Here is a 115343-nt window from a genome sequence, read left to right as displayed (position 1 = left end):
AGATTGTACTCATAATTATCTTTTAATATATCTTCTTGATCGCACTTCATTGGGATGTGTACCAGTTGCAACTCATGTCCACTGAGTAATTGTAAGCCCAGACAAATCTCTAGAGGCGTTGTTTCACTATTGGTTACTCTGAAACCTCGCAGTATAATTTGGTTGTTCCCAAGGAGAATTTCTTGCCACTTGATTGGTTGTGACTGGGGATCATCTTTTGGTAAAACCTTAACCAAGAGATCGCTCAAAGCAGTCGATAATAAGTCTGATGAGAGAGAAGCATTCAGATCCTTCTCGTCTACGATCAAATCGCCAACCACGGGTACTGTTTCTAACAGTCGCAGAGGTTTTCCCTTGAGTACGGAACCGATATTTACCCGAATATTTTCTGCTATTAATTGAATTTGTGTAATTAGGAGACCTTGATAAACTGCATGAGTTGCAAAAACAGATACCGTAGGAATGCGTCCAGAGAAAAGTTGGCGATCGCTAGCTTTAATCTCCACTTCTAGTTCAGAGATTTGGCTGGTCTGCGATCTCAACCAGAGCTTGACTGCTGTTGTGAGTACCTGCGTAATTATGCGGATTTTATTTCCACTTGTTGTTTGGGGATTTTGCTCTGGCATTTAACCAATCTGTTTATGAGTATTTGCTCTACAACCGAACCGAAATTAAATAAGCTTTAAATGTAACATTTATGCCTACTCGCTACAAAATGCAAATATCATTTAATTGATAACAGTAAATAAGCAATTTCCACATGGAGGTACGGTTACAAAAAATTCTTGCTCAATGGGGTATCGCCTCACGTCGTGAAGCCGAAGAAATGATTAGGCACTCACGAGTGCGGATTAATGGGGTATTGGCACATTTAGGTCAAAAAGTTGATCCCGAAAAAGATGCGATCGCAATTGATGGTCAGCCTGTATCCCAAAAGCAGCGTCCGGCTTTAATATATCTATTGCTGCACAAACCAGCAGGAGTGGTTTCTACTTGCTACGACCCTCATCGCAGAACAACAGTCCTGGATCTACTACCGAAAGAATTACGGGAGGGTTCAGGTATTCACCCAGTTGGCCGTCTAGATGCAGACTCTACAGGAGCATTAATCCTGACTAATGACGGAGAACTGACATTTGGACTAACCCATCCACGTCACAGTATTTCCAAGACATATCATGTTTTGGTCAAAGGACATCCTTCAGAAACAGTACTAAAGACGTGGCGTCAAGGTGTGATGTTGGAAGGTAGAAAAACCAGGCCCGCTAAGGTACGCCTAATCGAACGTCGTACCGAGGAAAGCGTTTTAGAAATAGTGTTGCAGGAGGGAAGAAATCGCCAAATTCGCCGTATAGCTCAACAGTTAGGATACCCAGTCATCAAACTGCATCGGACTGCTATCGGCCCAATTCAATTACAAACTCCCAAAGAACCCTTTTTGTCAGAGGGTAAATATCGTTCCCTCAAAGATCGTGAGATTCACTTTTTGCAAGATCAGATAACGCAACCTAATTATTGATTCAGTGGAGTTAAGGAGTGTCAGTAGGCATGAAATGGCTAAGAAAGAAGAATAAGCACCAGCCATCACTTTCATTAGAGGAACAACGAGCCGAAAAGTTGGCAGAGTTAGGCGCTCAACTTTGGGCATTGCGTCAAGAACAGGGTCTATCTCTAGAGCAAGTGGTTGCATTGACTCGGATTCCCCGACGATTATTGCAGGCGATCGAAGAAGGTAATTTAAACGATCTACCAGAACCAGTTTATATTCAGGGTTTAATCAGACAATTTGCCGATGCACTAGGTTTGAATGGAGTAGAACTTTCTGGCACTTTTCCGATCAGTTCTGCACAAGTTAGCCCTCTGAGTAGGGGGAATAATTCACCCTTGGCTCAACTACGTCCAGTTCATCTTTACTTTCTTTACATATTGCTAATAGTATGTTCTGTAAATGGGTTATCTCAGTTATTAAATAACGCGTTACTACAAGCGAGTAATAGCCCAAACCAGCCATATCCAAAACAAAAGTCTGTTGTTAAACCAGAACTAGCTCAACTAAAAGAGTCAACGCAGGTACAACCTATCAGTAATACCCTGAGTGGTGTCCAAAAGGGACAGGTTGTCCAGGTTGGTGTGACTTTGAAAGCTTCATCTTGGATTCGTGTAATAGCCGATGGCAAAACCGAGTTCGAGGGTATTCTGCCAGAGGGAACTCACCGAATTTGGAAAGCCCAAGAGCAACTGACAGTAAAAACTGATAATGCTGGTGGTGTGTTGGTGAGCGTTAATCAAGAGAAAGCTAAGAAAATGGGAGAACCGGGGAAAGAGGAAGAAGTTAGGATTGCTGCTGCAAAGCCTAAGTTTTGAAATATGGTTTATGGGGCATTGGGCATGGGGCATGGTGAAGAGGACAAGGAGACAAGGAGAATTGGGGACAAGGGGAAAGACTTGTTGCAAGTTCTAACTTTTGTCACCTTGTCCTATGCCCTATGTCCCATGCCTCATGCCTCATGCCCTACTCAGCCACTTCTCACTGGGCTTCTGGGGCGCGTCCATTGAGTCTGGTAAGAACTTTCAAGCGATCGCGCAATTCGTCTGTTATCGCTCCTGGTTGATAGCGCCACTCCCAGTTACCCTCAGCAATACTGGGAAAATTCATCCGCGCTTCGTTTCCTAATCCCAAAATATCTTGCAAGGGAATAATCGCTTGGTTGGCTATGGAACTCAAAGCTAGGCGAATCAAATCCCAGTGAATGCCATCAGGGCTGATAGAACCTAAATAAAGCAACAAGTTTTGCTTTTCCTCGTACTCAGCTGTATTGAACCAGCCTATAGTTGTATCATTATCGTGAGTCCCGGTATAAACTACAGCATTGTGCCGATAATTGAATGGTAAAAATGGATTAGTGGAATCAGCACTAAAGGCAAATTGCAAAATTTTCATCCCCGGAAATTCATACTTGTCTCGCAGCGCTTCTACCCCCGGTGTAATTACTCCCAAATCTTCTGCTAAGACGGGTAGCTTGCCCAACTTTTGCCTAATCACTTCAAAAAAAGCATCTCCAGGCGCTTCCACCCATTTACCATTTATGGCAGTTTGTTCACCTTGCGGCACAGCCCAATAAGCCTCGAAGCCGCGGAAGTGGTCAATGCGAATTATATCTACATAATCCAGCATTGCCTCAAAGCGCTGTACCCACCACTTAAAATCTTGTTTTTGTAATTCCTCCCAGTTGTAAACCGGGTTGCCCCACAATTGACCGGTGGCGCTAAAGTAATCTGGTGGAACTCCTGCCATTAGGGCAGCAGCTCCTGTCTCTGGATCTAAGCAAAACAAGTTAGGATGCGCCCACACGTCGGCACTATCATGAGATACGTAGATGGGGATATCGCCAATAATGTTAATGCCGCGCATATTAGCGTAACTTTTAAGCTCTGACCACTGGCGGAAAAACTCAAATTGGACGAATTTGTAATAATAAATCTCTCCGTTGAGCCGATGCTGTACTTGCTCCAATGCTTGGGGGTCGCGCTTGACAAATTCTGGTTTCCATGAGTGCCAGTTTGCATTGTCGTTGGCATCTTTCAGCGCCATAAATAAGGCGTAATTATCTAGCCAATAAGCTTTACTGTCGCAAAAACCTGCAAACTCTTTTTGCTGAATGGGCGTAGCATTGGCTCTAAAGTTGTCACAGGCTTTTTTGAGTAGCCCAATCTTAATCGGCACAACCTGCTCGAAATCTACCTTTTCTACCGGGAATCCTGGTAAATTAGCAAAGTCTTCCTCAGATAGTAAACCTTCTTCTAAGAGCTTTTCTGGGCTAACTAACAGAGGATTTCCTGCCATTGCTGAGTAGCACATATACGGAGAATTGCCGTATCCAGTGGGCCCCAGTGGTAAAACTTGCCAATATTGTTGATGGCTTTCTTTAAGAAAATCAATGAAGCGATAGGCTTCTAAGCCTAAATCCCCAATGCCAAATCGACTGGGAAAGGAGGTAGGATGCAGCAAAATGCCACTGGATCTAGGAAAAGGCATAAGTAACCTGAATTATAAGAGGGAGCAATTGTCTGATGGAAACGCTAGGCGATCGCATCAAATTTATCACTGAACGGTATTTGCAGGGGAAATCAAGTAAACTCATTTTGTTTGTCATTTGTCCTCTCTTACAAAGTTCTGATGGGAGGAAACCTCCGCTCAGACTTTGCGCTTTGTCATTTGTCCTTTGGGAAGAACCAATACAACTTTTGGAGAGGCTGCACTTCGACTACCCTCAGTGACCACGCCAACGACTACACGGTAGTTGAATCTCGACTCACTTCGACGCCGCTCAGTGCAAGTCGCTCGATTACCGCGCAGTCGAAACTCAGTACAAGTGACTAATGACTAATGACCAATGACCAATGACTAATGACTAAATAACTATGACTTACCGAAATCCTACACCAACAGTTGATATCATCATTGAACTAGTAGATCGACCTCATCGGCCAATAGTGTTAATTGAAAGACATAATCTACCTTTAGGTTGGGCTATTCCTGGTGGTTTTGTAGATTATGGCGAAGCGGTGGAAGTGGCGGCGCGGCGAGAAGCTGAGGAAGAGACGGGTTTACAGGTGGAATTAGTTGAACAATTACTGGTATATTCTGACCCAAATCGCGATCCGCGTCAGCATACCATTAGCATTGTGTTTTTGGCGACAGCTAAGGGTGAACCAAAGGCTGGTGATGATGCTAAGGGTGTAGGCATTTTTGAGTATTGGTGTGTGCCTGGTAATTTATGTTTTGACCACGATCGCATTTTGCGTGATTATTGGCGATATCGGCATTATGGAATACGTCCGAGGTTGGGGTAAGAGGGACGAACCGCAGAGGCGCAGAGAGAAGAGGGGGGAGGAATACCTATGACACTAATCTTCAAGATGCTGACCTCACTGGTGCGATAATGCCAGATGGAGAAGTCTACAAACCGATCGCAGCTGAAGCAGAAATCGGTAAACAGGAAACATCGTTAGAGAAAGTTATATCTATGACCCGTAAAGTAATTAATACTGATAACGCACCCGCACCAGTCGGCCCTTATAATCAAGCGATCGCAGCTTCAGGTCAATTTATATTCATAGCTGGACAAATTGCCATCGATCCCCGCCTTGGTGATGTCGTCTACACTGATGATGTCAAAAAGCAAACTGAGCAGGTATTAGCTAATCTTGAAGCCATCCTCACAGAAGCCGGGGCGACTTTCCAGGATGTCGTGAAGACCACTGTATTTTTAGCTGATATGAACGATTTCGCGGCGGTGAATGCCGTTTATGCTAAATATTTCCCGGAAGATACAGCCCCAGCGCGGGCTTGTGTTCAGGTATCGCGCTTACCTAAAGACGTGTTGGTAGAGATTGATGCGATCGCTGTAATTAGCGGTTAGAGGAAATAGAACAATTGCTAAAGCTGATTTCACAGAAATAAATCATGAACATTGAACTCAAACCGGAACATGAGCAATTTATTTAAGCCCAAATTGCTAGCGGTAAATTTACGAATGCAGATGAAGTGCTTGATGTAGCATTTCAACTGCTAGAAAAATTAAATGCCGAGTATGTCCAATGGGTAGAAGAAACCCGGCAAAAAGTTGATGTAGCAATTGCTGAAATTGAACGAGGGGAAGTTTTGGATGGTGAAACTGTAGTGATGCAAATACTAGAAAAGTTTCAAAAGGCGCGTGAGGCTTAGTAATGAGTCGCTATGTCATTTCACTTAAAACTCTGTTAATTATCTCTCAACAAACGCGATCGCCTCTATAACTTTGGGAATACTGAAATTAAGTTCCCTATAGGAGTATTAAAAATGGCAGAAAATCGCATCAGTGCCAGCCTAGCCCCAGCAGATAAAGAAGCAGTCATGCAGGCGATCGCTACAATTAGAGAAAAGTTACCGTTTTTAGTAGATTTGACCCCTGAAGATCGGCGAACAATGCTGAAGATGGGAGATAAAAGTCGGGCTTTTGTCAGCAAAGCTTTGGAAGTGGCGACACAGAACCCTAATTTTTTACCCCGTTCTTTTGATTTGGAAGAGATGCGCCGGGACTTAGAAATATATGAAGACTTGTATCCGGTGCTGTTATCTTTGACACAACTGCAAGAATTGGTAGATGATACCTGTATAGCTGCTGCTAGTGAAGCATATGCCTCAGCATTAGCAGTTTATAGCTATGCCAAAGCTAGTGGTGATGTTACAGGTTTAGATGCAGTAATTGATGAGATGGGACGCAGGTTTAACCGCCGTTCTAAGAAAAAGCAACCCGAAGTCCCAGTTAGCTAAAGATTAAAACAGGTAATTATACCAATTGTAAACTTGCTAAAATACACATAATTTCTAGGGGCATAACAATGTTATGCCCTTTTTGCATTTTGTATCCAAAGATTCTTGAAACCCGCGCAGGTGGGTTTTGTCTGTATAGCCGCGATTAGAAATCGCCAGGGCATTTTTGAGCCTCAGAAGGTCAACATCGAGCCTCAGAAGGTCAACGTCGAGCCTCAAAAGGTCAACATTGAGCCTCAGAAGGTCAACATTGAGCCTCAGAAGGTCAACATTGAGCCTCAGAAGGTCAACATCGAGCCTCAGAAGGTCAACATTGAGCCTCAGAAGGTCAACATTGAGCCTCAAAAGGTCAACATTGAGCCTCAGAAGGTCAACATCGAGCCTCAGAAGGTCAACATTGAAATTAAATTAAGGTTATCTGCAAAAATTACCTAGAAAAAGTTTAGTAAATTCCACAATACAGCTTAAATATTTAGTAGTTATTCTGTAACTATTAACACCTCACAATTAAATTTTGTAATGAACACGCAAAATAAGTCTAAGAGTCTAGGAGATATTATAAAAGAACGCCAACAATTAGCTTTTGTGGGTCGTGAAGATCAAGTAAACCTATTTCGCCAAAATTTAGCATTACCCGAACAAGATGATCGCCGTCGTTTTCTGTTCAATGCCTGGGGTCAAGGTGGGGTTGGCAAAAGCACACTGTTACGACAGTTTCGCAAAATTGCTGATGAAGCAAAAATAATCTCAGCTTACATCGATGAAGCTGAAAAAAATGTCTTAGAAGTGATGGATCGTCTAGCTGAAGAGTTAGAACGGCAAGGTTACAAACTAACGCAGTTTACAGAACGCTACAAAGTTTACCGCCAAAAGCGCCAAGAATTAGAAAGCGATCCAGAAGCTCCTCAAGGTTTTTCGGCTTTTGTAGGCAAAACCGTCTTTAAAACTGGTATACATTTGGCGCGTCAAGTTCCAATTGGCAGTGTTGTATTTGATTTTGTAGATGAGGATGCTTTGGCTACTCAAGCTGGAAAATGGTCATCTTATGTTGCAAAGAAAATCACAAATAAAGACGAGGTGCGTTTAGTTCAAGAACCTGTAGAAGTGCTGACCCCGCTATTTTTGCAAGATATTTTTAAAATTACTAAGCAAACTGCTGTTGTTCTATTTTTTGATACTTACGAACGCACAGGAGAATTCTTAGATAACTGGCTACGAGAAATTTTAGAGGGTCGCCACGGTGAAGTGTCTCTCAATATATTAATAACGATCGCTGGCCGGCAAGAATTAGATAAAAATTATTGGGCACCTTACGAAGGTTTAATCGTTCGTTTTCCTCTAGAACCCTTTACAAAAGAAGAAGCCGAACAATATCTAAAACGGAAAGGTATTACCAACACTCACATTATTGAAATGATTTTGCGTCTTTCTGGAAACTTTCCCCTACTAGTGGGAATGCTAGCAGATGCTCATCCCAATGACACTAACCAAGTAGTTGAGCCTAGCAGCAGTGCTGTAGAACGCTTTTTAAAATGGATTGACGATCCGAAACGGCGACAAGTTGCTCTTGATGCTGCCATTCCTCGGTGCTTGAACCGAGATATCATAGCTAAGTTAAGAGGAGAACAAGAAGCTGATGCCCTATTTACTTGGCTAAAAGAAACATCCTTTGTCAACGAACGTACCGATGGCTGGGCTTATCATGATGTCGTCAAAACCCAAATGTTACGCCACAAACGCCTTTTATCACCGCAAGGTTGGGCTGACATACATGGTAAGTTGGCAGAATATTATGACAGTCTGCGGAATAATCTGCAATTGAAAGAAGAAAAGAAACAGCGCGATCCTAGTTGGCAAAGTCACACTTTAAATGTGTTGTACCACAATTTATGTCAGTCACCACAAAAGGGTTTATCTGTAGCTCTCAATGAATTTCTTGCCGCACTCAAAAATCAACCCGCTTTTGCTCAACGTTGGGCAGAAACAATGATACAGGCTGGCAAAGATGCAGATTCTGGAGAAGTTCAGCGTTGGGGTGAGCAACTAAATAATGGGTTAAAAGCTTACGATCAAAAGCTTTATCAAATTACTGTTGATATGTTTACGGCAGTCTTACAAGATTCTAGCATTCAGGAAAAATGGCAACCGATTGCTTTAGGTTGGCGAGGTGAAAGTTACCGTTTAATGAAGCGTTATACCGAAGCATTGCAAGACTTAGATCGCACTATAGAACTTGACCCCAATGACCAGTGGGCACTGGCACATCGAGGTAATATTTATCGTTATATAAAGCGTTATCCAGAAGGATTGCAAGACTTAGATCGCGCCATCGAACTTGACCCAAATGACCATTGGGCGCTAGCAGTTCGAGGTGACATTTATTGTTTAATAAAACGCTATGCCAAAGCACTAGAAAACTTAGACCGCGCCATAGAACTCGATCCAAATTACCAGTGGGCGCTGGCACATCGAGGTAATGTTTACCGTTTAATAAAGCGTTATGCAGAAGCACTCAAAGACTTAGACCGCGCTATAGAACTTGACCCTAATGAACAGTGGGCGCTGGCACATCGAGGTAATGTTTACCGGTTAATGAAGCGTTACGCAGAAGCATTCAAAGATTTAGACCGCGCTATAGAACTTGACCCCAATGAACACTGGGCGCTGGCACATCGAGGTAATGTTTACTTAATGCTTAAGCAGTACAATAAGGCTCTTACAGATTTTAATCACTCTATTGACTTAGAATCTCATAATGATTGGTATCTATATAATCGCGCTTTAGCCTACCAAGCCCTTAACCAAGTAGACAAAGCACGAACTGATCTTGCTCTTGCTATCAAGCTTGCTAAACAGCATTACGAAAAAGATCCTCAAAATTGGCGTAATACTTTTAACTTAGCCCTTTACTATTTAGCCGCTCAATATACTCAACCAGCAGAGCAGTTACATCGCTATGCTTTGTCAAAAGGTGCTTCCTCAGAATCTATTTGTGAAGCTATCCAAACCCTCAATGACTTTTTAACTGTTTTCCCTGACCATGTACAGGGTATATTCATCCGACAATTGTTGCAGTCTTCTCTAACTCAGGTCATGTAATTTCCAGCCTACAAATCTTCTTCACCGAGCAGTATTGCCCCAGGTTTTTAATTAAGCCGTGATAATTTTTAGTGTTGAATTATTCTTATGTTTGCCGAAGTATTCGACAGACAAGCACACGCTGACATGATGACTAATTTTTTTTCTTTACAAATAATTTTTGGGTGTATGTGGCAACATTCAATACCTAATGTTTGTAGATATTCGATAGTGTCTATCAGTTGATTCGTTAATAAAGAGTAAACTCTCGGCTTAGGAATCAATGCTTTAAGAAAAAGTAACTCGAAGTCCCAGTTAGCTAAAGCTTCAAATAGGCAATTATACCAGTTGTCAATTGAGTAAAATACACATTATTTCTAGGGGCATAACAACATTGTTATACCGTTTTTACATTTTGTATCCAAAAATTCTTGAAACCCGCGCAGGTGGTCACTGAGCTTGCCGAAGTGCGGGTTTTGTCTGTATAGCCGCGATTTCTAATCGCCAAGGCATTTTTGAGCCTCAGAAGGTCAACGTCGAGCCTCAGAAGGTCAACATCGAGCCTCAGAAGGTCAACATCGAGCCTCAGAAGGTCAACATCGAGCCTCGGAAGGTCAACATCGAGCCTCGGAAGGTCAACATCGAGCCTCGGAAGGTCAACATTGAGCCTCAGAAGGTCAACATCGAGCCTCAGAAGGTCAACGTCGAGCCTCGGAAGGTCAACGCATAAAAATTACCTCAAAAAAGTTGGGAAAATTCCGAAATACATTTTTTATATTTAGTAGTTCTGTTTATAAACATTAACGCCTCAAAATTAAATTTTGTTATGAATACCCAAGACAAGCCCAAGAGTTTACAAGATATTGTAAAGCAACGTCAACAATCAAATTTTGTCGGTCGTGAAGACCAAATAAACCGATTTCGCCAAAATTTAGCATTACCAGTAGAAGACAATCGCCATTGTTTTCTGTTTAACGTTTCTGGTCAAGGCGGAGTTGGTAAAACTACCTTGCTGCGGCAGTTTCGGAAAATTGCTGACGAAGCAAAAATGATTTCGGCTTATATCGATGAAGCTGAAAAAACTATACCAGAAGTCATGGGTCGTATCGCTGAGGAGTTAGAACAGCAAGGTTACAAATTAACGCAGTTTAGCGATCGCTACAAAGTTTACTGCCAAAAGTGCCAAGAATTAGAAACAGATCCAGATGCTCCTCAAGGTTTTTCTGCTTTTGTCGGGAAAACTATGGTAAAAACTGGTGTGCATCTGGCGCGTCAAGTTCCCGTTGGCGGTGCTGTATTTGACTTTGTAGATGAGGATGCTTTGGCTACCCAAGCCGGCGAATGGGCGTCTTATGTTGCAAAGAAAATCACAAATAAAGATGAGGTACATTTAGTTAAAGAACCTAAAGAAGTTCTGACCCCGCTATTTTTGCAAGATATTTCTAAAATTGCTGATAAAACTCCTGTTGTTCTGTTTTTTGATACCTCAGAACGTACCGGAGAATTCCTAGAGAACTGGCTACGGGAAATTTTTGAGAACCAGCACGGTAAAGTATCTGCCAATATATTAATGATCGTTGCCAGTCGGCAAGAATTAGATAAAAATGACTGGGCATCCTACGAAGAATTAATAGCTCGTTTGCCTCTAGAACCGTTTACAGAAGAAGAAGCCAAACAATATCTAACTCATAAAGGCATTACAGACAGTCGCATTGTTGAAGTGATTTTAAACGTTTCTGGAAACTTACCCCTGCTAATGGAAATGTTAGCAGACGCTCATCCCAATCACCCCAACCAAATAATTGAGCCTAGCAACAGTGCTGTAAAAAACTTTTTAAAATGGATTGACGATCCCAAACGGCGACAAGTGGTGCTTGATGCTGCCATTCCTCGGTGCTTGAACCGGGATGTTATAGCCAAGTTAAGAACAGAAGAAGAAGCTGATGAGCTATTTACTTGGTTGAAAGAAACATCTTTTATCAACGAACGTAGCAACGGCTGGGTTTATCATGATGTCGTCAAAACCCAAATGTTATGCCACAAACGCCTTTCATCACCGCAAGGTTGGGCTGACATACATGGTAAGTTGGCTCAATATTATGACAGCCTGCGGAACGATTTGCAATTGGAGGAAGATAACAAACAGCGCGATCCTAGCTGGCAAAGTCACACATTAAATGTTTTGTACCATAAATTATGTCAATCACCGCAAAGGAATTTACTTATAGCTCTGAATGAATTTCTTGCTCTCCTCAAAAATCAACCCACTTTTGCCCAACAATATGCAAAAACAATGTTTCAGGCTGGTAAAGATGGGGATTCTGCTGAAGTTCAGTATTGGGGTAAGCAATTAGCAAATTGGTTAAAAGCTTATGAGGAAAAACGTTATGAAGATGCTGTGTATAATCGTGCTTTAGTATACTTAGCTCTTAACCAACCACATAAAGCACGAGCTTGTCTAGTGCCTGCTATCAAGCTTGCTACAAAGCATTACAAAAAAAATGTTAAAGACTGGCGTAATGCCTTTAATTTAGCCCTTTACTGTTTGGCTGCTCAATACACTCAACAAGCAAACCACTTGTATCGCTATGCCTTATCAAAGGGTGCTTCCTCAGAATCTATTGGTGAAGCTATCCAAGACCTAAATGACTTTTTAATTGTCTTCCCTGACCATCTGCAAGCTACATCCATGCGACAGTTGTTGCTATTTTGTCTAACTAAGTCATGTAATTTGCAACCTACTCTCCAGAAAACCCACAAGTCCCAACAAGAAACTGCTAATCAATTTCCTCTCTCATAATGCAAGTCCACTCAAATGGACTTGCGCTATGAGCCTGAGATTTTAACCTATGGTACAGAAACGGGTAAGCGCAATATCTCAGCAAGTTGCATTCGGGAAACTGGCAGCTGAACGCAATTATAGCAAAGTGCTGAGTGCTGAGTGCTGAGTGCTGAGTAAGAACCCGGTCGTTTCAAGCCTTTGAGCAATCAACACTGTCCTAACCTATGTGACTACGGCTGTACATAAAAATATTAAGCGAATTTTACTTTCTTATGAGAAAGTGTTGCGATCGCTCAATGTAATTCTGTATTTAAATGAGACACTACGCATAGCTTGCTTCACTGTAAGATACACAATCCAAAATCTAAAATTCAAAATGATATCAGCCAGCTAAAAACGGGATTTGTCTAAATCCACTCAAATCCCTGTGAGGCTAAAAATTTTTTACCTGATTCCAAAATATCGTTGCCTAAAATCAGCTTGACTTTTGGCGAACTAACATACAAACGAAAACGCTTTATAAATAGTTGATTAGCAGGTTCAATTTTCCTAATGGCACTCCAGGGAATTAACAACGGCGTAAGCCCAAAGCAAAATAAGGGGAAAATGCTCAGATAAATCTCTTGAGGAATTATACCAACATTTAAAGTTGCTTTATAGTACACTAAACCCACAGAACCGCTTTGCATTCGGGAGAAGTTTTGTGGCGGCGCTTCTTGGGTGCGGCAGAGTTTAGCGAGGCGATTCCAGTCATGACGGAAGAGAAAAATCATGACTATCGTGCTAAGTGAGAAAAAAACGATGTATATCCACTGAAGGTTATGTGGCATTTACTTTTAATTCATTGATGATTGACGCTCCAACTGTAAGCGATGTCCAACAACAAGCCTCAGTGCATCTACGTACTCATCAATCAATCACATTTCCTTGAATCTTTCCAAATTATCGAAGCATTGCGGTTAAAAATTGCTGAATTTAAACCCCATTCATTCAAAAAACTGGCCTTAATTAAAGCCAGTTTTTTGATTTTATTGCTAACTTTTAGCAAAGCTTACGGCCGAACATTAACGGAACACACTTGAGAAGATATTATTAAACTTTCTCATTAAAATGTCAACATTTCACTATTTATTTCTGCAAAATTTACCATTTAGGTATTGCCGCTTCTCTTAAATTTTCTGGCTGTGCTGACAAGTTTTTGTCGCCAAAATGCTGATTCATCAAGGCTGGAACCTGTGCAGCTTGAATTCGGCTATGGCGCGTTTTATCTGGCATTACTAAATTCGGGCCAGCTTTACAGTTCTTCATACAACCAGTGCCCTTAATTGTAACTTGGTCTTCTAAACCGCGATCGCTTAAAGCCGCCTCCAACGCCTGACAAACTGCTTTACCACCGCGTTTCATACAATCAGACTTTTGACACACCAAAATCGTGGCCTTAGCCTTAACTGGCTTTACTTTGACATTATCAATAGATGGGGGTTCTTGTGGTGCTGCGATCGTTTGAATTGTCGCTATTTCAGAACGCGCCGCCATCACACGTTCAGCTTTCAGTGTAACTTTGTCTTTTTTTATATCGTATTCTTTATAACCAACAACTTGTAGCCAAGTACCTACTGGTAGCCGCAAGTCAAAAGCAGCTCGTAAGTGTTTAGCGAGTTTAACGTAGCATTCACCATCATGAGTACTTAGCAGTAAACCTTTCAGCTTATAGCCGTCTTTAATAACAAAATCTATAAATCTGCCCTCAAGGCAAAATTCTGAGACTTCCATATTGTGAGATGCACCCATTTTTTAACCTCCTTTTAGTTAAGACAAGCTGTTAAGCAAGATATTCTCAGCAGCAGCTAAAAATTAGAACTGTTGATAGCGACTTTTCCAGCAACACTCAAGAGTCCAAATCTGCTCTTGACGAGAGGCTGTAAATCGCCGTACTACACTCCAAAGTTGAACAGCCGCAGTCGGATTGCTAATTTCAACTTTTAATGGCTGGTTAGCCGCACAACTACAGGGAATGTCTAACTCCTCTAAGCGTTGATAGACTTGCCAGCGGTCTACCCAATTCACCTCTACAAGGTGGTTTATTTCTATTTCTGAACTATACGATTTCAAGAGAATTGCCCTCAAAGTGCAACAAACTTGTAGTAACTACCGCCATTTAACTTCCTGCTTTTTGAAAATCTTAGTAGTCTAGCTTCTTAAAACCAGCATACCTTAAGTGCAAACAATTCTCATTAATTTTCGAAAAAAAATAAAATTGTTGCAATCTCTCATGAGAAAGATTAAAGGGATGACGAGGAGTATCAGGGCAAGGAGGCATTTACTGCTCCATCTCCCTTCACTCTCTTCGGGATGTATGCATACTTAACTTTTCATGTCAATAGTAATGAGAAATATACACAACTTGATGAGCGTGCCATAATCCAGCAAACAATAAAGTTAAGGCTTTTAGTAAACAAAAATACAAAATCTTGTGATGGCAAATTGGCTTGCTCTTATTGTGAAAATGTTAATATGTAAAGAATAAGCAGTTAAAATCTATAATTGCTAAATAACGAGGAGAACAATGTCTGAAACGCAAACTTTGTTACGGAATTTTGGTCATGTATATGACAATCCTGTGCTGCTGGATCACAGTGTAACCGCTCCAGTTACAGAAGGATTTAACGTTGTATTAGCTAGTTTCCAGGCACTGTACTTGCAGTACCAAAAGCATCATTTTGTAGTTGAAGGCTCAGAATTTTACTCTCTGCATGAGTTTTTTAACGAAAGCTACAACCAAGTACAAGACCACGTTCATGAAATTGGAGAACGTTTGGATGGACTGGGTGGTGTGCCAGTAGCTACCTTCAGCAAATTAGCAGAATTAACCTGTTTTGAGCAAGAATCTGAAGGTGTATATTCCTCTCGCCAAATGGTGGAAAATGACCTAGCTGCCGAACAAGCAATCATTGGCGTAATTCGTCGTCAAGCTGCTCAGGCAGAGAGTTTAGGCGATCGGGGCACACGCTATCTGTACGAAAAGATTTTGTTGAAAACTGAGGAACGTGCGTATCATTTATCTCACTTCCTCGCCAAAGACAGCTTAACTTTAGGGTTTGTCCAAGCAGCTCAAAGCTAAAATTCTCATAATCTAGATTTGTCTACCTAGACTGAAAGAAAAAGTTGGCAGCACCAACTATTAAAATAATATAAAAAATGGCAGAGAATGGTATCCCTATTTCTCTGCCATTTTTAATCTAAGTAAACATATTTATATAATATTTAACGTTGAAAATATTTAGCAATTAGCTAGTTAAGATAAATTTTATCCAAGTAATCTATTTGTACATAAATAAGCAGACAGATAAATACCAAAATAAATCATCATTTATCGCAAGGTTCATAGATTAAATAATAAAGATTCGCAAAAGCTTTAGAAATTTGAGCATCATAATTAAATAAAATTAAAAATACAAAATAATCATTGGGTATTGGTTCTTAATTATTCTCCTTTGCTCCCCTGCCTCTCTGCCTCTCTGCTCCCCTCCTGTCATCAAACTTAGAAAACTTAATAATAAAAAGCACCAGAGGGGGTAAAGACCCTTAAAATGATCAGGATTTCCATTCTCGTATTCCAAGGCAACGACTATGCCCCGCCGTGACGACCTCCAGAAGATTCTACTGTTAGGTTCCGGTCCAATTGTGATCGGACAAGCCTGTGAGTTTGACTACTCTGGCACTCAAGCCTGCAAAGCGCTGCGAGAAGAAGGCTATGAAGTGGTTTTGGTCAACTCCAACCCTGCAACGATTATGACCGACCCGGAAACGGCCGATCGCACTTACATTGAGCCGTTGACACCAGAATTGGTCGAAAAAGTCATTGAGAAAGAACGCCCTGATGCTCTCCTACCAACGATGGGAGGACAAACCGCCCTCAACATCGCCGTTTCTTTAGCCAAAAATGGAGTGTTGGAAAAGTACAGCGTTGAGTTAATCGGCGCTAAACTCCCAGCGATCGAAAAAGCCGAAGATCGAAAACTTTTTGGTGAAGCAATGGCAAGAATTGGGGTAGCTGTATGTCCCAGTGGCACAGCCGAATCTTTAGAAGAAGCCAAAGCTGTTGCCCGCCAAATTGGTACTTATCCCCTAATTATTCGTCCAGCTTTCACAATGGGTGGAAGTGGTGGCGGTATCGCTTACAACCAAGAAGAATTTGAAGAAATGGCACAGGTAGGTATAGATGCCAGCCCCGTTTCGCAAATTCTCATTGACCAGTCTTTACTTGGCTGGAAAGAATATGAACTCGAAGTGATGCGTGACTTAGCAGATAACGTGGTGATTATCTGCTCCATCGAAAACCTTGACCCTATGGGCATCCACACCGGAGACTCAATTACCGTCGCTCCTGCGCAAACCCTCACTGATAAAGAATATCAAAGGCTGCGGGATATGGCAATTAAAATCATCCGCGAGATCGGTGTGGAAACTGGTGGTTCTAATATCCAGTTTGCAGTCAATCCGCTTAATGGGGATGTGGTTGTAATTGAGATGAACCCCCGCGTTTCCCGTAGTTCGGCTTTATCTTCTAAAGCCACTGGTTTCCCCATCGCCAAAATGGCCGCAAAATTGGCTGTGGGCTACACCTTGGATGAAATTAAAAATGACATCACCAAGAAAACTCCGGCGTCCTTTGAGCCAACAATTGACTATGTGGTGACAAAAATTCCTCGCTTCGCCTTTGAAAAGTTCCCTGGTTCTGACGCAGTGCTGACAACTCAAATGAAATCAGTTGGGGAAGCAATGGCAATTGGGCGCACATTCAACGAATCCTTCCAAAAGGCACTGCGATCGCTCGAAACCGGACGCGCTGGTTGGGGTTGCGACAAAGCCGAAAAATTACCCAGTGGTGAACAAATCCGCGCCCAGCTACGGACACCTAACCCCGATCGCATTTTCTCAGTGCGTCATGCCTTGCAACTAGGCATTAGTGCTGAGGAAATCTACGAACTGACTGGTATTGACCCGTGGTTTCTAGATAAATTTCAGCAACTGTTAGATATCGAGAAATTCCTGAAGCGGACACCTTTGCAGCAATTGACAAAAGAGCAACTTTATGAGGTGAAGCGAGACGGATATAGCGATCGCCAGATTGCTTATGCCACCAAAACCACCGAAGATGAAGTTCGCGCTTACCGCAAGTCACTAGGGATTATCCCAGTTTACAAAACTGTAGATACCTGCGCCGCTGAGTTTGAAGCATTTACTCCGTACTATTATTCTAGCTACGAAGAAGAAACAGAGGTAATGCCCGCAACCAAGCCAAAAGTATTGATTTTGGGTGGTGGCCCCAACCGCATTGGACAGGGAATTGAGTTTGATTATTGTTGTTGTCACGCCGCATACGCCTTGAAGGATGCAGGCTATGAGACGATTATGGTCAACTCCAACCCAGAAACGGTTTCGACAGATTACGATACCAGCGATCGCCTTTACTTTGAGCCTTTAACAAAAGAAGATGTTCTAAACATCATTGAAACTGAAAATCCAGTTGGGGTAATTATCCAGTTTGGCGGACAAACCCCGCTAAAGTTGGCTATCCCACTCCAGCAGTTTCTCAGCACTCAGGACTCAGGACTCAGCACTCAAATTTGGGGTACATCGCCAGATTCCATCGACATGGCAGAAAACCGGGAGCGGTTTGAAAAGATTCTCCAACAGTTGAATATTGCCCAACCACCTAATGGGATCGCGCGGAGTTACGAAGATGCGCTGATTGTTGCTAAACGTATTGGCTATCCGGTGGTGGTACGTCCCAGCTATGTGTTGGGGGGACGGGCGATGGAAATCGTTTATTCCGATGCTGAGTTGGAACGCTACATGACCTTTGCGGTACTAGTGGAACCAGAACATCCGATTTTGATTGATAAGTTTTTGGAAAACGCGATTGAAGTCGATGTCGATGCGATCGCCGACCATACAGGACGAGTGGTGATTGGTGGCATCATGGAACACATCGAGCAGGCTGGGATTCACTCAGGAGATTCCGCTTGTTCTTTACCTTCCATTTCCTTATCACCAGCAGTTCTCAATCAAATTCGCACTTGGACGGTGCAGCTAGCACAAGCGCTGTCAGTTGTGGGATTGATGAATATTCAGTTTGCCGTTGTCGGTGCAAGCAGCTATTCTCCCCAAGTTTACATTCTAGAAGCTAATCCCCGCGCTTCCCGCACAGTACCCTTTGTATCTAAAGCAACGGGTGTGCAGTTGGCAAAACTAGCATCCTTAATTATGTCGGGTAAAACTTTAGAGGAGCTACATTTCACCGAAGAAGTCATCCCAACTCACATTGCTGTAAAAGAAGCTGTATTACCCTTTAATAAATTCCCAGGAACTGATACAATATTGGGCCCAGAAATGAGATCCACTGGTGAGGTGATGGGGATTGACAGCGACTTTGGCCGTGCCTTTGCCAAAGCGGAAATGGGTGCTGGGGAGCGTTTACCACTAAGTGGAACTGTATTTGTATCAATGAGCGATCGCGATAAAGCTGCTGCAAGTGGTGTGGTGAAGGAATTTATCGATTTGGGCTTTACAGTGATGGCTACCCTTGGTACACGCCGAGTTCTTCTGGAACAGGGGCTAAAAATTGAATTAGTCTTAAAACTCCATGAAGGTCGTCCCCACGTCCTAGATGCGATCAAAAACCAGAAAATCCAACTGATTATCAACACACCTTCAGGGGAAGAAGCTCAGACTGATGCTAGGTTAATCCGCCGCACAGCCTTAGCTTACAAAATTCCCATCATTACTACCATCGCCGGTGCAAAAGCTACCGTCGCCGCCATCCGTTCCTTACAAAATACGACTTTGGACGTAAAAACCATTCAACAGTACTGCCCGATCGCTAGGGTGTAGGGAAGCAGGGGAGCAGGGGAGCAGGGGAGCAAGGGAGACAAAGGGAATAACTACACCCAATGCCCCATGCCCCATGCCCAATTCCCAGAAAAAATTAAACAATTGTTAGAAGAGAATGAATATAGTTCTCATTGAGATACTTTAACAAATATGAGGAAAATTATTTGAACCAGATAATTTCTTAAATTGACTTTTAGTCAGCCTTAAGATAGAGGGCAACGTTACATGAACTGGAAAAACCAGGAAATTTCATGTCACCATCTAGCCAAAATATTCTCATAAATGTTACAATTGTTAATAGGACTTTCATAAAAAATGTTTAAAAAGCAACCTTTTATCTAACTGTAGATACTTGTGAAAAGTAGGAAATAACTGTAGTTTTAGCAGTTAAGAAGCCTAAATTTGATTATTATGAGCAGCCGAGTTTCTCAGGCGCGTAAGTTGCAAACCATAGCACGGGTTCCCAGTCTGACTGGGTAGCACCGTAATAAATAAAGAAAGCATCTATCCCTTAATGACCCTACCGCCAACCCCATCATTACCAAAGAGTAGCGCCATGAAGACCGCTCAGACAGCCACAGACCTCGTGCGGACTTACCTGCGTGAGATTGGCCGTGTGCCACTATTAACCCACGAGGAAGAGATTTTCTATGGTAAACAGGTGCAACGTTCCTGCGTTTTGCACGAATCAAGAGAAGCTCTTGCCACCCAGCTAGATCGTCAACCGACTCTAGAAGAGTGGGCCAAAGTAACAAACCTGGAACCAGCAGAGTTGAACGAAGCGATCGCAGATGGTGAAATTGCCAAACGCAAGATGGTAGAAGCTAATTTGCGGCTGGTAGTCTCCGTTGCTAAAAAATACATCAAGCGCAACGTCGATTTACTGGACTTGATCCAAGAAGGTAGTATTGGTATGCAACGGGGCGTAGAAAAGTTTGACCCCACCAAAGGGTACAGATTTTCTACTTATGCCTATTGGTGGATACGGCAAGCTATCACTCGTGCTATAGCTGAAAAAGCTCGTACCATTCGGTTGCCGATCCATATCACCGAAAAATTAAATAAGATTAAAAAGGCACAGCGTCAATTGTCTCAAAAATTGGGACGCGCTCCGACGGCTGGGGAGCTAGCTCAAGAATTAGAATTGACCCCCAAACAAGTACGAGAGTATTTAGAAAAGGCGCGTTTGCCCCTTTCTTTGGATTTGAGGCTGGGTGATAACTACGATACCGAACTTGGAGAAATGCTGGAAGATCCAGGAGCATCTCCCGAAGAGTTTGTCATGCAATCTTCCCTATCTTATGACTTGGATCGCTTGATGGGCGATCTCACGCCACAACAGAGGGAAGTAATCACACTGCGCTTTGGCTTAACTGATGGGCAAGCTCTGACTCTGGCTAGAATTGGTGAAATATTGAACATCAGTCGAGAACGAGTCCGACAAATTGAACGGGAAGCCTTAAGCAAACTTCGCAAGTCTAAAGCCAATATGGATGAATATTTGGCAAGTTAGAAGTTAGGAGTGATGAGTTTTTAATTAACTCCCCACTCCTAACCTATTTATTGGGGTGAGAAAATACCCTGACTTTGGTACGGTTACACCTACTTCCACTCTTAGGGTAGGCTGTTACATTAGTTGACAGGAAGACAAAATAACTAAGTCAAATCCAAAACAGACATTTAATATTCAAATCACAAGCACCGCAGCTAATAGTGGTAGTTAAGGAGCTAAAAAATGAGTAACCCATCTAATCGTGTCTCAGAATTTTTTAATAGCGAAGCAGAAACTAACGATTTACTCTGGCAGTACGTTAAATCCTTGAGTCCAGAGACAGTTACCCAGCTATCCAAACCCACATCTGCCGAAGTGTTTCAGGTGATGGAACGGAATATTACAGGACTATTAGGTAATCTACCTTCAGAACACTTTGGTGTTACTGTAACCACAAATCGCGAAAATCTAGGTAGGCTTCTTGCTTCTGCTATGATTAGTGGTTATTTCTTGCGTAACGCTGAACAGAGAATGAATTTTGAGATGACCTTACAAGGATCTGAAACCAACAACAGCGAAATTGATTAGAAATGTAAAATTTGGGAAATTCAATCAATAGTGTTGAACTGATAGCTAGTCATAGTTACGGCGATACGAATTGAAAATAAGTCTCTGCAAAATCTTTGCCGCTAATTCCCGATTATACATCAGCTAAGTTTTTTAAAATATCCAAAATAGTGACGAATTCAGGTTTAAATTTTAACGCAGATGAAGGCGGAGTCTTTGATTTCGCTTCTCTGCGAACTCCTGTAATTTTGTGATTAATTCAATTTATCTGATGTCAGGTGTCAGGCTAGTTAGTTATAACTCCCGAATCTATGCAGAAAGCATAAAAATCCTTTTCCTCTAAACCTTTTTGCAGTCTGAATAATTAAGTCTTTAAGCAGACACGATATTGAGGCTTATTTATAAATGATGAATGCACATTTGTGGATAACCGTACAGTGATAAATGACCTTTGCAATAAATCTAAACTCGGCAGAGTTACAACTAGTCTGCCGAGTTTTGTTATTAGTCAAGAGTCAAAATTCAAGAATTCTTTGCCTACTCCTTACTCCCTACTCCCCATTCAACTATGAGTGAAACCAGTTCTTTCCCACCCCATAAAATCATTGGTGTTGCAGTAATCTGGAATGACCAAAAGCAAATTTTAATTGACCGCCGTCGTCCAGAAGGAGCAATGGGTGGTTTGTGGGAATTTCCTGGTGGTAAAATAGAGCCTGGTGAAACCATCCAAGAATGTATTCAACGGGAAATTTCCGAAGAACTGGGAATAGTGATTGAAGTGGGAAAGCATCTGATTACTATTGACCACAGTTATACAAACTTGCGCGTTACCCTCACAGTACATCATTGCCGCCATCTTACAGGTGTCCCCCAACCTTTAGAATCCGATGAAATTCGCTGGGTAAGTTTGGAAGAATTGGAGCATTTTACTTTTCCGAAAGCAAATACTCAAATTATTGCTGCACTAAAAGGAAGTGGGGGCTAGGAAAGAAGCAGAGGGAGAAGAGAAGGGGTGCAGAGGAGCAGAGGAGCAGAGGAGAATAGTTAATAACCAATGCCCAATACAACTCTTGGAGAGGCTGCGCCAACGGCTTCTCTACAAGACGCTACGCGTTAGCGGAGCTTTCGCTTTAGCGATAGGCTCAGTATAAGTGCACAATGACAAATGACAAATGACCAATGACTAATCCCGTAACAATCTATTAATTGCATCAGGTTGAGTCCCGCAATTTTCTACAATAAGCGCAGGGACTTTGATTTAAGGTGTCAGCAAATAAATGCCTAAAACCGTTGCCGATGTAATGAGCCGCGATCCGATTGTTGTCCGGGAGGAAACTCCACTGAAGGAAGCTATCCAAATTCTCGCAGAACGCCATATCAGCGGACTACCTGTTGTGGATGATCTCGGTAAATTGGTAGGCATTATCTCGGAAACTGATTTGATGTGGCAAGAAACTGGTGTTACTCCACCTGCATACATTATGTTTCTTGATAGTGTTATCTATTTAAAAAATCCTGCTACGTATGACCGTGATTTGCACAAAGCTCTAGGGCAAACTGTCGGGGAAGTGATGAGTAAAAACCCGATCGCTATTTACCCTGATAAAACTTTAAGAGAAGCAGCTACAATCATGCACGATCGCAGCGTTCACCGCTTGCCAGTACTTGAGAGTACAGGTCAAGTAATTGGTATTCTCACTCGTGGTGATATTATTCGGGCTATGGCTGCTAGTCAAGATTAGTCAAAAATAGAGACGCGATTAATCGCGTCTGTACAAAAGTCAAAAGTAGAGACGCGATTAATCGCGTCTGTCTTTTTTATACATTTGAAAATCAAGGATAACTAAATGAGTATTACTCCGGAGTCTGTTAAGCAATTGCTCAGTTCTGAGGATTTAGGCGATCGCTTACGTGCTGTAAATCAAATCCGCGAATTGGAACCTGCGGTTGGCTTTGAATTAATTCAAAGTGCTATTGGCGATCGCAATTCCCGTGTCCGTTACTCAGCAGTGAGTCAAATGGATACACTCGGAACGCAAGATTTACAATTATCCTTGGATATCTTGCGCGATCGCTTGCTTCATGACTCCGAAGTAGATGTACAAGCAGCAGCAGCAGACTGTTTGGGCGCTCTGAAGTTACGTGAAGCTTTTGAAGATTTACAGCAGCTTTATCATACAACCGGTGAATGGCTAATACAATTCAGTATTATTGCTACATTAGGAGAGTTGGGCGATCCGCGAGCCTTTGAACTACTCAAAGAGGCACTCTCATCAGAAAACGAATTAGTCCAAACTGCTGCTATTAGTTCTTTGGGTGACTTGGGAGATGTACAAGCAGTTCCTCTGTTGGCTCCCTATGCTACCAATCCAGATTGGCAAATTCGTTACAGACTTGTACAAGCCTTGGCTCGTTTGAGTAATCCAGAAGCCAAATCTATATTAGAAACTTTGGCTAATGATGAAGTAGATGCGATCGCAAACGAAGCCAAACAATCTTTGCAGTCAGTTTAAGTCTATCTAAGGTTAAAAAAATTCACCTTTAATATAGATTTGTCTGCCAGCAGAAAAAAATTCGACCTGGTTGGGAAAATTTTGCATTCCAGCCAGATCGAAATAGATTAATTAAAGTTACTTTTAGCAATTAGAAGTAACTTTTTTATATTTAGGATAGGTCTATTGAATGACACTTTTGCGACGGCGAGACATAATCATCCCAGCACCAACTAAACCTAAGCCTAGCATTGTGGTTGGCTCAGGAACGCTAACTGCTTCGAGAGTTAAGTGGTAAGTGCTTGTAGCTCCAGAAAGAGAAGCACCCAAATTGCCACTCGCAATAGTTTTTCCATTGAAATTAAATTTACCTGTAATCCCATCCAATATTACGTCATTAATGTCAGTAGCCGATTTCCGAATTCTGGTAACTACAGAATCATCTAGATCAAAGGTAAGAAGTGCAGTAGTAGTACCCAGGGTTCGCGATCCGAAATTAATGAATGGAGTGTAAGCCCCTGTAGAGTATGTAGCTTTTGTGGTTGTTCCGCTTGATGGTAGATTAGCTATCTTGGTTAAAGTTAGAGTGTTAATGGTAATACCTGCGCCTGGGTTTAAATTTGGTGAGAATAATTTAAAATCACCATCAGTATCAACACCATCAACATCGACGAATTTAATGGTAGTCTTAGCTGGATTGATTCCATCACTAGGAACGATAGATGTACCATTAAGACCAATACTCCCGTTCAGGGTTACAGCTTGAGCCGAACCAGCAGAGGCAAACATCCCAGCAGTAGCCAAGGGGATTGCAAAAGTAGCAGCCAGAGTCGCGTTTACTAATTTAGATTTAAAATTAATCATGAGTGTTTGAGAGTCCTAACAATAACCTGGAACAGAGAAATTGATTGCTTAACTTTTACTATCAGTAATCTATTTAAAATACTGTCAGTGAAAGCGAAACTTGCGTGATGTATTTCTTATCTCCATAAAATCACATAGACTTAGAACCTGCAATATTTACTGAGTGGTCTTCATCACATCTTCAACTAACAAATAGTCTTCATAAAATTTTAATTTCTTACATATCTGCGCTTCGTATATCTCTTGCTCTCTAGGGTTTAAATTATAGGCAATAGCCCTGGACTTTAATAAAAACTATTTACGTACTATAAAATAAAAGCACCTTTTTATACCTATAGTTGCTTAACCATATTTTTATATCAATGGAGTATGCAGTGTATCTAATCTTTATAGTTGCCAATATTTAGTGGAAGGGTTCCTCTCAGAGAATAAATGGGAGGAACCGCTGTATTTGTTTACTATAGATAGTCTTCAAATTGAATGTTGGCAAAAGATGGCTAATTGCTAGTAATTAACGCTGTTCTCAAATCTGTCAGATTTTTCAAATGCTAAGAGCCAAATACCTGTGGCCAGGTTGTTACAACAAAAACTACAACTGCGGCGATCGCTAACAATCCTTGAATCAAATTTCCAACCAAAGATCCGACTACAATCCCTATACCTGCTTTAACCGCTAACCCTAATTCACGTCGGTACAGGTACTCACCAATAATTGCTCCCAAAAGCGGGCCTAGTAAAATTCCTAACAGTGGTCCCCCAAAAGGTAAAGTTGGCAATAATCCCAAAAATCCTACTACCAAACCAACAATTGCGCCAATCTGCCCCCACTTGCTAGCTCCGGCTTGTTTTGCTCCCACATAGCTAGCTAAAAAATCTACTCCGACACTGAGCAGTAAAACTATAATTGTCACAATTAGTGGAATCTTGATAGCTGCAAAGGAACTACTAACGATTCCCCAGATAATAATTGCAATTAAAATTAAGCTGCTACCGGGAATGGCTGGAACTACAGCACCAATAATACCCACAACCATTACAGCAACTAATAGCCAATAAATAATTTGCATAGATCAATTGTAAATTTCCAAATTTTCTCATAGGGACGCACATCTGTGCGTCCCTACTGTTTATTCTATCTGGGTAAGATAGCGAAAAATACCTAGTACACTGTGGTGTAAGTTTGCCTAATGCTTCTAAACTGCTATTAAAAAGCTCAAAACCCATGACGAGAAAAATATTAACTGGACTAAGTTCGGAAGCCTACGAACACCCCTTCGATCGCAAAGCCTTGGCTTCTTTGCAAAATATGCCTGGTGTCTCCTTGCTACTCAAAAAAGTTAACGAATACGGTATCGATCGCCTACTTAGACTGCAAAGCCTTGGTAGTGAAATCAGAATTTCGCCCCGTAATTTTCCCGAATTACATCAAGCATTTGTAGAAACCTGCCAAATTCTTGATGTTGCTCCACTTCCTGAATTGTATCTATTTCGAGGCACAGGTCACATTCAAACCTACATTGTTGGCGTAGAAAAACCCCTTGTCGGTATCAATTTAGATGCAATGGAGTGGCTTAACTCAGATGAATTACTTTACGTTTTCGGACACGAAGTTGCTCGAATCAAGAGTCAGCACATGGTTTATCACCAAATGGCAATTGTTATGCCAACGTTGAAAAATTTGTTGAGCAGTACCACACTGGGAGTCGGTGGCTTAGTAGCTGGTGGAATGGAACTAGGTTTGTATAATTGGCGGATGATGGCTAGGTTCACTGCCGATCGGGCTGCTTTGCTTGCTTGTCAGGATATTGAAGTAGCAACTACTACACTGATGAAACTTGCGGGTTTACCAGATGAGTACTTGACTACTGCTGTAATTGAAGATTTCCTCGTCCAAGCCCGTGAGTTTGCATCCAATAACTTTGATAGCGTGGATAAAGTCACCAAAATATTAAGCTATACAGAGCCTGGGCTTTCTTGGGTAGTTATGCGGGCTGGCGAATTATTAAAATGGGTTGATTCAGGAGCTTATGATAATTTAATTCAACAGACAAATTTAAAGACACCGGAAGAACCAGAAGAAAAAGAAGGAAAGACACCAGAAGAAAAGGAAGGTTGGAATTTTTTAACTTCTTGGTGATTGAATTTTAAGTTTTATATTTTAGATTTTATTTTAAATTTAAAATACCCTTGTGAAACTCAATGAGTTGCTAATACCGATTAGCTGCAAGCTTGCTTCCAGCAAGGGGCTTAAGCCCCTTGTATACTAAAATTGGCTGGCTTCTAAACTAGCTGCAACCTAAGTACTAAGAGTAACGGCTAACTTATCAGCAATTCCCGCAATCCAGTTTTCATCTTGTTTGGTGTAACTGCGAGGAGCATTTGCTCCCAAAATTAATACACCTTGATTGCCAATAGGTTGACAAATTACACCTTGAGTATTCTCTGGCAAATAATCAAATTCAAGCCTACCTGGATATATTTTTAGAGCAACTAGATAAATCGGTTTTTGTTTTTCGAGTACCTGTTTTAAGATTACTCCTGGCACAACTTCAGATTTGGTACCCAAAATCCCGCGACGCAACAAAACTTTACCTTGATAAAAAACTACAAGCGATCGCGTTACTGTATTAGTCAACAATAAATGAGATGCCCAGGCTAGTTCTGTTTTCACCGCTTCGGGTAAATCTGCTGCGAGTACAAAACCTTCTTCTCCAATTAGTTCTACAGTATCAGGCGATCGCGGCTGAACTTGCTGCCAAATTAAACCCGTCAAAATTAACACCGCACTTAAAATCACACCCACTACATCACCACGTGATTGAGACTGGGTTAATTCCGGTGTCAATAAACGGTTAATCAATAAAAGTACAGCGCCTAGCCCACCTACGACAATGGGTAGACGCCGCAAAACTCGATTAGGATCAGGTTTAGTCATTAGAAATTGGGAATTAGGAATTGGGCATTGAGTATGGAGAAGAGACAAGTAGAAAGTAGAGAAGGAGACAAGGGAGAGACTTGTTCAATAATTTCCCTTGTCCCCTCTGCCCCCCTGCTCCTCTTCCCCTGCTCCTCTGCCCCCCTGCTCCCTCATCTCCTCACTCCTCCCCTGGTTCAATAATCCGCTGGAAAAGATAACCAGTACCCCGTGCGGTGAGAATCAATTCTGGGTTGCTAGGATCATCTTCTAATTTTGCCCGCAAACGTGATATGTGCACATCTACTACGCGAGTATCTACATGACGTTCTGGTGTATAACCCCATACTTCCTGCAAAATTTCCGAACGAGAAAATGCTTCTCCAGAGCGACTAACTACCAACTCTAACAAACTGAACTCCATACCCGTTAATCGAATGCGCTCGTCACCTTTATAGACTTGTCGCTTATTCGTATCGATTTTTATATTAGCGACATGAATTACCCCAGAACTGGGAATGCCAGAACCACCGGCTTTGTCTACCCGTCGCAACACCGAGCGAATCCGGGCTTCTAGCTCCTTGGGAGAAAATGGTTTAACTACATAGTCATCAGCACCCAATTCTAAGCCAGTGATGCGATCGGCTACATCACCCAAAGCTGTTAGCATAATAATGGGCACATCTGATTCTTTTCGTAATTCTTGACATACACCATAACCATCTAGCTTTGGCATCATTACATCCAAAACTACTAGGTCAGGATCAGTTTTGCGAAAAGTTTCCAAAGCTTCTTCCCCGTCGCCAGCCGTCACTACATCGTAGCCAATCATGGAAAGGCGTGTTTCCAAAATCCGGCGAATGCTGGCTTCGTCGTCTACCACCAAGATTTTTTCTTTATGGCTTTCCAAGTTTCTCTAGGCTCCTTGACTAAAAATTTACATGATTAATTTTTAATACCATAATATTAAGATATCATTCCATGAATTGATTTGGAAAAAGCTCTAAATACCACTATTATTAGTTTTTAGTTTTTTTCAAGAATTAAGTAAATATTAAGATTATTTAATAAGATTTAAGAATGGCAAAGCCAAAAACCTTTTTTACTTGCAACGAATGTGGAGCAGAATCGCCCCAGTGGTTTGGGAAATGTCCAGCTTGCGGTACTTACAACTCTCTAGAAGAACAAATTTCTATTCAATCCTCAGTAGATGTACCCAGCCGGGGGGGAGTGAGTGGTTGGCAATCAACTCAAACTAATGGCAAATCTCACGCTAAACCAGCTAAAGCGCGAGCCTCCTTAACATTTAACCAAATTACCGATCGCCAAATCGCCCGTTGGGAGTCTGGTTATGGAGAATTAGATCGAGTGCTTGGAGGTGGGGTTGTCCCTGGCTCTATGGTGCTGATTGGTGGCGATCCAGGTATTGGTAAATCGACTTTATTGTTGCAAGTATCTAATCAATTAGCACAGAAATATCGCATCCTTTACGTAACTGGTGAAGAATCGGGACAGCAGGTAAAATTACGAGCTTCCCGTTTGGGAGTATCAAAACCCCTAAGTGTTTTTAATGAGGGGAAAGTTGAAGTAGTAGTAGAGCCAGCACTTCCTATAGATCCTGACAGTATAGGTGCAGATTTATATGTACTACCAGAAACAGATTTAGAAGAAATTTTGCGGGAAATAGACTCTCTAAAACCAAATGTGGCGGTGATTGATAGTATCCAAACGGTGTTTTTTCCGGCGCTGACTTCTGCACCCGGTTCAGTAGCTCAGGTACGAGAATGTACCGCAGCACTGATGAAAGTGGCGAAGCACGAAGATATCACCATGCTGATTGTGGGACACGTCACCAAAGAAGGAGCGATCGCGGGGCCAAAAGTTTTAGAACATTTAGTCGATACAGTGTTGTATTTTGAAGGCGATCGCTTTGCCTCACATCGATTATTACGCACAGTCAAAAACCGCTTCGGCGCAACTCACGAAATCGGCATCTTTGAAATGGTGACAGATGGATTGCGAGAAGTCTCCAATCCCTCAGAGCTATTTTTAGGCAACCGTGACGATCCAGCGCCAGGTACTGCCATTGTCGTGGCTTGCGAAGGTACTCGCCCGATAGTTGTGGAATTACAAGCTTTGGTGAGTCCTACCAGCTACCCTTCGCCTCGGCGTGCTGGAACTGGCGTAGATTACAATCGCCTAGTACAAATTCTCGCCGTCTTAGAAAAACGCGTGGGAATTCCCATGTCGAAATTGGATTCTTACGTTGCTTCTGCGGGTGGGTTGAATGTGGAAGAACCAGCGGTTGATTTAGGAATTGCGATCGCGATCGTTGCCAGTTTCCGCGATCGCATCGTCGATCCCGGTACAGTATTAATCGGTGAAGTTGGGTTAGGCGGACAAGTGCGATCGGTTTCCCAAATGGAACTGCGGTTGAAAGAAGCTGCTAAGTTGGGATTTAAAAGAGCGATCGTCCCAAAAGGGACAAAATTTCCCGACTTGAATATTGAGATATTGCCAGTATCTAAAGTTATAGATGCGATTATCGCCGCAATCCCCCATCAAGAACTGACAGCAGACGATTTAGAACCCGATGACGATGAGTAACTCTATAGCCGCTTCGGGATTGAGTACTGGGTATTAGGAAAACAGTCCCTAGTCCCCAATTCCTAGTGATTTTTACACACCAAAGGAAAACCCTCATGACAACCCTCACCCAAGACTACCAAATCACTTGGGAAAAACTACCCGATGATTACAAACTCCCGAATGATCCAGTGGACAATATCAATCAACCAGCCTTAGCTGCTGCACTCACGGAAAGCCTACAATTAGCGGGAAAAATTTCAACTAACACTCTAACAACAACTAATTATGGCATTTGTGCCACTCTAAACAACAAAATGGTCATTAAAGCCCCTGATTGGGCTTTCATTGCCAAAATTAATGTTAGTAGAGAAGAAGTAACACGCAGTTACACCCCTCAACTACAAGGTGAAATTCCCGTAATTGTGATGGAATTTATTTCCGATACACAGGAGACAGAGTATTCAATCAAAGCGACGTATCCCCCAGGAAAATGGTTTTTCTACGAGCGCATCTTAAAAGTGCCAAACTACATCATCTTTGAGCCAGATAGCGGCAGTATCGAAATGTATCGCTTACAGAACACAGAACAGTACATTTTGCAAAAGCCTGATGAAAATCAACGCTGCTGGATAGCCGAAATGAATCTTTACCTTGGGGTGTGGCAAGGTACTCGTGAAAACCGCACAGGAAAGTGGTTACGGTGGTGGGATGAACAAGGAAACCTTTTGCCTTGGGGTTCCGAGTTAGCCCAAGAGGAACGCCAACGTGCCGAACAAGAACGCCAACGCGCCGAACAGGAACGCCAACGCGCCGAACAGGAACGCCAACGTGCTGAACGACTAGCAGCACAATTGCGGGCGGCGGGAATTGATCCAGAAGTCTGATGAAATGTTTTAGGAAAAATTGAAAGCTACTGATCCCTGACTTGTTTGACAAGCAGGGGATCTTATTTCTCACAAATGATTAAGTAGGGCTAAATACCAGTTGTTAGGCAAGAGGAGGATTTAACAACTGCGATGTCTACGACGGGCTACGCCTACGCCATAGGTTTATTACGATTGAATATACTGCTATTGTAGGCTTGATAATTTGCCAATATTTTATTATGAATGCTTGGATCATTTAAACATGATGACAACTTTGACGGGAGAATTAATTCCCGCATCCACAAAGAAAGCCACTGCTGCAACTGCACGAGCTATCATTGTGGAACAAGAAGCTGCTCAAAAATTAAAAGCAGAACAATTAGCAGAACCTTTGTGTCAGTTAGGCGTGAATCCTAATGAACTAGATGAATTCTTGTAGCTTCACGAGTCTTTTCTGACACGCAGCATAATTTTCTGCTTTTAAGGAATCACCTGTATTGAAAACTTTGATAGCCGATGCTGAAGCAGCTATCTGATAACGATATTGGCTTTCAGAAAGATTAATTTTTGAGAGCGATCGCATATTTAGCACTTGAAATACATATAATATTCCTTTCAGCAAGTCTATAGCAACCTCAGTATTTATGAAAAATTATGATGTCAGGCTATATCCTTACTGTTCCTCAACTCAGTTTCAATTGGGTTACTAAGGGGAAAATAAGGTTCAGCAGCAAATCCCAAAGGTGATGCCCTGAACATTTGCAGATATTACCGCAGACACTGATTATGTTGCAGCAGCTAAAATACTTAAGTATGAGTAATACGATCAAACTACTCAGGTTAAAATTGTCTATTTGGTAACACAAAACCATCAGAAAATTGTAGAAAAGTGTATTTCCTTGTCTCGATAGTGGTGCTAACCTCAATTTAAAGGATGTTATCAGCCTTTATCTGCTAGAGTTTCTGACTTTCAGCAAATTAGATAATTTATCAATAACAAAATCGCTAGGAGTGCGATGATGATGTCACAGTCCCCTATGACAAGACCAGAAATAGCTGCTGGAACTCTAATCGATAACCGCTATATTATCCAAAAACTTCTAGGACAGGGAGGATTGGGACGAACTTACTTAGCATTTGATACTCGTCGGTTTAATGAAGCTTGTGTTCTGAAAGAATTTGCACCCATTGGCACAGGCGAAAGTGGACTGGAACAATATCGTAACTTATTTAAAAGAGAGGCAAAAATTCTTCATCAATTGCAACATCCTCAAATTCCCAAGTTTTTGGCTTGCTTTGAAGGAGATGGCCGGCTATTCCTAGTACAAGAGTATGTTGACGGTAAAACATATTCAAGACTGCTAGGAGAACTTCAACGTCAAGGAAGAAATTTTTCTGAAGACGAAGTTATACAGTGGCTAAAAAATCTGCTGCCTGTTTTGGAATATGTCCATCAGCACAACATTATCCATCGAGATATTTCTCCTGACAACATCATGTTACCCGATGGCAAGGATCTGCCAGTGCTGATTGATTTTGGGGTAGGCAAGCAAATTGCTGACATTAACGAGGGGAGAAGTTCCAACCACCAGGTAACGTTTGTTGGCAAAATGTCCTTGGTAGGCAAAGTTGGATATGCTCCCCGCGAACAGATTAGTTTGGGTTTATGCTCACCCTCTAGTGACCTTTATGCTTTAGGTGTGACTGCTATTGTATTACTCACAGGTAGAGATCCATCTTTACTAATGGATCAATACTCACTTGAATGGAACTGGCGTGATTATACATATGTTACGGATGGGTTTGCTCAAGTACTTGATTGCATGTTGGAAGATAGACCTAATAAGCGATACCAAACAGCTAGCGAAGTTCTTAGAGATTTAAGCCATATTGGAGAACCAGAAGTAACAATGTCTTCTGAAATCATAGTTGATGATTTGCCAGCCACGGTATTTAATCCTGAATTTCAGGCTATGTCGGTTATATCACAGTCATATAACCAAGCGGAAGAAACAATTTTTAGTTCACCTACCAGTCCACCAAATGGGCGACGAATTGAACAACAATCTTCACTCCAACCAGCATTTATCAAACATTGCCAGCAAGAATTAGCCTACCACATCGGACCAATGGCAAATCTGATTATAGAAGAAATACTAGCTCACAATCCTTATATTTCGGCTGACCAATTTGTTGAACTTGTAACTAAGGAAATCCCTAATTTTCAAGCAGCTTTTGAATTCAAAAAAAGCTTATTTTCATAGATATTTAGAGCTCATCAAATTGAGGAATAATTTTTAATCTTTTAACTAATTCTGTAAGTTTAAGTCAAGAAAGCTAATAAAAGTAACAAGATTTTTTGGCAAAGCTACACGCAACGTCTTCTACATAATGTCATTACGTTAGCGTAGCGGTAGCTAGTTCACCGGGAACTAGCTACGCGCAACGTCTTGTAGAGAGCATCATTACATATTATTATAATCGCCTGCACCTCCTTGAGTACGTTTGATTCTTTTCATCGCCATTTCTAAACTTAACTGCATCCGTTTAAAGGCTTTAGCTAAATTACCAATTTCATCATTAGACATCTGCTCGAATTCAACTTCCATATGTCCCGTACTAACTTCTTCGGCTATGCGAGTCATGCGTTTGAGAGGAATTACAACTTGTCGATTCAAGAACAAGTTGACTAATAGGATCGTCGCTATAAATATAGCTGATACAATCAAGATAATTAGTAAAGAAGACTGATTTGCTTTGTTAATGACATTCTTGGCGGGTACTGATATAATCTGAGCGCCAACAATTTCATTAAGTTTCCACCCAAATCCATTAGCAGCACCATAAAGACTAATCATACTTTGAGGTGCAGCTTCAGGTACACTATGACAAACCAGACAGCTCTGTTCAGATACTGCTAACGGACGAGCAATATAAAAGATATCCCCACCAGGAATTGAGCGAAATCCACTAACTTCTTTAAGGTCTGGTTTATTTCTGAACTGTTCTACAATTTCCGTCTCAAAACCGTCAGCTTTATCCCGAAGATTTGTGGGATTGAGAGTTGCTTCTTTATAAAAGAAATCACGGTAGTCTGTTGTTTTCCGTAAAATTTCAAATACCTCTCGTGCTGAGTATGCAGGCACCGTTTGCGGCAAGAATTCAGTAGCCAATTTATCAACTAGCTCTGGATTCACTTGCGTACTAGTATATTTACGAACAGAACTCATTGTTTGCATGAGTATGAGACCAGTGGAGCTAATATCTTGTTTAGCATTCTCCCTTAGCAGAGAAGAAAGAGTAAATCCACTCAAGCTCAGACCAAATGTCAAAATTACCAGTAGCAGAATTGTAAATTTTTGTTTCAAATTGAGCTTCTTTAGCATAATTTTAGATTACCTACAAGTCAAATTATTATGAACAAATATGTCTAAAGTTACTGTTTACTCTAGCATGAGCAATCAACTTTCATATTTTTGTATAAAGGCATAGTTTAGGCAAAACTATGAGGGTATATTCAAACTTTATACTATTAGTAATTATTGAGGTTAATGAAAATGTTATCTAAGTAACTAAGTTCCAAAAAGCTACAACAGCAATTGAAATGGAATTCCCAAAAATTCGTGTTGGCTGTTCTCATACCGTGCCACAATAAATACCAGCAATTGTCAAATATTACTAATGGTGTGGAATGCAGGAAAGTCTTTATTCGGGGGACGCTACATTATTGAAGGCCAATTAGGTGAAGGCGGAATTGGCATTACTTATCTTGCCAGAAATCAACGAAATCAACAGCGAGTGATTAAAACCCTCAAAGAAGAAATCCTGAATCACCCCGCCTGGATACTCCACCGAAACAAGTTACGGCAAGACTTTCGTGATGAAGCAGTTCGGCTGGCTGTGTGCCACCATCCTCATATAGTACAGATAGAAACCATCTTTGATGAGGGGAATTTGCCCTGCATGGTGATGGATTACATTGAAGGGGAAGACTTAGGACAGCGCTTGAAGCGAATAGGGGTGCTATCAGAGGCAGAAGCGCTACTCTACATCCGGCAAATTGGCGATGCTTTGACCCTAATCCATTCTAAAGGACTGTTACATAGGGATCTCAAACCACGCAATATTATGATCCGCATTAATAAATTAGAAGCAGTGCTGATAGACTTTGGCATCGCTAGAGAATTTGTTCCTAATATGATCCAAAGGCATACAGTATATCGTACTCCTGGTTTTGCCCCACCGGAACAGTATGAATCAGAAGCACCGCGAGGAGAATACATTGATATTTACGCCCTAGCCGCTACTTTGTATAATTTGCTTACCGCAGTTGTACCAACTAGTGCAGATGATAGACGTCACAATATTAATTTAGAACCACCACAATATTTTAATCCCAACATCAGCAGCAGGGTAAATCAGGCTATTATGTGCGGCATGGATCTGGAGTCAACGTATCGTCCCCAGTCTGTGCAGGAGTGGTTAGATTTATTAGGCCCTGATACTGCTGAAAATGTAACCAAAATATCATCGACTTTAGTGATCAAGCCTAGACTGCAAATACCTGTACCTGTTGTATTAGATCGGCAGAACTGGCAATGTGTACAGACTCTCAAAGGTCATTCTAGTATGGTTCATGCGATCGCCATTAGCCCAGATGGGCAATTTATTGCTAGTGGCAGTAATGACAACACCATCAAACTTTGGCAAGTAGGCACTGGCAAGTTAGTACGTCAACTAGGTCGTTGGTCTTCTAGTCACTCCAGTATGGTTAATTCCGTCGCCTTTAGCCCAATCTCTTCAAACCTTTCTTATCAAGGCGAGTCCGGTAAATCTGCGGGAGTTACAGACCTGAACCGGGGAATTTTAGCTAGTGGGAGTTGGGATAATACAATCAAATTGTGGGATGTCAAGACAGGTAAAGAAATTCGTACTCTCACTGGTCATACTAATTGGGTGAATTCCGTTACTTTTAGTCCCGATGGCAAGTTTCTGGCTAGTGGCAGTGCTGACTGCACAATCAAACTGTGGCAGGTACACACAGGCTTAGAAATCCAAACTTTTACAGGTCATTCTGACCCAGTTTCGTCAGTTGCTTACTCTCCAAGAACACCTGCAACCAATAGCCAGGATAGACAGCTGGTAGCTAGTGGCAGTAATGATTACACAATTAAACTGTGGCAAATATACACAGGCAGAAACATTTACACACTCACAGGTCATTCTTTCTTTGTCAACTGTATCGCCTTCAGCAAAAATGGGGAAATTATCGCCAGTGGCAGTGGTGACAACACAATTAAACTGTGGCATGTAAATACAGGCAAAGAAATTCGTACTCTCACAGGTCATTCTGATTCAGTTTGGTCAGTCGCCTTTAGTCAGGATGGACAATTCCTCGCTAGTGGCAGTTGGGACAACACTATCAAACTGTGGCACATACACAGTGGTACAGAAATCAGCACACTTACAGGGCATTTCAACTATGTTAGATGCGTTGCCTTCAGTCCCGATGGCCAAACCCTAGTTAGCGGTAGTGATGACGACACTATTAAAATTTGGCGAAGAGGGTAGTAAATAATTCGTAATTTTTCTATGAATCTATAGATAGAACTGCGATCGCCCCAAATTTGTGACAATAATGACGGCAACCGTTATTTTTGAACAAAAATAAATATATGGGCTTTGGTATTGGTGATTTATTCTGGATTTTCCTCCTTCTGACTTCTTTGCAACCCCTTTGGCAAAAACGTCAAATAGAATATCGGCGCTTGCGTGCTTTACAACAATTCCAGCAGGAACGTAAAAGTCGGGTGATTTTACTGATTCACCGCCAAGAGTCCATTAGCTTTTTGGGAATTCCCCTATCTCGCTACATTACTATTGAAGACTCAGAACAAATATTGCGAGCAATTCGCCTCACACCGCCAGATGTAGCAATTGACTTAATTTTGCACACTCCTGGCGGTTTGGTTTTAGCTACCGAACAAATCGCCAGAGCATTAATTCGCCACCAAGCAAAAGTCACAGTTTTTGTACCCCACTATGCGATGAGTGGCGGTACAATGCTTGCTCTGGCCTCTGATGAAATTATTATGGATGCTAACGCTGTCTTAGGGCCAGTTGATCCACAACTAGGTAATTACCCCGCAGCTAGTATCTTGAAAGTAGTTGAAGATAAACCCATCGGTGAGATTGATGACCAAACTCTAATTATGGCTGACCTCTCACGCAAAGCAATTCAGCAGGTACAGCGGTTTGTACGAACTTTGCTAAAAGACAGTATACCTAAACAAAAAGTTCTGCCAGAAAATATTGAACCGATTATCGAAGCCTTGACAACTGGGCGCGTCACTCACGACTATCCGATCACTATTGAAGAAGCAACAGAAATGGGGCTGCCCGTAACCGTCGGGCTGCCCCATTCTATTTACGATCTAATGGATTTGTACCCACAGCCACAAGGAGGACGACCCAGCGTGCAGTACATTCCTATGCCCTACAATGACCGTCGTCCAATTCTACCTACACCCAAGGGCAGACCTTTAGAAGAACCAAATCAGATGACTTGAAGGGCTTTGGGGTAGGAGTTTTTTGTGGCGACTAGGGTGTAGCTGTCGGTGTAGCTGTCGGTGTAGCTGTCGGTGTAGCTGTTGGTGTAGCTGTCGGTGTAGCTGTTGGTGTAGCTGTCGGTGTAGCTGTCGGTGTAGCTGTCGGTGTAGCTGTCGGTGTAGCTGTTGGTGTAGCTGTCGGTTTAGTTGTTGGTGTAGTTCTCGGTTTAGTTGTTGGTTTAGTTGTTGGTTTAGTTGTTGGCTGGCTGAAGAGTGTTTTTGCTTCTTCATTCAGCTTTTGGCGGAGTGCTAAATTAGCAATTCCAGTTTCTTGCAACTGATATTTCTTCTGATACTCCTTCACCACTTCTTCCGTGCGGGAACCATAAAAATGATCGCGTGGCAGGGGAGGATTTGGCTTCACCACTGCATTCAAATTTCTGTGTAGAATTTGAACGATGTTAGCAGCAAAATCTTGGGTTTTTGGGCCTGCTATGCCATCAACTGGTTTTAACTTATAACCAGTTTGAAATTCACGAATTGCCTTTTTAGTTTGCTCATCCGTTAAAGCAGTATTTGTTACCTTAACGTTATAGCCTAATCCCCGCAATACCTCACGGAATTGTTGGGGCGTATAACTTTTTTGAGGGGCTGCAAAACCTGTGTCTGTAATTACCAAACTAGCAGTCATTAGGCAAGTAACAGCAAAGGTTGCGCTTGATTTTCCGAACCCACACCACATACTTAAAAACTCCTTTGGGTTAAATCAGCAGGATCATAAACGTTAACAGCTGCATTTTAAGTTTGTTTAATAACTTTTTTCACGATTATTTAATGAATTTTGAACAAATTGTGATTTTTTTTGTTAAATTTAGGTAAAAATTTAGAAAATAACTTGTGTCATCTATCAAAAGAATGATCTTGTGTTGGCAGATAAATAGCGGTTATTTTATCATTTGAATCGAATACACCCTTTTAACACTAAATTACTGTATAAGTGCATATCTGTGCATTGGTGTCAACTTAAGGTGAAAGGCAGTCTCTTGACCTGTGGTTGTGCTGCCATGAGGAGAATTTTCAACCTATGGTTGGACAAGAGATTTTAAGGGAGCTTTGTTTGGGCTTAAATTGACAGCCATGACAGATGTGCCCTTCTACTGGGATCTACTCGACTGGAAATTGCTGTAATTGGTTAAAAAGGGCAGAAAGCAAATTAATAAATGAAAGAGTTTATGTTTTAAATACCAAACAAGTATCATATATTACAGAAAATGAAAAATATAAAATTTTCTAAACAGCGTAATCTTTGGTTTGAAAGATTTATGGCAATTACTGCCGCCGTAAATTTAAGTTTAGTTTTGTTTGATTTAAGTTACGTACCTTGGCGAGATTTCTACTTGCGAAAAGTTCCTCAAATTACTAAGATTTATGACCCAATAAAAGGTATTGAAAGTCATCGAGACACAAAAAGTTATTTAGAAACAGTAGATGCATTAGAAGAACAAGTTAGGCAAACAGGGTTAGAGTCATCTCAGGTAGATAGCAGGCTAATACAAATAAGTCGTCTTAGCAGCGAGATGATTGACAGTAACCCGTTTGCGGGAGCGAATAAGAGTGGGACGTTGGAAAAAATCAAACAAAGGATGCGATCGCACATCGGCAAAGAATCTGCAAAACAGTCCTTCGCTACTTTTTGGAGTCAGCAGCACTTATCACAAAATGGCTGGGATAAAGAAATTAATTTTTTTAACAAAAGCATCCGCCCATTGATCGCCAGTAACTACTACCGCCAAATCGGGGAAAATGGCGATTTTATTGATCAATTCTGGATTATTGACTTACCGTTTGTGATTTTATTTGGCGTAGAATTGCTGGGGCGCACCTTCTTGCTCAAACGCCAACATCCTGGTTTTAGCTGGTTAGAAGCACTATTGTGGCGTTGGTACGATTTATTTTTACTAATACCATTTTGGCGAGAGTTGCGAATTATACCTGTATTAATTCGCCTCGATCAAGCACAGTTATTGAATCTGCATCCAGTACGAAAGCAAATCAATCAGGGGATTGTCGCTAATTTTGCCGAAGAACTCACAGAAATTGTCGTAGTGAGAGTGATTAATCAGGTTCAGGGTTCAATTCAACGGGGTGAATTAACGACCTGGCTCTCACAACAAGAAAATTTACGTCCCTACATAGATATTAATAATGTGAATGAAGTGGAGGCGATCGCAGGTCTTTTAATAAAAACAATTGTCTACCAAGTGCTACCTGATATCCAACCTGCGATCATTGCCATTCTGCGCCACAACATCGAAACCGTCTTCCATCAAGTCCCCGTCTACCGCAACCTCCAGAACCTCCCTGGCGTGGGACAGGCCCAAACCCAGTTAAGCGAACAACTGGCGACCCAAATCACAACTAATCTTTATAAAACTTTAGTTAGCGCTGTTGAAGACCCTGTAGGAGCAAAACTCACCAGTCAACTAGTAGAAAGCTTCACCAAGGTATTGGGATCTCAAATCAAGGAAAAACATGTACTCTCAGAAATTCAGAGTTTACTTTTTGACTTCTTAGAGGAAATCAAACTCAACTACGTCCAGCGTTTATCCCAAGAAGACATAGACCAAATTATCGAGCAAACCCGGCAGCTACGAACACAAGTATCAGTTCCCGTGGTAGTAGATAAAGGCACTACTCTCCCAAAAATACGGGAAGGGTAGGGAGAGCAGAGGGGCAGGGGAGATGAGGGGACAAGAAGAATAACCAATGCCCAATGCCCAATTCCCAATACACGACTATAAAAGAAATGCGCTAAACTCGAATTAGGCGAATCATCATTTGGTTCGTCACAAGACTTCTTGGAAGATATACCTATCGCAGGAAGTGGGTCGATGCCCACTTTTTTTATTGAATTCTCTCATGGCTCATCCTTTAGTTCCACAAATTATTGATTTGGCGACACCAGTGGCAGAAGAACTGGGATTGGAAGTGGTTGGCGTGGTTTTTCATACCAACCAAAGTCCACCGGTCTTGCGGGTAGACATTCGCAATCCTGAGCAAGACACTGGGTTGAACGATTGTGAGAGGATGAGCCGTGCTTTAGAAGCCTGCTTAGATGCTGCGGAAATCGTTCCAGATACATACGTTTTGGAAGTGTCTAGTCCTGGTATTTCGCGGCAACTGGTAACAGACAGGGAATTTATTTCCTTTAAAGGATTTCCTGTCATTATCTCCACAACGCCCCCCTACGACGGACAACAAGAGTGGATTGGTCAGTTGATTCGTCGGGATGAGACAGCACTTTACTTAAATCAAAAAGGTCGTGTAGTCGAAATTCCCCGCTCCCTAATTACTAAGGTGCAGTTAGACGAGCGCCGATAAACAAAGGGCTATGGCTCAAGAGTTAGAAACTAGAGCACCTTAGAGCTGATTCGTAAAGAAAATCTTAAGGATACTCAGATCGTTACGAGGTCTGAGTTTCAGCGAATAAGTGCTTTATTGGCTAAAATTCCTGAAACCCTTACAAGACAAGTACTTTACTTGAGTTTACAAATTAGCTCTTAGCTCAAGGCTAGAGATTAGGAACTAAGGGCTAAAGGTTAGAGGCTAGGGCTAGAGGTTAGAGATTAGTTTAAAGCTATTCTCTAATCCCTGGCTCTAGTGCGTAGTTTTCAGTCCCTAGCCTCCAGTCCCCACTCACTAGAGATGCGATTAATCGCGTCTCTTCCCACTCCCTAATTTTTAAAGGAGATTGCTTATGTCAATGGTTACTTTATCTGGATTAAAAGAACTAATTGAAAGTATAAGTCGCGAACGGAATTTACCCCGGCTTGCAGTTCAATCAGCGATTAGAGAAGCACTACTTAAAGGCTATGAACGTTATCGCCGCGCCCAAAATTTAGAGCGCAAACAGTTTGACGAAGATTATTTTGAAAATTTTGAAGTAGAACTCGATATTGAAGGAGAAGGATTTCGCGTTCTTTCTACCAAAACTATTGTCGAAGAAGTAGATAACACAGACCACCAAATTTCTCTAGACGAAGTTCAACAAGTTGCTCCCGAAGCGCAGTTAGGGGACTCTGTAGTGCTGGATGTTACCCCCGACCAAGGAGAATTTGGCCGGATGGCGGCGATGCAAACTAAGCAAGTATTGGCGCAAAAATTACGGGATCAACAGCGCCAGATGGTGCAAGAAGAGTTCCAAGATTTAGAAGGAACTGTGCTCCAAGCAAGAGTCCTGCGGTTTGAGCGGCAATCAGTGGTTCTAGCAGTTAGCAGCGGCTTTGGTCAGCCAGAAGTAGAAGCCGAATTACCGAAGCGGGAACAGCTGCCCAACGATAATTATCGGGCAAATGCCACCTTCAAGGTCTATCTCAAAAAAGTTTCCCAAGGTCAGCAACGAGGGCCACAGTTGCTTGTGTCTCGCGCTGATGCTGGTTTGGTAGTTTATCTTTTCGCCAATGAAGTCCCAGAAATTGAAGATGAAGTGGTACGGATTGTTGCCGTAGCTAGGGAGGCAAACCCCCCTTCCCGTTATGTTGGCCCCCGAACTAAAATAGCAGTAGATACTCTTGATCGCGATGTAGACCCAGTAGGCGCTTGTATCGGAGCCAGGGGATCACGAATTCAAGTGGTAGTCAACGAATTACGCGGTGAAAAAATAGATGTAATTCGCTGGTCGCCAGACCCAGCAACATACATAGCTAATGCCTTAAGTCCAGCACGGGTAGATGAAGTACGCTTGATGGATCCAGAATCACGGCAAACTCACGTACTTGTAGCTGAAGATCAATTGAGTTTGGCCATTGGTAAAGAAGGGCAAAACGTCCGTCTGGCAGCCCGTCTGACTGGTTGGAAAATAGACATTAAAGACAAAGCTAAATATGACTATGCAGCAGAGGATACCAAGTTTGCAGCCGTCAGAACAAAATATCAATCAGAGGAATCAGACGAAGACGATCTTGAATATGAAGAAGAATTTGAGGATGAAAATCAGAACGAACTAGAAGAAGATAGTTTTGATAATAACGATGATGAATAATTGATTAATTTTGTAAAGTTTTGGTACTGTAGATTGTAATCTCAGTCTCAAGGACAATTTTCTCAAAAGCTAGTTGGTATAAGTAAAAAATAGTAATAATAAACTTCTTTTTACTTCCATTATGCTGGGCTGAGATCGCAAAGAACCGATGAAACCAAATTATCGGCGCTGTATTAGCTGCCGTAAAGTAGGCTCAAAAGATCAGTTTTGGCGGATTGTCCGCGTCTTTCCATCGGGAAAGGTACAATTGGATCAGGGCATGGGGCGTTCTGCCTATATTTGTCCAGAAACGAGTTGCTTACAAGCGGCTCAAAAAAAAAATCGACTAGGGCGATCGCTACATGCATCAGTGCCAGAAGCACTGTACCAAAGCTTGTCGCAACGTCTAGCCCGCAGTAATACCCAAAACCAAATTTAGTTGGAACAACTTTGTGGCGTAATCATTAGAGGAATTGTGTCGAAAGCCGAAGTCGCGCTTTCATCACCCCCTGTTGATCGTTAAGGTTAGTGCCAAAATAGTAAATGGGTGGAAAAGGCATTCGGTTCTCTAATAATCAAAAGGGACGAGGCCAGATTCCCAGAATCAAGATGTAATCGATTGTGTTGTGGAAGACTCAGAATCAACAAAACAAGAAACTACAAAATGGCAACCTGGTAGCGCTCAGGCGCAGTTCGGCGTCAAGGGTTCCTATAAAAATCTTTTATTTAAGAAATTTTTATGGGTATCCCTCAACCATCATTCCTGGTGGGGATGCCACTATTAAACCGAAACATCTCTCTTTCCTGATTGGAGGCACCGGCAAAAACTGAACGGCAGTCTAAAAACAGTAATCCAAGGATGGAGATGTCGCAAACCAGGCAACCATCCGCTAAAACTGTAAATTAAAGGGGAAGAGTGGATGAACAACGGCAAAGTTAGAATTTATGAATTATCAAAGGAATTGAATTTGGATAACAAAGAGCTACTAGCAATTTGCGACCAGCTCGATATTGCGGTCAAAAGCCATAGCAGCACGATCTCAGAATCCGAGGCAGAAAACATCCGGGCGGCAGCAGAAAAGCTTGCAACTACGAATGTGTCAGCCAAAAAGGAACTAGGTACAACTAGCCATAAGCCAAATTCACCACCCAACGGCGGACCTTCGCGACCTGCTGCACCCCACAAACAGCAAATTTTGGAAATACGCAAACCCAAAATATTGAGAAATACTACTCCCAACGCCCCAGAGGCGTCACTTGCTAACAATACCCAAGCTGCCTTGTCTGAAGCTAATCCTCCCTCTCCTCCACGGCCTTTCGCTACACCAGTCTCACCCCAGAAACCGGCAGCACCAACTCGACCTGTGCCCCGGACTCAATCTGAGACTCAAGAGCAACCTCCGATCGCTGACTTGGAACAAACGCCTAATCCAAATCCAGCACCGGAAAAAATAGCATCCCAAAAACCAGAAAAAACAGTTTCACTGAGGCCAAAATCGGAAAAACCGATCAAACCGCAACTAGTTGCTCCTCCAGCCAGACCTGCGGCGGAAGAAGCCCAGGTGGTAGATGAGCCGCCAGTATCTCAGGCAGATAAACCGATCCTCAAACGCGACCAACGGTTACGGCCCGCAGAAGGTGATCGCGAGCAAATTAAGCCAAGAGTCGCGAAACTGCCAACAGACCAGTCTCCACCAGGTGCGCCACAAAGGACAAGTCGTCCTACTCCCGCACCCAGCAGACCAGAGCAGAGGGGTAACAGACCATCTGCACCATCACAACTGGGAGAGGGACAAAGACCCAGACCGGCACGTCCAGGTGAAGCAGTAGCAGCCGCAATGCCGATCGCTACTCCACCCAGACAGATGTCAGGCATAGCGAGCAAATCTCAAGGATTGGGTGATGAACCAGTCACACCAGATCTCCTCGATTTGAAACGCCCAAGTCCGCCTCGACCAACCAAAGGTGGCAAAAAGTGGGTAGAAGAGGAAATAATCGACGAAGTTAAAGAGAAGGCAAAAGCTGGCGTCAAAGGCAAGCGGATCAAACCCATACTTGATGATGAGTTTGAAGAAGATTTGCTGGATGATGACGATATAGATTCACCAGCCACAGTCCAAGTCAGCCTTTCTATTGCTCGTCCTCCCAAACCGAAAGCGACTCGACCTGTACAGATGCCAGGTGCAACCCTTGCTAGCGCCCCAACTGCAAGAGCCAGAAAGTCTGGTTCCAGGTCTGGTTCCAAATCTGGTTCTGGGCGCGACCATCAGCAAAACCGTCGCCAAGAAGCCGAAACAAAACGCGATCGCCCCGAAAAAGTGACGATCACAGGGCCATTGACTGTGCAAGAACTGTCTGACGTATTAGGCGTTGCCGATACAGAGATTGTCAAAATCCTGTTCCTGAAAGGGATGGCAGTGAGTATCACTCAAAATCTAGATATTCCCACAATTACCCTGGTAGGAAAAGAACTAGAAATAGAAGTTGAAACCGTCGAACGAGAAGCAGAAGCTCGGAAAATCACGGAAATGGTCGGTGCAGAAGACCTAGAATATCTCCACCGCCGTCCGCCAGTCGTGACAATTATGGGTCACGTAGACCACGGTAAAACAACTCTGCTCGACTCAATTCGTAAAACCAAAGTGGCTGCCGGCGAAGCTGGTGGTATCACTCAACACATTGGCGCATACCATGTAGATTTGGAACATGAGGGCAAACCTCAGCAGATAGTCTTCCTGGATACTCCTGGTCACGAAGCCTTTACAGCTATGCGGGCACGAGGAGCGCGGGTAACAGACATTGCCGTGTTAGTAGTAGCTGCTGATGATGGTGTCCGTCCCCAAACCATTGAAGCCATTAGTCATGCCCAAGCTGCGGGAGTGCCAATTGTTGTTGCAATCAACAAAATTGACAAAGAAGGGGCACAGCCAGAGCGGGTTAAACAAGAACTGACCCAGTATGGTCTGACATCAGAAGACTGGGGCGGTGAGACAATCATGGTTCCTGTGAGCGCCATCAGAGGTGAAAATCTGGATACGCTCTTAGAGATGATTCTCTTAGTAGCAGAGGTTGCAGAACTATCTGCCAACCCTGATCGTAACGCCAAAGGAACTGTCATTGAAGCACATCTGGATAAAGCCAAGGGAGCAGTTGCTACCCTGCTAATTCAGAATGGCACGCTGCATGTGGGAGATATCTTAGTAGCTGGCTCGGCCTTCGGTAAAGTCCGGGCGATGGTGGACGATAGAGGTAAGAGAGTAGACATTGCTTCTCCTTCCTTTGCTGTCGAGGTACTAGGTTTAAGTGATGTGCCAGCAGCCGGCGACGAGTTCGAGGTCTTCCAGAACGAAAAAGAAGCCAGAGCACTCGCTAGCGATCGCGCAGACAGACAACGCCTATCCCGTCTGCTACAAGGACGTGTTACCCTTACAACCCTGTCAGCTCAAGCACAAGAAGGCGAGTTGAAAGAACTCAACTTGATCTTGAAAGGAGACGTACAAGGTTCGGTGGAAGCCATTGTGGGAGCGCTCAAGCAAATCCCGCAAAACGAAGTCCAAATTCGGATGCTGTTGGCTACGGCTGGGGAAATCACCGAGACAGATATCGACTTAGCAGCTGCTAGTAACGCTGTAATTATCGGCTTCAATACCACCTTTGCCAGTGGTGCTAGACAAGCCGCCGATGAAGCGGGTGTCGATGTCCGGGAATACAACGTGATCTACAAACTCCTAGAAGATATCCAAGATGCCTTGGAAGGTCTTTTGGAACCAGAGTTGGTGGAAGAACCCTTGGGTCAAACCGAAGTACGTGCCGTCTTCCCAGTCGGTCGTGGTGCGGTTGCCGGTTGCTACGTTCAATCTGGCAAGCTAGTTCGCAACTGCAAAGTCAGGGTGCGACGTGGCGGTAAGGTGATCTATGAAGGCGTCCTTGACTCCCTAAAACGGATGAAAGAAGATGCTCGTGAGGTGAATGCCGGCTATGAATGCGGTGTCGGCATGGATAAATTCAATGATTGGGTTGAAGGTGACATCATCGAATCCTATCAGATGGTTACGAAGCGCCGCACTCTCACCTTAACGAGATAGTGTTAAGGGTAAAATGGTTAGAAGTTAGGAGTAATAAATTAGGAGTTAGGAGTTAAAGGCTGCTAATTCTTAACTCCTAACTCTTAACTCATAACTTTTTATTATGCATTCATTTCGGTCTGAACCTATTTTGTGGATTCACGTTGCTGGATTGGCAACGTTACCTGTTTTTTTAGTACTCTGCTTATTGTTCCTGTCTGTAGGCGAACCGTTTTTGCCAGTTTGGGTGGAGCTAGTCTTAGTTGCCTCTATTGGTGTTCTCCCCCTGCTATGGATGCAGTTGCGTCGCCCTTTTTATATATTTGCTCTTTTAGGAATAGCCCTAAAGCCAGAAAATCTGACTGAACGGCAGCGAAAAATTCTCTGTTTAATTAATACAAAGTTAAATCGGATACTCGCATTAGTTGCAGCAGTATTATCAGTTTGGGTACTGTGGAATCTTTACCAAATTGCCCCATTAGTAGCAAATTCAGCTAAATTTCTTCCACAATGGCGTAGCCTTGCATTAGTGCTTGCGGGATTAGCCTTTTTGGGCAGCAATCTATTTTTACAAATACCTGTGAGTGTAATGCGAGTTTTGGTGATTAATGAGACAGAATTCGCTGGCATCGAGCCATTATCTTTAGAAAAGATTAAGCAAGATTTCACCATTTTAGGAGTGCGGGTTAATCAAATCGTGCCCCGATTATTGCAATCCTTATTTAGGATAAATACAGATTCGTAATAGTCCCTAAAGTGTATTACAGCGGATTTCAAGTTGGTAAGGTACACCAGCTAAGTCTGTTACCCATGTATAAAGCGTGTTTTACTCCTGAATTCTGCTGTATTTGACTTTAAAGGACTAGATAGAAAAGCAAGGGGAGGCAGGGGGTAAAGGAGCAGAGGAGAATAAATAACCAATGCCTAATGCCCAATGCCCAGTTACCGTTGAAGTTTGAAATAAAGGAATAAAGAACTATGGCTCAAATTCCAGCTTCTAGCGATCGCCAATTTTCTGCCGATACTGAAATTTGGTATAGCCTCAAATGTGCGATCTCCACTAGTTCAGGTTTTCAACGTTGGCAACTAGAACGCGATGCTCAATTAGAGGGAATTCGCTTGGAACATCAGGTACAACGGTATTTAAGAGAAACTTTAGAAACTTTAGCTTACTAAAGACCAAATAAATCTTGTAGGTTTGTTTGCAAGCGGCGGAGTTGACGGTATGCCCTCTCCAAGCGATCACCATCAACTTCCACTTCATTGGTAAAATAATTCTTAATAATTTCAATCAACGATACTTGCCTGTCTTGACTAGCAGAAAGTACCAAAGGGGCTCGTAAAGCCTGCCGATTTGCTCTTTGAGACGGTGTAGAAATAACCTGAATAATTTGAGCCAAAATAATATTACCAATCTGGCTATTTAGCACTCTATCTAAAAATACAAGGTTTACCTTCATTGGCTTTGTTAAATACTGACGAATGGCTTTGGGGTCTTGTCGCGCCAAAGCTAAATTCACTCTTAATGAACGTGAGAGTTCACCTGTTTGGGCAAAGATGGATAGTTCCTCTACAGAAAGTGATTCACGGAAGATACCATACTTCAGTACTACTCGTTCCGCAGCAAAGGCAGGAGTGGACAAAAATAGAAGACAGATACTACCTACTAAAATTAAGGCGTGACGCATCCCCAAAAAATTAAAACACATTTCTCGCAATTTCCAATAGGTTTGCTTTACCTGCGATCGTATTTCAGCAGAATTAGTTGTGGCATCTAGCTTTAGGGAATACTAAAAATCGCCTCATCCCCTTAGTGCCTATAAGAAAATTTTCTGAATCACACAAGATTAGGACTTACGCAAAAAACCTCTCTAACTCTTATTCCCCTATGTCCTTTGTGGTTTTATTTTCCGTGATTTGTGCGTAAGTCCTAAATATAACTAATGTATAAGTTCTATGATCTATCTAAGGAATTTAGCTGAATCAGTGCTAATCATCCAGTATAGTTTGCATGGGTTTTACAGCAGCCACAAAACTGCTACCTTTAACCTTGTTCGACATACCGTAATTCAGCACATCACAGACGGAAAAAATGAAATATCGGGGTTCTCATATTTCTCTAGCGAAAAATTTTCGCCTTCTCTCTAGCAGTCATCTCAAATCTACTTTGCACGTAGGAGCCGGACTAACGGCAATGCTTGTTATTTCTAGTGGCTCAATACTAGTACAGGGTAAGGTTAATGCTGGTGCGAATTACCCAGAAAGTATCGCCCCAACTCGCACAGCGCAAGCTCCTGCAACTGCCGCAGCGATTTACGTTAATCCAGCAACTGGTGCAGATAGGGCTGGTGCTGGTGCCACTTCAGCTGCACCCTACAAAAGTATCAGTTTCGCTCTCAGTCAAGCCCAACCAGGTGCAGTGATTCAATTAGCACCTGGGAACTATAACCAGGAAAGTGGTGAGACCTTCCCACTGTTACTTAAACCAGGGGTGACACTGCGGGGTGATGAAGCTACTAAAGGTCAGGCGATATTAATTACTGGTGGAGGTTTCTACACTAGTCGCACCTTTGCTAGACAAGACATTACTATCCTGGCCGACCAAGATACCACGATCACTGGTGTCACTGTCACCAACCCGAATAGCCGGGGTACGGCTGTATGGGTGGAGTCAACTAATCCCATTATCAAAAACAGTACTTTTACTAACAGTGTCAGAGAGGGTGTTTTTGTCACGGGTACAGGCAATCCTAAAATTGAAAGTAACCTCTTTGTGCAAAACAAAGGGAATGGGATTTCAATTGCTAGAGCTGCCCAAGGAGAAATCCGGAATAACTTATTTCAGGATACTGGTTTTGGTCTTGCGATCGGTGGCACTTCCACACCTCTAGTTGTAGAAAACCAAATTATCGAAAACCAAGATGGTCTTTTTATCTCAGAGTCAGCCAAGCCTGTATTGCGTAAGAATGTCATTCAAAACAATAAACGGGATGGAGTAGTAGCGACTGTTAACGCTTCACCCGACCTTGGCACTAACGAAAATCCTGGTGGCAATCTTATCCGCAATAACACTCGTTATGATGTGAACAACGCCACTAAGACCAGTAAAATTGTCGCTGTTGGCAACGATATCGATCAGAAAAAGATTTTTGGCTCAGTAGATTTTGTTGCCGCCAGTGTTGATGTACCGCCTGGAGGGCCTGTTGCCTTTAAGGATGTGCCAGCAAATTACTGGGCAAAAACCTACATCGAAGCTTTAGCCTCCCAAAATATTATTGCTGGTTTTCCTGATGGCAGCTTTAAACCCAATGAACCTGTAACTCGCGCTCAATTCGCCACTATTGTCACTAAAGCCCTAACGCCACCAAGTAAACGCCCAGCAATTAAATTTAAGGATGTAGCAAGCAATTTCTGGGCTTACGCTGCTATTCAATCTGCTTACCAGAGTCAATTTGTTTCTGGTTATCCCGATGGCACTTTTAAGCCACAGCAGCAAATTCCCAGAGTACAAGCGTTAGTCGCTTTAGCTAATGGTTTGGGCTTAACTGCGAATAATCAGAATATTCTTTCCTTTTACACCGATGCAGCCCAGATTCCTAATTATGCGATCGCTCCTGTTGCCGCGGCAACTGCACGACAACTAGTAATCAACTATCCCACAGTGAAGCAACTCAATCCTAATCGTCAGGCAACTAGAGCCGAGATTGCTGCCTTTGTTTACCAGGCACTTGTCAATGCTGGACGTGCCCAACCCATTCCTTCATCCTATTTGGTAACTGTTCAGTAAATACCTAGTTAGCAAATTGAAAGCGCCAGACTAACAAATTATTAGTCTGGCGCTTCCAATTAATGTGAATTTTTTAAATTTAGGGGTTTTTAAACATAAAAATTGGGGTCTTTAAACATGGCTGACCCCATTTGAATGTGATTGGGTTTATGGTCAGGGTCTTTATATTGGCTGACCCCGTTTCAATGATTTCTATCTTCTCAGAAATTCTTGCTTTTTAGGATTTCCTAATAATTTTTTTATTTTTTCTTTCTTAATATTTTAATCTTCATAAAAGCATTAATAAATTTGAAGAATATAAAGATATATCAAAATAAAGTAGTCAAAAATTAACTAGCTAAAATTTCTCCCTTCAGGAATTAGAATTTTTACCCGATTGGGAGCGTTGTTGCCGACGCTGTTCCCAGCGCCAGAGGAACGCCATTAAGGCAACTATTCCTAATTGGAGAGCTAAACTTGGCATTGCACTCTCAACATTGCGTCCGGCAAGCACTTGGAAGAAAAAGACGAATGCACCAAGTGAGCCAGAAGCACCGAAAGCAATGTAGAAAAATTGTCGTAACCCGCGATAAGGAGCGGCTATTTCTGCTTTGAGGCTGGCATACTGTTCAGGATTAAGCCGATTTTTAGGATTTTGATCTACCATGATTAAATCATGTTATACTCTTAGATTGTGTACGCCGATGTGGCTCAGTGGTAGAGCAGCTGATTCGTAATCAGCAGGCCGTGGGTTCAAATCCCATCATCGGCTTTAATTAAACTATTCTTCAATATTAGAGTTTGACATAAATCAAGCATCTAGCCAAATGGGTGTCAAAAAAATGTCTACGGCGGCAACTACGCACCATACTTCTACAATCCAGCGCCGCAAATCGTTGCATCAACAATCTAACCTTCTGTCATAACTGCTGCTCTTTTTTGTTGGCGTTTCAGCACTCTTAGCGCACCAGAAGCACCAAGAGCGAAAATGCCCAAGTTGATCGCAGGTTCAGGCGCAGACTTAGCCTCAATCGCTGCTAGTGTAGTATCTGCTACTAACTTATGAACGCCTGTTGTTGGATGCACGGAGTCAAAGAACAAATAATTGTTTGGTTGAGAACATACGCTTGTGATTGTCTGTAAATTCCCTACTACGCAAGGGTTAGCCACATCTTTAAACCCAAATGTCCCTGGATTTGCTTGTACTTGATTAAATAGGGAAAACACATCCACAGAAATCAGATTCAGGTTAGAGTTATTGCTAAATTTGTCTAGTTTTTCTGCTAATCTCGTGTTATGGTCATTTGTCAAACTAGTCAAATTGCTAGATAGACCTGTCGCAAATGCAAATGGAATCTTGCCCAAATCAGGCAAGTTAAAGACTAAAATATTTTTTGCGCCAGATGCAGCAAGTAACCCTACTGCATCTGATAAATTCTGGACTGTTTGAGCCGCATTGGTAGCTTGACCAAACACATAATCATTTGCACCTCCCCAAACAGCATAGAGGGCATTTGGATCAAGCTTCTGATTAGCTTGTAGAATAGGTTGCGTCAACAAACCAACTTGCTCTAGTATTCCCGCTAAAGGTGCATTAGGAACAACAGCATTACCTTGACCAGAACTAGCACCGCCCACAGCAAAGTTAATACCTTGATTGGGAATAGTAGTATTTAAAGTAATGTATGGAGAGGGTTGTAATCCTAGCTGATCTCCAAGGTAGTCTACCCACACCTGATCATTGGAAAAACGACCTTGAAAGTAGGGTGGATCTTGGGGAATGGCTGTTGTCGGAGCAACTAAACCGCCAGTAGTAGCGAAAACATTGCCAGTATCAGAAAGACTGTCGCCAAATACATAAAATTTGGTAAAACTCGCAGCACTCGCTTTGGTCGGCAACATCAAAGATAAGAGAACAAATCCTGCTGCTACAGCTTGTTTTTTCATATTTTTTTTACCCGTGATATTTTTTAATTTGTTTAAAAGTAATCAAAGGGCAATAGTCTGACGACTTATCTTTTGACTTATATCATGTTCGCTTGATTACTTATTAAACCCGAAGAACCCCACCCCGCCAAAGCTACGCTTCGTCTCCCCTCCCGAAGAGCGGGGAGGCAGGGTGGTTTCATACGAAAAAAGAAAAATACATAAGTCTTGATTTCTCGTTTTGTGTCCAACCTTTTTCCCTCTCTCCAAACCTCTCCCCCACGGGGGGAGAGGCTTTGAAACCCAGTTTTATGTTTTTCTCTGGTTGTATGAAATCACCCTGCCTCCCGAAGAGCGGGGAGGGGATTAAGGGGAGCCAGTGCGGTCTTGGGGTCTCCCCAAGTGGAGCATCTGGCGTGTGGGGTGCAATGACTGTGGAAATCATAACTAATTATGCGAACATGATATTACTTCAAAACTAAGTACGCCTATTGAGTTAACTTACGTTGTTTTACTTAACTATGCACCAAAAATTCATTAAACACGGGTAAAAACGCTGAAAATACCTAGATTTACATTTTCTTGATAAAAAATAGTTATTTCACAAAGAAATGGCAAATTTTACCACCTTTTAGAAGGTAATTGCTCACTTTTATGATACCGATAGACTAACCGCCTTTTAATTTCAAAGCCTCAGTAGCCGAAACACCCTCACCCTGACTACCGAAATACCACAAAGCCGTAGCAGCCTCAGCACGAGTTACTGGTTTTTTGGGTTGAAACAGAGTCGTATAACCAAACACCCGCCGAATATTCGATTGTTCGCCATTTTGGTAATCAGCCAACACTGCTTTTAAAGCCTTCGGCTCAATTCGCGCTGCGTCTTGGAAACCCCAGGTTTGTTTGACCGAATCTAAGTTAGCAGAGGGTAAAGCTTGGCGAGTATCTAGGGGTAATTTCCACAGCAGCAACTGTTCCCGCGTTAGAGGTGCATCAGGACGAAATGAAACTACTGTAGAATCTCCAGATAATGGACTGGGAATTAACCCAGCTTCAGCTAATCCCTGAATTGCTGGGAAATCAGGGTCTTGTGCTGACACATCACTAAAAGCTGGTTGAGTACTTTCTGATGCCAAGCGAATCTGTTTAGCTGGATTGTTGGTATACACAGCATTGTTAGCAGCGATTAGCCAACGGGCATATTCCCGATGTGTAACGGTTTTACTGGGTTCAAACTGATTAGTTGTAGTAGTGGAGTTGCTCTTAGTTGTCTTTGCTTCTATAGATAAAACACCTAATGCAGCCAAGTCTTGGATATGTTGCCGCCATTCTTGTGGTGCCTTGTTCAGATCGTTGAATACCTGAGATTTAGGGGTGGCTGTAGGGATTGTTTGGTTATTAGCTGTGCTTGGTGGCTGTGCTGCCAAGTTTGTGGGTGGTACTGGGCCAATGAACTGTGAACTTCCCGGTTGAGGAACAGCGTTAGCAGTTTCGTTAGGATTTGTAGTTGAAGTAGATTGTGCTGTTGCTGTACTATCCGGTACGTAATCAATCAGTAATTCAGTGGCTGTTTGGGGTTGATTAGGTGTGGCGTTAGTAACTGATTTGGGCTGAATGGAAACCTTCAACAGCAAATCGTTGCGACGTGCCTCAAAAGCTCCTCCTGTATCATCTGTTGGCTGTTGCAAAATCTGCCAGTTATTTGTTTGAAACTGGCTGCGATAAAAACTAGCAATAAAATTACTGGGGTCAGAACTTAACCAACGAGTTGAGATTTTGTTTTCTGAGCCGCTAGCAGGTGTAACTTCCTGTAGTTTGGCATTGGAATATAAGGGGATATCTTTAGGAAAATCAGATGGTAACTGAACTGCTGATTCATTTTGCTGTGCTTGCGGTTGATTATCTTGGGATTCTCCAAAGACAACTTGATCGCTTTGCAGTTTCGGATCTGCCGCCAAAGATTGCTCAAGGTTTTTGGCGACTGGGCTATTAGCACAGGCTGTTAACGAAGTGAGTATAGCAGCCCAAATTAGAAATACAGCTGGACGTTTACAGGGAAGCACAGGAAATCACAAATTGAGTTTCAATTCCTACCCTAGCGCAGACTGTCCATTAAATGGAAATGGGGTATGGAGCATGGAGAAGAGACAAGGTAGACAAGGAAGAGGGGGTAGACAGCTCAATAATTCTCCCTTATCCCCTCGTCTCCCTGTTATCTTCTGATTCTCTATATCACCAAAAGACACTACCGACTCACTACGTCTTCTTCGTAAATGTCTATGTTGATGATATCTTCAAAAATGAGTAAACGGTAGCAAAAGCTACCGTATTGTCTTCGTTTTACAGCCATTAGGTTTTGATAATTCCTATGCTTATTTATAGAGTTCCCTAAAATTCTGGAAAACTAACATTTTTGGGAAAAAACATAAATAAACCTGAAATCCTTGATATATAAGAGTTTTATGATTTGGAAGTTCGTAATAAGGACTTTAGTATTTAGATGAGGGCTAGAGCCTCCGACTACAAACCGATCTATACTAGATTGTGAACCAATTTTTCAGATAGTTATCTAAACATCCAAGTTGTAGAGCAGATAACTGATTGATAACTGCTCAAAAAACAGTTTTGCTAGCAAAAGCTTGAATCTACTTACCAGATGCACTAGTTGTAATGCGATGCCTACGGTGGGCACAACCTACGCCAAGCAACTGAAGTGATAGACTAAGAATAAAGTCCCCCTTAGCCTCACCCAAAGAGGGGAATAAATCGAGTTAACTAACACTGGCTGAAAAGCGATTCTGGAAATTATTCATCTGACGATGGTAAGGTGAGTAAGGCAATCTCTGGAAAATGCCAATGTGAAGCAATTCCAGGAAATTAGCGTAAGTTCGTTCTTATTGGCGACTGGGATAAATAGGTAAAGCAGTCAAGAGTCGCAGCAGTTTCCCTAGTATTTCTAAATTGATTTTCTAGAGAAAGTGCTACTTGTGCTGTAGTCAAGAGTTTCTTGACAGCCTCGAAAGCAGTGAGTGCTTCGTCTAAAAGTGCGTAGTTTACCGTCGTAGGCATCGCCTCTATGTTATCCAAAACTTTCCCTCAATCGACCCATCCCCTGTTATTCTGGGATAGGGCTGTAGTTCTTCTAGGAAAGCTGGAAGGTGCGCTTCGCAAGTTATAGAAGTAGTACATAGTTATCTATGGCTGTTTTTCCAATCCTAGTTAATTATTGGCTTGAGGCGAAAAAGACACTTCATCAAATGCACTGGCGGTTGAAAAAAACCTCTACAAACTTGGTCTGAACAGTTAACAGCTTCCTGATAGATTAGATACAATTAGCATCTGTGTTTTCTTGGGCGATCGCTTACTGAAAGCGAGTACTCAAATTGACATGGTGCTGCACTAGCCGATTTGACATAGCATTAAACCTTTCACCTGGTGGCTCTGGCGAAAATTTTTGATTCAGGGCAAATTAAGACTTATATTCAAGGGGCTTGGGTGTTTCTTGGAGATAAAGTTAACCAAACGAGAGCAAAAGGCTGAATAAGATATGTCTGATGTCAAAAATGCAGATCGGATAGGAGAATGAAAATCTAAAATAGATATTAAGAAGAAAAAACAACGACCATCGACAACCGTCAGTCCTTTTTACTTTCTGTAAAGCGTCACCGGGTTGTTACCAGTGCTGAAACACGATTACATGCAAGTTTCCCAGGATCAGCCTATTTATTCTGAAGCTCCACTCCAGCTGTTACTGTTTGTCGATGGACGCCCCAAGTCCCGCCAACAGGTGCAGCGAATACGTGCTTACTTAAAAGAATTGCAGGCTGAGTATAGTTTTGAACTTCAAACTATTGATGTTGGTCAACAACCTTACTTAGCAGAACACTTTAAATTGGTAGCAACGCCAGCTTTAATCAAAATTCACCCGGAACCACGACAGGTTTTGGCTGGGAGTAATATCATAGCGCAATTGAAAAACTGGTGGCCTCGCTGGCAAGCCGCTGTAGACGCCTATTTGAAATTACAGGAAGACTTACAAGAACGGATAGACGATAATGCTAGGGTGACATCACCCAAATCCACTATCCGTTCAGTTGCTGTTTCTGCCGAACTCATCCGACTCTCAGACGAAATTTTTCGCTTAAAACAAGAAAAAGATAACCTCCAAGAGCAGCTACAGTTTAAAGATCGGGTGATTGGGATGCTGGCACACGATCTCCGCAATCCCCTAACAGCCGCAGCGATCGCCATCGAAACTCTCCAATCTAACTACAATTTAGAGACAGGACAATTTCAGCGCCTCAAACCATCCTTGACAGCGCATCTATTAAAACAAGCCCGTAATCAAACGAAGATCATTGATCGGATGATTGCCGACCTTTTGCAGGTAGGTCGTGGCAAAGATACAGAATTTCCTATCTTACCACAAAAAGTACAGCTAGGTAAACTGTGCTTAAATGTACTAGAAGAATTGTGCGATCGCTACACCGCCAAATCCCAAGAGGTCGAAACAGATATTCCCAACGACTTACCTTATGTATATGCTGACCCAGAACGCATCCGGCAAGTCCTAGTAAATTTATTAGATAATGCCATCAAATACACCCCAGAAGGTGGCAAGATTAGCATCGCCGGATTGCACCGCACTACTCAAAAAGTTCAGTTTAGTATTGGCGATACTGGGCCTGGTATTCCTGTAGAGAATCGCGATCGCATCTTTGAAAACCACTTCCGCCTGCAACGGGATGAAGGTACAGAAGGTTACGGCATTGGTCTTTGTCTATGCCAACGCATCGTTCTGGCACACTATGGTCAAATTTGGGTGGATTCTGCCCCCAATAACGGAGCATGGTTTCACTTCACACTGCCAGTTTATCCTTCTTAGGTAATGGGTATTGACAAATGACCAATGACAAATGACAAATGACAATTAAGAACTTGAGACAAAGCGATCGCGTCCCCCGGCCTTTGCTTGGTAGAGTGCTTTATCTGCCAGCACGATCAACTCTGAAGGTGAAGATTCCCAAGTCGGGACAACAGTTGCCACCCCCATGCTGAGAGTGACGTGCTGACTCACCGCAGAACCGTCATGAACAATTTGCAAATCTTTGATTCCCGTTTGAATTGCGGCGGCAACGTGAAGTGCGCCAGATGCAGGAGTGTATGGCATAATTACAGCAAATTCTTCGCCACCATAACGCGCTACTAAATCCTGATGTTTTTGTGCCTTAAGGCTTAAGACAGCACCCACCTTTTGTAAACATACATCCCCTGCCGGATGGCCATATTTATCATTATAAAATTTAAAAAAGTCGATATCACACAAAATCATTGACAAGGGAAATCCCTCTTGTGCAAGATTAATCCATTGAGTATTGAGATAATCGTCAAAGCGGCGACGATTAGCCAACTCAGTTAAGCCATCTACATTTGCAAGGTGATGCAAAGCTTCGTTTGCCGCCTCTAACTGTTTGTACACTTGTGCTTGCTGTAGCAGTCGGCGCAACCGCTGGCGTAATACAGGCCAGTGAATTGGCTTAGTAACATAATCAGTCGCTCCCGCTTCAAAAGCACGGTTTACAGATTCCTCATCGTCCAAGCATGTGATCATCAAGATGGGAGTGCGCTCCCATATTTTGGAGATAACCGTATTGTTAAGAGTCGAGTCAGTATCAAAGGTGGCAAGGGCTGAGATTAAATTATTCCTGGCAATTTGGAGCAAGTGCTTACAGCAAGTAAAGCCATCCATCACAGGCATTACAGCATCTAGCAAAACTATATCCGGTTTGATAGTCTCGTAAGCATCTAAACATTGCTTACCATCATTAACCTCGACCACTCGATAACCTTCTTGTTCCATTGCTTTACGCAACAATACCCGGATGGTCTTGTCATCATCAGCCACTAGAATCAGTGGTGGTTGCTTAGAAACAGAAAATGGGCTTATGCCTGACATGAGTTGCCTTCCACTTGCGGGACTATCCTGAAAAAGGCCGTGCAACTCAATCGCATAGGAGCGATCACTATTTTCATCAATGCCAGGATTTGCGTCAAAGGTTTGTCTGGCTTGACAATCAACTGTTTTTTGACAATGGACTGCCCAATGTTGTTGGCCCAAGCAAGCGGTAGATAAATAAGTTGCATAGACAATCTGTAATTGGAACACGAAGGCAATTGCTACCTTTTTGTTCAGCGATGGTTATGGGAGGAAATGTTACTTTTATATTTCCCTATTGTTAAAGTCAAATTACGATTTTTTTGAGAATTACAAATACACACCTTAATTCTTTAGTTGTGTAGTTAATTGAGAAACCTAGCGATCCAGAGCAAGGCAATTGCCAAAATACCCTCAGAATATAGTTAATACTAAATACTAATATCACCTGACTGAAATTTATTTAGTCTATCCGACAAGGCTTGCTGAGGTTTAGTATAATTACATAAGATTGAGATAAAACTTAGTGCAAAACTTTATTTTCAAGTGACTTCATAACCATTCCGCTCTAGCCATAAACCGCCCAGAACTCACGTTGGCTAAACAAACAAGCAAAAGCTCTTACAAAAACCATCCAAACCTATTGACATTCGCTAAATCTTAAAAATGCCAGACCCATTAATGTACCAGCAGGATAATTTTGTTGTTCTAGAAACAAATCAACCAGAACAATTTATGACACCATCAGAGCTATTAGAAAAGCTCAAAATAACTCTTCAAAAACTCATAACTCAAGATTTACCGCCTGACTTGCAAAAGTTTGATACTGTGGAAACTCAAGCCCAATATTTAATTGACACTAGCTGCGAATTAGATATTGGCCCTGGGAAATATTTACAGTGGTACGCAGTTCGTTTAGAAAAGTAAATTTTTGGTAAGTGCTTGAAAGAATCCTAAAGAAATTTTAAGCAAAAATTGTTGCCCATCTCCCCGACTTATTCAAAAAGTTGGGGAGTTAAATCGTGGTTAAGGGAATTCCCAAAAGAATAATTACTAATTCACAATTCATAGTTAAAGACACTGTACACTAGTCCACACACTCATCAAAATTTAGTGGTCAACAAGAGAATGGAAAGTACAGGAGCCACCACTAATTGTAAATTATGAATTATTAATTATTTTGACTGTTGCAAAAATATGGTCAACAACAAGTCATAAAGGAATGAAGTTTGGGTAACGATAATTTTTGCTTTTGACTATTGACTACTGACTAGTGATTCTTTTTGAGTATTGATTAGCGCTAGCTCAATTGTATTTTCAGATGGCTGCGTTATTTGAATTTCCAATCCAGGACCAAAATAATTGGTCATTTTTTCATGCTTTTTTTGCCACACATCAATTGGTATTAGCGGTGAATCAAATTCTAAAATTAGGGCATAGCTTCCATTAACTTCTGTTTCTCGTAACCCTGTGACTGTTGGACGTTCTTGGTCATTGGGACTCAAACCCAGAAAAGAAAGTGTTGTATCTAGATGAGCATCTTGACCATAGCAATATCGGGTAATGTCTTTGCGAATTTTATTTTGAGTATCAGTTGCTTGCTGCTGGCGCAGTATCAATGTTGACGGTGACGTAGTTTGGGTAAATGGTACTGGCTTAAGTTCATTAGCTTTTAGTGCCAGTCCTCCCAATAATAGAGGAATCCCGTAAAAAAATCCGACAAGATTGAGTGTGGCATTGTTATCAGCATAGGCAATAAAGCCAATGATGGTTAATATGCCACCGATAGTTAGACCGAGTGTTCCCAAAGAGATTTGGCGTAGCATGAGCTTAAATTAGTATAAAGTCTGAATACCTTAGTTTTATTATCATCGGCTATGAGTAACAAATTAGGGAAGAACATTGTCCCCAGGCGCTAGTATTCAACTAATCCTAAATTGCCATATTAAGGCGGTTACAAACCGCACGCCAGTTGCTAAAGAGACGGAAGGGAACACACCAAGAGGGAACAAGTCAGGCATTACATTACCGCCTAAAGCACTGGCTTCGTATAAACGAGACTTTACCCACCTTTGTGTTTGTGGTTTTCAAACACTCAATTTTTCTTTAATCCACATTCGCGCAGTATCCCGTAGGGAAGGCAAGTGACTTTAAGTTGACCATTAAGGGTCTATAGTGTCCCAGAATATTAGATTTTGAGTTAACTTTAAATTTAAAGGTAGTTAAAGATAGGAAAAAAATAATGGATCTACAGACTATAAAAGAACGAATTGTCGCAGTTCAAAGTAAACGCGATTACCTATTAAGCTTACTGGAGCAACCAAACCTGGGAACTTTGAGAATTGACGTAAATCAGGCTTTGGAAGAACTGGATGAACTAATTGACGAATTTACACGCACCATTCCGGGAGAGTAGAAGTTCTCAAAAGTTACGTCGGTTTAACCTCAACTTCAGGCTAGACCGACGTTATTCACTAGTATCATGTCTTCAAATCCCCAGAATTCAACTAAGCCTGAGTTGGCGAAGCAATAATCACTGCATCATTTATCCTGCCACTGAACCATCTCCTGCACCCTGACCTAGCTGCCTAACTAAGGCAATAAGTTCGCTTGTAGGTACATCTTTCTTGCAAACGTTATCAAAGCTAGACATTGCCTTTGTTCCGTGAAAACTTACGTCTTCCACTGAGGAGTAAGCCAGTATCTGGGTGTTCGGAGATATAGCTTTAATGTGACTAGACGCACTCCACCCATCCATGACTGGCATCTGTAAATCTAGAACAATTACGTCAGGATGGCAACGTTTAACCATTTCTATAGCTTCTTCACCATTACTGGCTAAACCTACTACTTGAATATTTTCCTGGCAAGAGAAAACCAATTGTAAGGTTAAGCGAGTCAGCTCGTGGTCATCAACTACTAAAAGACGCAAGGTAGAAAGCTCGCAGGATAACATTAACATTGAGGGGAAAGACAAATTTATTCAGAATAACCTTTCCAGTTTATGAGAACAAGTGCCAGCACTAACTCTATCCTATGGTTGAATAACTTGCGTGAACCTATGATAACAACTGAGACAACTGCTCAAAAAATTCAATTAAAAAAAAGACTAAGTTGAGCTAATTGTCAAGGTATAAGTAACTTATTTTTTAATCAATCAGGTTGGGACTACACCAGTTGAGCGTAATGCCATGTTCATGAGAATTTTTTGTGAATTAGCTTCTGGAGAATCATCATAAGGACGCCGTTGAATGTAAGTACCATCAGCTTGTAATTCCCAAGCTTGGCGATTATCTGCAAGCATAATTCCCATAATTTCTTGCAAATCTTTAGCAATATCTGGGTCTGTTACTGGGGTAATTACTTCGACTCGGCGATCTAGGTTGCGACGCATCCAGTCAGCACTGCCGATATATATCTCCTCCTGTGTATTGTTATGAAAATAATAAATCCGAGAGTGTTCTAAAAAGCGACCGACAATGCTGATGATGCGAATGTTTTCACTAATATCTTTGATTCCTGGGCGTAAACAACAAACACCCCTGATAATTAAGTCGATTTGCACTCCAGCGCGGGAAGCTTCATATAAAGTGGCGATAATTTGCGGATCTACTAGGGAATTCATTTTGGCAACAATCCGTCCAGAAAATCCATTTTGAACATTTTCGATTTCGCGGTGAATTAGTGCCAAAAAGCGATCGCGCATATTTACAGGCGCAACTAGCAACTCTCGGTAAGATTTTTGCAGAGAATATCCGGTTAAGAAATTAAATAGATCTGTGATGTCAGCGCCCAACTCTTCACGGCAACTAAACAATCCCAAATCTGTATACAGTCGTGCTGTTTTAGGGTTATAGTTACCAGTCCCAATATGCACGTAGCGACGTATCCGGTCTTTTTCGCGCCGTACCACCATGACGGTTTTACTATGGGTTTTTAGCCCAACTAAACCATAGACGACATGAACTCCAACTCTTTCTAGGCGTTTTGCCCAGTAAATATTATTCTCCTCATCAAATCGCGCTTTTAATTCCACCAGCACAGATACCTGCTTGCCATTTTCAGCAGCAGCAATTAAAGCGTTGACGATGGGCGAGTCACCAGAAGTCCGGTAAAGGGTCATCTTGATGGCTAACACATTCGAATCGTAGGCAGCATGGGTAATAAAGCGTACTACTGTAGCCGAAAAGGATTGATAAGGATGGTGTACTAGTAAATCCTTTTCCCGAATTACAGCAAAAAAGTCTTTTCCTTCGTCCGTCTCCAGCGCATCTGGGTCTAAACTCGGTTCTCTCAGCCTTTGCAGGCGTAAAGGTACAACAGATTGGCGTGGTGGATCTTTGAGCTCCGGCAATGGCAAGGACATAAAGTACATTAAATCCCGCAGTCCCAAAAGACCGTTTACCTCGTAAACATCACTTTCTGTTAATTCCAAATCTTGTAATAATCGCGATCGCACTATTTCCGGAGTTTGGGATTGAATTTCTAGCCGGACTGGACTTCCACCCAGCCGCCGTTTTCGCAATTCCTGTTCGATTGCTAACAACAAATCATCTGCTTCATCTTCTTCTAAGACCAAATCGGCATCACGGGTAATGCGGAACGGATGATATTCTTGAATGTTCATCCCTGGAAATAGAGATTCCAAGTTATGAGCGATCGCCTGTTCTAAAGGTACCCCAGTCCAGTGGGCAGGTTTTTCGCTATTCTGATCTCCCAACTCAGGCGGTATCGGTAAAAATCGTGGTAGAACGCTAGGGACTTTGATTCTGGCAAAGAATTCTTCTTCGGTGTCTGGATTCTTGACCACAACAGCCAGATTCAGGCTGAGATTAGAAATAAAAGGAAAGGGATGACTAGGATCAACAGCCAGAGGAGTCAAAACTGGAAAAACTTGTTCCTCAAAATAGCTGTTAAGATGAGTCCGCTGCTTTTGATTCAAATCTATGTAATTCAGAATATGAATGCCATGATTTACTAGTAGAGGACGAAGTACTTCCTCAAAATGTTGGTGCTGTTTGTTGACATGGGGAGTAAGGGTAGACCTAATATCGTCTAGCTGTTGTTGTGGTGTCCGGCCATCGGGAGTTAACAGGCTAACTTTTGCCTCTACTTGTTGCTTTAAGCCAGCAACGCGCACCATAAAAAACTCATCTAAATTAGAGTTAAATATTCCCAAAAACTTAAGACGTTCCAGAAGTGGGGTGCGATCGTCACAGGCTTCATGTAATACCCTGGCATTAAATTCTAACCAGCTTAACTCTCGATTAAGATAATATTGTGGATCGCTGAGATTGATGGGGGTAGCGCTTTTCTTAGATTTTGCCATAATGACCTAAAGGCAGGCAGATGTAGCCCATTCAACTGGGGGACAATAAATATAGTAGGTTAAATGGTGCTTGAGCATAACGCTGAGGTAATTTTTTGTAGTGCTGATTCTCTCCTTCGTTACTGGTAAAGGACAGACATCATACTTAAATCAAAATCTGTTTGTATTTAAATAACTTTAGTCAAAGACTCAAAAATTAACTTGTGTAGGCACGAAAGCCAACATTCCTAAGAAATTTTTGGCTGCTTTGCGCGTAGGCATAGCCCGTCGTAGACATCGCCTTGGCTATCTTCCAGATAACCACCCTAACCACCTAACCTATAACTAGATTTTATAGCCGTTTTTAATTTTGTGGAATATGGTGTTGGCGTATAGTTATCTGCCCTTTCAAAATATTGCATCCATACAATAACTGCGATAAGCCTGGGATTCAAATCGTTGCCCACAGCATATTACCTATAAAGATGCACTTAAGATTTAGCAAAGATATAACATAGCCATATTTGACAAGTTTTAACGAATTATTAAGCAATGTTTACAGGGTATTGGGGCATTGGAAGCAGTCTAAAGGCTTACCTCTAATACTTTCTGAATTTGGTTTTCCTAAATCCAAAAAGTGGTAATCATTGCCACAAAGTTCATACAGACACTGAGTAGGCATAAGCCTTCCTGCAACTCAATTTTTATGAGGTTTTTGAAGCTTATATTCAGAGCCACACCAATACTTCCATCTATTAGTTTTTTTAATTTACGACCTCTGCAATTTTTTGAAATTTCAGTATTGTTGCTGAGATGTTTCTGGCAGGCAATGGTTATATTGAGAACGTAAAGAGAAACAACACGGGGAGTTTGTTAATCATGAAAATTTCTGCAATTCTCAAAGGCAGCGTTTGTGTATTAGGTTTGGTTGGTGTTGGTAATTTCTTTGCAGCACCTGCAAATGCAGGAGATGCTGCTGCTCGTGGTGCGGTTACAATTGTTAGACCATCAGGTGCTTCTGTCAGCGTCAGTGCTGAGTTAACTGCACCTACTTCTGCATATTTCACCGGACCAACGTTAGTTGTTACACCTGCATATAGCGGTACAGCAGGTGCCAATGACGAAAGCGTAGTTACTTTAACAATAGATCCAGGTGCAGTTGTAAACCTGGTCTCACCACCCAGTTCTACAATCGAAGCAGCTATTGCAGCCAAGATTGATGCCGGTACTGTTACAGCAGTTGAAGACCTAGCAGCCCTTATCAGAGCAGCTAGTGTTAATGACGGTCTAGAATAGACTGATTGTTAACTGACAGAAAATCACTATAGTGTTAAAAGCTATTGGCTTTTAGTCTATATGCTTTCACACCTTGCATTGATTTTCAATCTCTGTTTGGGTATTGTTTGAAAAAATTTTGCCATCAGTTGAGACGAAACGTCTACGACTATCCCCATGCTGGGCATTTGCATCAAAGTATTTGGTAATACGCGAATCAATTCTTTGACAGACTCTTCTTTACTTGTATCCATACTTTTGACAGAGGATAAAGTAGAGAGTGACTGAGATGTGAAAGATTAAAGAAAAAATACAGCCCCTTGAATGTAGTTGAGGGGCGGTATTTCCAAACTTATCTACTATATTACCATATAAACCCGGTTTCTTGAAGAAATCGGGCTTTTGATATTGTTTAAATAGATACTTTACGAAATCTTTTAAATTAGCCAATAGGTAAAATACAAAAGGCAAAAGACGGAAGCTAGAAGACAATAGGCGCAAGAGAATCACACAATAATTACTCTTGCTATTTGCCTATTGAACTTTGCCTTTATTTACTAAGTGTCAATTCTTATACCAAATTTTAGTAGTCTAGCAATCAATTTTTCTGAAAAGTTACCGCTATATTGCTCATGCCAATCAAAAAAGCATGAGGAATAAATTATGTATAGCGTGTTTCGTCAATTGCCTGAAACTATCAAAAGAACCATTTGCTTGCTGGGTTTTATCAGTGTAAGCAATTTTATTGCAGTGCCAGTATATGCACAAGAAGCTGTGGCACGTGGAGCTATTTCTATAGTTTCGCCTTCCGGCGCTTATCAAAGTGTTAGTGGTGAACTCTCTTTACCTGTTAGCAATAATTTTTTAAATCCTGGCACAAATACGACTTTAACAATAACGCCTACTCTGACAAATATGGGAGCAACTAATCAAAGAATAACTTCTTTATCTCTGACAGTAGGCACAGCCAATGAAATAATCACAAATAATAACAATTCGTTTTTGAACCAAACTTTAGAAACAGTCAATAATCAAACATTAATTCCCGATACAGCCTCTTTAATTCAGACAATTAACACTACTAATGGCTTAGGGGCTTTAGAATAGTTGCAAAAACTATACTAAATTTATTGCTGCATCTACGATATATGATAATTTTTAGGCAAGAGGTAAAGGGCAAAAGGCAAAAGGAAAAAGCCAAGATATAAAGAGAAAGAAGCATCCTGGATTGTACTGATTGTTTTTACATATTAAATTTATATTGTTTAATCAAATAATCCAGGATAAATATTTCTAATTTTAGCTTGCCTATTTACTTTTGTATTTAAAATCGATAACCACCTTGAATTTGCATATCAAGCCCATTCTCTCCTGTACCAATTTTAGATTGTATAAAAATATTATTATCTGTAAAATTATATCTAAAAATAACTCCGTAGTTTAGACCAGATAATCGGGTATTTAAACCCACGTTTTTAGTAAAATAATTTTTAATATAAGCACCAACAGATAAATTTATACCAACTTTTTGTAAACCTTCTAATTCATAGAAAAGGCTTTTACCTAACTCTAAGTTAGTATTAATATTTAAACCTGTGCTAGTGCTAACTTCACCACTAAACAGTGTTAAAAACTCACCATTGCTATTATCTTGAATAAAAGCTATTGCAGGTGCTAAAGAAAAACTTATATTTTTTTCTTGATGATTAAAATAATAGCTCAATATAGTTGAAAAAGGATTATTGCTATTTGATGCACTATTCCAGTCAATTTTTAATGATGGTATGTGAGTGTTGACAGCTACAGGTTTTTTATTTGAGTTTAACTGGACATGAGTTTTAATATAGTTAGCCAAAACACTGGCATATATACCCACAGATGGTTCTGCTAACCCTAAATTATTATTAGAAACTCCAGGCGCTGAGTTGGCATTTATATTAAACCAAGTTCCTAAGCTAGCACTATAGTTTAAATCTCCAGAAGAACCAGCAGCTAATAATTCGACTGAAGGTAAAGATAGATAACCATCAAAGCTTTTAAAACTCACACCTATGCGATCGACTCTGGTGAGTTCAAAATAATCGAATGCTAAATCAAATGTGCGGACTGGAATTGGTACTATAGTGTTATCTTCCGAATTAAATCGTTGTACAAATTGTCGTCCTTGGGAGTTAGTCAAAATAACTTCAGCACCGCTAGATTCGTTAATAGGATTAATATCAGTATTAGTCAAAGGCATCTGATTTCCTATGAAAGTCAGAGGGCCAAATCTTTCATTAGAAAGTCTAAGGGTTGAAAAGAATGTATCCCCTGGATCTAAAAGTTCAACATCTCTTTGTAAAAATTGGACTGTGCGTTTATGATTTCCTGTTCTCAGTTCTAAAATACTAGAATTATTGGGAGTGATTTTACTCTGAAGTGTCATACTTCCAGAGACTTGTTCTAGATCGCTGGTTGCATTAGAATAAGCTAAAGTACGATTTAGTCTGTTGTTAATTTGTCTTCTTTGATTTGGTGTAGACTTTGTATTTAATTCAACAAAACCTTCTCCGTTTTTAAAGCTTTCTCGTGCTTCTGCTAAACTTTCATTAATATTATCTATTTTAATGTATTCAAAGATTCCGCCTAATGCCAATCCTAAAGTAGAGTTAGCTGTTTGGATACTATCAATACTAAAGTCACTTAAATTAGCTGTAAGAGACAATCCTGGGCTAGAAAAAATATTAGAATAACTAGCACTAATTTTTTGTTTATCATATTGAACAATAGTACGGTTATGAGGATAGTTAACATATAATCTGTGCCAATTAGAAGTTGTTTGTGTCTCAGATAAAGTTTTAAATATGGGATCTCTTTTGCCGAAAGATACCCAAGATAAAGAATTGAAATAAGCCAAGTCTCTCTCAAGTGGCGTCAAGTAAGGATTAACTGCTATATTTAATAAATCAAAATTATCAAATTCGCCTATCTGGGCAATTTTAACACCTGGTAATGAAGAGACAGGAGCAGTAAAACCAAAACCTTCACCCGTCAAGATATTTCCCCATAAAATACCAGTCGCTTCTAAAACACGATCGGGAATAATTTCGCCTAGTTTAAGTTGAACGCTTCCGCCATTTAGGAGAGGCTTTAAATTAGTGGTAGGAAAAGCTTGTAGAATTTTAGGTGTATTAGTTGCATCTAAGAAATCAAATAAAGATCCGCCACCATCATTACTAAAAGTGGAACCGCTTCCAATAACTGGTGTAGTATTTGCCAGAACTGTGACATTAGGATCGTTAAGATTAATTCCGCTATTAATTATCACTTTACCAGCAGGTATCCCTTCTGGATTAATTAGTTCTCCTGCCAGAGAAAGTATAGAAAAATCTTGAATTGCAGTTCCGCCGACTAATTCATCAAAATTCACAGGTAAAGTATTAATATTTTGCAATCCCCAAAATCCTTGGGTTGATGTCATATTTTGGGTAATGTAAGTTTCAGAAGCTCTACCTTGGGCAAGAATACCAGCTTGTCTACCTTTAGTCTCAATTACTAATCTATTGTTATCGAGAACCCAGTAAAACTGGTCATCTTTGGGAAATTTAGCATAAGTAAATTTATCAATAAACTGATTGTCTCCAGAAAATCTGATATTTAAATCTGTATCTATATAATTTTCGTCTTCATTTGGTTTAAATAATTGAGGTTTAAAAGTCAGGTTATCTGTTGGATTAACAATCCAAGAATACCGATTGGAACTTGCAGTCAGAGCGTCAATAATTATTTTCTTTTGGATTACTTGTTGTTGTTTTTTTGTTCGGCGTAGTTTTTCTATTAGTATCTGTTGCTGAGGTGTGTATGGTTTTGATGGTTGAATTGTATTTGGTTGAGGCTTTTCTTCATCTTCTTCAGGTAGCTTGGGAGGTTTATCTTTGTATTCTTCAATTGGGATAACGTCAGCAATGGTGAACTTGCGTAACTGGTTTGGTTTCTCTAGGTCAGAGTTAGACTTTCTTAAAGCCTGTTTTAACAATTCTTGGCTTGGTAAGTTATTTGTTTTTTGATCGGAATTGATTAATGACTTGTTATGATTAGCGATTAAATCAAGATTATTTTCCCTGTTTATGCTTAGAGCGATCGCAGGTAATTTGATAAATACAGTTTTGTATAAAATTGTTGAGTACAATAAACAAATTCCAAGAATTTTTACATTTTTTTTGAATCTCATTAGGGAGATATTGAAGCTTTTTCGTTTTGGATTTTTCAATGTTTTCAGAATAAAATTTTTGGCGATTCAAACTATATGAGCATTGGCTAATGTCGAAACTTAACCATTTTTTAATACTTGGCCTTTGAATTTATTATTGATTTGTTTCATTTGATGGATTCAACAGTGTTTCAGTAAATATAGATAGTCAAAAAAGTTTGATTTATGATCCTGGCGCAAAGAATAAAATAGGATTAAGCAGATTTACTGCAACAAGAGTGTAATTCTTGAGCAAAAATTCAACCTCAGCAAAATCACCACAACTCAAAAATTGAACTATAGTTTAACCGCATAAATACGTAGCTTGAAGTTATTAACTTCAAAAACAGAGTAAAAAATATACTTTAGGATACTCGCTGTCTTCTGCAAATTTAATACATTTGCTGTTTTCTGATGGAGTTTATTTATACATCAGTAGTACACTGAATGAGCAAATAGAGACTACCTTAACTATGTAGTGGAAATACTAGAGCGATATCTCACAATCAGCCCCTGTGCATCGATGCTGATGCAGATAAATTTCGCATTAATGTAAAAGCCAGTTTTCCTCAGAATTTCGACACAGTAGAAGACGATCGCATCGACCTAGAATGGTTTAGTCCGACTGGTAAATTACTCTGGTCAATTCATTAAATCTCCTCTGTCTAATAAATAAATCTAATCATGCACAGTAACTAATATCAGTCCTAAATTTGTCTACACTAGGATTAGTGCGATGTCTACGACAGGCTATGCCTACGCAATAAATTTGTGGCGTAGACAGGCAATGGCTGATAAGAGCTTGTTGAAAAAGTTGTAAAGTATACTCAAAACCCCTCTTAAAATTTCTCCCTGAAACGGAGAAAGACTTTGAAACGCCCATTGTCTTGTAGGTAAAGGGGGCTGGGAGAGTTAGGTTTCTAATATCATGTCCGGTTAAAGACTTATCATTAAGGCCGCAGAGGAGCGGAGGGGCAGAGGGGCAGAGGGGATGGGTTTTTGGGCTTTCTGCATAGAGAAAGGGGATTATAACTAATTAGCTGGACATGATATAAGGCTTAGATGTTACGAAAATACTTGTCAAACATCCTTTAAAAATCGCTTTTAACAGACTTTCCTGAACAGCCAAAGGTGAGGAAAGGATTAAGAATTTGTAACAAAAGTTAAGCGATTCTTGAGATAATAACGCTGCTGGCTGGATATCACATTTAGATTTATTAAAAAAAGTTAATGAAACCTAGACATATTGATACAGAAATAGCGAGGTTAGAAGCCCTCCGCCAGTATCAAATTCTTGACACAGAACCTGAAGAAGCCTATAACAATCTTGCTCAGTTAGCGGCCTTTATTTGTGGCACTCCTATATCCTTGGTAAATTTTATTGATGAAAACCGTCAATGGTTTAAGGCAAAAATAGGTTTAGATGTATCAGAAATGCCCCGGACTGTTGGATTATCTTATCTTTGCCAAGAGCAGCGTAATGTTGTGGTGGTTCCTGATACCCTAGCTGATGAGAAGTTGGCAAGTAATCCGGTAGTAACTGGCTATCCATATATACGATTTTATGCAGGTGTACCCTTAATTACTCCGAAGGGAGATATGTTGGGAACTCTGTGTGCAATCGACCAAGTTCCACGACAACTAAGCCAAAAACAAGTGGAGGCATTTGTGGGTTTGAGCCGCCTGGTAATCGACCAACTCGAACTCAGGCGTCATGTAAGTGAGGTATCTAAAGTTACTGAGAAACTAGTGGCGCACGAGCAAGCAGCCCGCGCCCAATCTGAAGCCGCCAAAACCCGCATCACCAATCTTCTCGAAAGTATCACTGATGGTTTTTTTGCCTTGGATCAAAAGTGGCAATTCACCTATATTAATGGTCAAGCAGAACGGCTGTTGCAAAAAACTCACAATCAGCTTTTAGGTAAAAACATCTGGGAGGTGTTTCCAGAAATTATCGGCACAACATTTGATTGTGAATATCGCAGGGCAATCTTAGAACAGGTTAGTGTCGAATTTGAGGAATTGTATCTGCCACAGCAGCAGTGGCTTAAAGTTCACGCCTATCCAGCAAAAGACGGCTTGTCTGTTTATTTTCAAGATGTTACTGAACGACGGAAAACAGCAGAAGCACTACGAGAAAGTGAAGAACGTTGGCAATTAGCATTACATGGTAATAATGATGGTATTTGGGATTGGAACTTCAAGACTAATGAAGTGTTCTTTTCAACTCGATGGAAGGAAATGCTCGGCTATAAAGACTACGAAGTTTCCAACCATTGGGATGAATGGACAAAACGAATCCATCCCGATGAGCGAGATTGGGTACTTCAGGCTTTCCAAGACCACTTTGCCAAGAAGACACCGTTTTACGTCTGTGAATATCGAGTCCAGTGCCAAGACGGCAGCTATAGATGGATTCTTGATCGAGGACAGGCACTTTGGGACGCATTGGGTGATATAGTACGGATGGTTGGTTCTTATACTGATATCACAGATCGCAAGCAAGCAGATGAAGAATTAAAGCGGCAAAATCTGCGATCGCAACTGTTTGCCGAAATCACCCTAAAAATTCGAGAATCTTTACAAATAGATGAAATTCTTCAAACCAGTGTCACAGAGGTACAAAAACTACTACAAGCTGACCGGGTTTTGATTTTTCGGCTGGAAGCTGACGGTTCGGGAACAGTGGTACAAGAGGCAGTGCTACCTGGTTGGCCGGTAATTTTAGGAAAAAATCTTTTTGATCCCTGCTTTAAAGAAGAATATATAGAAAGATATCGCCACGGAAGAGTAAGTGCCCTTGAAGACATTGAATCTGCTCATATCCAACCATGCCATCGAGAATTTCTTCAGCAGTTTGCTATCAGGGCTAATTTGGTAGTGCCGATTCTTGTCAGAGACGATATTTGGGGCTTATTGCTAGCTCATCAGTGTAGCGCACCTCGACAGTGGAATCAGTTTGAGATGGATTTGTTACAGCAATTAGCGAACCAAATTGGAATTGCTTTATCTCAGGCAAAACTATTAGAAAAAGAAACCCAGCAAAGTCAGGAACTTACTCGTTCTAATGCAGAATTAGAACAGTTTGCCTACGTAGCTTCCCATGATTTGCAAGAGCCGTTGCGGATGGTAACTAGTTATTTACAACTGCTGGAGCGGAGATACAAAAACAAACTGGATGCCAATGCGGATCAGTTTATTACATACGCAGTAGATGGGGCCAGCCGGATGCAGACCCTCATCAACGATTTGTTAAACTATTCCCGCGTCAGTACCCGTGGACAGCCTTTTGTACCAGTTGATTGTAGTGTTGTCTTAGAACAGGTGCTAGGCAATCTTCAAGTTGCGATCGCAGATCGAAAGGCAGTTGTCACCTACGATACTCTCCCTCAAGTGATGGCTGATGCTACCCAATTGACACAAGTATTTCAAAACCTGATTGCCAACGCGATCAAATTTTGCGATCGTCAACAGCCATTAATTCACCTTGGGGTCAGTAAGGGAGATGCAGATAATATATTACATGAAAAAAATTTAAATTTTATCCCCTCGGAGGATGAATGGTTGTTCTCCGTGCGTGATAATGGAATTGGTTTGGAATCCCAATATAGTGAACGTATTTTTATAATTTTTCAGCGCTTGCACGCTAGAGACAAGTATCCAGGTACTGGAATTGGTCTGGCAATTTGTAAAAAAATTATCGAACGCCACGGCGGCCGGATTTGGGTTGAGTCGAAACCGGGTCAAGGCTCGACTTTCTACTTCACAATTCCAGATAGAGCAGGTAAGCAATGGTAAACACCATAACAGCGATTATGCCTATTGAGGTTTTGTTAGTAGAGGATAATCCTGGCGATGTCCAACTTACACGCATCGCCCTAGAAGATAGTAAAATCTCAATTCACTTGAACGTAGTCGAGGATGGTGTAGAGGCAATGGCATTCTTGCGAAAACAGGGAAAATATGCTAAATTACCTCATCCAGATATTGTGCTGCTCGATTTTAACCTTCCGAAAAAAGATGGACGAGAGGTATTAGCAGAAATAAAAGGAGATGAAAACCTCAAACGAATTCCTGTAGTAGTTTTGACGACTTCCCAGGCTGAAGAAGATATCCTCAAAGCCTATAACCTTTTTGCCAACTGTTATATAACTAAGCCAGTAGATTTCGATCAATTCGTTAAAATTGTCCAATCAATAGAAAATTTTTGGTTTGCGATCGTAAAACTGCCGCCGGAGTAGTGGAAATGGCAGGTAAAAATATTATTAAAGTCTTATTAGTAGAAGACAACCCTGGTGATGTCTTATTGTTACAAGAGTTATTTAAGGAAGTTACCACAGTTGTAGTTGAGTTGATGCCTGTTGAACGGCTTGATGAAGCAGTCAACTACCTGACAAACGAAATTTTTGATGTAATTTTGTTAGACCTCTCCCTACCAGATAGTCAGGGATTGCAAACCTTTGTCATCGCTCACAATCAGGCAAAAGCAACTCCAATCATTGTGCTGACGGGTATAAATGATGAAACCCTAGCAACTAGCGCAATGCAACAAGGAGCGCAAGATTATTTAGTGAAGGGGCAAGTAACTGGTGACTTGCTGGTGCGATCTATGCGTTATGCCATTGAACGTCAACGGGCAGACAACGCACTGCGGCAGAGTGAGGAGCGATTTCGGGTTGCTCTTAAAAACTCTCCAATCTTTGTCTATAACCAGGATAAAGATTTACGGTACACTTGGGTTTACAATCCCCCATCTGGATTGATAGTTGAGAAAATATTGGGCAAACAAGACTTAGATATCATCCCAGTACAAGATGCCCAACGTCTGATCGCAATTAAACATGGAGTCCTGACTACAGGCATAGGAACGCGAGAGGAAGTATCAATTACCATCAAAGATATAACGCGATATTACGATTTAACTGTCGAGCCACTGCGGAATGAAACCCAAGAAATTGTTGGGGTGACATGCGCCAGTATAGATATTAGCGAACGACAAGCTGCGCTACGCGAACGGCAAGCCGCGCTATGCGAACGCAAATTGGCAGAAGAAAAAATTCGCGAACAAGCAGCATTACTAGATGTCACCACAGATGCCATTTGCGTCCGAGATTTAAACAATCAAATTATCTTCTGGAACAAAGGTGCAGAAACACTTTATGGGTGGCAAGCTACAGAGGCATGGGGTAAAAATGCTAGCGAACTTTTGTATGACGAACCTTCACCGGAAATTGAAGCAGCTCTATTGCAAGCTATTAGTAAAGGTAAGTGGCAGGGTGAGTTAACAAAACTTACTAAAACGAACAAAGAAGTCCTTGTAGCTAGTCGCTGGAGTCTGGTATGCGATGAACAAGGAAAACCCAAATCAATTCTCACCGTTGACACAGATATTACTGAAAAAAAGCACTTAGAAGCCCAATTATTTCGCGCTCAACGCCTAGAAAGTATTGGCACTTTAGCTAGTGGTATTGCTCACGACCTCAACAACATCCTGACACCGATTTTGGCAGGAGCGCAACTACTACCACTGAAATTTCCCAATGCAGATGAGCGGACTCGTCATCTACTAGAAATTTTAGAAATTAACGCTAGACGCGGTGCTGATTTAGTCAAACAGGTGCTGTCCTTTGCGCGGGGTGTAGAAGGAAAGCACATCACTTTGCAACTCAAACATATAATTGTGGAAATTGCCAAGATTCTTAAAGAGACTTTTCCCAAATCAATAGAAATCAGCACTAATGTACCGCAAGATTTGTGGATGGTTTCTGGAGATAGTACGCAACTGCATCAAGTGCTGATGAACCTCTGCGTTAACGCCCGCGATGCTATGTCCGATGGCGGTACTTTGAGTATCTCTGCCGAAAATATGTTGATTGACGCAAATTATGCCCGCATGAATCTAGAAGCCAAAGAGGGGCCTTACATAGTGATTACTGTCTCCGATACTGGAGTTGGGATTCCTAAAGAAATGCTAGATAGAATTTTCGAGCCATTCTTTACTACAAAAGATGTCGGACAAGGCACTGGTTTAGGACTTTCCACAGTGCTGGGGATTATTAAAAGTCACGGAGGTTTTGTGAACGTGTTTAGTGAACCGGGGAGTGACACTAGCTTTCAGGTTTACTTACCAGCCGCAGAGGGAATGGAAACAATTAGCCCCGAAAATTTGCCACCACACAAAGGACATGGAGAATTGATTTTGGTTGTGGATGATGAAGCCGCCATTCAAGAGATTACGATAACATCGCTAGAAGCTCACAACTACAAAATCTTAGTTGCTAGTGATGGCATTGAGGCGATCGCGCTATATGCTCAAAATAGAGACAAAATTAGTGCCGTCCTCATGGATATTATGCTGCCCTCACTGGATGGTTTAACTGCCATGCGTACCTTGCAAAAAATCAACCCCCAAGTCAGAATTATTGCCAGCAGTGGACTTATGTCTGACAATAAGCTCAGTGCAATAGCAGCTATTGGTGTCAATACATTTTTGTCGAAGCCCTATACTGTCAATGAATTATTGCTTTCTTTACAGAAAGTACTATCGTGAGTCAACTAATTACGTAAGTATACTGGTCGTTGTGAGTTCAAAAAGCTGTTTTATTGATGTGGGTGCAAATTGCTTGGATTTGATATGATTCATCCGTTAACACAATCCTTTTACCGATACTCACAACTTGCCTAAATCAATATGCCTCGGTTTCTTAGGTTAATTATCAATATAGTAGTCTTAGGTGCAGTGTTACTCATATCCCAGAAAGCTTGGGCGCAAGATTGGCGTCCAGTTCACGGTGGCATCCATTTCAGTATCAGTGGTATAGCTTTGATAGAACAACAAAGCAATACGCTCGATTTTCTGATTGTTCATGACAACAAACAAAAAAACCAAGGTCGTTTAGCAATCGTCAGGATTAAGGGTAAAAGCCAACCTAAATATTTCCCATTGAATTGGCCAAATAATACAGAATTGCCCATCGACTTAGAAGCTTTAACATCTGTTCCAGAGAAAACAAAATCTTCTTTTATCGCTTTAAGCAGTTCTGGAAAAGCTTATTACATCAGGTTAGACTCTACCAACAAGACCATCTCAGTTCTCAAAGAATTCAGTCTACCAGAAATTATTCAAGGAAATAATCTTGAAGCATTTGGATTACAAAATATAGATGGGAAATTAGTTGCTATTTGGGGGCATCGAGGTGAAAGAGAACAACCAGCAACTATTTTTTGGGGAATATTCGACTTAGCTAAATATCAAATTACTCTTGCAGGTTCTGCCAATCTGAAAGTACCGTTTCCATCTGGCAATGTTCGCCATATTTCAGATATTAAAGTAGACCCTGTAGGAATTGTGTACATCACATCAGCAAGTGATGCTGGGGATGATGGCCCATTTCAGTCAGCTGTGTATGTCGCTGGTTACTTGGGATTGCGTGAAAACAAAATTGTATGGCGGCAAAATTCTCAATTTGTTCCCCTCTACCGCTCTAATTATCACAAAATTGAAGCTATGGAACTTGTTCCCGGTGCAAAAGGCGGTGTAGTGGTTGGTACAGACGACGAGAATTTGGGTTCTTATCTATATATTGTGGGTGGAAGTAGCTACTAGATTTTGAGGATTGCTGGTTTATTTGCGATCGCCTTGCATATTTTTATGCACATTATACAATATTTGTCAATTTATTTATGGCGATGCCTACGGCGGGCAAAGCCTACGCAACTTAGTGTAAGTTGACCATTATCTTATCGATAACGGCCACCCAATAATTATCCCTACACATTAAATCGGAACAACATTACATCCCCTTCCTGCACAACATACTCTTTCCCTTCACTGCGAACCAACCCTTTCTCCTTCGCAGCATTCATCGAACCAGTTGTTACCAAATCTTTATAAGCAACAGTTTCGGCGCGAATAAATCCCCTTTCAAAATCACTGTGGATTACACCAGCAGCTTGGGGTGCAGACATTCCGGCATTAATTGTCCAAGCGCGGGTTTCTTTGGGACCACTAGTGAAATATGTCCGCAAACCTAAAAGCGTGTAAGTTGCCCGAATCAATGATTTCAAACCGCCTTCTTCCACACCTAAAGACGCGAGGAAATCAGCTTTATCTTCCTCTGGTAATTCCACTAATTCAGCTTCAACTTGAGCCGAAACTATCACAACTTGGGCATTTTCTGTAGCTGCAATTTGCCGCACTGTTTCGACAAAATGATTACCCGTTGCCAACTCATCCTCAGATACATTCGCGGCGTAGATAATCGGTTTATAAGTGAGCAGTTCTAATCCTTTAATAATTACTGCTTCTTCTTCATTCAAGCTTACCTGACGCACCGATTTACCTTCATTTAAAGCCGCAGCTAATTTTTCTAAAACTGTGATTTCAAACTGTGCATCTTTGTTGGTACGAGCTTGTTTGCGAGTGCGGTCAATTCGCCGTTCAATTTGTGCTAAATCTGATAAACCCAGTTCTATATTAATGATTTCAATATCTCGCGCTGGGTCAACAGAACCAGCAACGTGGATAATATCATCATTTTCAAAACAACGTACTACATGAACGATCGCATCAACTTCTCGGATGTGGGACAAGAATTGATTCCCTAATCCCTCACCCTGACTAGCACCTTTAACTAAACCGGCAATATCGACAAATTCAACCCGCGCTGGGATAATTTGTGCCGAACTGGCAATCTTAGCAAGAACATTTAACCGTTCATCCGGTACTGCGACAACGCCGACATTCGGTTCAATCGTGCAAAAAGGGAAGTTAGCTGCTTCAGCTTTGGCATTAGCAACTACAGCATTAAATAAAGTAGATTTTCCGACGTTGGGAAGTCCGACAATTCCGGCTCTTAGCATTTTGGATTTTAGATTTGAGATTTTGGATTACATTACCAAGGTAATCTAAACAGGTTCCGGTATGGTTTGGGGAATTGTCCCTGGAACCGTCTGAGGAATGGGAGCAGGTACTGGTTCTGGTACAGGCCCCGGTAACGGTTGAGGAATCGCTGGCCCCGGTACAGGTTCGGGACTAGGTAGCGGATTCGGCTCAGGATTGGGACTAGGTAGCGGACTCGGCCCAGGAGTAGGAATTTGTGGTTCAGGTATAGAAATTGCAGTAGGATTAATCATCGTAAGTCTAAATTAAATTATTCAACCTTCCCACGCTAGATGACAACCTCATCTGTTGACATCTCCCCAAATACCTATACCCACGAACACACCTTTAATAATTTACCGCCCCTCTCATTCTCTGCGTCCCTCTGCGCTTCCCTTTGCGCCCCTTTGCGTTTAAATTTCACCCCTCAATTCCCCACCATTTGCACAAAACTACTCCTTTCTAACCTTTTCTACCACCTCTGGCACTGGATCGTAACCACCTGGATGAAACGGATGACAGCGCAAAATTCGCAGAGTTGCCATCCAGCTACCACGCAACACACCAAATCGTTCAATAGCTTCAATAGCATACATCGAACAAGTTGGTTGAAAGCGACAAGTTGGGAGAAACAACGGCGAGATAAACATTCGGTAGCCCCGAATCAGCCAAATAAATAATAATTTCATTGCAGCTACCCAAATCTTATAAATTAGTAACAGGGGTAAAAATTTTAATTTTGTCGCATCTTTGTTAATTACATTTTCTGACTTCACCTCAATTCCGGTTTTCTGGCTGCAAATTGCGATAGCTGCAATTTGGGTGTTACTCATCCTCCTGATTGCAGGGGTGGTAAACCGCTTTGCCGACAAGCCAGAAATCGTGCGGAAGATAGTTCATATTGGCACTGGAAATGTGATTTTAATCGCTTGGTGGCTAGATATTCCGGCCAGCGTAGGGATTACAGCTTCTATTTTAGCGAGTGCAATCACCTTATTATCCTACCGATTGCCAATTCTTCCTGGTATTAATAGCGTTGGACGGCAAAGTTTAGGGACATTTTTTTACTCTGTCAGTTTCGGTATTTTAGTCGCCTGGTTTTGGTACTTACAACAACCCCAATACGCAGCACTCGGAATTTTGGTGATGACTTGGGGAGATGGATTAGCAGCCTTAATTGGGCAACGCTTTGGTAAACATAAGTATAAAGTTTTTGGGACAGAAAAAAGTTGGGAAGGCTCCCTAACTATGATGCTTGTTAGCTATGTTGTGAGTAGTTTCATTTTAGTTGGAACTCAAGGAAACAGTTGGCAAACTTGGGCGATATCACTATTAGTAGCAGTTATAGCTACGGCTTTAGAAGCTGTTTCATTTTTAGGTATTGATAATTTGACAGTTCCCTTAGGCAGTGCAGCCCTTGCTTTCTTTTTAACTCAGTTAGTTTTGAATTAGTAATTGCCTTGAGTACTATTCCTAATTGAGCAAACAAGAGATAATGCCCAAAATTTCTTGTAAGTTAATAAATATAGCGCTTCTGGGTTAAGTCCAATACTGGTAAAGAAGTTTGTAGTAAGGACTTTAGTCCTTCTTATTTTCTAAGCACTTTAGTGCTTACTACAAACCCTCAAAACTGATTTATTGGTTTAGTAGTCCGATCGCAATTTCAAGATACATCTTAGCCTTGTGCAAGTTAAGCAAGCTTTCTTGGTCGTATCTGTCAGGGTAGCTCATAGCCTTTCCTTCCATTGTCAGCTTAATCAGCGCCGCTTGCTCATCGGTGGGTGAGTTCATCTCATCTACTACACCTTCAAGAAATTGAATAACGCTAAAACCCTCTCAACAATGCCTAATCCTAAAGGGAACCCTCAAAATTTTGAACCAGCGCAACCAAAGGGAGATAAGCCATTAACTGACCAATTGAGTTTTAGAGTCTCTAAGGAAATGAAGGAAGAGGTAAAGGCTAAGGACGATCCTCCTGAATTTTGTCGCCAAGCTATCCAAAAAGCACTAGATGAAGATAAGAAGAAGTAGTTATACCAATTTGAAAAAAGAATGGGACAAATAGACTCTTTGTAGAGACGCGATTCATCGCGTCTTTACCCAAGGATGTGTTGCAATCATTAATTGAATTGGTATTAAAAGTTTTTGGACTAAAACTTCAAGAACTATAATAAAGCCCTCCTATTAGAGAGGGCTTTATCGCTAAGTCAAACTCTTAATTTAATTAAGACCATAGTCCTATTGCCAATTTTTCGTATCGGCTCAATTAACAAAAAATAAATCTTTTTGATTATATTCAACACCATCCATTACGTGAAAATTGAGCCGAGTTTATGACTGCGATCGCTTCAAAATCCAATCGAGTAAAATCGGATTGACTAACTCCGGCGCTTCATCCTGCGGACAATGCCCAACTCCCTCTAAAGGAATAAACTTTTCTACTTGCCCAAAGTTAGCTAATTCTCTCCCTAATTTAATTGGTTCCCACGGATCGGCTGTTCCCCACAAGATAATCGCAGGACACTGTAACAGTGGCAAAAGGTCTTCTGGTAATGGCCCTGTAGAATAAGAAGTAAAAGCAAGGAACACAGCCACAGCCCCCGGATCGCTTGCTGGTGAAGTGAGAATATCTACCAACTCATCTGTCACCATCTCAGCATTTGCATAAGCTTGCAGCAGAATTTTCCGCACTGTTTTCGGTTTGGCAAGTTGATTGAAAAAGAAATCACCAACTGGTTTGATAGATAACAGGCGTTGCAGTAGAGGCGCTCCGTAACGACGAGATAAAGGTAAAGTTACCCGTTTGCGATCGTGCAACAGCCGTAAAGAACAGTTGAGCAAAGCGACTCCTAAAGCAATATCTGGGTTGCTTACTGCTGCTTGCATGGCTACAATACAGCCAATAGAATTTCCGACTAAAAAAGCTGGCTCACCCACCACTTCACGGCAAAAATCTGCTACTTGTTGTCCCCAGGTTTCTAGTGTGTAGTTAATTTTTTCACCAGGTTCAGGTTTTGCGGAAGCGCCAAAACCAATTAAATCGATCGCATAAACACGGCAATTTTCCGCTAATACCGGAATATTTTTTCGCCAGTGCCACCAAGAAGCACCAAATCCATGCACCAGGACAACAGCTGGCCCAGTAGTTCCTTGGGTTTGGTAACAGATCGGAAAATCTTGCCAAATCCAGGTTTTTGTAGAGTTAAGTGCTGTTTTTGAACTTGAGGTTGTCATGGGAAATTTGATGTAAAGAATGCTAAAAGCTTTTTAGCAGCAAAGCACAAGTAAAATTGTTTTGAATTTGCAGAAAATTTATCAGATTTTCAAAATTAATCCTTTGCTCTAGTGATAGCCTATACATATACCACAAAAGCTTCTAGGCTGAATAATCCTAGCATCAAGCTGATAATTTTATCCAGTATAGAGAGTTTTCATCTTATTGATAGAGGTAATTTCCTCACAACTGAGATTATGTCAGTATTAAAAATCATAACGTTTCTAATATGAGTAATATTTGGGCTATTTTTTAGATGTGAGTGAATTAGCATCCGTGCTAGATTCAGTAGTTTCACAATTTACGATCGCAAATTTGGTCTATAAGATTGGCGAATATGAGGCATCGGCTAAGGGGTGGTTTGCAACTGGAAACTGACGCTGAATTTAACAATATTTTTCTTGTTCCTAGTTCTGCGGGCCAGAAATCATGAATCTACTAGAAACAATTGATACTCCCGTTGGGAGCTACGCACCAGATTTTGAATTGCCAGGAATTGATGGTCAAGTACACCATCTCAGGCGTTATCTTGAGAAGTTCCGAGCAGTCGGCGTTATTTCTATGTGTAACCACTGCCCTTATGTCGATCGGTATTTAGGCAGACTAAAAAACATTCAAGCCGAATTTGCCCCCAAAGGCTTCACACTAATTGGACTCAATGGTAGTAATGTTGACTACGACACTAGGTCAAGCTTTGAAAATATGAAAGCTTTTGCCTTACGTCACCAGTTGAATTTCCCCTACCTGTGGGACTCAACGCAAGATGTGACCGGTAGTTTCGGCGCAACAAAAACACCAACAGCCTTTCTCATAGATACTAACGGTATAGTCCGCTATAAAGGTAAAATTGATAATCATCCCCAAGAACCATTCTCAGTGGGAGAAGATTATTTGAGAACTGCGATCGCCTCTCTATTTAAAGGTGAAGAAATAGCCATACCACAAACAGAACCAGTAGGTACTACATTGATTTGGCGTAACTAGACATAGATAGTCCCTGTAACTGTTATCTTAAATTGGAGGCAATTGCAACTTTTTTGATAAAGCGTAACTTCATGGGAACGAATTACCGACGGGTTTTACTCAAACTGAGCGGTGAAGCCTTAATGGGAAACATGGGCTATGGCATTGATCCAGAAGTGGTCAAAGGAATAGCACAAGAATTAGCAGAGGTGATAGCCACTGGTACTCAAATCGCCATAGTTGTTGGCGGCGGCAATATTTTTCGTGGCGTCAAAGCAGCGTCGGCGGGGATGGACAGGGCAACCGCTGACTATATCGGGATGATTGCCACGGTAATGAATGCCATGACGCTGCAAGATTCGCTAGAACGCATAGGAGTACAGACGCGGGTGCAAACTGCGATCGCTATGCAAGAATTAGCAGAACCATATATTCGTCGTCGTGCCATCCGTCATCTTGAAAAAGGACGGGTGGTAATTTTTGGTGCTGGTTCAGGAAATCCGTTTTTTACTACAGATACGACTGCGGCATTAAGAGCAGCAGAAATCGATGCTGAGGTGATTTTTAAAGCCACCAAAGTAGATGGAGTATATGATGCCGATCCTCATATTTATCCTGACGCCAAGCGTTACAATAGCTTAACCTACGCGCACGTTTTAGCCCAAGATTTGCGGGTGATGGATAGTACTGCGATCGCCTTGTGTAAAGAAAATAATATCCCAATTCTGGTATTTGACCTAACGGTGCGAGGAAATATCCACCGAGCAGTCTTGGGAGAATCCATCGGCACCCTTGTGGGAGGTTCTTGTGAAATTAGCTGAAGCTGAAAGTACGATGCAAAAAACCGTTGAGGCGACTCAACGAGCTTTTAACTCGATTCGCACTGGTCGCGCCAATGCGAGTCTATTAGATAAGGTATTGGTGGACTATTACGGTTCGCCTACTTCCTTGAAATCACTGGCAAATATTAGCACGCCAGATGCTACGACAATCTTAATTCAACCCTATGAGCGCAACACCCTAAACATCGTTGAGAAGGCTATTTCCCTCTCAGATGTGGGTTTAACACCTAGTAACGACGGTTCTGTAATCCGGTTGAATATTCCACCCTTAACGAGTGAGCGCCGTAAAGAATTCGTCAAAATGGCATCAAAATATGCTGAAGAGGGTCGTGTTGCTATTCGTAACATTCGCCGTGATGCTATAGACGCCATTCGCAAACAGGAGAAAGCCTCTGAAATCTCCAAAGACGAATCAAAAGACCAACAAGACAAGTTGCAAAAATTGACAAATGAGTATACTGCCAAAATAGATGCACTGTTGGCAGAAAAAGAAAAAGACATCACGACTGTTTAAAGTCTAAAGTCTTAAGTATAAAGGCTGAAGGATAATGGATAAATTCTTCAGCCTTTATCATTTCTTAAGTTATTGCATAAATCCTAGAAAAATTGATCGAGTAAGTAAGTAGACATGAATAATTAAAGTAGGAACAATTCATAAATTGCCCCTACTCGATAGAAAATAAACTAATTCTGGAGCAAAAATTCAATATGTACGACTGCATCATCGTCGGCGCTGGGCCAGCTGGTGGAACAGCTGCATATCATTTAGCCAAACAAGGTCGCTCAGTATTAGTGTTGGAAAAAGAATCTCTACCAAGATATAAACCTTGTGGTGGTGGTGTATCTCCAGCGATCGCTCAATGGTTTGACTTTGATTTTAGCCCAGTAATTTCTGTAAAAGCCGACTCTCTTCGCTTTACCTGGAATTTAGGCGACCCCGTAGAAGCAAAAATCGCCACCAAAGAACCAGTTTGGATGGTGCGACGAGATATTTTTGACCATTTCCTAGTGCAGCAAGGGCAAAAGCAAGGAGCTGAACTACGAGATAATACGGAAGTAACGGGTATTGAGTTTCAAAGTGACTACTGGCAAGTTAACACAGCTAATGGCTCAGTTACAGGTCGCTACTTAATTGCGGCTGATGGTGTTAAAGGGCCAATGGCAAAATGGCTAGGCTTCAAAGATCGTAAACGCCGTTTAGCAGGAGCTTTAGAAGCAGAAGTGGCCGCGGAGGTAAAGGATAAATCTACAATTCATTTCGAGTTTGGCTTGGTGAAAAACGGCTACATTTGGAACTTCCCGAAGGCGGACGGTTATTCTATTGGTGTCGGTACATTTGTCGGCGGCAAACCCCAGGATTTTAAGAAAATTTTAGATGAGTACGCGCGATCGTTTAATGTAGATATCAAAACTGGCAAGCAATATGGTTATCCTCTTTGCTTGTGGGATGGCAACCAAAAGTTGCATACTCAAAATGCAGTTTTAGCTGGGGAAGCTGCTTGTGTTGTCGATCCGATGACAGCAGAAGGCATTCGTCCGTCAATTTTTAGCGGTTTAATTGCAGCAGGAGCCATTCATGAGGCACTTTCTGGTGATACCAACGCTTTAGAAAAATATAGCGAAGCGATTAATGAAGAATGGGGTACTGAAATGGCTTGGGCGCAAAAATTAGGTGGAGCATTTTATCGCTTTCCTGGCATTGGCTACAAAGTTGGTGTTAAGCGTCCTTCCGGTGCGAAAATCATGGGTAAGATTCTGTGTGGAGAACTGCGCTATGGCGACGTTGCCAGTCGTGCCCTCAAGCGTTTAATTCCTGGTTTTGGGACTTGAGTAACTTGTTAAAGTAAGCAAACTTCCGCCGCAGTGTAATAGATATTTCTCAATATGGCAATTTACTTGACAAAACAGCTATCTGTGTTCGCTAATATTCTTGTTCTTGTCCTCTTCATGCCGGGAATTGCCTTAGCTGCACCCCTTCAAATCAATACTACTTCTGGTGTTATTTTCGCCCAAACTACCAAAACTGCAAGTTATTTCACCTCGTCAGAGATCAACCTGACTCCCTTACAACGGCAAGAACTCCAGGCTGTGCGTCAGAGAAGAAATAGGGAAATTGCAGCAGTGTTAAACTCATCCCAGCGTGACCAACTTAATCACAATCTCCGGGCTGGTAATAATATTAAGCAAGCGCTAGAAAAATTAAATTTGCAACCAGAACAGCAAGATTTAGTAAAGGCGATCGTGCAATTTACTAACTTGAAAATGAAAGCTGTTTCATCTAGGCATTTACTGACAAGAGGAGAGAAATAATAGTTTGATTTGTATAACTTATGGAAACAGCTGACTAATCTGGACTTCAATTTCTGGAAATGCAATCAAGGATAATGTTGCATTCTCCTGCAAAATAAATTCCAGATTGTAACCCTTCAAGCTTGGTTCGCGAAAAACATAAACCTGACGCTGACTCACATCCAAAATCCAGTAGTCATTAGTTCCTGCTTTCGCATAAAGAGGCGCTTTCTGTTTACGCTCTGTTTCTAGTGTTATATCCGCTACCTCAATTAATAAAAAGGTTTCATTGGGTGCAGGATGGCGAACGATATACTTTCGCGAATCGATGCGGACAACAGCGATATCTGGCTCAGGTTCCGAATATTGGCTTAACTGAATGGGATCTTGTACCCGAACTAAGGCAACTTCTGATAGCAGCCGCTTGAGGTAGTCAGACGCACACAGCGTTGTTGCTGCGTGAGGAGGATTTTATCCTCTGTAATAATACCCGTTTCAAACATCCGGTGATATTCGTTTATAGTCCACAGGCGCACTCTAGTTTGTGTTATTGGATTTCCTTTGACCATCGCACATCACTTTTAGGTGATTATCTCTTACTCTCAACTTTGGCAGCATCTATAATTAATCTTGCCCTATTTAGTTCGTTACCATGTCGGAAGAAGATATCCGAGCCGCCAGGCTGGAGAAAGTAGAACAACTCAAGCAGCTAGGGACTAATCCTTATGCCTATCGTTGGGAATCCACCCATCATGCAGCGAAGTTGCAAGAAAAGTTTGCCGATTTATCCAGTGGTGAAGAAGTCGATTTAGAAGTTGCCATAGCCGGACGCATTATGGCGCGTCGCGTTTTTGGTAAATTGGCTTTCTTCACTTTGCAAGATGAAACCGGTACAATTCAGCTTTATCTAGATAAAAATCGCATCCAAGAAGGTATGGCAGATATTGATGCCGATGCCTTCAATCACTTAAAACAACTTACAGATGCAGGCGACATTTTAGGAGCCAAAGGTACTATTAAACGGACTGAAAAGGGCGAGTTATCTGTCTACGTTAAACAATATACTATCCTTACTAAATCCCTGTTGCCCCTACCCGACAAGTGGCATGGATTAACGGATGTTGCCAAGCGCTACCGTCAGCGCTACGTTGACTTAATTGTAAACCCAGAAGTGCGGCAAACTTTCCGCCGTCGCGCTCAAATTACTGCTGGTATTCGCCGCTATTTAGAAGAACGGGATTTTCTGGAAATTGAAACGCCAGTTTTGCAAAGTGAAACTGGGGGTGCAGATGCGCGTCCATTTATCACTTACCACAACACTTTAGAAATGGAATTGTATCTGCGAATTGCCACAGAACTCCATCTCAAGCGGTTGATTGTGGGTGGTTTTGAAAAGGTGTTTGAATTGGGGCGAGTTTTCCGCAATGAGGGGATTTCAACTCGACACAATCCCGAATTTACGACGATTGAAATTTACCAAGCCTACGCCGACTACAACGATATGATGGCGCTGACGGAAGGGATTATTACCACTGTCGCCCAAGAGGTACTCGGCACATTAGAAATCACCTACCAAGGGGAACCGATAAATTTAACACCACCTTGGCGGCGGGTGACAATGCACGATTTAGTTAAAGAATTTACAGGCTTAGATTTTAATTCGTTCCAAAGTTTGGAAGAAGCAAAAACAGCAAGTAAAAATGCTGCTATTCCTGGTATAGATGAAGCTCAATCAATTGGTAAGTTACTAAATTTAGCCTTTGAAGAGAAGGTAGAAGCTAATTTAATTCAACCTACCTTTGTAATTGATTATCCAGTAGAAATTTCGCCTCTAGCAAAACCCCACCGTTCTCAACCTGGTTTAGTGGAAAGATTTGAGTTATTTATCGTCGGGCGAGAAACTGGGAATAGCTTCTCAGAATTGACCGATCCTATCGATCAAAGAGAACGCCTAGAAGCCCAAGCTGAAAGAAAAGCTGCTGGTGACTTAGAAGCCCAAGGTGTAGATGAAGACTTTCTCACCGCTTTGGAATATGGTATGCCGCCTACAGGTGGTTTAGGGATTGGGATCGATCGCTTGGTGATGTTATTAACCGATTGTGCCAGTATTCGGGATGCGATCGCTTTCCCCTTACTCAAGCCAGAAAAATCAGAATCATCCCCAGAAGAATCCTAATCTTACACCCCATTCCTAATCCCCTCCTCGCTTGCGGGGAGGGGAGACAAAGCGTAGCTTTGGCGGGGTGGGGTTCTTCTGTTTGAAGCCCTTACACCACTACCTTTTCTAAGATCAGCTTAGAACGTTTCACTTGCTCAGGAATCGTCACGGGATAATCTCCGGTAAAGCAGGCAGAACAGAAACTATTGGTGTCTTCTCGTGTCGCTTCTAGCATTCCTTCCCAACTCAGATAGGCGAGACTGTCTACTTCCAGTTGCTTGGCAATTTCTGCTACTGACTTAGTAGCAGCAATCAGCTGATCCTGAGAATCGGTATCGATGCCATAGAAGCAGGGATGAGTTACAGGCGGAGACGAAATTCGCATGTGTACCTCTACTGCACCTGCTTCACGTAAGGTTTTGACTAGTTTACGGCTGGTAGTACCCCGTACAATCGAATCATCTACAATAATTACTCGTTTACCTACCAGCACATCTTTGAGGGGGTTGAGTTTCATCCGCAGACCTGATTCCCGCATGGTTTGGGTTGGTTGAATGAAGGTTCGCCCAACATAGCGATTTTTAATCAGTCCTTCCCCGTAAGCGACACCAGACGCTTGGGAAAATCCAATGGCAGCAGGTATACCAGAATCAGGAACACCAAAAACAATATCGGCATCTACAAAAGATTCTTTAGCTAGCTGGTGTCCTAATCGCATTCGATAGCTGTACAAACTCTCGTTGTGCATGACGCTATCAGGGCGGGCAAAGTAAATCATTTCAAAGATACACAATTTCCGCTCAGATTTTTGACTCCAATGATAAGAAGCTAAACCTTCTTCAGTAATCCAAACTAATTCACCTGGTTCTACGTCTCGCAGGTATTCGGCTCCAATGATGTCTAAACCACAAGTCTCGGAAGCCAAAACGTAACGGACTGGATTACCTGCCAAAGTGCCGATTACTAAGGGACGGATTCCATTAGGGTCACGGACACCCATAACGCCGACGGGAGTGCCAATAACTAAACTAAAGGCTCCTTGGCAACGTTGAAATGCCTGAATTCCACCTTCTAGCCAATCAGCGCCCGTATCTATGGCTTCTGCGATCGCAAAAGCGATCATTTCTGAGTCTGTTGTTGTCACTAAGTTACATTTATTCTCAAGCAACTCTTGACGTAGTTGCACAGTATTGACTAAATTACCATTGTGTGCAAGAGCTATTGAACCTAAACGGGTTTCTAGTACTGCGGGTTGGGCATTAACTTTGCGGCTAGAACCTGTGGTGGAATAACGAGTGTGACCAACAGCAAGACTACCAGGCAATTGATCCAAGACAGATTCATTGAAGACTTGAGACACCAAGCCCATATCTTTATGGAGATGTACCTTTGTCCCCTCAAAAGTGGCAATACCAGCTGATTCTTGACCCCGATGCTGGAGGGCATACAATCCAAAGTAGGTCAGTTTAGCAACGTTTTCTCCTGGGGCGTAGATGCCAAAAACACCACAAGCTTCTTCTGGCTTGTCAGGTTGATTTTCATGACTATTGATTGGGTTGTTGGTCTGGTCGGGGTATTCATCCGAAGTGACAGAATGAATAGAAATCATGCTAGCTTTGCTCCTGGTGGGGGGGGGTCAATCAATTTTGGATTTGAGACTTCGGCTACGCTCAGTCGAACGATTGACGATAGCGGAGCGTTAGCGAGTCCGCGTTCGCGCAGCGTCTCGTAGAGAGCGTCTTTTGGATTGATCGCACCCTGGTAAAGATGCGGCTTGGAATTTTAAAATGGCTATTTTAGATTTTTTGCCCAGTAAGAGCAAAATATGAACTAGAAGCAACGCCCCTAATCCAAAATCTAAAATTCAAAATCTAAAATTGGTAGTCAGTCACTGGGATTATTAGATGGCTGAGGAGTTCTTAACAAATCTTTAACCATCCATTAAAACAGTACCCTAATTTTGCTCAGAGACGCTAATAGTTGTGAGTGAAGTTTAAATACTCAGCATTCAGCGCTCAGAAGTAGCGGTATGGATGGCGAGACGTTTGGCGATCGCATGGGAATAGCGATCGTTCATATCTTTGATACTAACTTTGATTAAGGTTTGGTTATCAGTGGTGAAAACCCCCAAACCAGTCTCAAAATTACTAACTACACCCAGTTTTTGCCATTCTTGACTCAAATGTTCCTGTAAATATGATTCCCAAATTTCTTGTTGTGCTGATGCTACAGAAACTAAAATTCTGGCACCACCTTCGGCAAACAACACCTCGTCAAGTCGGTTTAACTGTGTTTGCGCTATTTCTAAATTGATTTCGGCACCAAGATTGCCAGCAAGGCAAGATTCGGCTATGGCGATTGCCACTCCTCCCTCAGCAGAATCGTGGGCTGAACGTACCCAACCATTACGAATTCCTTCACGGCAAACTTTCTGGACGCGGCGTTCCAAGTCAAAATCTACCCGTGGTGGTTTTCCGGCAACAGTATTGTGGATAGTGGCTAAATATTCAGATGCTCCCAAACTGATTTGGGATGCCAAAGGCAATCCGAGAAGATAAATTACATCGCCCGATGTTTGCCAACCTTGACCACAAATTTTGGTTATATCAGGAATCAAACCCACCATACCCACCACAGGAGTGGGATAAATGGGTTGTGGGTTGCCTTGAGAATCAAGAGTTTCATTGTATAAAGAGACATTACCACCTGTCACTGGTGTCGCCAATTCTCGGCAACCTTCCGCCAAACCGCGACAAGCTTCTGCCAATTGCCAGTAACCAATGGGTTTTTCTGGAGAGCCAAAATTTAGATTATCCGTCACCGCTAGAGGTTCTGCACCCACACAGCTAAGATTGCGTGCAGCTTCTGCCACCACTGCCTTAGCCCCTTCGTAAGGGTCAAGATATACATAACGAGGATTGCAATCTACCGTCGCCGCCACTCCTGATTTGAGATTTGGGATTTGGGATTTGAGATTAGGGATTTCTTCAAGAGGGCGCAAACGGATAACAGCCGCATCTGCGCCACCTGGAAGTATTACTGTATTATTTTGTACCTGATGGTCATACTGACGATATACCCAATTTTTAGAAGCGATCGTCGGTGTATCGAGCAAAGTTAAGAGAATATCATTCCAACTTTGCAGTCCTCCTGAAAGTTCTATTCCAGCAGTTGTAGAAGGAGGTAGGGAATCAGCAGTCCATTCCCAAGCTTGACGCGCGTATTCTGGTGCTTCTGCCAATAACTCCCGGTTATATAGTGGGGTATTCTCCGCCAAAGCTTCAGCGGGAATTTCTGCTGCTACTTCACCCTGAAAGAGAATTCGCACAATCGGATCGGCGATGACTGTACCAGCAACAACGGCTTGAAGTCCCCACCGATGGAAAATGTCAATTAATTCTTGCTCGCGCCCTTTATGAGCAACAAACAGCATTCGCTCTTGAGATTCCGAAAGCAGATATTCATAAGGAACCATCCCCATTTCTCTGACGGGAATCTTATCTAAATCTAGTTCAATTCCCACACCGCCTTTTGCTGCCATCTCTGAGGTAGAACAGGTGATTCCCGCTGCTCCCATATCTTGAGCGGCGACAACTGCACCCGTTTTAAACGCCTCCAGACAAGCTTCAATTAACGACTTTTCCAAAAATGGATCGCCCACTTGTACAGCAGGGCGATCGTCTATGGATTGATCGCTCAATTCTGCACTAGCAAAACTCGCGCCTCCCATACCGTCGCGCCCAGTGGTGGAACCAACATACAACACGGGGTTGCCTAAGCCAGATGCTCCAGATTTGACGATTTCTGAGGTTTCCATCAACCCCAGTGCCATAACGTTCACCAGAGGATTACCAGAGTAAGCAGAGTCAAAGTAAACTTCGCCGCCAACGGTCGGTACTCCCACACAGTTCCCATAATAAGAGATTCCTGCCACCACACCGCTAAACAGTCGTTGGGTTTTGGGATCTTCTAAGGAACCAAAGCGCAACGAGTTTAATAGGGCAATAGGACGCGCACCCATTGTAAAAATATCTCTGAGAATACCTCCGACTCCCGTTGCGGCTCCTTGAAAGGGTTCGACCGCTGAGGGGTGGTTGTGGGATTCAATTTTAAAAGCTAGTTGGAGTCCATCACCCAAGTCTACAACACCAGCATTTTCACCAGGCCCCACGAGGATGCGGGGACCATCGGTAGGAAATTGTTTGAGTAGAGGTCGAGAATTTTTATAACAACAATGCTCTGACCACATGACGCCAAACATTCCCAGTTCAGCTTTGTTGGGATGACGGCCTAGCCGACGGACAATTTCTGCGTATTCTTCTGGTTTAAGACCTTCAGCAGCAATTTCTTGGGGGGAAAAGGCTGGTTTTGAGGTTGCAGTCATGGAAGTAATGCACTCTGGGGGGACAGAGCATTATTCTATCGATTTACTTGCCCTGTAAGTACAGTTCCAGAAATGCAGATAATTCTTCTTTGGATATTTCTTTCTGAACTACTTGAATCACCAAGTTGTAAGCTTGCTCTTGAGATAGATTGAGAGTGTAGCCATTTAAGCTCAAAAAAGTAAGCATAACAGCGAAAGCGGTACGCTTATTGCCATCAATAAACGGATGGTTCATTGCTAAATGGTAAAGGTACGCTGCTGCTTGCTCGTGAATTGTTGGATGGAGAAGTTCACCGCTGAAAGTAGCTTGAGCTTGTGCCAGTGCTGAATCTAGCAAACCTTCGTCTCTCACACCTGATGTTCCACCAAATCTTTGAATTTGGCGTTGATGAATATCTAAGACTTGAGAAATAGTGAGAAATTTAAGAGTCTGCAAGCTGAAGGAATACCTCTTCCCATTTTTTTTCAACTGCTAAGTAAGCCTGCCATACTTCTTCATCTGAGGCAATCTGATTTGAGGCAGTATTTTCTAATTTGTCTTCATTTTGTTCAATTTCGCGCAAATATTTGGCAAAATCAGGAATATTTAATAATATTTTGTCAATAGCTTCGTTTTGTTCTATTTTTTGCAGATAAGCAATAATTGCAACTGCTACTCGCAACTTCTCAAGAGAAAGTTGACGCAAACGGCTTTCGGCTTCTGATAAATAATTGCTGTGCTTTTGTTCTGTTGCCATCGTTACCCCAAGCTAGGTTTTTTGCCAGTTATGAATCAGTTTTCTTGCTAACTCTAGCTTATCGCCCTATTGTGATTTACTCATTATGTTGTAAAACACGATGCCTACGGCGGCAAGCTACGCAATTTTACTTCCTGTAGATTGAAGCGCGATCGCTCTTCAATTTAAACTCTAACTAAATACTTGTATTTCCATCTTGGTAAATATTGGCAATAGATACTTATACAGCCTTTATTACAAGCAAACTTGTTTCTTGGATGGAAGGGTAGTACAACCCCAAAATGCACTCAACAGGATTATTCCGACCATGAACTAGACAAAATTAAGATCACTAGCACACAAAATGCTTTAGTCTTTAAAGATAACTTGATTTTTTAATCTTGGTGAAATTTCTAGCTCCTTTACTTACGTGAGTCTAGTCCCACTCAGAAATTATTCGGGTATATGCAGTTTAGATGTAACAATCAAGTGACGAGAATCACACATATCGATGATTAGGATCGTCTCCCAGCGATTGGTAACTAGGCATAATTAATGACAACTGAACTCTAGCCGAGTCATTAATAGGGAACACACTTAATAGCCGACAGCCTTAATCAAGGACTGTCGGTTTTTTGTATCTATATTGTTTTTGTCTTTTGAGCAATGCCCTTCAAGAGTCCTGAGTAATGAGTGCTGAGTGCTGAGTAGGGAAAATTTAAACTCGGAACTCGGAACGGGCTAAACGCCCCGCTACCTCTAACGAAACTGTTTTGCCCCATACCTATAAATTTCCCCACAACTGGTTGGTAACTTGACAGAGATTTTGCCACAGCCACTACCAAATGTGGGGAAGGTATGATCAAATTGGGGATTTTATGCCTATCGAGTGCTAATACCTCGCACTCACTTTAGTAGACCGGAAGTATATTCCTAGAACCAGCACACACTTTGTATTAAGACATCGCTTGAATGATGTAATCAAAGTAAGGTGCTGCTTCGGCAGCGTCTTCCGCACTTAGCAAGCTCAGGGAGGCTGTTTTGAGGGAATTGATCGCTTCTACCATTCCAGGCACGGGAACGCCCAATGAATTGTACATTTCCCGCACACCAATCAAACCGATTTTTTCGATTGGCTCTTTGTCACCGGCAAGTACACCATAAGTAATTAGGCGTAAGTACCAGCCAAAATCACGGATACATAGAGAGCGTTGGCGTTCACCGTAAGCATTACCTCCAGGGGAGATAAAGTCAGGACGCTTCTGCCAAAGTTGTTTAGTTGCTTCTTGAACGATCTTCTTTTCGTTTTCGGCTAAGGTAGCCGCAATCCGCGTCCGTTGTACGCCGGTTTCCAAAAAGTCTTTGATATTTTTAAGTTCGCCACTGCTGGGATAACGCAGTTCGTCGTCGGCTTTGAGAATAACTTGGCTAATTACAGTCATGATGATTGAAATCACCTGAAATATTATCTGTTAGTTTAGCGAGTTGGAGGTACACAAGTGAAGGGATCGGAGTTACTTATGTATTGAATTTATCTATTTGGGGAGAGTAGGGAGCAGGGGGAGCAAGAAAAAATAACTAATACCCAATGCCCAAAAACAAATGACCAATGACCAATGACCAATGACAAATGACTAAAATAATTTGGCAACAGGGTGAATTAATCGAAGTGACGATCGCTAACCTGAGTGATACAGGCGATGGTGTAGGACGCGCTGATGAACGTGTAGTGTTTGTCCCAGATACTGTCCCAGGCGATCGCGCTATTGTCCGCTTAGTACACGTTAAACCTAAATACGCCCACGGCAAGCTCCAGGAGCTATTGGAACCATCCCCCCAACGTATCCGACCTAGTTGCATTGTGGCGGATAAGTGTGGTGGTTGCCAGTGGCAGCATATTGATTATGACTACCAGCTACTAGCCAAGCAAAATCAAGTTATCCAAGCAATGGAGCGCATTGGCGGTTTTGTCCAACCACCGGTAGATCCGGTACTCGTCGCCCCTTCTGCTTTAGGCTACCGTAATAAATCTACATATCCTCTCTCGCTATCAGCAACAGGACAAGTACAAGCTGGTTACTACCAAAAAGGTAGTCACCAATTAATTAATTTAAATCAATGTCCAGTCCAAGATGCGCGATTAAATCCCTTACTTGCCGAAGTTAAACAGGATATTCAACAGCGAGGTTGGCGAATCTATGACGAACAGCGCCATCTTGGACAAATTCGCCATCTTGGTTTACGCATTGGCCGACATACTGGGGAAATGTTGCTGACTTTGGTGGTGAAGGACTGGAATTTATCAGGAATTGAAACCCAAGCCCAGGAATGGTTAAAGCGCTATCCGCAGTTAGTGGGAGTGTCGCTCAATCGCAATAGCGATCGCACAAATGCTATCTTTGGATCAGAAACCCGTTGCATCGCTGGAGTACCCCACCTGCGTGAAAATTTTGCTGGACTGGAATTTCAAGTACGCCCAGATACATTTTTCCAAGTGTATACCGAAACAGCAGAGGCACTATTACAGGTAATTCAATCAGAACTCAATCTTCAAGGGCATGAGTTCCTAGTTGATGCCTACTGTGGTATTGGGACTTTAACTTTACCCCTGGCCAAAAAAGTACGAATTGCTACAGGATTAGAAGTGCAAGCAGCAGCAGTAGAACAAGCAATTTTGAATGCTCACCGTAACGGAATTGATAATGCAACATTCCAAGCCGGGGCAGTAGAGAAATTGCTTCCCCAAATGGGCACAATACCAGAAGTAGTAATACTCGATCCGCCACGTAAGGGGTGCGATCGCGCAGTCATAGACACTTTACGGCAATTGAAACCATCTCGGATCGTTTACGTCAGCTGTAAAGTAGCTACCCTCGCCCGTGACCTGAAATTGCTTTGTCAAGATGGGCAATATACCATAACACGGGTACAACCTGCTGATTTTTTTCCTCAAACTGCTCATGTTGAAACTGCCGCCTTTCTTGTGCTATCACATTTTGACAAGGGTAGTAATTCCTTCAAAAAAACTGAAATTTGAAAATTTTAGTCTAGTGCATACTAAAGATGCTAAAATTGAATTAAGCCAAAAATAAAAATTCATTTTGTTTAAATAAATTCAAGTTGCATGGGTTCTTAAAAAGATGAAGAAGATTGCGTAAATTATAAATCGGCAACTAACTAGAGTATGCCAATACTCTGTAAAATTAACAGCATATTCTTAATTTGCTGACCTCATTATCAAATTTATTCCAGCCGATATATCTAAACAATCCCAATTCATAGTTATAGAGCCAATGCTCCCTAGCATTTTCAAAATTTAGTTTTAAAGACGCAAGTTTGAAGGCAGCATGACCACCTCAAGTTTTGTCAGGGTGACTGTAATAGCAAACTGATGTCTAGCTAACTGAAAGCTATGGGGTTTCTCTTGTGATTACTATTTCACTTCGTCCAGTTGGACGTTATTGGGGCACTATTAGTTTTGCCTCAACCCTCTACCTTTGTCCCATCTTAGACTTATTGTTGGCAGAAATTCCAGCAAAATTACAAGCAGAACTGCGTCTAGGACTTCAAGAAGCCCTAGTAAATGCAGCTAAACATGGTAATAATCTAGATCCGAGTAAAACAGTTGTAGTTCGTTTTTCCGTAATAGATAATCAATATTGGTGGATAATATCAGACCAGGGTAGTGGCTTTACTCCTTCATCTACTATTAATGAAGAACCAACAGACTATCTTCCACCAGATGAGTCAGAAAATGGTCGTGGTTTATGTCTTCTGCATCAAATTTTTGATCAGGTAGAGTGGAACCGCAAAGGCACAGAATTGAGGCTTTGTAAACAAATGGAAAATCGCCGAGGATTATCTCTGCGGCGATGATGTAGTTAGGAGTTAGGAGTTAAAAGTTAGGAGTTGAATAATAATTCAAACTCCTAACTTTTCCCGTGAGTCGGACAGGGAGGGGCAGAAATAGAGCGATCTAACCAACCAACTGCCTGTTGTAATCTCGCTTGAGCTTCTTCTGGCTGATTCTTTAAAAGATACACAATTGCTGCTGCCACTTGTTCATTAGCACGGGAATTACGGTTAGACTTGAGGCGATGCCAATCGTTAGGGGAAATAGTCAGCCTTTCCATGAGGGCTTGAGCTAGTTCCAGAGTACTAAGTTCATTCAGTTGACTGGTTTTAGGCAGCTGAGTAGATTGAGACATAATTATGAGTGCTGAGTGCTGAGTGCTGAGTGCTGAGTGCTGAGTCAAAAACTCATAGTTTTAATTTTGACTATTGGCAGACTGCTCTTTAATCTTAGTTTACTACTTGTAAATGAAGCCGCCTAAACAATCACAGCCGTCAGCAGAAAATCCTGAACCAGATTTTGAACAAGAATTAAAGGAACTAGAGCGATCGCTCTTATCCTTAAAAGAACGTTACGATCAAGTGCAACGCGATCGCCAACAACAGGCACAATGGCAACAGCGTCGGGATCAACTAAAGCACAATAAATCTCAGACACCAGAAATCAAAGCAGAGTTACGGCACATTCAACAGCAGTTGGAAAGGCTAGAAGTGAACTTAGAAAGCCAGTTATTTTCTTGGCGTAGCCTGAAAAAACCTTTCTGGCAAGTCGTCCGCTTTGGTGGAATGGGCGTTATCATAGGCTGGATATTAAAGTCTTATGCTGGGTAAATATGGTAAATCGACGGATTGCAGAAATATTGCGAAGTGGCCAACCTGATGAGTCTCTCCAAGTGCAAGGCTGGGTGAGGACAAAGCGTGAGTCAAAAGGATTTGCTTTTATCGAAGTCAATGACGGCTCATCGCTAGCTAATTTGCAAGTCGTCATCAATCAGGATTTGCCAGATTACGAAGCTATTTTGAAAAAACTGAATACGGGTGCTGCTGTCGAAACGACAGGGGTACTAGTGGCTTCTCTTGGTAAAGGACAGCGAATTGAATTGAAAGCCGAGACAGTGAAAGTTTTCGGTGAAGCTGATCCCGATACATATCCCCTGCAAAAGAAACGCCATTCCTTTGAGTTTCTGCGAACCATTGGACATTTGCGATCGCGTACCAATTCTTTTGGTGCAGTTTTCCGCGTCAGAAATGCTTGTTCGACAGCAATTCATCAATTTTTCCAACAAAGAGGCTTTTTGTGGGTACACACACCCATTATCACCGCTAGCGATTGCGAAGGCGCGGGTGAACTGTTTAGCGTTACCAGTTTAGATTTAAAGAATATTCCCCGCACAAAAAACCAAGCAGTAGATTACAGCCAAGACTTTTTTGCTAAACCCACATACTTAACAGTTAGCGGCCAGTTGGAAGCGGAAGTGATGGCGATGGCTTTTAGCAACGTCTACACCTTTGGGCCTACCTTCCGTGCAGAAAATTCCAACACTTCCCGCCACCTAGCAGAATTTTGGATGGTTGAGCCAGAAATGGCTTTTTGTGACTTAGAAGGCGATATGGATTTAGCTGAGGCGTTCCTCAAACACATTTTTAAATATGTGTTGGAAACTTGCCGAGAAGATATGGAATTTTTCAATGAACGCATTGATAAATCTGTGTTGGCAACAGCCGAAAATATTATTAATAATCAGTTTGAACGGTTAACTTATACAGAAGCCATCAAACTTTTAGAAAAAGCTGATGTTAAATTTGAATATCCAGTGAGTTGGGGTTTAGATTTACAATCAGAACACGAACGGTATTTGGCTGAACAACAGTTTAAGAAGCCAGTAATTGTCACAGATTACCCAGCGCAAATCAAAGCCTTTTATATGCGCTTGAATGACGATGAAAAAACCGTCCGTGCAATGGATATTCTCGCACCGAAAATTGGCGAAATTGTCGGTGGTTCCCAGCGAGAAGAACGTTTAGAAGTATTAGAACGCCGTGTGTTAGCGCAAGGATTAAACCCAGAAGACTTGTGGTGGTATCTTGATTTGCGTCGTTATGGTACTGTCCCCCACGCTGGTTTTGGACTAGGTTTTGAACGACTCGTGCAATTTATGACTGGTATGGGAAATATTCGTGATGTGATTCCCTTTCCGCGTACACCCCAAAGTGCTGAGTTTTAGTTGGAGAATTTCAATCAGGCGATTATAAATCGCGTCTGCACGGACTTATAAAAACTTTGAAACCCGCTAATGCGGGTTTTGCTCGTATAGCCATGTGTTTTATAAAGCGATTCATTAAAATTTAAGATTTTTAAATCTCCTCTTGTAAAACTTGAATTTGTTCAATAGATAATTCAGTAACTTGAGCAATTTGCTCTAAACTCATTCCAATTCGCAACAAATTTAAAGCCAACTTTTTTGTTGTTTCTGCTTTGCCTTTGGCTTCGCCTTTAGCTTCGCCTTCTTCTAGGATTTGTTGAGAAATGACTGATTCGCGCATAATCTCACTCCTTAAAATCTTCATAATTACATTTTTATTTAACACCAGACCTGCTAAAAGGCCACTGGCAGCAGCTATATTTATTTGTAGCTATCCTCCATAAGATTTGCAAATAATCTGTTCTCACTTCGGAGGTTATTTACAAGTTGCTACAGGTATCTAACAAACTCTGGCACTGCCCAAATTTTAATTTTTCTATCAATGCTATAACTAGCAATGAATTCATGATTGCTACTCATGGCAACATAACCAATTGGTGCGGTATGCCCCTGCAATGTAGATAATTTTCTGTTCATTGCTAAATCCCAAACAACTATTTCGTAATTCTCTGTACAGTAGATGAAGACTCTAGCATCTGAACTTATAAGGCAGGGAGCAACACCTAAAGATGTATAGAGAATGCGATCGCTGATCAATTCCCACACACACGCCTTGTTTTCCCGGATTCCGCAAGCCAAAACTTGCCCATCAAGGCGATTCGCAAGTGAATTTACTGTCAGGGTAGGTAGATTATCTAATGTTTGAGTAAGTTCTCCTGTTTTGGTATTCCACAGTTGTAGCTTATTCTGCAATCTCTGCTTAAAACCTGCAACCAAAAACTTTCCATCAGGGGTAAAAATAAGGGGTGTAGTCAACCAAAGGTCTAGCTTTGATTGATGATTCCATGAATTATCATAAGGAATTAAAGCCACATCTTGAAATTGCTGATGGAGGCGACGAGTATATGTTTCATAATCCCAGATATCTAACTTTCCTGTTCTGCCTTGACTATAGCCAGTAGCAACTAATGGCTGTTTAGTTGGGCAGACAGCCAAGCAATGGGGATGGGCTTGAACAGTACCCATAAGGTAATCGGGATAAGTGCCAATCGGCTCTTGTGTTTCTGTATCTAATGGCCAGAGAAAGTCCTGAAAGCTAATGATACACACCTTGCCGCTTTTGCCTAAACAAAATTCGTGAGCCATCGCCAGATCAAAATCTTTCTTGCTTTGACCTGTCTCCAAATGCCAAATATTAACAAAAGATTGCTTATAAGACAGATCCCAAGCGAGACTTAAACATTTTTGATACAAAAATAAGGCTTCAACCTAGACAAGTAAAGGAAAATACACCGAAGGCTCAAATATTTAGAATATGCACCTGCAATAATATTTCTTTTATACACAATAAATTAGGGTTACAACAATTGTTGTAACCCTACAGATTGGCTATATTCAATCTGCTCGAAAATTGCCATAAAACGACAATTAAGCTCATAAATACCGAATTATGAGCAATTATTCACATTTACTATATCTAGATTAATGGTTTGGCGAGGTAAATACTTTCTTGCTTGCCTGCGTGGGATAAGTGACGCTAGTGTTAAAAGAATTGTGCAAAGTAAAACCCTCATCCCAGAAGTCGAGTAGGAAGCTAGAATGGCAATTCCAAATAAACAAGTAAATTCTAATACTGATATTTTAGATAATAGACGCACCCAAACTCGTATCCAAGTTCGCATTCCTAAAGACCTGCATGAGGAACCAGTCATTTCACGACTGGTTTCTCACTATGGGGTCATAGTCATTATTGCTGATGCTCAGGTAAGCGCAAACGTGCCACAATATAGCTGCTTCGATCTGGAACTGCGAGGTACTGTTTCTCAGATTGAAAGCGCCCTAACTTACCTGGATGAACTGGATTTAGAAGTTTTGCACCAATCTACTGCTGAAGAAGATGGTTGGTAAATTGAGTGCTGAGTCAAAAACACTCAGCACTCAGCACTCAGCACTTGTTACTGATTTTAAGCCATTTGATTTTCAATCGCCCACCGCGCTAGTTCAGTGCGGTTATGGAGATTAGTTTTGCCCAACATGTTGGACACATGGCTTTCAACTGTGCGCTGACTAACATTTAGTTCTTCAGCAATTTCCCGATTAGCTAAACCCCTAGCGACAAACTGGACTACTTTCAGTTCGGTGGGGGTTAATTGCACATCGAAGGGAACCTGGATGCGGGAACCATTTTCGCCTCCTTTAGCTTGGTGTTCTTTCCAACGGATAGTTTGTTTCAGCGAGGATTCAACTTGCGCTACAAGTTCTTCTGGTTCAAAGGGTTTGACCATATAAACATCAGCACCTTTATTCAGACCCTTAACTCGGTCTGCACTTTGTCCCTTAGCTGAAAGGAAAAGAACCGGAATCCAACTGGTGCGTTCGTTTTGCCGGACTTGTTCTACAAAAGTATATCCGTCCATTTCCGGCATCATCACGTCGCAGATAATCATGTCTGGAACATCTTGCTCTAAAATTTCCAGAGCTTCACGTCCATTTTCGGCGGTGATGACTTCGTATCCCCGGAATTCTAAGTAATCCTTCACCAGCAAGATGAGGTTAGGGTCATCATCAATCAATAGAAGTCGTTTGTGATCTTTCATGCTGGGCTCTTTCATAGCAGTGGCACTTGTCGCGCTTCGGTCCATCAAAGTCTTGAATATTTATCCTCTATCGTGGGTTATTTCGAGATGTTGTCCTTTTTCCTACTTAACTTGCCTTTGCTGTCTCGAAACCTCAAAAATGCCGAGCACTTTCAAGAGACTAGTAGCTCGATAGCAAAAGTCCAGCAAGGATACGTATAGCAGTAGTATCTATAATGCGCTATTATATATCGCATTGAAAGTGGCGGGCGAAAAAACACTGATTAAATAATAATCCTTCTGACTCACAAGTAAGTATTGGCTTAAAGATGACCCTACCTCAAAACCAACCCGCACTTTCTTAAAGCTTACTGCTGTTCCATATCCTTCAATTGTTAAGCCTCTATGAGGTGTTCACAAGAAACTAAGGAAGTTTCTGGCAAAGGATGGTTTAAAAATGCATATTTTTCTACCACCTTATTGCCTATTTAAGTGTTCTTGGATGATCCGCTCAATAACTTCCAGGTTTGCTTGGCGATACCAGACACCATCAATGTAAACCACCATTATGAGTCTAGAACAACAAACGCGCAAGCCGTTGGCTTTAGTTGTATAGACGCATAAGGAATAATTCTGTTGCGACTTATCAAGTTTTAAGTCTTTAAGTCGCTCTTTTAAGTATTCCCAGGATTCCAGACTAGCTGATTTTGAGCAGCAATTAGCAATTGTCTGGTCAGCGCAAATAAAAATGTGTCGCTGAATTTTTGCAAGTCCTAAACTTTCTACACCATTACTCAGGCCTTATATTCTAGAGACTTAGTGGCTTTTGGGATTTGATGGCTTGACTGGATCACTGTATTGTTACTTATCGGGCGGCTCCCTGATTACAGTTCTATAACAATTTCCAAGCTTTGCAAATAAAGTTGACTGAAAAGGGAATGGAAAATTGGGAAAACTCTTCATTACTCCCAACTTCCTTTGACCATATAAAAGTATACGTAACTTCCGAAGCAGAACCCGCAGAGTAAAAATAATTAGGCATTTGTACTTAAGTAGAACGATGCTCTTCTAGTTCGGGAACCCGTACTAAAGAAATTCTTGCCATTAGATGCAACTTTTCGGTAAATTAGCACTCAGGGGTTGAGAGTGCTAATCTCTGGAGAAAATAATTATGGCAGCTTTATCTTTAAGCGTTTCTACAGTTAAACCTTTGAGCGATCGCGTTTTCGTAAAAGTGAGCGCCTCTGAGGAAAAGACCGCAGGTGGTCTGTATTTGCCCGACACCGCCAAGGAAAAGCCCCAGGTAGGGGAAGTAGTGGCCCTTGGTCCTGGCAAGCGTAACGATGACGGTAGCCGTCAGGAATTGGAAATTAAAGTCGGCGATAAGGTGCTTTACTCCAAGTACGCTGGTACTGACATCAAGCTCGGTACCGAAGAATATGTACTGCTTTCTGAAAAAGATATTTTAGCAGTTGTTGTTTAGTGGTCATTAGTCATTGGTCATTAGTCATTAGCCAATGACAAAAGACAAATGACGAAAGACAAATGACAAAAGACAAATGACAAAAGACAAATGACAAAGGACAACTAACAATTATGGCAAAGCGCATTATCTACAACGAAAACGCCCGTCGCGCCTTGGAACGAGGCATTGACATCCTGGCTGAGGCTGTAGCTGTTACCCTTGGCCCCAAAGGTCGTAACGTAGTCCTAGAAAAGAAATTTGGCGCACCGCAAATTGTTAATGACGGTGTAACGATCGCCAAAGAAATCGAATTAGAAGACCACATTGAAAACACTGGTGTAGCTCTGATTCGTCAAGCTGCTTCTAAGACCAATGATGCTGCGGGCGATGGCACCACCACTGCTACCGTTTTAGCTCATGCGATCGTCAAAGAAGGCTTGCGGAACGTTGCAGCCGGTGCTAACGCAATTTCCCTGAAGCGCGGTATTGACAAAGCTGCCGGCTTCCTGGTAGAAAAAATTGCTGAACATGCCCGTCCAGTGGAAGATTCCAAAGCCATTGCCCAAGTTGGTGCGATCTCGGCTGGTAATGACGAAGAAGTTGGTCAGATGATTGCCCAAGCAATGGACAAGGTGGGCAAAGAAGGCGTAATTTCCCTAGAAGAAGGGAAATCTATGTTCACCGAGTTGGAAATCACTGAAGGGATGCGCTTTGACAAAGGCTATATCTCTCCTTATTTCGCTACCGACGCTGAACGGATGGAAGCGGTTTTTGATGAACCTTTCCTCCTGCTGACCGATAAGAAAATCGCTTTGGTACAAGACCTTGTACCAGTATTAGAGCAAGTAGCTCGTGCTGGTCGTCCTTTGGTGATTATCGCCGAAGATATTGAAAAAGAAGCTTTAGCAACCTTGGTAGTAAACCGTTTACGCGGTGTACTCAACGTGGCTGCTGTTAAGGCTCCTGGCTTTGGCGATCGCCGCAAAGCACTACTAGAAGACATCGCCGTTTTAACTGGTGGTCAACTAATTACCGAAGATGCTGGTCTGAAGCTAGATAACACCAAGCTGGAGAGCCTGGGTAAAGCTCGCCGGATCACTATCACCAAGGACAGCACCACAATTGTTGCCGAAGGTAACGAAGCTGCTGTTAAGGCTCGTGTAGAACAGATTCGTCGTCAAATCGATGAAACCGAATCTTCTTACGATAAAGAAAAATTACAAGAGCGTCTTGCTAAACTTTCTGGTGGTGTTGCTGTAGTAAAAGTTGGTGCAGCAACCGAAACCGAAATGAAAGACAAGAAACTGCGCCTAGAAGACGCTATCAACGCCACCAAAGCTGCTGTGGAAGAAGGTATCGTTCCCGGCGGTGGTACAACTCTGGCTCACCTTGCTCCCGACTTGGAAGTTTGGGCAAAGAGCAATCTTAAGGATGAAGAGTTGATTGGTGCTTTGATTGTCGTTCGTGCCTTACCTGCACCTCTGAAGCGGATTGCTGAAAATGCCGGTCAGAATGGTGCTGTCATCGCTGAACGCGTCAAAGAAAAAGACTTCAACATTGGCTACAATGCTGCAACAAACGAATTCGTCGATTTGTTAGCCGCTGGTATTGTTGACCCTGCTAAGGTGACTCGTTCTGCTCTGCAAAACGCTGCTTCCATCGCTGGTATGGTGTTGACAACTGAATGTATTATAGTTGACAAGCCTGAACCTAAAGATAGCGCTCCTGCTGGCGCTGGTGCTGGTGGTGGCGACTTCGATTACTAATACTTTGTAGTTACATAATTTGTAAAACAGCTGCTTCCTTTATGGAGGTGGCTGTTTTTTTGTGTCAGGAAAAGAAAAGTGAGTTATGACAACACTTGTATAGCAAAGTGCTGAGTGCTGAGTGCTGAGTGCTGAGTGCTGAGTAAGAACCTGGTCGTTTCAAGCCTTTGAGCAATCAACACTGTCCTAACCTATGTGACTACGGCTATAAATATTTAGCTGAAGAGTACCCTCTGAGTTTGTGCGTTGGTTACTTGGGATAAATGAACTAAACAACAAGTGCAGAGTTCTTATCTTCCTCCGCTTACCTCTGCGCTTCCCTTAGCATCCGTTTGCATTAAAAAACAATCTCCTCCCTCATCCTCTCTTCCAGCACATCCAATAACCCATCTACATCCTTCCCAACTTCCTCAAAACAAATCGGTGGCGCTGGTTCCGGTGCAAACTGAATTAACTTAATTTCCCCCTTCCCAATCCCAATCATCACAACTTCCACTTCCGGCTGATGATTCTCAACAATTCCTAAAATTTCCTGAAGCCGATTCTCAACTCTAATATTTAAATTCTCTATCTGCTCTTTGGGACAATAAACAAAATGTGGGGTTGGTTGCAAATCAATACCAACAGTACCCTGAGTGTCACCATTTGCTAACCACAATCCCCAAAACAGCGCCGCCAACTCTTGCTGATTTGCTTTGACAAACTTATCCAACTGGCGACGCCACTTAGTATCACCTGATTCTGGTTGACTATTACCAAAAAACATAAATAATTCGTAATGAAGACACAGACAATAGGCGAAACTTATCTCAAACCTGACTGTACACGCCAGAGGCCGGAATAAATACCGTCTTTCTCCAGCAATTGCTCATGGGTTCCCGACTCTACTAATTTCCCATGTTCCATGACATAAATGCAATCGGCATTGCGGATAGTGGAAAGACGATGAGCGATCGCAATTGTAGTTCTATCTACTGTAATCCGTTCTAGCGATCGCTGGATTGCCGCTTCTGTCTCATTATCCACCGCCGAGGTAGCTTCGTCTAAAATCAGAATCGGCGGATTCTTTAAGACTGCACGTGCGATCGCAATCCGTTGTCTTTGTCCACCAGATAACTTTTGTCCTCTTTCCCCGACAATTGTCTCATAACCTTGGGGCAATTCAATAATAAATTCGTGTGCCTCGGCTATCTTCGCTGCCATGATGATTTCTTGCTCTGTAGTTTCAAAGCTACCGTAAGCAATATTCTCCGCTACAGTGCCATGAAATAGAAACACATCTTGACTCACCAAACCAATGCAGCGGCGTAAGTCTTTTAAATTCAAACTTTGCAAGTCGATACCATCGAGAGTGATGCTTCCAGCTTGCACTTCATACAACCGCAACAAGAGTTTGACTAAAGTGCTTTTACCAGAACCAGTAGAACCGACAATTGCAATAGTTTTTCCCGCCGGAATCTCCAAAGATAGATTTTTAATCACTGGAAATCTATCTTTATAGGCAAAATAAACATTGTTAAATTGCACTTCACCGCGCACTTCATTCACAGGTAACTCCACATCACCTGTATGAATAGCGATAGGAGTATCCAATAAATTCATGACTCGATTAGTAGAAGCCATTGCCCTTTGATATTGGTCAAAAGTTTCGCCTAATCTAGTTAAAGGCCATAGCAATCGCTGGATTAAAAACACTAATACGCTATAAGTACCTACAGACATTGCTCCAGAAACCGCTGCCATCCCGCCATACAAAAGTAATGCCGTGAACCCCACCAAAATCAGCATCCGAATTAACGGCACAAAAGCAGCAGAAAGAGCAATTGCTTTAGAGTTACTCCGGCGATAAGCTTCACTATCTAATTCCAGACGATAAGCTTCATAAGCTTCAGCAGTGAAACTTTTAATAGTAGTAATTCCGCTGATATTGTTTGACAACCGCGAATTTAGAAAACCTACCTTTTCGCGGACATCAGCGTAGCGAGGTGCGAGTAATCGTTGATAGGCAAAAGAACCCCAAAGAATAAATGGCATCGGTGACAAAGCCATCCACGCTACACTAGGAGCCAGAATAAAGAAAGCAGCGCCAATAATTAGGACAGTTGCAGAAACTTGGATGATATCATTTGCTCCTCCATCCAAAAACCGCTCTAATTGGTTAATATCATCACTGAGGATAGACATTAAACCGCCAGTGCTGCGTTCTTCAAAATAAGCCAATTCCAACTCTTGCAAATGTTTGTATGCATCCAAACGCAAGTCATGCTGAATATTCTGAGCCAAATTCCGCCAAAGTCGAGCGTAGGCGTACTCAAAAACAGATTCTAGTATCCAAATGACCACAGTCAGGAAGGAAATAATCAAAAATTGTTGAAAGACATCACGTACCCCTAACTGTGCAATTATGGAATCCTGTTGCTTGACTACCACATCCACCGCCACCCCAATTAAGCCGGGTGGTGCTAAGTCGAAAAATTTATTGAGGGTAGAATAAGTAGTCGCCAGCCAAATTTGTTTACGATACTGGTGTCCATACTCAAGCAAACGCTGGAGAGGATGCGCTGAATGTTTACGCTTTCTTGATGCCCGATGAGATTTTAATGCAGTAGCCACGGCTTTTTGCGATTTCGTGTCACTGATATTACCACGGAACAAAGGCTTGAGTCTTAAGTCCTGAGTCTGAAGATTGATTCAGACAGACTAATGAGAAACTAGTAACTGAGTTTATTTAAGGAGTGGGGGCAGGCGAGCAGGGGTGCAGGGGGTGAATAACTAATAACAAATGACAAATGACAAATGACAAATGACAAATAACTAACTAAATATTGGAGAAAGGAATTTGAAAAATCAGCAATTTGGTAATTGGCAAACCACAGTTTTCGGAATTGTGTTGGCAATACTAGTGATTATTGGGCTAAATTCCTTTATTATTATTAACCCAGGACAAGCAGGAGTAATCAGCATCTTGGGTAAAGCGAGAGACGGCGCTTTATTGGAAGGTATTCACCTGAAACCGCCTTTTATCACTGTGATAGATGTGTATGATTTAACAGTGCAAAAATTTGAAGTGCCAGCGGAGAGTTCCACTAAAGATTTGCAAAATTTATCTGCGAGATTTGCAATTAACTTTCGCCTCGATCCGATAAAAGTAGTTGAAGTTAGAAGAAAACAAGGAACATTAGAGAATATTGTCTCAAAAATCATTGCGCCCCAAACACAAGAAGCATTTAAAATTGCCGCAGCTAGAAGAACAGTAGAAGAAGCGATTACTAAACGAAGTGAGTTAAAAGAAGACTTCGATAATGCGTTAGGCGATCGCTTAGACAAATATGGAATAATTGTCTTAGATACTAGCGTAGTTGATTTAGCATTCTCACCAGAATTTGCCAGAGCAGTCGAAGAAAAACAAATTGCCGAACAACGAGCGCAAAGAGCCGTTTATGTAGCACGAGAAGCCGAACAAGAAGCGCAAGCAGATGTGAATCGCGCCAAAGGTAGGGCAGAAGCTCAAAGACTCTTAGCAGAGACACTCAAAGCCCAAGGAGGGCAGTTGGTTTTGCAAAAAGAAGCAATTGAAGCTTGGAAGACTGGCGGCGCTCAGATGCCCAAAGTCCTGGTTATGGGTAGTGACTCAAAAAATGGCGTACCCTTTATATTCAACCTTGGGAATGTCCAAAATCAACCGTAAAAGGGAAGTGGGCATGAGATAACAAGGTCTAAAATTATGGAATTTGCTCTGACCTCAGACAAATTTTACAATAGACATTTTGCAAAAGTTACTTTTGCAAGATGTTGGGGAAAGGTTAAAGGTTACTGGGTTTGGGAAAATTCCATACCTTTACCCGTTACCCTTTTCCCCACAATGCCAAGAAGTCTAATACATTGGACTATTCCCAATTCAAAATCTAAAATCCAAAATGGTATAAGTTGGGCTGGTACAGGTTGGTGGAAACCTTTCATTTCATTACAGCCAGAAAGCTCAAAGTTAAAGCATGAGTGACTTTTAACTTCCGCCTTGCAGTACTAGTCCCAACTCAAATACCACAGAAAAACCAACCAGATAATAGTCGAAGTTTATGTCAACCTCCAATTCTCAGAATCTCACTGCCGAAGAAGCAAAAAAGTTACTGAACAAATTCAACTGTCTAGACATTGCTCCTATCCTCAACTCATCAGAAAAAGTTGTAGTTCGTAATGCCTTAATTTTACTCACCAAGCTTACTGATTACCAAATATTAGGAATTTGTGCTGATACGGCAGAAGAAGGAATATTGGCAATGAAAACCTATTCTCTGGCTTTGGGTTATGAACCACCAAATAATTTACTGACACCTGAAGGGCCAGTTTATATCAAATTAAATGGTAAAAATGGCTTGTGTTATCTTGATTCCTATGATGGACATCATCGTGGTGTATTAGTATCTTGCCAGTCTTATGACGAAGATGGAATCAACGAAATGTATGGACACCTTCCCTTGGACTTATTTGTATAGAAGTTTGCGAATGTAGGTAAGGTATTTGCCTTACCTACTCACTAATGAAAAATAATTAATGACTTCAATCTTATGAGTATTATTACACTACAATCAGTAAAAAAAGACTTTGGTATCAAGGAAATTTTAAAAGATGCCAGCTTTAGCCTTGATGCTACTGATAAAGTTGGATTAATTGGTACTAATGGTTCTGGTAAATCAACCTTATTAAAAATGATCGCCGGATTAGAATCGATAGATAGCGGTCAAATTTTAATTAACTCCGGTTCTAAAATCATCTACTTACCCCAGCAGCCAGATTTAGATGAAAATCACACAGTTTTAGAGCAAGTTTTCGCTGACAGTGGCGAACACATGGCTTTAGTACGCGAGTATGAAGAACTTTCTGATAAATTGGTTCACTATCCAGATGATAGTCAACTGATGTCTCGCCTTTCTGTGGTGATGCAACGGATGGATACGAGTGGTGCTTGGGAATTAGAAACAAATGCCAAAATCATCCTCACAAAATTAGGAATTTCTGACTTTGATGCCAAGATCAGTACTTTATCTGGAGGTTATCGCAAGCGCATTGCTTTAGCATCAGCTTTGCTATCAGAACCAGATGCTTTGCTCATGGATGAGCCGACAAACCATCTTGATGCTCTTTCTGTAGAATGGTTACAAAGTTATTTAAATCGCTATCGCGGCGCATTGTTTCTGATTACCCACGATCGCTATTTTCTAGATCGCGTTACCAACCGGATTATTGAAATCGACCGAGGCGACATTTACACCTATACAGGCAACTATTCATATTACCTCGAAAAGAAAGCTTTAGCTGAAGAATCTGCCGTCAGCAGTCAACGTAAACACCAAGGCTTGTTGCGGCGCGAGTTGGAATGGCTCAAAAAAGGGCCAAAAGCTAGAAGTACCAAGCAAAAAGCGAGAATTGACCGCGCTCACGCTCTACGGGATACTGAATTTAAACAAGTTCAGGGTAAAGTTGATATTTCGACAGTCGGTCGTCGCATTGGTAAAAAAGTTATTGAATTAGATAACATTTCTAAGTCATACAATGGACGCACCCTGATTAATAATTTCACCTACGAATTTAGTCCAGAAGACCGCATCGGTATTATTGGCGCTAACGGTGCAGGGAAATCTACTTTAATGGATATCATTACTGGACGAGTTAAGCCAGATTCCGGCATTGCAGAAATTGGTACTACAGTTCACATCGGTTATTTTGACCAGCATTCTGAAGAATTGCTTACAGCATTGAATGAAAGTCAGCGCGTGATTGACTACATCAAAGAAGAAGGAGAATTTGTCAAAATTACCGATGGTACTCAAATTACCGCTTCCCAAATGTTAGAACGGTTTTTGTTTCCTGGTAATCAGCAGTATGCCCCAATTAGTAAACTTTCCGGTGGGGAAAAACGCCGTTTATTTCTGTTGCGGGTTTTGATGGGTGCGCCCAATGTTTTAATTTTAGATGAACCAACAAATGATTTAGATGTTCAGACCTTGGCAGTATTAGAGGATTATTTAGAAGACTTTGCCGGGTGTGTAATTGTAGTTTCTCACGATCGCTACTTTCTCGATCGCACCATCGATACAGTATTTTCCTTTGAAGAAGGCGGTAATCTGCGGCAATATCCAGGGAATTACTCGATTTATCTGGACTATAAGAAGGCTGAAGAAGCACAGCAACAAGCTGCTAACGCTAAGGAGAAGCCGAAAAATGCTGAAGTCCAAAATGGTGCGGCTTTACCCAAGGATGGAGAGAATACCAAGCGGCGGAGATTATCCAATTGGGAGAAAAAAGAATTTGAGCAGTTGGAAGGTAAAATTGCCGAGTTAGAAGCTGAGAAGGCGGAAACCGAAAAAACACTAGGGAATGTGTCACCGGGTAATTATAGCGAAGTGCAGAAATTGTATGATCGTGTAGAAAAGCTCAAGCACGCGATCGATGTAGCGACTGAACGCTGGTTAGAATTAGCAGAGATAGAGTCTTAATGTTTTAACATGACGTGAATTCAACGAACCTCTTTCTGCCTTGAACTAAAGTTCAAGTCTGTCCCTCTCCAAGTCGGAGAGGGACGGTTTTGCGTAGTAAAACCAGGGAGAGGTCTTTTTATTCAACTAATTTAGCCAGCCACTATATGATCTGTCGAACTCACGTTAATATTAATTTCTGCGATCTAATTGCTCAATCTGCCAACTAAAATGTGAGCTAATTCAGTTAATTCTTCAGGAACCCGATATAATTTGAGGTCTTCCATTGCTTTGGGAAATCGAATTATGAGAAAGCCTCTAATCTAGAGTGTAGTTAGAGGCGAGTAACTTTTTTATCTGCTTCTCTCAAAGCTACTTCTATCAATAAATCTTTGCCTCTAACTATGGAGTATTTGAAGGCATATATAAATAATCGTCCAAGTTAATTTTATATGTGATTCCTGATACAAAAGAAAAAGACTACGATATTCATTACTCTAGGTGTACAAAGCTTAATTTAACGCTGAAACTTCTGATAGATTATAAAAAGTTTTTTTTGGGTTACAACCTTAAGTATCTCAGTATTAACTAATAGAATCACAATGATTGACTGTAATGGAAAATCTCAACGCTACAAATACGCTTGGGTAGACATTTTTCGGCTTAATGCCATTGTTTGATTATAATGTTTTGCTCAATGCATTAGCAGCGATCGCAGCTGCTTATTACAGCATTGTCATACCAGCTAAAGTCATGGGTGTTAATGTATCGAAAAATATTTAACATCTGTATCCAATCAGCTTTGGTGGCAGAGAAATAATTTCCCCTTCTGAGGAAAAACAATGAAACAGAAGCCAATAAATCAGCAGATAGTTGCTGATTGAGGCGATCGCCGTAAAACACGACGGCAAATCCTCCGGTTTGGGCTAGCCGGGATGATTTTACCACTCGTTGCCTCTCAACTATCCAATTGCCAAAAGCGGAAGTTATTAGTTATGGAAAGCTCAAAACAAGTTGATTCTAGAGCTACTGAAGGACAGTTGTTGTCCCGCCCAACTCGCCCCACAACAACCGCTTTGACCGGGTTACACCCACTAGGGCTGGATGGGCAGCGAGATGGTTTTGTCTATGTACCTGAAACATATCGAGCAGATCGGCCCGCTCCCCTGGTGTTGATATTACATGGAGCCGGCGGGGATGCGGAGGGGGCGCTAAAAATCCTCCATCATTTAGCAATTCGCTTTGGAACAATTCTGTTGGCAGTAGATTCACGCCAAAAAACTTGGGACATTATTCGGGGTAGCTATGGCCCTGATATTGCCTTTATTGATCGCGCACTAGCACAAACTTTCAATCATTACGCGATCGCTCCGAACCAAGTAGCGATCGCTGGTTTTTCAGATGGCGCTTCCTATGCCCTTTCGGTTGGTATTACTAATGGCGACCTGTTTAACCACATTATTGCTTTTTCACCCGGATTTATGGCTCCTGCTAGCCAAGCGGGGAAACCGCGTGTATTCATTTCTCATGGAAAGTCAGATGCGGTGTTGCCGATTGAACGGTGTAGTCGCCGGATTGTCCAGCAGTTAAAACAAGCAGGCTATGACCTAGAATACCGTGAATTCAACGGGTCACATACAGTTCCGGCTGCGATCGCCGAAAGAGCTATGGAGTGGTTTACCAACTCAGTGCTGAGTGCTGAGTGCTGAGTGCTGAGTGAGGAGTGCTGAGTGTTGAGTGAGGAGTGAGGAGTGTTGAGTAAATTTAAGAAGTATTCAGTACTTCCGCACTACGGTAAAAGCCCCGCCCCTTGTAGGCGGTCTTTTCACTCAGCACTTGGAACTCAGCACTCAGCACTCAGCCTCGGATAAAGTGTTTCATTCGTGACATCAAAACTATGAAAACTGACCCAGGTATCGCTATAGATTCCAATCCTCCAAAGGTGAAGCCTCAAAAAAATAGATGGGGAACTATTGGCATACTGTTATTTTTAGTAATTTTTGTTAGCTTTTTCGCCTCCAGACTAGAATTTGTTTTAGGTAAAACTCCTAGTTTAGATAAGACTTTTACACCTGTAACCCAGGCTGCACCTCAAGAAGTTGGTTCTTATGATGTTTTGGGATACGCGATTAATAAGGAAGAGGCAACACGTTTACTAGCTACAGAAAATGGACGCAAACAACTATCTCCTGAAAATGGGGCGTTTGCTGTTACTGACGAAACTTTAAAGCTGGGGCGAGATGCTTTTTACTCGGAAACTTTTGGGAATGAAATTTTCCAAACTGATGTAGTTGGGGCGCTGAATGGCCCGATTAATATGATAACCGTGGGTCAGGCGATCGCTAAACTTGGCGGTAAGCACACAACCAATCTCCGAATTCCGATAAATGAAGATGTAACAATAGGTGGACGCACTTATAAAGCTGGCACATTGTTAAATACAGGATTAGATGTACCTGCGAATTCTCTTGTACCACTGGGTATGCGTGCCAGCCTGACTAAAGGCAAGTTGAGATTTGGTATTACCTGTGCTTTATGTCACGCCACACTTGACAATAAGACTGGACGGATCTTAGAAGGCGCACCAAACAATGACGTTAATACGGGTTTAGTTTTGGCATTTGCCACTAATTCCGCAGCCATGTTTCGCCAAACAGATGTTAATCCTACTCAAATTCCGGCAGGAGAACATACTTACATTAACGCTGACGGCGAAGAATCCCGCTTACCAGATGCCAAAACTTTAGAAGATGCAGTTGATGCAAAACTCCTAACTTGGCCGCCTGGCAACTTTGATTCCACTGGCACTTTAGTAAACAATCCCTCACAAATTCCCTCATCTTACACTTTTGATGCCTGGCCTTACGGTTGGAGTGGTCATTCCGCAATTGGTTGGTTTCATGGTTTGACTACCTTAAATAGCAATGTCCACGCCACAAACTCAGATGGGACAAATGGCGCTGATGCCAGTCAATCCACATTAGGTATTGACAAGGAAACTTATTTAGGCGTGATTCTGCAAAATGCCGCAAATCCAGCTTTTAGATTACCTGAAGATGCAAAACCATCAGAATTTTTCGACAAAATCGATCCCACTCCTGGGGAACCTGCAATTAATCAAGTGATTCGGATGCCTGGATATCCGAAAGGTTCGCCGTTTATATTAGATGGTTTAATGGCATCTTCCCCCGGCTTCCCCGTTGGCGAACAGCTGAATGCCATGTCTGCTTGGCAAAATACTCTCGCACCACCACCGATTCAAGTTAGTGATGTTGCATCTCTAGAAAAAGGGGCGGCTGTATTTAATCGTGCTGGCTGCATAGACTGTCATAGTGGACGCTACTTTACTAATCATGATGTCATCGCTCAAAACGAGATTGGAACTCAACCATCACGCGCCCCGACATTAGCGCCATTCGCTAAGAACTTCATCACACCCCAGACTTACCCTAACAGTGTCTCTGTTCCTTTGCCGTCTAATCCTCCAGTGTTAGAAGTTTCTACAGATATTACGCCACAAAAAGCACAACAGTTAGCTTTTGGAATGAACAATTCAGTCGGTGGTTATAAAGTAACAAGCTTGATTGGGTTGTATCTAACTGCGCCTTATTTACATGATGGTGGCGTGGCTGCTAGTGCTTCAGCATTAAAGCAAGCTGAACAGAACGGACATTTTGTAGTGGCAAATCCTGAGCAACTTGGGATGGCTGGTACATTAATGCAAAATATTCTACCCGATCCAGAAGCAAGTTTACGGGTATTAGTTGACCGTAATCTTCGTGAGACAATGGTTGCAGTTAACCAAGCTAATCCAGATTTGCAAAAGTCGAATGTAGACGGCAGAGGACACGCTTATTGGGTAGATGCAGAAGCTGGCTTTACTACTCAAGAACAGACAGATTTAATTCAATTCCTCCTCAGTTTGGATGATCAACCAGAAATTTTACCCAGTTCACGTTAACTAAGAATAGGCATGGAAAGAGAAATTAAAGATTCAGATGGAATTACATGGACTTGTATTCAAGCATTTTCAGGTCTTTCTGATACCTCAAAAGCTGAAGATGCGGCTGAAGTCGAAGGAGAACCAGATACTTACTGGGTTGTCTGTACTCCTAGTGGCGGCGCACAGTCTGTACGGCTAAAGCTACAGGGTAAATGGGAAGAAGAATACTCTGATGAGGCGTTACTTAAGGAAATTAAAACGCAGCAATAATTGGCATTAAACCTCTTGCATAAATCAAACAATTTGAACCTTACCCCGTCCAAGCGTAGCTTTGTCTTTCCTTTGCGCTCGGTGTATACACAAATCTGAAATAGCTGATTAATCAAGGTTTTACCCCACCCTAACCCTCCCCTTGCAAAGCAGGGCTGATTCATTCCATTTCAAACAGGATTTGTCAAGATGGTTAGCAAG

At 41.9% G+C, this 115343-nt stretch carries 100 protein-coding genes, 1 tRNA gene and 2 pseudogenes (1 of these 103 running past the window's edge); 63 read left to right on the top strand and 40 right to left on the bottom strand.

All coding sequences use genetic code 11. The annotated features are described in order from the left end of the window. On the bottom strand, positions 1-626 hold the 5' portion of the coding sequence (locus RMY27_RS03980) for a DUF2993 domain-containing protein (RefSeq protein ID WP_322660627.1). Its footprint begins 88 nt before the window's first position; only the first 626 of its 714 coding nucleotides appear in the window; the start codon lies at positions 624-626; the stop codon falls past the left edge of the window. 134 nt (positions 627-760) lie between these two features. Here RMY27_RS03980 and RMY27_RS03975 point away from each other — a divergent pair, with 134 nt between their 5' ends. Both RMY27_RS03975 and RMY27_RS03970 read left to right on the top strand, forming a co-directional pair. Further along, positions 761-1519, top strand: a complete 759-nt coding sequence (locus RMY27_RS03975; protein WP_322660625.1) for a pseudouridine synthase — start codon at positions 761-763, stop codon at positions 1517-1519. A gap of 29 nt (positions 1520-1548) precedes the next feature. Then, positions 1549-2364: a RodZ family helix-turn-helix domain-containing protein gene (locus RMY27_RS03970; protein ID WP_322660623.1), complete on the top strand. Its 816-nt coding sequence runs from the start codon at positions 1549-1551 to the stop codon at positions 2362-2364. 163 nt (positions 2365-2527) lie between these two features. On the opposite strand, the gene malQ is transcribed toward RMY27_RS03970, so the two are convergent. Then, positions 2528-4036, bottom strand: coding sequence for a 4-alpha-glucanotransferase (gene malQ, locus RMY27_RS03965; RefSeq protein WP_322660621.1), 1509 nt, complete (start codon positions 4034-4036; stop codon positions 2528-2530). Between the two features lie 386 nt (positions 4037-4422). Between malQ and RMY27_RS03960 the strand changes: the two genes are divergently transcribed. The 7 genes and pseudogenes from RMY27_RS03960 (at position 4423) to RMY27_RS03930 (ending at position 12194) form a co-directional block, all read left to right on the top strand. Next, complete coding sequence (locus RMY27_RS03960) at positions 4423-4854, top strand: NUDIX hydrolase (protein ID WP_322660619.1); 432 nt, start codon at positions 4423-4425, stop codon at positions 4852-4854. Between the two features lie 62 nt (positions 4855-4916). Further along, positions 4917-5423 (top strand): annotated as a pseudogene (locus tag RMY27_RS03955) (RidA family protein); the annotation flags it as partial. 125 nt (positions 5424-5548) lie between these two features. Next, positions 5549-5728, top strand: coding sequence for a hypothetical protein (locus tag RMY27_RS03950; protein ID WP_322660617.1), 180 nt, complete (start codon positions 5549-5551; stop codon positions 5726-5728). A gap of 114 nt (positions 5729-5842) precedes the next feature. Beyond that, the gene (locus RMY27_RS03945; protein ID WP_322660615.1) at positions 5843-6316 is read left to right on the top strand and encodes a hypothetical protein; all 474 of its coding nucleotides are present in this window, start codon (positions 5843-5845) and stop codon (positions 6314-6316) included. Between the two features lie 105 nt (positions 6317-6421). Then, a complete protein-coding gene (locus RMY27_RS03940) occupies positions 6422-6751 on the top strand; it encodes a hypothetical protein (RefSeq protein WP_322660613.1) in 330 nt (109 codons plus the stop codon). 84 nt (positions 6752-6835) lie between these two features. After that, the gene (locus RMY27_RS03935; RefSeq protein WP_322660611.1) at positions 6836-9415 is read left to right on the top strand and encodes a tetratricopeptide repeat protein; all 2580 of its coding nucleotides are present in this window, start codon (positions 6836-6838) and stop codon (positions 9413-9415) included. Positions 9416-10220: 805 nt separating this feature from the next. Continuing rightward, positions 10221-12194, top strand: coding sequence for an ATP-binding protein (locus tag RMY27_RS03930; protein WP_322660609.1), 1974 nt, complete (start codon positions 10221-10223; stop codon positions 12192-12194). A 389-nt stretch (positions 12195-12583) separates the two neighbouring features. Here RMY27_RS03930 and RMY27_RS03925 read toward each other — a convergent pair whose 3' ends face one another. The 3 genes from RMY27_RS03925 to RMY27_RS03915 all read right to left on the bottom strand — a co-directional run bounded on the left by RMY27_RS03925 (position 12584) and on the right by RMY27_RS03915 (position 14288). After that, entirely contained in the window at positions 12584-12949 is a 366-nt protein-coding gene (locus tag RMY27_RS03925) for a hypothetical protein (RefSeq protein ID WP_322660607.1), read from the bottom strand. 370 nt (positions 12950-13319) lie between these two features. Beyond that, positions 13320-13967: a (2Fe-2S) ferredoxin domain-containing protein gene (locus RMY27_RS03920; protein ID WP_322660605.1), complete on the bottom strand. Its 648-nt coding sequence runs from the start codon at positions 13965-13967 to the stop codon at positions 13320-13322. Positions 13968-14030: 63 nt separating this feature from the next. After that, the gene (locus tag RMY27_RS03915; protein WP_322660603.1) at positions 14031-14288 is read right to left on the bottom strand and encodes an Asr1405/Asl0597 family protein; all 258 of its coding nucleotides are present in this window, start codon (positions 14286-14288) and stop codon (positions 14031-14033) included. 454 nt (positions 14289-14742) lie between these two features. On the opposite strand from RMY27_RS03915, the gene RMY27_RS03910 reads away from it, so the two are divergent. The 7 genes from RMY27_RS03910 (at position 14743) to nblB (ending at position 23645) form a co-directional block, all read left to right on the top strand. After that, a complete protein-coding gene (locus RMY27_RS03910) occupies positions 14743-15297 on the top strand; it encodes a Dps family protein (protein WP_194044835.1) in 555 nt (184 codons plus the stop codon). A 509-nt stretch (positions 15298-15806) separates the two neighbouring features. Continuing rightward, the gene (gene carB / locus RMY27_RS03905; protein WP_322660601.1) at positions 15807-19073 is read left to right on the top strand and encodes a carbamoyl-phosphate synthase large subunit; all 3267 of its coding nucleotides are present in this window, start codon (positions 15807-15809) and stop codon (positions 19071-19073) included. A 556-nt stretch (positions 19074-19629) separates the two neighbouring features. Continuing rightward, entirely contained in the window at positions 19630-20586 is a 957-nt protein-coding gene (locus RMY27_RS03900) for an RNA polymerase sigma factor, RpoD/SigA family (protein ID WP_322660599.1), read from the top strand. 222 nt (positions 20587-20808) lie between these two features. Then, positions 20809-21153, top strand: a complete 345-nt coding sequence (locus RMY27_RS03895) for a DUF760 domain-containing protein (RefSeq protein WP_322660597.1) — start codon at positions 20809-20811, stop codon at positions 21151-21153. A 547-nt stretch (positions 21154-21700) separates the two neighbouring features. Continuing rightward, positions 21701-22117 carry an 8-oxo-dGTP diphosphatase MutT gene (mutT, locus tag RMY27_RS03890; protein WP_322660595.1) on the top strand — a complete coding sequence of 139 codons (417 nt, stop codon included), beginning with the start codon at positions 21701-21703 and terminating at the stop codon, positions 22115-22117. A gap of 292 nt (positions 22118-22409) precedes the next feature. Beyond that, on the top strand, positions 22410-22874 hold the full coding sequence (locus RMY27_RS03885; RefSeq protein WP_322660593.1) for a CBS domain-containing protein: 465 nt from the start codon (positions 22410-22412) through the stop codon (positions 22872-22874). 105 nt (positions 22875-22979) lie between these two features. Beyond that, positions 22980-23645, top strand: coding sequence for a phycobilisome degradation protein NblB (nblB, locus tag RMY27_RS03880; RefSeq protein ID WP_322660591.1), 666 nt, complete (start codon positions 22980-22982; stop codon positions 23643-23645). Positions 23646-23807: 162 nt separating this feature from the next. On the opposite strand, the gene RMY27_RS03875 is transcribed toward nblB, so the two are convergent. Both RMY27_RS03875 and RMY27_RS03870 read right to left on the bottom strand, forming a co-directional pair. Beyond that, positions 23808-24488, bottom strand: a complete 681-nt coding sequence (locus tag RMY27_RS03875) for a PEP-CTERM sorting domain-containing protein (RefSeq protein ID WP_322660589.1) — start codon at positions 24486-24488, stop codon at positions 23808-23810. A 548-nt stretch (positions 24489-25036) separates the two neighbouring features. Further along, complete coding sequence (locus tag RMY27_RS03870) at positions 25037-25555, bottom strand: DUF456 domain-containing protein (protein ID WP_322660587.1); 519 nt, start codon at positions 25553-25555, stop codon at positions 25037-25039. Positions 25556-25710: 155 nt separating this feature from the next. Between RMY27_RS03870 and RMY27_RS03865 the strand changes: the two genes are divergently transcribed. Further along, positions 25711-26625, top strand: a complete 915-nt coding sequence (locus RMY27_RS03865; RefSeq protein WP_322660585.1) for a M48 family metallopeptidase — start codon at positions 25711-25713, stop codon at positions 26623-26625. A gap of 159 nt (positions 26626-26784) precedes the next feature. Here RMY27_RS03865 and RMY27_RS03860 read toward each other — a convergent pair whose 3' ends face one another. Together RMY27_RS03860 and rpaB are read right to left on the bottom strand one after the other, a co-directional pair. Continuing rightward, a complete protein-coding gene (locus RMY27_RS03860; protein ID WP_322660583.1) occupies positions 26785-27423 on the bottom strand; it encodes a cofactor assembly of complex C subunit B in 639 nt (212 codons plus the stop codon). Positions 27424-27583: 160 nt separating this feature from the next. Next, positions 27584-28312, bottom strand: a complete 729-nt coding sequence (rpaB, locus tag RMY27_RS03855) for a response regulator transcription factor RpaB (protein WP_322660581.1) — start codon at positions 28310-28312, stop codon at positions 27584-27586. A gap of 170 nt (positions 28313-28482) precedes the next feature. Between rpaB and radA the strand changes: the two genes are divergently transcribed. From radA to RMY27_RS03840, 3 genes are all read left to right on the top strand, one after another. After that, on the top strand, positions 28483-30009 hold the full coding sequence (gene radA / locus RMY27_RS03850) for a DNA repair protein RadA (protein ID WP_322660580.1): 1527 nt from the start codon (positions 28483-28485) through the stop codon (positions 30007-30009). Positions 30010-30104: 95 nt separating this feature from the next. After that, positions 30105-30875 (top strand): Uma2 family endonuclease, encoded by a 771-nt coding sequence (locus RMY27_RS03845; RefSeq protein WP_322660578.1) that lies wholly within the window; start codon positions 30105-30107, stop codon positions 30873-30875. Positions 30876-31119: 244 nt separating this feature from the next. Then, positions 31120-31296 carry a hypothetical protein gene (locus tag RMY27_RS03840; RefSeq protein WP_322660576.1) on the top strand — a complete coding sequence of 59 codons (177 nt, stop codon included), beginning with the start codon at positions 31120-31122 and terminating at the stop codon, positions 31294-31296. On the opposite strand, the gene RMY27_RS03835 is transcribed toward RMY27_RS03840, so the two are convergent. Then, positions 31279-31479 (bottom strand): hypothetical protein, encoded by a 201-nt coding sequence (locus tag RMY27_RS03835; RefSeq protein WP_322660574.1) that lies wholly within the window; start codon positions 31477-31479, stop codon positions 31279-31281. The two genes, RMY27_RS03840 and RMY27_RS03835, sit on opposite strands and share 18 nt — an antisense overlap. Before the next feature lie 400 nt (positions 31480-31879). Between RMY27_RS03835 and RMY27_RS03830 the strand changes: the two genes are divergently transcribed. Continuing rightward, positions 31880-33121: a serine/threonine-protein kinase gene (locus RMY27_RS03830; RefSeq protein ID WP_322660817.1), complete on the top strand. Its 1242-nt coding sequence runs from the start codon at positions 31880-31882 to the stop codon at positions 33119-33121. 201 nt (positions 33122-33322) lie between these two features. Here RMY27_RS03830 and RMY27_RS03825 read toward each other — a convergent pair whose 3' ends face one another. Beyond that, positions 33323-34243 carry a Tll0287-like domain-containing protein gene (locus RMY27_RS03825; protein WP_322660573.1) on the bottom strand — a complete coding sequence of 307 codons (921 nt, stop codon included), beginning with the start codon at positions 34241-34243 and terminating at the stop codon, positions 33323-33325. 295 nt (positions 34244-34538) lie between these two features. Here RMY27_RS03825 and RMY27_RS03820 point away from each other — a divergent pair, with 295 nt between their 5' ends. Continuing rightward, positions 34539-36428: a serine/threonine-protein kinase gene (locus RMY27_RS03820; RefSeq protein ID WP_322660571.1), complete on the top strand. Its 1890-nt coding sequence runs from the start codon at positions 34539-34541 to the stop codon at positions 36426-36428. Positions 36429-36532: 104 nt separating this feature from the next. Further along, on the top strand, positions 36533-37426 hold the full coding sequence (locus RMY27_RS03815; RefSeq protein WP_322660815.1) for an SDH family Clp fold serine proteinase: 894 nt from the start codon (positions 36533-36535) through the stop codon (positions 37424-37426). Positions 37427-37457: 31 nt separating this feature from the next. On the opposite strand, the gene RMY27_RS03810 is transcribed toward RMY27_RS03815, so the two are convergent. After that, a complete protein-coding gene (locus RMY27_RS03810) occupies positions 37458-38147 on the bottom strand; it encodes a peptidoglycan-binding protein (RefSeq protein WP_322660569.1) in 690 nt (229 codons plus the stop codon). A gap of 529 nt (positions 38148-38676) precedes the next feature. Here RMY27_RS03810 and RMY27_RS03805 point away from each other — a divergent pair. The 7 genes from RMY27_RS03805 (at position 38677) to RMY27_RS03775 (ending at position 47665) form a co-directional block, all read left to right on the top strand. Continuing rightward, positions 38677-40125 (top strand): hypothetical protein, encoded by a 1449-nt coding sequence (locus RMY27_RS03805; RefSeq protein ID WP_322660567.1) that lies wholly within the window; start codon positions 38677-38679, stop codon positions 40123-40125. A gap of 199 nt (positions 40126-40324) precedes the next feature. Then, positions 40325-40786: a ribosome maturation factor RimP gene (gene rimP, locus RMY27_RS03800; protein ID WP_322660565.1), complete on the top strand. Its 462-nt coding sequence runs from the start codon at positions 40325-40327 to the stop codon at positions 40784-40786. A 376-nt stretch (positions 40787-41162) separates the two neighbouring features. Then, positions 41163-42446, top strand: coding sequence for a transcription termination factor NusA (nusA, locus tag RMY27_RS03795; protein ID WP_322660564.1), 1284 nt, complete (start codon positions 41163-41165; stop codon positions 42444-42446). Positions 42447-42594: 148 nt separating this feature from the next. Further along, positions 42595-42864 carry a YlxR family protein gene (locus RMY27_RS03790; protein WP_094348539.1) on the top strand — a complete coding sequence of 90 codons (270 nt, stop codon included), beginning with the start codon at positions 42595-42597 and terminating at the stop codon, positions 42862-42864. Between the two features lie 481 nt (positions 42865-43345). Continuing rightward, the gene (gene infB, locus RMY27_RS03785) at positions 43346-46510 is read left to right on the top strand and encodes a translation initiation factor IF-2 (protein ID WP_322660561.1); all 3165 of its coding nucleotides are present in this window, start codon (positions 43346-43348) and stop codon (positions 46508-46510) included. A gap of 103 nt (positions 46511-46613) precedes the next feature. Continuing rightward, positions 46614-47234 carry a low-complexity tail membrane protein gene (locus RMY27_RS03780; protein WP_289796855.1) on the top strand — a complete coding sequence of 207 codons (621 nt, stop codon included), beginning with the start codon at positions 46614-46616 and terminating at the stop codon, positions 47232-47234. 233 nt (positions 47235-47467) lie between these two features. Further along, positions 47468-47665, top strand: a complete 198-nt coding sequence (locus RMY27_RS03775) for a hypothetical protein (protein ID WP_322660560.1) — start codon at positions 47468-47470, stop codon at positions 47663-47665. Here RMY27_RS03775 and RMY27_RS03770 read toward each other — a convergent pair. Beyond that, complete coding sequence (locus RMY27_RS03770) at positions 47662-48198, bottom strand: alpha/beta hydrolase (RefSeq protein ID WP_322660558.1); 537 nt, start codon at positions 48196-48198, stop codon at positions 47662-47664. The two genes, RMY27_RS03775 and RMY27_RS03770, sit on opposite strands and share 4 nt — an antisense overlap. Positions 48199-48581: 383 nt before the next feature. Between RMY27_RS03770 and RMY27_RS03765 the strand changes: the two genes are divergently transcribed. Beyond that, a complete protein-coding gene (locus RMY27_RS03765) occupies positions 48582-50276 on the top strand; it encodes a DUF1565 domain-containing protein (protein ID WP_322660556.1) in 1695 nt (564 codons plus the stop codon). 352 nt (positions 50277-50628) lie between these two features. On the opposite strand, the gene RMY27_RS03760 is transcribed toward RMY27_RS03765, so the two are convergent. Further along, complete coding sequence (locus tag RMY27_RS03760) at positions 50629-50922, bottom strand: DUF3493 domain-containing protein (RefSeq protein ID WP_322660554.1); 294 nt, start codon at positions 50920-50922, stop codon at positions 50629-50631. 33 nt (positions 50923-50955) lie between these two features. Between RMY27_RS03760 and RMY27_RS03755 the strand changes: the two genes are divergently transcribed. Then, a tRNA-Thr gene (locus tag RMY27_RS03755) sits at positions 50956-51027 on the top strand. 137 nt (positions 51028-51164) lie between these two features. Here RMY27_RS03755 and RMY27_RS03750 read toward each other — a convergent pair. The 3 genes from RMY27_RS03750 to RMY27_RS03740 form a co-directional block, all read right to left on the bottom strand. Continuing rightward, positions 51165-52202, bottom strand: a complete 1038-nt coding sequence (locus RMY27_RS03750; protein ID WP_322660552.1) for an SGNH/GDSL hydrolase family protein — start codon at positions 52200-52202, stop codon at positions 51165-51167. A gap of 647 nt (positions 52203-52849) precedes the next feature. After that, positions 52850-54244 carry an S-layer homology domain-containing protein gene (locus RMY27_RS03745; RefSeq protein ID WP_322660550.1) on the bottom strand — a complete coding sequence of 465 codons (1395 nt, stop codon included), beginning with the start codon at positions 54242-54244 and terminating at the stop codon, positions 52850-52852. 814 nt (positions 54245-55058) lie between these two features. Then, a complete protein-coding gene (locus RMY27_RS03740; RefSeq protein WP_322660548.1) occupies positions 55059-55268 on the bottom strand; it encodes a hypothetical protein in 210 nt (69 codons plus the stop codon). 592 nt (positions 55269-55860) lie between these two features. Between RMY27_RS03740 and RMY27_RS03735 the strand changes: the two genes are divergently transcribed. Next, complete coding sequence (locus RMY27_RS03735; protein WP_322660546.1) at positions 55861-57066, top strand: histidine kinase; 1206 nt, start codon at positions 55861-55863, stop codon at positions 57064-57066. A 45-nt stretch (positions 57067-57111) separates the two neighbouring features. Here the strand turns inward: RMY27_RS03735 and RMY27_RS03730 are convergent, their stop codons facing one another. Then, entirely contained in the window at positions 57112-58137 is a 1026-nt protein-coding gene (locus RMY27_RS03730) for a PleD family two-component system response regulator (RefSeq protein WP_322660813.1), read from the bottom strand. A 645-nt stretch (positions 58138-58782) separates the two neighbouring features. On the opposite strand from RMY27_RS03730, the gene RMY27_RS03725 reads away from it, so the two are divergent. Continuing rightward, positions 58783-59043 (top strand): chlororespiratory reduction protein 7, encoded by a 261-nt coding sequence (locus RMY27_RS03725; protein ID WP_322660544.1) that lies wholly within the window; start codon positions 58783-58785, stop codon positions 59041-59043. A 329-nt stretch (positions 59044-59372) separates the two neighbouring features. On the opposite strand, the gene RMY27_RS03720 is transcribed toward RMY27_RS03725, so the two are convergent. Continuing rightward, positions 59373-59942: a DUF2854 domain-containing protein gene (locus RMY27_RS03720; protein ID WP_322660542.1), complete on the bottom strand. Its 570-nt coding sequence runs from the start codon at positions 59940-59942 to the stop codon at positions 59373-59375. Between the two features lie 416 nt (positions 59943-60358). Here RMY27_RS03720 and RMY27_RS03715 point away from each other — a divergent pair, with 416 nt between their 5' ends. Beyond that, positions 60359-60532, top strand: a complete 174-nt coding sequence (locus RMY27_RS03715) for a hypothetical protein (RefSeq protein WP_322660540.1) — start codon at positions 60359-60361, stop codon at positions 60530-60532. 129 nt (positions 60533-60661) lie between these two features. On the opposite strand, the gene RMY27_RS03710 is transcribed toward RMY27_RS03715, so the two are convergent. Together RMY27_RS03710 and ppk1 are read right to left on the bottom strand one after the other, a co-directional pair. Continuing rightward, a complete protein-coding gene (locus RMY27_RS03710) occupies positions 60662-61078 on the bottom strand; it encodes a response regulator transcription factor (RefSeq protein WP_322660538.1) in 417 nt (138 codons plus the stop codon). Between the two features lie 195 nt (positions 61079-61273). Then, positions 61274-63445: a polyphosphate kinase 1 gene (gene ppk1, locus RMY27_RS03705; RefSeq protein WP_416212306.1), complete on the bottom strand. Its 2172-nt coding sequence runs from the start codon at positions 63443-63445 to the stop codon at positions 61274-61276. A gap of 858 nt (positions 63446-64303) precedes the next feature. Between ppk1 and RMY27_RS03700 the strand changes: the two genes are divergently transcribed. After that, positions 64304-64720: a hypothetical protein gene (locus tag RMY27_RS03700; protein WP_322660536.1), complete on the top strand. Its 417-nt coding sequence runs from the start codon at positions 64304-64306 to the stop codon at positions 64718-64720. Positions 64721-65362: 642 nt separating this feature from the next. Continuing rightward, complete coding sequence (locus RMY27_RS03695; protein ID WP_322660534.1) at positions 65363-65806, top strand: hypothetical protein; 444 nt, start codon at positions 65363-65365, stop codon at positions 65804-65806. Positions 65807-66023: 217 nt separating this feature from the next. Here the strand turns inward: RMY27_RS03695 and RMY27_RS03690 are convergent, their stop codons facing one another. After that, positions 66024-68948 carry a hypothetical protein gene (locus RMY27_RS03690; protein ID WP_322660532.1) on the bottom strand — a complete coding sequence of 975 codons (2925 nt, stop codon included), beginning with the start codon at positions 68946-68948 and terminating at the stop codon, positions 66024-66026. A 1209-nt stretch (positions 68949-70157) separates the two neighbouring features. Between RMY27_RS03690 and RMY27_RS03685 the strand changes: the two genes are divergently transcribed. The 4 genes from RMY27_RS03685 (at position 70158) to RMY27_RS03670 (ending at position 76533) form a co-directional block, all read left to right on the top strand. After that, positions 70158-72725, top strand: coding sequence for a GAF domain-containing protein (locus RMY27_RS03685; protein ID WP_322660530.1), 2568 nt, complete (start codon positions 70158-70160; stop codon positions 72723-72725). Beyond that, complete coding sequence (locus RMY27_RS03680; protein WP_292814634.1) at positions 72719-73168, top strand: response regulator; 450 nt, start codon at positions 72719-72721, stop codon at positions 73166-73168. The genes RMY27_RS03685 and RMY27_RS03680 overlap by 7 nt, the downstream gene beginning before the upstream one ends. 5 nt (positions 73169-73173) lie before the next feature. Beyond that, a complete protein-coding gene (locus RMY27_RS03675; protein WP_322660811.1) occupies positions 73174-75477 on the top strand; it encodes a response regulator in 2304 nt (767 codons plus the stop codon). Positions 75478-75618: 141 nt separating this feature from the next. Beyond that, entirely contained in the window at positions 75619-76533 is a 915-nt protein-coding gene (locus RMY27_RS03670) for a hypothetical protein (protein ID WP_322660527.1), read from the top strand. Positions 76534-76697: 164 nt separating this feature from the next. Here RMY27_RS03670 and ychF read toward each other — a convergent pair whose 3' ends face one another. The 3 genes from ychF to yidD all read right to left on the bottom strand — a co-directional run bounded on the left by ychF (position 76698) and on the right by yidD (position 78497). Further along, a complete protein-coding gene (ychF, locus tag RMY27_RS03665; RefSeq protein WP_322660525.1) occupies positions 76698-77789 on the bottom strand; it encodes a redox-regulated ATPase YchF in 1092 nt (363 codons plus the stop codon). A 45-nt stretch (positions 77790-77834) separates the two neighbouring features. Next, positions 77835-78062, bottom strand: coding sequence for a hypothetical protein (locus tag RMY27_RS03660; RefSeq protein WP_104905863.1), 228 nt, complete (start codon positions 78060-78062; stop codon positions 77835-77837). A gap of 198 nt (positions 78063-78260) precedes the next feature. After that, the gene (yidD, locus tag RMY27_RS03655) at positions 78261-78497 is read right to left on the bottom strand and encodes a membrane protein insertion efficiency factor YidD (protein WP_322660523.1); all 237 of its coding nucleotides are present in this window, start codon (positions 78495-78497) and stop codon (positions 78261-78263) included. A 61-nt stretch (positions 78498-78558) separates the two neighbouring features. Between yidD and RMY27_RS03650 the strand changes: the two genes are divergently transcribed. Continuing rightward, complete coding sequence (locus RMY27_RS03650) at positions 78559-79260, top strand: SEC59/DGK1/VTE5 family protein (protein ID WP_322660521.1); 702 nt, start codon at positions 78559-78561, stop codon at positions 79258-79260. A 183-nt stretch (positions 79261-79443) separates the two neighbouring features. Here the strand turns inward: RMY27_RS03650 and RMY27_RS03645 are convergent, their stop codons facing one another. After that, positions 79444-79599, bottom strand: a complete 156-nt coding sequence (locus RMY27_RS03645; protein ID WP_322660519.1) for a hypothetical protein — start codon at positions 79597-79599, stop codon at positions 79444-79446. 24 nt (positions 79600-79623) lie between these two features. Here RMY27_RS03645 and RMY27_RS03640 point away from each other — a divergent pair, with 24 nt between their 5' ends. Then, positions 79624-79839 carry a hypothetical protein gene (locus RMY27_RS03640; RefSeq protein WP_416212305.1) on the top strand — a complete coding sequence of 72 codons (216 nt, stop codon included), beginning with the start codon at positions 79624-79626 and terminating at the stop codon, positions 79837-79839. Between the two features lie 300 nt (positions 79840-80139). On the opposite strand, the gene RMY27_RS03635 is transcribed toward RMY27_RS03640, so the two are convergent. Next, complete coding sequence (locus RMY27_RS03635) at positions 80140-81042, bottom strand: alpha/beta fold hydrolase (RefSeq protein WP_322660517.1); 903 nt, start codon at positions 81040-81042, stop codon at positions 80140-80142. A 469-nt stretch (positions 81043-81511) separates the two neighbouring features. Here RMY27_RS03635 and RMY27_RS03630 point away from each other — a divergent pair, with 469 nt between their 5' ends. The 5 genes from RMY27_RS03630 to RMY27_RS03610 all read left to right on the top strand — a co-directional run bounded on the left by RMY27_RS03630 (position 81512) and on the right by RMY27_RS03610 (position 85197). Further along, complete coding sequence (locus tag RMY27_RS03630) at positions 81512-82066, top strand: thioredoxin family protein (protein ID WP_322660516.1); 555 nt, start codon at positions 81512-81514, stop codon at positions 82064-82066. 71 nt (positions 82067-82137) lie between these two features. Continuing rightward, entirely contained in the window at positions 82138-82866 is a 729-nt protein-coding gene (gene pyrH / locus RMY27_RS03625; protein WP_094348577.1) for a UMP kinase, read from the top strand. Then, positions 82853-83401: a ribosome recycling factor gene (gene frr / locus RMY27_RS03620; RefSeq protein ID WP_322660513.1), complete on the top strand. Its 549-nt coding sequence runs from the start codon at positions 82853-82855 to the stop codon at positions 83399-83401. Before pyrH ends, frr begins: the two co-directional genes overlap by 14 nt. A 194-nt stretch (positions 83402-83595) precedes the next feature. Further along, on the top strand, positions 83596-84717 hold the full coding sequence (locus RMY27_RS03615) for a geranylgeranyl reductase family protein (RefSeq protein WP_322660511.1): 1122 nt from the start codon (positions 83596-83598) through the stop codon (positions 84715-84717). A gap of 54 nt (positions 84718-84771) precedes the next feature. Then, positions 84772-85197: a hypothetical protein gene (locus tag RMY27_RS03610; protein WP_322660509.1), complete on the top strand. Its 426-nt coding sequence runs from the start codon at positions 84772-84774 to the stop codon at positions 85195-85197. Positions 85198-85215: 18 nt separating this feature from the next. Here RMY27_RS03610 and RMY27_RS03605 read toward each other — a convergent pair whose 3' ends face one another. Both RMY27_RS03605 and RMY27_RS03600 read right to left on the bottom strand, forming a co-directional pair. Then, entirely contained in the window at positions 85216-85557 is a 342-nt protein-coding gene (locus RMY27_RS03605; protein ID WP_322660806.1) for a Uma2 family endonuclease, read from the bottom strand. 17 nt (positions 85558-85574) lie between these two features. Then, complete coding sequence (locus RMY27_RS03600) at positions 85575-85745, bottom strand: hypothetical protein (RefSeq protein ID WP_322660507.1); 171 nt, start codon at positions 85743-85745, stop codon at positions 85575-85577. 83 nt (positions 85746-85828) lie between these two features. Between RMY27_RS03600 and lysS the strand changes: the two genes are divergently transcribed. Beyond that, positions 85829-87352 carry a lysine--tRNA ligase gene (gene lysS / locus RMY27_RS03595; RefSeq protein ID WP_322660505.1) on the top strand — a complete coding sequence of 508 codons (1524 nt, stop codon included), beginning with the start codon at positions 85829-85831 and terminating at the stop codon, positions 87350-87352. Between the two features lie 91 nt (positions 87353-87443). On the opposite strand, the gene purF is transcribed toward lysS, so the two are convergent. The 5 genes from purF to RMY27_RS03570 form a co-directional block, all read right to left on the bottom strand. Further along, the gene (gene purF / locus RMY27_RS03590; protein ID WP_322660504.1) at positions 87444-88943 is read right to left on the bottom strand and encodes an amidophosphoribosyltransferase; all 1500 of its coding nucleotides are present in this window, start codon (positions 88941-88943) and stop codon (positions 87444-87446) included. A 399-nt stretch (positions 88944-89342) separates the two neighbouring features. Further along, positions 89343-91718 (bottom strand): phosphoribosylformylglycinamidine synthase subunit PurL, encoded by a 2376-nt coding sequence (gene purL / locus RMY27_RS03585; protein ID WP_322660503.1) that lies wholly within the window; start codon positions 91716-91718, stop codon positions 89343-89345. 43 nt (positions 91719-91761) lie between these two features. Further along, on the bottom strand, positions 91762-92154 hold the full coding sequence (locus RMY27_RS03580) for a type II toxin-antitoxin system death-on-curing family toxin (protein ID WP_322660501.1): 393 nt from the start codon (positions 92152-92154) through the stop codon (positions 91762-91764). Further along, positions 92141-92455, bottom strand: coding sequence for a hypothetical protein (locus tag RMY27_RS03575; RefSeq protein ID WP_322660499.1), 315 nt, complete (start codon positions 92453-92455; stop codon positions 92141-92143). The genes RMY27_RS03580 and RMY27_RS03575 overlap by 14 nt, the downstream gene beginning before the upstream one ends. Positions 92456-93390: 935 nt before the next feature. After that, a complete protein-coding gene (locus tag RMY27_RS03570) occupies positions 93391-93876 on the bottom strand; it encodes an allophycocyanin subunit alpha-B (protein WP_109007747.1) in 486 nt (161 codons plus the stop codon). A 188-nt stretch (positions 93877-94064) separates the two neighbouring features. On the opposite strand from RMY27_RS03570, the gene rlmD reads away from it, so the two are divergent. Then, a complete protein-coding gene (gene rlmD, locus RMY27_RS03565; protein ID WP_322660496.1) occupies positions 94065-95471 on the top strand; it encodes a 23S rRNA (uracil(1939)-C(5))-methyltransferase RlmD in 1407 nt (468 codons plus the stop codon). A 389-nt stretch (positions 95472-95860) separates the two neighbouring features. After that, positions 95861-96310 (top strand): anti-sigma regulatory factor, encoded by a 450-nt coding sequence (locus tag RMY27_RS03560; RefSeq protein WP_322660494.1) that lies wholly within the window; start codon positions 95861-95863, stop codon positions 96308-96310. A gap of 53 nt (positions 96311-96363) precedes the next feature. Here RMY27_RS03560 and RMY27_RS03555 read toward each other — a convergent pair whose 3' ends face one another. After that, positions 96364-96642, bottom strand: coding sequence for a DUF6439 family protein (locus tag RMY27_RS03555; RefSeq protein ID WP_292730277.1), 279 nt, complete (start codon positions 96640-96642; stop codon positions 96364-96366). 112 nt (positions 96643-96754) lie between these two features. On the opposite strand from RMY27_RS03555, the gene RMY27_RS03550 reads away from it, so the two are divergent. Both RMY27_RS03550 and asnS read left to right on the top strand, forming a co-directional pair. After that, positions 96755-97117, top strand: a complete 363-nt coding sequence (locus RMY27_RS03550) for a hypothetical protein (RefSeq protein ID WP_322660491.1) — start codon at positions 96755-96757, stop codon at positions 97115-97117. A 2-nt stretch (positions 97118-97119) separates the two neighbouring features. Then, on the top strand, positions 97120-98511 hold the full coding sequence (gene asnS, locus RMY27_RS03545) for an asparagine--tRNA ligase (RefSeq protein WP_322660488.1): 1392 nt from the start codon (positions 97120-97122) through the stop codon (positions 98509-98511). Positions 98512-98641: 130 nt separating this feature from the next. Here asnS and RMY27_RS03540 read toward each other — a convergent pair whose 3' ends face one another. Next, positions 98642-98830, bottom strand: coding sequence for a hypothetical protein (locus RMY27_RS03540; protein WP_322660486.1), 189 nt, complete (start codon positions 98828-98830; stop codon positions 98642-98644). A gap of 149 nt (positions 98831-98979) precedes the next feature. Then, positions 98980-99795, bottom strand: a complete 816-nt coding sequence (locus tag RMY27_RS03535) for a hypothetical protein (protein ID WP_322660484.1) — start codon at positions 99793-99795, stop codon at positions 98980-98982. 453 nt (positions 99796-100248) lie between these two features. Here RMY27_RS03535 and RMY27_RS03530 point away from each other — a divergent pair, with 453 nt between their 5' ends. Next, positions 100249-100557 (top strand): NIL domain-containing protein, encoded by a 309-nt coding sequence (locus tag RMY27_RS03530; RefSeq protein WP_322660482.1) that lies wholly within the window; start codon positions 100249-100251, stop codon positions 100555-100557. 56 nt (positions 100558-100613) lie between these two features. On the opposite strand, the gene RMY27_RS03525 is transcribed toward RMY27_RS03530, so the two are convergent. Continuing rightward, positions 100614-101291 (bottom strand): response regulator transcription factor, encoded by a 678-nt coding sequence (locus RMY27_RS03525; RefSeq protein ID WP_012407592.1) that lies wholly within the window; start codon positions 101289-101291, stop codon positions 100614-100616. Positions 101292-102396: 1105 nt separating this feature from the next. Between RMY27_RS03525 and groES the strand changes: the two genes are divergently transcribed. Continuing rightward, positions 102397-102708 carry a co-chaperone GroES gene (groES, locus tag RMY27_RS03520; protein ID WP_322660480.1) on the top strand — a complete coding sequence of 104 codons (312 nt, stop codon included), beginning with the start codon at positions 102397-102399 and terminating at the stop codon, positions 102706-102708. Between the two features lie 113 nt (positions 102709-102821). Beyond that, positions 102822-104456: a chaperonin GroEL gene (gene groL, locus RMY27_RS03515; protein WP_322660478.1), complete on the top strand. Its 1635-nt coding sequence runs from the start codon at positions 102822-102824 to the stop codon at positions 104454-104456. Positions 104457-104793: 337 nt separating this feature from the next. Here the strand turns inward: groL and RMY27_RS03510 are convergent, their stop codons facing one another. Both RMY27_RS03510 and RMY27_RS03505 read right to left on the bottom strand, forming a co-directional pair. Beyond that, entirely contained in the window at positions 104794-105222 is a 429-nt protein-coding gene (locus RMY27_RS03510) for a hypothetical protein (protein ID WP_322660477.1), read from the bottom strand. 38 nt (positions 105223-105260) lie between these two features. After that, positions 105261-107069, bottom strand: a complete 1809-nt coding sequence (locus RMY27_RS03505) for an ABC transporter ATP-binding protein (RefSeq protein ID WP_322660475.1) — start codon at positions 107067-107069, stop codon at positions 105261-105263. A gap of 226 nt (positions 107070-107295) precedes the next feature. Here RMY27_RS03505 and RMY27_RS03500 point away from each other — a divergent pair, with 226 nt between their 5' ends. The 7 genes and pseudogenes from RMY27_RS03500 (at position 107296) to RMY27_RS03470 (ending at position 115142) form a co-directional block, all read left to right on the top strand. Further along, positions 107296-108144 (top strand): prohibitin family protein, encoded by an 849-nt coding sequence (locus RMY27_RS03500; protein ID WP_322660473.1) that lies wholly within the window; start codon positions 107296-107298, stop codon positions 108142-108144. A gap of 388 nt (positions 108145-108532) precedes the next feature. Beyond that, entirely contained in the window at positions 108533-108949 is a 417-nt protein-coding gene (locus RMY27_RS03495; RefSeq protein ID WP_322660471.1) for a DUF1824 family protein, read from the top strand. A 72-nt stretch (positions 108950-109021) separates the two neighbouring features. Further along, positions 109022-110950: an ABC-F family ATP-binding cassette domain-containing protein gene (locus tag RMY27_RS03490; protein WP_322660469.1), complete on the top strand. Its 1929-nt coding sequence runs from the start codon at positions 109022-109024 to the stop codon at positions 110948-110950. A 630-nt stretch (positions 110951-111580) separates the two neighbouring features. After that, positions 111581-111712 (top strand): annotated as a pseudogene (locus RMY27_RS03485) (DUF4383 domain-containing protein); the annotation flags it as partial. 212 nt (positions 111713-111924) lie between these two features. After that, positions 111925-112638, top strand: a complete 714-nt coding sequence (locus RMY27_RS03480) for a phospholipase (protein WP_322660466.1) — start codon at positions 111925-111927, stop codon at positions 112636-112638. Between the two features lie 188 nt (positions 112639-112826). Next, the gene (locus RMY27_RS03475) at positions 112827-114890 is read left to right on the top strand and encodes a hypothetical protein (RefSeq protein WP_322660464.1); all 2064 of its coding nucleotides are present in this window, start codon (positions 112827-112829) and stop codon (positions 114888-114890) included. Positions 114891-114902: 12 nt separating this feature from the next. After that, the gene (locus RMY27_RS03470) at positions 114903-115142 is read left to right on the top strand and encodes a hypothetical protein (protein ID WP_322660462.1); all 240 of its coding nucleotides are present in this window, start codon (positions 114903-114905) and stop codon (positions 115140-115142) included. Positions 115143-115343 lie beyond the last annotated feature (201 nt).

The organism is Nostoc sp. DedQUE09 (assembly GCF_034530915.1).
Classification (GTDB): domain Bacteria; phylum Cyanobacteriota; class Cyanobacteriia; order Cyanobacteriales; family Nostocaceae; genus Nostoc.
Note: the sequence above shows the minus strand (reverse complement) of the source record. Positions and strands in the feature narration are given on the sequence as shown.

Coding starts and splice junctions, on each gene's coding strand:
- RMY27_RS03860 (WP_322660583.1), bottom strand. CDS start 27,423: ATGACTAAACCTGATCCTAATCGAGTTTTGCGGCGTCTACCCATTGTC.
- RMY27_RS03805 (WP_322660567.1), top strand. CDS start 38,677: ATGAAAAATATAAAATTTTCTAAACAGCGTAATCTTTGGTTTGAAAGA.
- RMY27_RS03540 (WP_322660486.1), bottom strand. CDS start 98,830: ATGCGCGAATCAGTCATTTCTCAACAAATCCTAGAAGAAGGCGAAGCT.
- RMY27_RS03700 (WP_322660536.1), top strand. CDS start 64,304: ATGAAAATTTCTGCAATTCTCAAAGGCAGCGTTTGTGTATTAGGTTTG.
- RMY27_RS03930 (WP_322660609.1), top strand. CDS start 10,221: ATGAATACCCAAGACAAGCCCAAGAGTTTACAAGATATTGTAAAGCAA.
- RMY27_RS03615 (WP_322660511.1), top strand. CDS start 83,596: ATGTACGACTGCATCATCGTCGGCGCTGGGCCAGCTGGTGGAACAGCT.
- RMY27_RS03760 (WP_322660554.1), bottom strand. CDS start 50,922: ATGGTAGATCAAAATCCTAAAAATCGGCTTAATCCTGAACAGTATGCC.
- RMY27_RS03675 (WP_322660811.1), top strand. CDS start 73,174: ATGGCAGGTAAAAATATTATTAAAGTCTTATTAGTAGAAGACAACCCT.
- RMY27_RS03570 (WP_109007747.1), bottom strand. CDS start 93,876: ATGACTGTAATTAGCCAAGTTATTCTCAAAGCCGACGACGAACTGCGT.
- RMY27_RS03720 (WP_322660542.1), bottom strand. CDS start 59,942: ATGCTACGCCAAATCTCTTTGGGAACACTCGGTCTAACTATCGGTGGC.
- asnS (WP_322660488.1), top strand. CDS start 97,120: ATGGTAAATCGACGGATTGCAGAAATATTGCGAAGTGGCCAACCTGAT.
- yidD (WP_322660523.1), bottom strand. CDS start 78,497: ATGAAATTATTATTTATTTGGCTGATTCGGGGCTACCGAATGTTTATC.
- groL (WP_322660478.1), top strand. CDS start 102,822: ATGGCAAAGCGCATTATCTACAACGAAAACGCCCGTCGCGCCTTGGAA.
- infB (WP_322660561.1), top strand. CDS start 43,346: ATGAACAACGGCAAAGTTAGAATTTATGAATTATCAAAGGAATTGAAT.
- RMY27_RS03970 (WP_322660623.1), top strand. CDS start 1,549: ATGAAATGGCTAAGAAAGAAGAATAAGCACCAGCCATCACTTTCATTA.
- RMY27_RS03815 (WP_322660815.1), top strand. CDS start 36,533: ATGGGCTTTGGTATTGGTGATTTATTCTGGATTTTCCTCCTTCTGACT.
- RMY27_RS03900 (WP_322660599.1), top strand. CDS start 19,630: ATGAAGACCGCTCAGACAGCCACAGACCTCGTGCGGACTTACCTGCGT.
- RMY27_RS03575 (WP_322660499.1), bottom strand. CDS start 92,455: ATGGCAACAGAACAAAAGCACAGCAATTATTTATCAGAAGCCGAAAGC.
- RMY27_RS03775 (WP_322660560.1), top strand. CDS start 47,468: ATGGCTCAAATTCCAGCTTCTAGCGATCGCCAATTTTCTGCCGATACT.
- carB (WP_322660601.1), top strand. CDS start 15,807: ATGCCCCGCCGTGACGACCTCCAGAAGATTCTACTGTTAGGTTCCGGT.
- malQ (WP_322660621.1), bottom strand. CDS start 4,036: ATGCCTTTTCCTAGATCCAGTGGCATTTTGCTGCATCCTACCTCCTTT.
- RMY27_RS03495 (WP_322660471.1), top strand. CDS start 108,533: ATGTCAACCTCCAATTCTCAGAATCTCACTGCCGAAGAAGCAAAAAAG.
- purL (WP_322660503.1), bottom strand. CDS start 91,718: ATGACTGCAACCTCAAAACCAGCCTTTTCCCCCCAAGAAATTGCTGCT.
- RMY27_RS03945 (WP_322660615.1), top strand. CDS start 5,843: ATGGCAGAAAATCGCATCAGTGCCAGCCTAGCCCCAGCAGATAAAGAA.
- RMY27_RS03790 (WP_094348539.1), top strand. CDS start 42,595: ATGAAACCAAATTATCGGCGCTGTATTAGCTGCCGTAAAGTAGGCTCA.
- RMY27_RS03845 (WP_322660578.1), top strand. CDS start 30,105: ATGACAACCCTCACCCAAGACTACCAAATCACTTGGGAAAAACTACCC.
- RMY27_RS03470 (WP_322660462.1), top strand. CDS start 114,903: ATGGAAAGAGAAATTAAAGATTCAGATGGAATTACATGGACTTGTATT.
- ychF (WP_322660525.1), bottom strand. CDS start 77,789: ATGCTAAGAGCCGGAATTGTCGGACTTCCCAACGTCGGAAAATCTACT.
- RMY27_RS03810 (WP_322660569.1), bottom strand. CDS start 38,147: ATGTGGTGTGGGTTCGGAAAATCAAGCGCAACCTTTGCTGTTACTTGC.
- ppk1 (WP_416212306.1), bottom strand. CDS start 63,445: ATGGCAAAATCTAAGAAAAGCGCTACCCCCATCAATCTCAGCGATCCA.
- RMY27_RS03645 (WP_322660519.1), bottom strand. CDS start 79,599: ATGAACTCACCCACCGATGAGCAAGCGGCGCTGATTAAGCTGACAATG.
- RMY27_RS03870 (WP_322660587.1), bottom strand. CDS start 25,555: ATGCAAATTATTTATTGGCTATTAGTTGCTGTAATGGTTGTGGGTATT.
- RMY27_RS03660 (WP_104905863.1), bottom strand. CDS start 78,062: ATGATTAATCCTACTGCAATTTCTATACCTGAACCACAAATTCCTACT.
- RMY27_RS03610 (WP_322660509.1), top strand. CDS start 84,772: ATGGCAATTTACTTGACAAAACAGCTATCTGTGTTCGCTAATATTCTT.
- RMY27_RS03840 (WP_322660576.1), top strand. CDS start 31,120: ATGATGACAACTTTGACGGGAGAATTAATTCCCGCATCCACAAAGAAA.
- RMY27_RS03780 (WP_289796855.1), top strand. CDS start 46,614: ATGCATTCATTTCGGTCTGAACCTATTTTGTGGATTCACGTTGCTGGA.
- lysS (WP_322660505.1), top strand. CDS start 85,829: ATGTCGGAAGAAGATATCCGAGCCGCCAGGCTGGAGAAAGTAGAACAA.
- radA (WP_322660580.1), top strand. CDS start 28,483: ATGGCAAAGCCAAAAACCTTTTTTACTTGCAACGAATGTGGAGCAGAA.
- nblB (WP_322660591.1), top strand. CDS start 22,980: ATGAGTATTACTCCGGAGTCTGTTAAGCAATTGCTCAGTTCTGAGGAT.
- RMY27_RS03730 (WP_322660813.1), bottom strand. CDS start 58,137: ATGTCAGGCATAAGCCCATTTTCTGTTTCTAAGCAACCACCACTGATT.
- RMY27_RS03750 (WP_322660552.1), bottom strand. CDS start 52,202: ATGAAAAAACAAGCTGTAGCAGCAGGATTTGTTCTCTTATCTTTGATG.
- RMY27_RS03925 (WP_322660607.1), bottom strand. CDS start 12,949: ATGATTTTTCTCTTCCGTCATGACTGGAATCGCCTCGCTAAACTCTGC.
- RMY27_RS03525 (WP_012407592.1), bottom strand. CDS start 101,291: ATGGACCGAAGCGCGACAAGTGCCACTGCTATGAAAGAGCCCAGCATG.
- RMY27_RS03910 (WP_194044835.1), top strand. CDS start 14,743: ATGTCTGAAACGCAAACTTTGTTACGGAATTTTGGTCATGTATATGAC.
- RMY27_RS03820 (WP_322660571.1), top strand. CDS start 34,539: ATGGTGTGGAATGCAGGAAAGTCTTTATTCGGGGGACGCTACATTATT.
- rimP (WP_322660565.1), top strand. CDS start 40,325: ATGGCTCATCCTTTAGTTCCACAAATTATTGATTTGGCGACACCAGTG.
- mutT (WP_322660595.1), top strand. CDS start 21,701: ATGAGTGAAACCAGTTCTTTCCCACCCCATAAAATCATTGGTGTTGCA.
- purF (WP_322660504.1), bottom strand. CDS start 88,943: ATGATTTCTATTCATTCTGTCACTTCGGATGAATACCCCGACCAGACC.
- RMY27_RS03670 (WP_322660527.1), top strand. CDS start 75,619: ATGCCTCGGTTTCTTAGGTTAATTATCAATATAGTAGTCTTAGGTGCA.
- RMY27_RS03635 (WP_322660517.1), bottom strand. CDS start 81,042: ATGACAACCTCAAGTTCAAAAACAGCACTTAACTCTACAAAAACCTGG.
- RMY27_RS03550 (WP_322660491.1), top strand. CDS start 96,755: ATGAAGCCGCCTAAACAATCACAGCCGTCAGCAGAAAATCCTGAACCA.
- RMY27_RS03865 (WP_322660585.1), top strand. CDS start 25,711: ATGACGAGAAAAATATTAACTGGACTAAGTTCGGAAGCCTACGAACAC.
- RMY27_RS03895 (WP_322660597.1), top strand. CDS start 20,809: ATGAGTAACCCATCTAATCGTGTCTCAGAATTTTTTAATAGCGAAGCA.
- RMY27_RS03480 (WP_322660466.1), top strand. CDS start 111,925: ATGGAAAGCTCAAAACAAGTTGATTCTAGAGCTACTGAAGGACAGTTG.
- RMY27_RS03935 (WP_322660611.1), top strand. CDS start 6,836: ATGAACACGCAAAATAAGTCTAAGAGTCTAGGAGATATTATAAAAGAA.
- RMY27_RS03920 (WP_322660605.1), bottom strand. CDS start 13,967: ATGGGTGCATCTCACAATATGGAAGTCTCAGAATTTTGCCTTGAGGGC.
- RMY27_RS03875 (WP_322660589.1), bottom strand. CDS start 24,488: ATGATTAATTTTAAATCTAAATTAGTAAACGCGACTCTGGCTGCTACT.
- RMY27_RS03490 (WP_322660469.1), top strand. CDS start 109,022: ATGAGTATTATTACACTACAATCAGTAAAAAAAGACTTTGGTATCAAG.
- RMY27_RS03695 (WP_322660534.1), top strand. CDS start 65,363: ATGTATAGCGTGTTTCGTCAATTGCCTGAAACTATCAAAAGAACCATT.
- RMY27_RS03975 (WP_322660625.1), top strand. CDS start 761: ATGGAGGTACGGTTACAAAAAATTCTTGCTCAATGGGGTATCGCCTCA.
- RMY27_RS03830 (WP_322660817.1), top strand. CDS start 31,880: ATGTCACAGTCCCCTATGACAAGACCAGAAATAGCTGCTGGAACTCTA.
- RMY27_RS03680 (WP_292814634.1), top strand. CDS start 72,719: ATGGTAAACACCATAACAGCGATTATGCCTATTGAGGTTTTGTTAGTA.
- RMY27_RS03715 (WP_322660540.1), top strand. CDS start 60,359: ATGGATCTACAGACTATAAAAGAACGAATTGTCGCAGTTCAAAGTAAA.
- RMY27_RS03765 (WP_322660556.1), top strand. CDS start 48,582: ATGAAATATCGGGGTTCTCATATTTCTCTAGCGAAAAATTTTCGCCTT.
- RMY27_RS03530 (WP_322660482.1), top strand. CDS start 100,249: ATGGCAATTCCAAATAAACAAGTAAATTCTAATACTGATATTTTAGAT.
- RMY27_RS03825 (WP_322660573.1), bottom strand. CDS start 34,243: ATGCTAAAGAAGCTCAATTTGAAACAAAAATTTACAATTCTGCTACTG.
- pyrH (WP_094348577.1), top strand. CDS start 82,138: ATGGGAACGAATTACCGACGGGTTTTACTCAAACTGAGCGGTGAAGCC.
- RMY27_RS03600 (WP_322660507.1), bottom strand. CDS start 85,745: ATGGTCAAAGGAAATCCAATAACACAAACTAGAGTGCGCCTGTGGACT.
- RMY27_RS03630 (WP_322660516.1), top strand. CDS start 81,512: ATGAATCTACTAGAAACAATTGATACTCCCGTTGGGAGCTACGCACCA.
- RMY27_RS03725 (WP_322660544.1), top strand. CDS start 58,783: ATGCCAGACCCATTAATGTACCAGCAGGATAATTTTGTTGTTCTAGAA.
- RMY27_RS03770 (WP_322660558.1), bottom strand. CDS start 48,198: ATGTGTTTTAATTTTTTGGGGATGCGTCACGCCTTAATTTTAGTAGGT.
- RMY27_RS03885 (WP_322660593.1), top strand. CDS start 22,410: ATGCCTAAAACCGTTGCCGATGTAATGAGCCGCGATCCGATTGTTGTC.
- groES (WP_322660480.1), top strand. CDS start 102,397: ATGGCAGCTTTATCTTTAAGCGTTTCTACAGTTAAACCTTTGAGCGAT.
- RMY27_RS03710 (WP_322660538.1), bottom strand. CDS start 61,078: ATGTTAATGTTATCCTGCGAGCTTTCTACCTTGCGTCTTTTAGTAGTT.
- nusA (WP_322660564.1), top strand. CDS start 41,163: ATGTCAATGGTTACTTTATCTGGATTAAAAGAACTAATTGAAAGTATA.
- RMY27_RS03535 (WP_322660484.1), bottom strand. CDS start 99,795: ATGGCTCACGAATTTTGTTTAGGCAAAAGCGGCAAGGTGTGTATCATT.
- RMY27_RS03685 (WP_322660530.1), top strand. CDS start 70,158: ATGAAACCTAGACATATTGATACAGAAATAGCGAGGTTAGAAGCCCTC.
- RMY27_RS03510 (WP_322660477.1), bottom strand. CDS start 105,222: ATGTTTTTTGGTAATAGTCAACCAGAATCAGGTGATACTAAGTGGCGT.
- RMY27_RS03475 (WP_322660464.1), top strand. CDS start 112,827: ATGAAAACTGACCCAGGTATCGCTATAGATTCCAATCCTCCAAAGGTG.
- RMY27_RS03555 (WP_292730277.1), bottom strand. CDS start 96,642: ATGTCTCAATCTACTCAGCTGCCTAAAACCAGTCAACTGAATGAACTT.
- rlmD (WP_322660496.1), top strand. CDS start 94,065: ATGACTAAAATAATTTGGCAACAGGGTGAATTAATCGAAGTGACGATC.
- RMY27_RS03960 (WP_322660619.1), top strand. CDS start 4,423: ATGACTTACCGAAATCCTACACCAACAGTTGATATCATCATTGAACTA.